Genomic DNA, 110,047 nt, shown 5'->3' on the forward strand with positions numbered 1-110,047 from the left:
GGACGCGCTCGCCCGCTTCCGCGGTCGCAATGTCGGCATCGTCTTCCAGTCATTCCACCTGATCCCGACCATGACGGCGCTTGAGAACGTCGCCGTGCCGCTCGAGCTTGCCGGCGTCGCGGACGCCGAAGCGCGCGCCCGCGCCGAGCTGGAATCGGTGGGCTTAAGCGCGCGGCTCGACCATTATCCGGCGCAGCTCTCCGGCGGTGAGCAGCAGCGCGTCGCCGTCGCACGGGCGCTGGCGCCCAACCCGGCGATCCTCGTCGCCGACGAGCCGACCGGCAATCTCGACGAGGACACCGGCCGGCAGATCATCGACCTCCTGTTCGCCGGCCACGCCCAGCGCGGCACCACGCTCGTGCTGGTGACGCACGACGCAGGGCTGGCGGCGCGCTGCGGCCGCGTCGTACGCCTGCGCTCCGGACGCGTGGAGCCGGGACAGTGAGCGCCCTCCCCCTGCGCTTTGCGCTGCGCGAGATGCGCTCGGGACTGCGCGGCTTCTATGTGTTCATCGCCTGCATCGCGCTCGGCGCCATGGCGATCGCCGGCGTGTCATCGCTGGCGGCGAGCCTCGCCGACGGTCTGGCGCGGCAGGGCCGCGTCATCCTCGGCGGCGATCTCGCCTTCTCGCTGATCACGCGGCCGGCCAGCGACGCCGAACTCGCCTTTCTCAAAAACCACGGCACTGTGTCGCGCGCGGCGACACTGCGCGCGATGGCACGGCTGACCGACGGTCGCGCCACGTTGGTCGAACTCAAGGCGGTCGACGACGCCTATCCGCTGTTCGGCACGGCCGATCTCGATCCGCAGGGGCCGCTCGCTGCGGCGCTCGCGGAGAGCGGCGGCACCTTTGGCGCGGTCATCGATCCGACCTTGTTGGCGCGGTTCAATCTGACGGCCGGCGATCGGCTGTCGATCGGCAGCGCGCAATTCATTGTGCGCGCCAAGCTCGTCAGCGAACCCGACAAGCTCGCCGGCGGCATCGGCTTCGGCCCGCGCGTGCTGATGAGCGAACAGGCGCTGCGCGCCACCGGCCTCGTGCAGCCGGGCAGCCTCGTGCACTGGCACTACCGCCTGCGGCTGCCGGCGAATGCCTCGACCGACAAGGACGCCAGCGACGTCGCCAACGACGCGCGCGTCGAGCTGCCGCAGGCCGGCTGGGAAATCCGCACGCGCGCGAACGCCTCGCCGCAGCTCGAACGCAATGTCGACCGCTTCACGCAATTCCTCACCATCGTCGGTCTCACCGCGCTGCTGGTCGGCGGCGTCGGCGTCGGCAATGCGGTGAAGAGCCATCTCGACCGCCGCCGCGACTCGATCGCCACCATGAAGGCGCTCGGCGCCTCGGGGCGCAGCGTGTTCGCCGTCTATCTGACGCAGGTGGTGATCCTGGCGCTGATCGGCGGCGTCATCGGCGTCGTGCTCGGCGCCATCCTGCCGTTCGCGGTGGCGGCAGCGTTCCGCGCCATCCTGCCGCTGCCGATCGAGCCGGCGGTGCACGCCGGCGCATTGGCGCTGTCGCTCGTCTACGGCCTCCTGACCGCCCTGGCGTTCGCGCTATGGCCGCTCGGCCGCGCGCACGACGTGCCGGTCGGCGCGCTGTTCCGCGACATGGTGGCGCCGCAGCCGCGCCGGCCGCGCTGGGGCTATGTGGTGCTGACGATCGTTGCCGTCGTCGCGTTGACCGCGATGGCGGTGCTGCTTGCCTACGACCAGCGCGTGGCGCTGATCTATGTCGGCGCGGCCGCCACCGTGTTCGTGCTGCTGCGGCTGGTGGCGCTGGCTGTGATGGCCATCGCGCGCCGTGCGCCGCACGCGCGCGCCACCGCGTTGCGCATGGCCGTCGCCAACATCCACCGCCCCGGCGCGCTGACGCCGACCGTCGTGCTGTCGCTTGGCCTCGGCATCGCCCTGCTCGTCACCGTGGTCGAGATCGACGGCAATTTGAGCCGGCAGTTCGCGCACGAACTGCCGCAGCGCGCGCCGTCGTTCTATTTCCTCGATATCCCCTCCGCCGACGCACAGCGCTTTTCGGAATTCGTCGAGGACCGCGCCCCTGGCGCGCTGGTCGAGGACGTGCCGATGCTGCGCGGACGCATCATCGCCGCCGGCGGCACCGCCGCCGAGAAGATCAAGCCGAAGGACGAGGCGGCCTGGGTGCTGCAGAGCGACCGCGGCATCACCTACTCCGATCAGGTGCCGGAAGGCTCGCGCCTCGTCGCCGGCGCATGGTGGAAGCCGGGCTATGACGGCCCGCCTTTGGTATCGTTCGAGAAGGGCATCGCCGACGGCCTCGGGCTGAAGCTCGGCGACAGCATCACCGTCAACGTGCTCGGCCGCAACATCATCGCGCGCATCGCCAATCTCCGCCGCGTCGACTGGCAGAGCATGAGCATCAATTTCGTCATGGTGTTCTCGCCCAACACCTTCGCCGGCGCGCCGCACACGCATCTCGCCACGCTGCGTTTCCCCGACGGCGGCACGCCGCAGGAGGAAGGCGCGGTGCTGCGGGCGGTGGCGCAGCAGTATCCGACCGTGACCACGGTGCAGGTGAAGGACGCGCTCGCCGCCATCGGCCAGATCGTCAGCCAGCTTTTGGTGGCGATCCGCGGCGCCAGCGCCGTGACGCTCGTCGCCGCCGCCCTGGTGCTCGGCGGCGCGCTCGCCGCCGGCCATCGGCACCGCGTCTACGACGCCGTCATCCTCAAGACGCTCGGGGCAACCCGGTCCCGGCTGATCGCCGCTTACGCCATCGAATACGGCCTGCTCGGCAGCGCCACGGCGCTGTTCGGGGTGCTGTCGGGCTCGCTCGCCGGCTGGGTGATCGTCACCGAGCTGATGCACCTGCGTTTCCAGTGGCTGCCCTGGCCGGCGGCAGCGGCCGCCGTCGGTGCGGTCGTGGTGACGGTTGCGCTGGGGCTCGCCGGCACCTTCTCGGCGCTTGGGCAGAAGCCCGCCCCGGTGCTGCGAAGCCTTTGAGCGGTCGCGACATTCGGCCGCGTCCCCTTTCCGGCTGCCGGTTTCCGGCGTTTTGAGGTATGATCGGCGGCGGAAAGGTTAAGAATCGACAAGATAGGCCGCCTTCATCGGGCCATATCTGGCACCAACACTCAGCCAGCATTACATTCGGAACACAGGACGCGCGTTGGACCGCGCGCCCGCCGTGTGACCGGCCACCCGCCGGAAACAGAGAGGACACTTCGATGTCGGACTACGACCGCAACTACGCCGCCCGCGGCTTCGGCGCCGCGCAGTCGGCCGCGATCGATGCAGGCCTGCGCGCCTACATGCTTCGCGTCTACAACTACATGGCCGCCGGCGTTGCTCTCACCGGCGTCGTCGCCTGGTTTACGTACATGAACGCTGCCGTGACCGATGCGTCCGGCAAGCTCATCGGCCTGACCCCGTTCGGCCAGACCATCTATGGCGGTGCGGGCATGATCGTGCTGTTCCTCGGCACGCTCGGCATCGTGTTCTTCATGAGCTTCCGCATCAACCGGCTCTCGGTGAGCACGGCGTCGCTGCTGTTCCTCGTCTATGCCGCGCTGCTCGGGGTGATGCTGTCGTCGGTCTTCCTGACCTACACGCACGGGTCGATCGCCCGTACGTTCTTCGTCTCGGCGGCGTCGTTCGGCGCGTTGAGCCTCTACGGCTACACCACGCAGCGCGACCTCTCGCCGGTCGGCTCGTTCCTGGTGATGGGCCTGTTCGGGCTGATCCTGGCGATGGTGGTCAACATCTTCCTGAAGAGCACCGGCCTCGACTTCGCCATCTCGGCGATCGGCGTGCTGATCTTCGCCGGCCTCACCGCGTGGGACACCCAGCGCATCAAGGAGATGTATTCGAGCAATGACGACGGCACCGTCGCCGGCCGCAAGGCGGTGATGGGCGCGCTGACGCTCTACCTCGACTTCATCAACCTGTTCATGTTCCTGCTGCGCTTCATGGGCGATCGGCGCTAAGCGCAGCCGACAGAGAAAAGACTGACGAACGCCCGGGCCTGACGCCCGGGCGTTTTGTTTTTGGCCGCGTGCCCCCGGACGCGGCGCAGCACGAAGCGCAGCGGAGTGGTGAGCCGCAGATCCGGGGCCCCGGTTCGTGCGACGGAAACGGGGGTCCCGGGTCTGCCGCGCACCGTTCGCTCTAGCGGGTCGAAGACGCGGTAAACGCGCTTATGCTCACGCTGCACGGCGCCCGGGGCACAGATGCGCTTCTAGCGGCCCATCATTCGTCTTACGGTACCCGGACTATGTCCGTGACCATCCGCCCCGCCACACCCGCCGACCTGCCACACATCGTCCGCATCTACGCGCCGGCCGTCCTGACCGGCTCGTCGTCGTTCGAGACGGAGCCGCCGGACGAGATGGAGATGGCGCGGCGCATGAAATACGTGCTGGAAGGCGGCTATCCCTATCTCGCCGCCGAGATCGGCGGCCGGTTCGCCGGCTATGCCTATGCCTCGGTCTACCGTACGCGACCGGCCTACCGCTTCAGCGTCGAGGATTCGATCTACATCGATCCCGACATGCAGCGCCGCGGCGCCGGCCACGCGCTGCTCAAGGCGCTGATCGGCGAATGCGAACAGCGCGGCTTCCGGCAGATGCTGGCGGTGATCGGCGATTCGCCCAATCAGGCGGCGTCGGTCGGCCTGCACGAGGCCTGTGGCTTCGGCGTGGTCGGGCAATTGCCCGGTATCGGCTACAAATTCGGCCGCTGGGTCGACACGCTGCTGATGCAGCGCGAGCTGGGCGAGGGGATGCGGAGCAATCCGTAACCGCGGCTCAGCTCGCGACCAGCGACAGCGACTTGTCGATCGCGCGCAGCACGCGGTCCAGCTCGTGGCCGCGGCGCAGGATGTGGCCGCTCGCCGAGACGACGCTGTAGGCGCCCTGGCGCTGCGCCAGCTTGGGATCTTTCTCGATGCGGTAAAGTGGCACTTCCGAAGAGCGGCGGAAGACCGAGAACACGGCCCGATCCTTCAGAAAGTCGATCGCGTAATCGCGCCATTCGCCGGCGGCGACCTTGCGGCCATAGAGATCGAGGATGCGGTTGAGCTCGCGACGGGTGAACGTGACCTGGCCGGGGACGGGCGCGCTGCGCGCGGGAGTCCCGCCCCCGCGGGACTCGCTGGGATCGACATCGCCAGGACCGAACATGCGGCGCCTCCTTCCACGACGAGCGTGTGACATGATCGCGCCGGTCAGGGCTGGCGGCAAGGGCTTCGTTCTGCGACGGAAATAGGCAAAAAACTGATTTTGAAACGCGCTGCGGACGATCACGAACTCGTTAAAACCGCACACGAAAAGGCCCAAATTCGAACAATCGCACGTCACGCTGCAACAAGATAACAGGACCGTTGCCTCATGGCCCGGTCCGGTTCGATCTCCGGATTCCTCAGCCCCCCAGCCCCCCGGGGGTCAGCCGACCGGGCCAGTTGAGTTTCGCGTACGGTTCAATCCCCAAAACGCCTCGGGCCGGCTTTGCCGGCCCTATTTTTTTGTTCGACCGCGTCCCGAGGCGCGAGCGGCAAGCACGAACAATACGTCGTCATGGCCGGGCCTGTCCCGGCCATCCCCGTCTTCAATTCATGATTTGAAGCAAAGCGTGGAGGCCCGGAACAAGGCCGGGCATGACACAGAAATATTTCTCTAAATTCTAGCGCAGGCTCGCGGTCGCGGCGCCGAGCATCAGACCGGGCTTGCCCTTCGGCTCGCGCTGCACCAGCACGGCGACATGATCGACGTCACTCTCGCCCTTGGTGACGTCGGCGACGGGAACGCTGAACGTCTGCGCCTTGCCGTTCCAGGTGCCGAGCTTCACCCAGCGGCGCACGACGTCGTAATAGGTCAGCGTGTGGCCGCGGTTTTCGCCGCGCTGGACCTCGACCGGAATCTTGCTGGCGAAGGGGCAGAGCCACACGTCGGCATCGGCGTCCGTGCCGCTCGCGCTGTCGGGAACGCTCACCGTCACCTTGCCGCCGGCGACATTGAGCGTCACCGGTACGCTCAGCGGCTTGTCCTTGGCGCGCGTCTCCGCGATCGTCTTCTCGATCGCCGCCTTGTCGCTGCCGAGCACATGCGCCACGCCGTTGACGACGATCTGCGGCGTATAGACCTCGCGGTCGCCGCGCGCCTGCGCGTATTCCTGCTGGCGCACGGTATGGCCGTGCAGTGCCAGGGTGTCTTTCCAGCCGAGATAATCCCAGTAATCGACCGGCAGGCTGAGCGCCACGATCGAGGGATCCTGCCGCAATTGTCCGAGCAACTTGTCGGCGGCGGGGCAGCTCGAGCAACCCTGGCTGGTGAAGAGCTCAATAACCGCGCGCGGCTCGCCCGCGAAGGCGGGCTGCACCAAGGCGGCGACGGCTAACGCAAGAGCGAAGGCGCGATGGGTCATAGGTAATCCCGCGATCCCCCTGCCGGACGAGGCACTTATAGAGCGCCTCGTCCATCACCGGCCACTCACTTCAAGGTGAGCGTCGCTCGCGTCAACCTGCGAGCTGCCGCAGCACGTACTGCAGGATGCCGCCGTTCTTGAAGTAATCGAGTTCGTCCAGGGTATCGATGCGGCAGATCAACGGCACGCGCTTGAGGGTACCGTCGCCCATGACGATCTCGGCGATCAGCCGCTGACGCGGCTTGAGCTCGCCCGAGAGGCCGCGGATGGTGACCTGCTCGTCACCCTTGAGCCCGAGCGACTTCCAGGTGGTTCCCTCTTCGAACACCAGCGGCAGAACGCCCATGCCGATGAGATTCGAGCGATGGATGCGCTCGAACGACTCGACGACGACGGCGCGGATGCCGAGCAGCACGGAACCCTTGGCTGCCCAGTCGCGCGAGGAGCCGGTTCCGTATTCCTTGCCGCCAAACACCACCAGCGGCACCTTCTCGGCCTTGTACTTCATCGCGGCATCGTAGATCGGCATCCGCTGCTTCGACGGATAGTGGACCGTCACGCCGCCTTCGACACCCGGCACCATCTGGTTCTTGATGCGGATGTTGGCGAAGGTGCCGCGCATCATCACTTCGTGGTTACCGCGGCGCGTGCCGTACTGATTGAAGTCGATCGGCTTCACCTTGTGATCGACGAGATACTTGCCCGCAGGCGAGTCGACTTTGATCGAACCGGCCGGCGAGATGTGGTCGGTGGTGATCGAGTCGCCGAGCAGCGCCAGCACGCGCGCCTCGACGATATCCTCGAGCGGCTGCGGCTGCTTCGTCATGCCTACGAAATATGGCGGGTTCTGCACGTAGGTCGACTTCTTGTCCCACGCAAACGTCATCCCGCCCTTGACGCTGATCTTGCGCCAATGCGCGTCGCCCTTGAACACGTCGCCGTAGCGCTTGGCGAACACCTTCTTGGTGATGTTCTTGGCGACGAAGGCGCCGATCTCCTTGTTCGACGGCCAGATGTCCTTGAGGAACACCTTCTTGCCCTTCTGGTCCTCGCCGAGCGGGTCCTTGAGCATGTCGGCGTACATCGAGCCGGCGATCGCATAGGCGACGACGAGCGGCGGCGACGCCAGGTAGTTGGCGCGCACGTCGGCGTTCACGCGGCCTTCGAAGTTGCGGTTACCCGAGAGCACCGCGGCGGCGACGAGATCGTTGTCGTTGATCGCCTTCGAGTTCTCCGGCGGCAGCGGACCCGAATTGCCGATGCAGGTGGTGCAGCCGAAACCGACGAGATTGAAGCCGAGCTTGTCGAGATCCTTCTGCAGGCCCGAATTGTCGAGATACTCGGCGACGACCTGCGAGCCGGGCACGAGCGACGTCTTGACCCACGGCTTGGCCGTGAGGCCCTTGGCCGCCGCCTTGCGGGCGAGCAGGCCGGCGCCGATCATGACGTTCGGGTTCGACGTGTTGGTGCACGAGGTGATCGCGGCGATCACCGCATCGCCGTGGCCGAGTTCGTAGTTCTTGCCCTCGACCTTGGCGCGCTTGTGCAGTTCGGAGCCCTTGCCGAACTCCTTCTCCATCGACGCGGTGAAGCCGGCCTTCACGTCCTTGAGCGCGATGCGGTCCTGCGGACGCTTCGGGCCGGCGAGCGACGGCGTCACGGTGGCGAGATCGAGCTTGAGCACGTCGGTGAACAACGGATCCGGCGTGGTCTTGATGCGGAACATGCCCTGCGCTTTGGCATAGGCGGCGACCAGCGAGACGACCTCCGGCGGACGCGAGGTGTCCTTGAGGTACTTGATGGTGTCGTCGTCGATCGGCGAGAAGCCGCAGGTGGCGCCGTATTCCGGCGCCATGTTGCCGAGGGTGGCGCGGTCGGCGATCGTCAGATGCGCCAGACCGGGGCCGAAGAACTCGACGAACTTGCCGACGACACCGCGCTTGCGCAGCGCCTCGGTGATGGTGAGCACGAGGTCGGTCGCGGTGATGCCTTCCTTGAGGCGTCCCGAGAGCTTGAAGCCGATCACCTCCGGCAACACCATCGACAGCGGCTGGCCGAGCATCGCGGCTTCCGCCTCGATGCCACCGACGCCCCAGCCGAGCACCGAGAGACCGTTGACCATGGTGGTGTGCGAATCGGCGCCGACCAGCGTGTCGGGATAGGCCACTTCCATGGTCGCCTGCTTGCCGTCGACCTTGACCTTGTCCTTGCGCGTCCAGACGGTGCGCGCGAGGAATTCAAGATTGACCTGATGGCAGATGCCGGTGCCGGGCGGCACGACGCGGAAATTGTCGAACGAACGCTGCGCCCATTTCAGGAACTCGTAGCGCTCCTGGTTCTGGCGGTACTCTTCCTCGACGTTCTTCTTGAAGGCGTCCTTGTTGCCGTAAAAGTTGACCGCGACCGAGTGGTCGATGACGAGGTCGACCGGGATGAGCGGGTTGATCTTCTTGGGGTCGCCGCCGAGGTTTTTCATCGCGTCGCGCATCGCCGCGAGGTCGACCACGCAGGGCACGCCGGTGAAGTCCTGCAGCAGCACGCGCGCCGGACGGAAGGCGATCTCGTGGTCGGAGGTCTTCGTCTTCATCCACTCGGCGACGGCCTTGATGTCGTCCTTGGTGACGGTGCGGCCGTCTTCGTTGCGCAGCAGATTCTCCAGCAGCACCTTCATCGAGAACGGCAGGCGCGAGATGCCTTTGAGCCCGTTCTTCTCCGCGATCGGGAGGCTGAAATACGCATAGGACTTGCTGCCGACCTTCAGGGTCTTGCAGCATTTGAAGCTGTCGAGCGACGTCATAGGACTGGTTCCATTCCCTGCGCGGGACATGAGTGCTGGATCGGTCTAAGCTCATCCCCAGCCGGCCCGTTGCAGGCCGGAGAGCTCGCGGCGCGGAATCCAGTTCGGACCGCCGTCGGGGCGGGCTTATAAGGTTTTTTTGCGTCTGACGCTACATAGCTTGGGGCCATTCCAGACTGATGCGCAAAAAATCATGGCTCCCGTGGCCGGCGGCTGACCGCGCGCGGCGCCGGCGCTGCTGATGCAGCTTGCCGCCGACAACCTGACATGCGTCCGCGGCGGGCGGACGGTATTCGCCGGCCTGTCGTTTGCCGTCGCCGGCGGCGAGGCATTGGTGGTCACCGGCCGCAACGGCGCCGGCAAGTCGTCGCTGCTGCGCATGATCGCCGGGCTGGTGCGAATCGCCGACGGGCGGCTGACGCTGGACGGCGGCGAGGCGGAGGCGAGCGTCGGCGAGCAGGCGCATTACCTCGGCCATCATGACGCACTGAAAACATCTCTTTCAGTAAGAGAAAACCTGGCCTTCTGGGTGGAGTTCCTCGGCGGCGACCGCGACAAGGTGACCACCGCGCTGGAGGCGGTCGGGCTGGCGCCGCTGGCCGGCCTGCCGGCGGCCTACTTGTCGGCGGGGCAGCGCCGGCGGCTATCGATCGCGCGGCTGGCGGCGGTCGAACGGCCGCTCTGGTTGCTCGACGAGCCGACCTCGGCGCTCGACGTGCAGAGTCAGGAGCGGCTCGCGGGGCTGATGCAGGCGCATCTCGGTAAGGGCGGGCTCATTGTCGCCGCGACGCACGGGCCCATCGGACTGGCCGCGCCGCGGGAGCTGCGGCTGGGGGCGAAGGGATGATGCATATCGCTCCGCACACGCGCTGCACCTCTCCCCGGAGGGGAGAGGTCGAATTCCGAGCGCAGCGAGGGATTCGGGTGAGGGGGCTCCCCGCCGATATCGATCCGGTCCCCCTCACCCGGCTCGCTTCGCTCGCCGACCTCTCCCCGATGGGGAGAGGTGACCTTGCCCCGGGACTCGGCCAATGACCGGCCTTACCGCCCTCCTCGTGCGCGACATGCGCATCGCGGTGCGCGTCGGCGGCGGCGCGCTGATGGGCGCGCTGTTCTTCCTCACCGTCGTGGTGATGATGCCATTCGCGCTCGGGCCCGACCTCAACCTGCTCGCCCGCATCGGCCCGGCAATCCTCTGGCTCGGCGCGCTGCTGGCCAGCCTGCTGGCGCTCGACCGGCTGTTCGCCACCGACCACGAGGACGGCTCGCTCGACCTCCTGATGATGGGCCGCATGCCGCTCGAACTGGCCATCGCCGGCAAGGGGCTGGCCCATTGGCTGACCACCGGCCTGCCGCTGGTCGTCGTTTCGCCGGTGCTCGGGCTGATGCTGAACATCGAGCCGAAAGCCATGGGTGCCGTCGCGCTGACACTCGCGGTTGGCACGCCGGCGCTGACCTTCATCGGCCTCGTCGGCGCCGGCCTGTCCGTGGCATTGCGCCGCGGCGGGCTGCTGCTGGCGGTGCTGGTGCTGCCGCTGACCATCCCCGTGCTGATCTTCGGCGTCGCCACCGCCAATGCGGCGATCGTCGGCGGCGTCCCGTTCGGCCCCCCTTTCACCATTCTCTGCGCGCTCAGTCTGGCCAGCCTGGTGATCGGCCCGTTTGCCGCCGCCGCCGCCCTGCGCTTCGGCCTGGAATGACCTCCGGGCTGCTCCGGATTGCCCCCGTATTCACCCGGGACTAAAACGCCGGCCATGGCCCTCATCGACCTCGCCAATCCGACGCGGTTCCTCCGGCTGGTGGCGCGCCTGCTGCCGTGGCTGATCGCCGCGACGGTGGTTCTGTTCGTCATCGGCCTCTTCCAGGCGATAAACGCCCCGGACGACTATCAGCAGGGCGCCACCGTCAAGATCATGTACCTGCACGTGCCGTCGGCCTGGCTCGGCATGCTCGGCTGGGCGCTGATGAGCGCCGCCGCGCTCGGCACTTTGGTGTGGCGGCATCCGCTCGCCGACGTCGCCGGCAAGGCAGCCGCGCCGATCGGCGCCGCCTTCACCTTCATCTGCCTCGTCACCGGCTCGCTGTGGGGCCGGCCGACCTGGGGCACCTACTGGGTGTGGGACGCGCGGCTGACCTCGATGCTGGTGCTGCTGCTGCTCTATCTCGGCGTCATGGCGCTCTACTGGACGGCGGAGGATCCGGGCCGCGGCTCGCGCGCGGCGGCGGTGCTGACGCTCGTCGGCGCGCTCAACCTGCCGATCATCAAATTCTCCGTCGACTGGTGGAACACGTTGCATCAGCCGGAATCGATCTTCCGCATGGGCGGACCGACCATCGCGCCGTCGATCCTGTGGCCGCTGATCGTGATGACGCTCGCTTTCACGTTTCTGTTCGCAACGCTGCATCTCATGGCGATGCGCAACGAAATCCTGCGACGGCGCGTGCGCACGATGCAGTTGATGCAGGCGCAGACGCTCGCGGAGGCAAGCGCATGATCCCGAAAAGTGGGAACCGGCTTTCGGATAAGATCATGCGCAAAGGAAATAGCGCATGAATCTCGGGCCGCACGCCGACTTCATCGTCGCCGCTTACGCGGTGACCGCCTTTGTCGTCGCCGTCATGGTTGCGTGGGTGGTGCTCGACCATGCGACGCTGCGGCGCGTGCTCGGCGAGCTCGAGGACCAGGGCGTCACGCGCCGCTCGCGGCGCGAGGAGACTCCATGAGCACGACCACTGAAACGCCGCGCAAAGTCCGCCGCAGCGTCCTGCTGCTGCTGCCGCTCGCCGTTTTCATGGGGTTGGCGGCGCTGTTCTTCATCCGCCTCGGTGCCGGCGATGCCTCGTTCATCCCCTCGGCGCTGATCGGCAAGCCGGCGCCGGCGACTAACCTGCCGCCGATCCCCGGCCTCGAGCAGGCCGGCCGGCCGGTGCCGGGCCTGAGCAACGCGACCTTCGCCGGCAAGGTGACGCTCGTGAACGTGTGGGCGTCGTGGTGCGTGCCTTGCCACGACGAGGTGCCGTTCCTCGAGGCGCTGTCGAAGGACAAGCGCATCCAGCTCGTCGGCATCAACTACAAGGACGAGGCCGGCAACGCGCGCCGCTTCCTCGGCCGCTACGGCAATCCGTATGCGGCGACCGGACAGGATGCGAGCGGCCGCACCGGCATCGACTGGGGCGTCTACGGCGTGCCGGAGACCTTCGTCGTCGGCCGCGACGGTCACATCGCCTACAAGCTCGTCGGCCCGATCGGCGCCGAGAATTTGCAGCGCGTGCTCGAGCCGCAGATCGCCAAGGCGCTGGCGCAGAAATGAAGCCGCTGCCGCTCGGGGAAGTCTATCAGCTGCTCGAGCCGGGACCTGTGACGCTGCTGACGACCGCGCGCAAGGGCCGCGCCAATGTCATGACCATGTCATGGCATATGATGCTCGAATTCGAGCCGCCGCTTCTCGCCTGCGTCTGCAGCTCAGCCAACTACAGTTTTGAATCGCTGCGCGCGACCGGCGAATGCGTCATCGCGCTGCCGGCGCGCAGGCTCGCGCCGACAGCGGTGAAGATCGGCAATTGCTCGGGCCGCGAGGTCGACAAGTTCAAGGCCTTCGGCCTGACGCCGGTTGCCGCGTCGCAGGTGCAGGCGCCGCTGATCAAGGAATGCTTCGCCAATCTGGAATGCAAGGTGATCGATAAGCGGATGGTCAACCGCTACAACATGTTCATCCTGGACGTGATCGCCGCCTGGCGCGATCCGAAGCAGAAGAACCCGAAGACCTTCCATCATCACGGCTACGGCCGCTTCGTCGCCGACGGCCGCGCCTTCACATTGAAATCCGCGAAGGCGTGAGCCGCGCATTCGCGCCATTCCGCCGGCAATCCCTAACAATATTTTAATCGATCTCGCGCAGTGTCGGGCCACCGCACAGCCTGTGTGAATAGACATATTGCGTCCTGGTCGGGGATTGCTGGCGATGCGTTTCAACCGGTTCGACGGCGGCTGGTCCGCCTTCCTGCTGCAGTCGCGCGTGAGCCCCGTGTCGCGGCCGGCGATCCTCATCATGTCGGCGCTGGCGATCGCGGGCGTGTGCGCGGCGTCCGTCACGCATTTCACCCTCACCACATTGCCGAACGCCTGGCCGGTGATCGCCGGCGTCGTCGCCATGGACGCAGTGACGCTCATCGTCCCGCAGACGCGCGTCGTGCAGGCGGTGCAGGTCTTCCTCTACGGCTTCCTCTATCTGGTGACGATCTGCCTGTTCGGCGTGCTCGCCGCCTACGCGATGCAGCGCCTGGATTTCCCCCTGCGCGACGACTTGCTCAACCGCCTCGATCTCGCGCTCGGCTTCGACTGGCCCGGCTTTGCGCACTGGGTCGATAACCACGCGCAGGTGCAGAAGGTGTTCTCCTTCGCCTACAACACCATCTCGCTGCAGATCGCCTTCCCGCTCGTCGTGCTCGCCTTCGCGCATCGCACCACGGAGTTGCGCACCTATCTGCTCGCCTTCACCATCGCCTTCGTCGTCACAATCGCCATCTCGGCAACGATGCCGGCGGGCGGGCCGATCGTGTTCGTCGATGCGAAGGACTTCAACCTGCTGCACTTCACCGGCGCGACCCCGGTCGAACAGTTGATGCGGCTGCGCCAGCCAGGGCCATTCGTGATGACCGAAGCGCCCGGCGGCATCGCCACCTTCCCGTCATTCCATTCGACGATCGCCATCCTGACGCCGCTGACGCTGCGGCGCTTTCCGCGCATCTTCACCGCGCTGCTGGTGCTGGACGCGGCGATGCTCGGGGCCACGCTCACCGAAGGCGCGCATTATTTCGTCGATCTCCTCGCCGGCGGCAGCATCGCCGTCGCCGCGCATTTTGCCGCGGCGCGGATCATCGCCTTCGAGGATCGCAGGCGCCCCGCCGTTACGACCGAGCCGGTGGCGCAAGGCGCGCCGGCCTAGTCCTGCTTATCAGCGGCGTACTTGGTCAACAGCGGCAGCTGCGCTGCGCCGAACAGGAAGGTCAGCGGCACGACGCCGAACAGTTTGAAGCTGACCCAGACGTCGGTGGAGAAGTTGCGCCAGACGATCTCGTTGAGGACCGCCAGCACGAAGAAGAACAGCGCCCAGCGCCAGGTCAGCTTGCGCCAGCCTTCTTCCGTGAGATCGAACACCGAATCGAACACGATGCCGAGCAGCGGCTTGCCCATCGCCAGCCCGGCGACGAGCGCGCCGCCGAACAGCACGTAGATGATCGTGGGCTTGAGCTTGATGAACGTGGCGTCGTGCAAGACAATCGTCAGACCGCCGAAGATGAGCACCACCACCGCGGTGACCAGCGGCATGATTTCGACCCGCCGGGTCAGGACGTAGGCAACGGCGAGCGCGGCGAGCACAGCCACCATGAACACGCCGGTGGCGGCATAGATGCCGATCTTGGCGTTGATGGCGAAGAACAGCACCAGCGGCCCGATATCGAGCGTGAGCTTGAGGATGGGGTTGAGCTTCTGTTTTTCGGACATTGTTTCTTTCATCTTCGCAGCGCTTCGCGGCTTCGTGTCCCGGGTCTGCAGCGCACCACTGCGTGCTGCGCTGCGCCCGGGGACACGCACACCATCACTCCAACCCCACCACCGCGCGGGCGAAATCGCGCGCGGTGAACGGCGCGAGGTCGTCGACGCCCTCGCCGACGCCGATGAAGTGCACCGGCAATTTGAAGCGGTCGGCGATGGCGACGAGGATGCCGCCGCGCGCGGTGCCGTCGAGCTTGGTCATCACGAGCCCGGTGACGCCCGCAGTCTTGCCGAAGATGTCGACCTGGCTGAGCGCGTTCTGACCCACCGTCGCATCGAGCACAAGCAGCACCGCGTTCGGCGCCGTCGGCTCGACCTTGCGCATCACGCGCACGATTTTCTCCAGCTCGCTCATCAGCTCGGTGCGGTTCTGCAAACGGCCGGCGGTGTCGACCAGCACAATGTCGACGCCTTCGGCCTTGGCGGCGCTGATGGCGTCGAAGGCGAGGCTGGCGGGATCGGCGCCGGGCGCGCTCTTCTTGATCGTCGCGCCGGTGCGTTCGGCCCAGATGCCGAGCTGCTCGATCGCGGCGGCGCGGAAGGTGTCGCCGGCGACCAGCATCACGCTCTTGCCTTCGGCGCGGAAGCGCGCGGCGAGCTTGCCGATGGTCGTCGTCTTGCCGGAGCCGTTGACGCCGGTGACAAGGATGACGAAAGGCCGCGAGGTGATCTCGAGCGGCTTCGCCACCGGCGTCATCGTCTTCTCGATCTCGGCGGCGAGCAACGTCTGCAATTCCTCCGGAGAGATATCCTTCTCGAAGCGGTCCCGGCGCAGCGTGGCGATGGTGCGGCCGGCAACGTCGACGCCGAAGTCGGCACGGATCAGCTCGTTCTCCAGCTCCTCCAGGGTCGACGCATCGAGCTTGCGCTTGGTCAGCAGGCTCGTGATGGCGGTGCCGAGCTGCGAGGAGGTGCGCTTGAGGCCGCCCGAGAGGCGCTTCCACCAGCTTGTTTTCTGCGTACTGTCGTCCATGCCTTCTTCTCTTCACCTCCCCCTGGAGGGGGGAGGTCGGTTCGCGAAGCGAACCGAGAGGGGGTGATAGCAAATATCGGGGTCGAGCACCCCACCCCGCTCACCACGCTGCGCGCGGCGAGCGACCCTCCCCCTCAAGGGGAGGGTGAAGCAAGGAGACGCCCGTGGTAGCCGTTTCATGCCATCTAGGTAAGCCGTGATGACCCCGGAAGAGATGCAGGCCCGGTTGCTGTACCGCGACGGGCTGATGCTGGTGATCGACAAGCCACCCGGATTACCGGTGCACCGCGGCCCGAAAGGCGTCGAGGCGTTCGAGGACTATTTCGACGCGCTGCGCTTCGGCCTGCCACGATCGCCGGCTTTGGCGCATCGGCTCGACCGCGACACCACCGGCTGCCTCGTGCTCGGACGGCACCGCAAGGCGCTGGCGCTGCTCGGTAAGCTGTTCAAACAGGGCAAGGTCGGCAAGACCTATTGGGCGGTGGTCGCGGGCGGCCCGGCAGCCGACGAGGGCCGCATCGACATCGCGCTGTCGAAACGCGACGAGAGCCGCGGCTGGTGGATGAAGCCGGATCCGCACGGTTTGCCGTCGGTGACGATGTGGCGGGTGATGGGGCGCTCCGAAGGGCTGACCTGGCTCGCGCTCGAGCCGGTCACGGGGCGCACGCATCAACTGCGCGTGCACTGCGCCGAGATGGGCTTCCCGATCGTCGGCGACAACATCTACGGCAGCGCGCCGCGCGTCGGCGGGCCGACGCTGCATCTGCACGCGCGCGAGGTCGTCGTGCCGATCTCCAAGAACAAGCCGGCGGTGACAATCACGGCGCCGGTGCCGCCGCATATGCGGGAGTTGCTCGGCAAGTGCGGGTGGAACGGCGAACGAATCGATGAACCTTCTTCACCTCTCCCATAGGGAGAGGTCGACGCGCGTCAGCGCGTCGGGTGAGGGGTTACAAAGATCGCAAATCATGAACCCCCTCTCCCCACTTGGGAGAGGGAGCTCGCCTAGCCTGCGGCACATCAATACAGCATCTTCTCGATGCGCGCGGGTGCATCGCGGTCGTAGGCCTCGCCACCCAATGTGCCGCCGCTCAACTCGGCGATAATCGTGCCGGTCGACGGCAGACTCTTGCGGTCGATCTTCGTCGTCTCGTCCCACAGCTTCGAGCGCACGATCGCCTTCGAGCAATGAAAGAAGGCGGTTTCGACGTGCACGAGCAGCACCGACCGCGGCAGCTTGCCGTTGACGGCGAAGCTCTGCATCAGCTCCGGGTCGACCGAGATCGAAGCGCGACCGTTGACGCGGAAGGTCTCGCCGACGCCGGGGATAAGGAACAGCAGCGCGATGCGCGGGTCCTTGAGCAGATTGCGGAAGCCGTCGATGCGGTTGTTTCCCGGCCGGTCGGGCAGCGCCAGCGTCTTGTCGTCGAGCACGCGCACGAAGCCGGGCGCATCGCCCTTCGGCGAGCAGTCGAGCCCGTCCGGACCACCGGTCGCCACCGCGACGAACGGCGCGGCTTCGATGAGCTTGCGATAGACCGGCGCGATGCGGTCGGTCTCTTTCGTCACCGCCGGCCCGTAAGGCTGTCCGTAGAGCGCTTCGAGCTGTTCAACCGTGGTGATCAGATGCTCGTTCGCGCTCATCGCTCTCTCCCTATGCGGCCAGCAGCCGGCGGCCGTCGTGCCCGGCCATATGCAAATCGAGAATCGTCCCCGGCGCAATCGGCGCGGCCAGCTTCACGGTCAGGAATTGCTCGGTGTGACCGATGCCGCCGCGCTCGGTGAGCACCCGGCGGCGCGCGCCGACCTCGGCTCCGAGATGCGTGGCGAGCGCCGCCTCGCCTTTCTCGCGCAGGCGCGCGGCGCGCTCCTTCACCAGCGCGCGATCGAGCTGCGGCATGCGCGACGCCGGCGTGCCGGGCCGCGGCGAGAACGGGAAGACATGCAGTTGCGTCAAGCCGCAGGCGTCGACGAGAGCGACCGAGCGCGCGAACGCCTCGTCGCTTTCGGTCGGGAAGCCGGCGATGATGTCGGCGCCGAAGGCGACGTCGGGCCGCAGCCGGCGCAGGTCGTCGCAGAAGCGGATCGCGTCTTCGCGCGTGTGCCGGCGCTTCATGCGCTTGAGGATGAGATCGTCGCCGTGCTGCAGCGACAGATGCAGATGCGGCATCAGCCGCGGCTCGTTGGCCAGCGTATCCATGAGATCGCGGTCGGCCTCGACCGAATCGATGGATGACAGTCGGAGGCGCTCGAGCTCGGGGATTTCGCGCAGCAGGCGCTTCACCAGCGCGCCGAGCCGCAGGACGCCGTCGACGTAACTGGTGATATCGACGCCGGTGAGCACGATCTCGCGGTAGCCGTTGGCGACCAGCCGGCGCGCCTGCGCGATCACGTCGTGCACCGGCAGCGAGCGCGAATTGCCGCGCCCGAACGGGATGATGCAGAAAGTGCAGCGATGGTCGCAGCCATTCTGCACCTGCACGAAGCCGCGCGTGTGGCCGGCGAGCGCATCGACGCTTGGCGCGCGCATCGCCGTCGCCGCCATGATGTCGGATACTGCCACACGCTCGCTGCGCGCCCAGGCGGCGCGGTCGAACTTGTCCTCATTGCCGAGCACGCGGTCGACTTCCGGCATCGCGGCGAATTGCGCGCTATCGGCCTGCGCGGCGCAGCCGGTGACGACGATACGTGCATCCGGCTTCTCGCGCTTGAGCTTGCGGATCGCCTGCCGCGCCTGCCGCACCGCCTCGCCGGTCACGGCGCAGGTGTTGACGATCACCGCGTCGGCAACGCCTGCAGCTTCGGCCTCACGCCGCACCGCTTCCGATTCGACGATGTTGAGCCGGCAGCCGAAGGTGACGACGTCGACGCTCATGGCGCCGGAGCCTTCTCGAACAGATTTGGATTGAACGTGCCGTTGAACTCGAACGCGACCGGTCCGGTCATCAGCACGTGATCGTCGCGCTCGCGCCACTCGATGGTGAGGTCGCCGCCGGGCAGCGTTACGCGCACCGTGCGCTCGGTGCGCTTGAACCGCGCCGCCGCCACCGCCGCGGCGCAGGCGGCCGAGCCGCAGGCGCGCGTCAATCCGGCGCCGCGCTCCCAGGTACGGATGACGATGTGCGTGCGGTCGACGATGTGCGCGAGCGTGATGTTGGCGCGCTCGGGGAAGATCGGATGGTTCTCGAGCAGCGGGCCGAAGCGTTCGAGGTCGTAGGCGTTGACGTCGTCGACCCAGAAAATCGCGTGCGGATTGCCCATATTGACGACCGACGGCGAATGCAGCACCGGCTTGTCGATCGGACCGATCTGCAATTCGATGGCGCGCGTGTCACGGAATTCTTCCGCAAGCGGAATCTCGTTCCACTTGAAGCGCGGCGGCCCCATGTCGACGGTGAACAGGCCGCCTTCGGCCTTCCAGCAGTTGAGGATACCGGCCTCGGTTTCGAAGGTCAGCGCGCTCTTGCCATTCTCGCCCGACACGATCGAGGCGACGCAGCGCATGCCGTTGCCGCAGGCGCCGGCCTCCGAGCCGTCATTGTTGTAGATGCGGATGTAGGCGTCAGTGCCGGGCGTGCGCGGCGGATAAAGCGCCATCAGCTGATCGTAGGGCGCGCCCTGCGGCGACGCGGCCGCGCGCGCCTCCTCCGGCGCGATGGCGGGCGCACCCTTCCGAAGATCGACAACGACGATCTCGTTGCCGATCCCGTTCATCTTGACGAAAGGCTGGTTGGCGAGCGCGCCCATCTGAAAACGTCCCGGCCAGGCGTCCGCGCCCGGCTTTCGCCCGGTTTATATGGCGAATCAACGGCGAATGGCCAGTGGTCGTGCTAATCTCGAGCCAAGGCGAGTCGCCGGGCCGCCCGACCCAAACGGAGACTTCGTCACATGCTTTCTACGCGCTGGGTAGCGCCGATTCTGGCCGGCTTCCTGACGGTGACCGCGGCAGGCGCCGTGGCCGGGCAGACCATGTCGCCGGCCGCGCCAAAGCCTGCGGAGCAGATGCCGCCGGCGCCGCCGCCCGCCGACGCGCCACCACCGGGGACGCTTCAGCCCGGCGACGCCTTCGGCCTGGAAGTGATGCTGCCGGAGCTCACGATCGTGCTAACCAAAGGCCATGCCAACTGGGACAGCGCCTTCGACACGCTGATCGCCTCCTTCAAGGCGCTCCACGCCTATCTCGACAAGGAAGGCATCAAGCCGACCGGGGCGGCGATGACCATCTATACGAAGACCGACGAGACCGGCTTCGATTTCGAGGCGGCGTACCCGATCGCCGCCGCGCCGGCCAGTCCGCCGCCGGACAAGATCGCCGTCGGCCAGGCGCCCGCGGGCAAGGCGCTCAAGTTCGTGCACCGCGGCGCCTATGATGCGATGGACACGACTTACGAAACGATTACCAATTTCCTCGATGACCATTCGATAGACGCCAAGGACATGTTCATCGAGCAGTATGCTACCGATCCGCTCGTCTCGAATCCCGACAGGCTGGTGATCGATATCTACGTTCCCATCAAATAGGTGATCCGATGCTGCGCGCTCTTCTCTGCACCATTCTGCTGGCGGCGGCGCTTTCCGCCGCTCAGGCCGCCGATCGTCTGGTGACCGTCACCGGCGAAGCGAGCGTCTCGGTGCCGCCCGACACCGCCGTCATTCGCGTCGGCGTCACCAGCCAGGGCAGGACCGCGCGCGAGGCGAGCGAGGCCAATGCGCAGAAGATGACGGCCGTGCTCGCGGCCATCAAGGGAACCGGCGTCGCCGACAAGGACGTGCAGACCTCGCGGCTGTCGCTGCAGCCGCAGTACGACACCGGCAAAGGCGGCCCGGCGCGGTTGCTCGGCTTCCAGGTGACCAACCAACTCACCGTGCAGATCCGCGACATCGGCAACATGCCCAACGTGCTCGACAAGGCGATCGCCGCCGGCGCCAACGAGATGTCGGGCATCGAATTCGTCGTGTCGCAGCAGTCGAAGCTGCTCGACCAGGCGCGCGACGACGCCATCGCCGACGCCCATCGCAAGGCGGGGCTCTACGCTGCGGCGGCCGGCAGCAAGCTCGGCCATGTCGTCTCGATTACCGAGGAAGGCGCGCCGCTGCCGCCGCGGCCGATCGCCGCCATGCGCGCCGCCGTGCCGGTCGCCCCGGGCGAGCAGACGCTGCGGGCGGTGGTCACGGTGAGTTACGATCTGACGCCGTAGATTAACCCTGTCATTCCAGCACCCGCCCGCAGAGCGGGCCGCATTGACAGCCCCTCGCCTTGACTCCGCCCAGGTCGGCCCATAGTTTCCGGCCGTCTTCGCTATAGACGTGACGTTCCTGGAATTCGCCCACCGGTCCTGTGAGACCGGAGGCAACCGCCCGACAGCGCGATGCGCCCTCGGGCGCTAAAGGTGTTTTGAGCTGATGTTCGACTCCCTGTCGGAAAAACTGGGCGGCATTCTCGATCGCCTGACGCGCCGCGGCGCGCTGACCGAAGCCGATGTCGATGCCGCGCTGCGCGAGGTGCGCCGCGCGCTGCTCGAGGCCGACGTCGCACTCGACGTGGCGCGCGACTTCGTCGAGCGGGTGAAAAAGGACGCGGTCGGCGTCACCGTCATGAAGTCGGTGACGCCCGGCCAGTTGGTCGTGAAGATCGTGCACGACGAGCTCGTCAAAACGCTCGGCGCCGACAGCCAGGGTATCGACCTCAACGCCGCGCCGCCGGTCGCCATCATGATGGTCGGCCTGCAGGGCTCCGGCAAGACCACGACCACCGCCAAGATCGCGCGCCGCCTCACCGATCGCCAGAACAAGAAGGTGTTGATGGCCTCGCTCGACGTGCGCCGTCCGGCGGCGATGGAGCAATTGGCCGTGCTCGGCCGCGATGCGCAGGTCGACACGCTGCCGACCGTCGCAGGCCAGTCGCCGCCACAGATCGCGCGCCGCGCCATCGAGGCCGCGCGGCTGGGCGGCTATGACGTCGTGCTGCTCGACACCGCCGGCCGCACCACGCTCGACGATGCGATGATGGCGGAAGCGGCGGAGGTGAAGGACGCCGTCAATCCGCACGAGGTGCTGCTGGTCGCCGACGCGCTGACCGGCCAGGACGCGGTCAATCTCGCGCGCTCGTTCGACGAGCGCGTCGGCTTGACCGGCATTGTGCTCACCCGTGTCGACGGCGACGGCCGCGGCGGCGCGGCCTTGTCGATGCGCGCGGTGACGCAGAAGCCGATCAAATTGATCGGCGTCGGCGAAAAGCTCGATGCGCTCGAAGACTTCGATCCGTCACGCATTGCCGGCCGCATCCTCGGCATGGGCGATATCGTCGCGCTGGTCGAGAAGGCCGCCGCCAATATCGATCAAGAAAAGGCGATGCGCGCCGCCGAGAAGATGCGCAAGGGTCAGTTCGATCTTCTCGATCTGCGCGAGCAGCTCACCCAGATGCAGAAGATGGGCGGCATGGGCGGCCTCCTGGGCCTCATGCCCGGCGTCGCCAAGATGAAAAATCAAATTCAGAACGCGGGCCTCGACGACTCGCTGCTCAAGCGGCAGATCGCGATCATCGACTCGATGACGCCTCAGGAGCGGCGTAACCCTGATCTCTTGAAGCACAGCCGCAAGAAGCGCATTGCCGCCGGCTCCGGCACCAATGCCGAGCAGATCAACAAGCTGCTGAAGATGCATCGCGGCATGGCCGACATGATGAAGATGATGGGCGGCAATGCCGGAAAGCGGGGGCCGCTCGCCGGTCTCGCGCAGGCGATGGGCTTCGGCGGCGGCGCGCCGACGCCCGAGCAGATGGCCGAACTCGCCAAGAAAATGCCTGGCGCGGGCGCTCCCGGCCTGCCGCCCGGAATGCCGAATTTGCCGAAACTGCCCCCGAACATGCCCGGCTTGCCCGGTCTTGGCGGCGGAAAATTCCCCGGACTGCCGGGCCTGCCCGGCTCCGGAAAGAAGAAATAAGCCCTTAAACAAACAAGCGACGGATCAGAAAGGAACTATCAAATGTCTCTCGTCATCCGCATGGCGCGCGCCGGCACCAAGAAGCGCCCGTTCTATCACATCGTCCTCGCCGACTCGCGCTCGCCGCGCGACGGCCGCTTCATCGAGCGGCTCGGCTATTACAATCCGCTGCTGCCGAAGGACAAGGAAGAGCGCCTCAAGCTCGACCTCGAGAAGGTGCAGGCATGGATGAAGAAGGGCGCGCAGCCGTCCGACCGCGTCATGCGCTTCCTCGACAAGGCCGGCGTCGCCAAGCGCAAGCCGCGCAGCAATCCCGAGAAGGCGGTGCCGCGCAAGGAGCGCAAGGTCCACGCCGAAGAGGCCGCCAAGGCCAAGGAAGCCAGCGATGCGGCCGCCAAGACCGCTGCCACCGCCAAGGCGGCGGAAAAGGCTGCGGCCAAAGCGGCGGCGGCGAGCTGATCGCCGGCGAAGCCGTGGCGCGCCGCCCTCACAGCACGCAGCAGCGCCCGCCTCGCGCGGGCGCCGCGAACAGTGAGCGGCAAGGCACGCCGCCCAAAGCGCCGGTGCATCTGTCGCCGCGGCGCGATCCGCGCCAGCCGGAGACCACCGACAAGATCCGCGTCGCCCGCATCGGGGCGGCGCATGGCGTCCGCGGCGAAGTGAAGCTGTGGCCATTCACGGAAGATCCGATGGCGGCCCTGGACTACGGCCCTCTCGAAACCGCGGACGGCGCGCGCCGGTTCGAGATCGAGAGCTTGCGTCCGGCCAAGGATTTCCTGGTCGCCCGTATCGCCGGCATCGACGACCGCAATGCTGCAGAAATGCTGCGCAACATCGATCTGTTCGTGCCGCGCGACCGGCTGCCGCCGATCGCACAAGACGACACTTTTTATCACGCGGACCTGGTCGGCCTCTCGGCAGCGACGCCCGATGGCGTCGCGCTCGGCAGCGTAATGGCGCTGCATAATTTCGGCGCTGGCGACGTGATCGAGATCGCGCTCGCCGGCAGTGACCGGACCTTGATGCTGCCCTTCACCGCGGCTGCGATACCCGAGATCGACCTGAAGGGCCGCCGAATCGTTGTGGTGATGCCGGCGGAAGTAGAGGCCATCGCGCCTGCCGAGCCAACCGAGCGCCGGGAGCCGTAACACGAGCGTCGCGACACATTGCGGCGTAACGAGTTTCCGCCTCCGCGGAGACGACAGAGACAGGTCATGTGGCGGGCAACCGTTCTGACGATTTTCCCTGAGATGTTCCCCGGGCCGCTGGGCGCGAGCCTGGCGGGCAAGGCGCTCGCCGCCGGCATCTGGTCCTTGGAGGCGCGCGACATCCGCGCCGCCGCCACCGACCGCCACCGCACCGTCGACGACACCCCCGCTGGCGGCGGCCCCGGCATGGTCATGAAAGCGGACGTCCTGGCCAAGGCGCTGGATGCCGTGCCGCACGACACCAGGCCCCGCCTACTGATGAGCCCGCGGGGTCGGCCATTGACCCAGCGGCGGGCGTCGGAACTCGCCTACGGCAAAGGCGTGGTGGTCCTCTGCGCCCGTTTCGAGGGGGTGGATGAGCGCCTGATCGCTGCCCGCGGCCTGGAGGAGGTCTCGCTCGGCGATTTCGTACTGTCCGGGGGCGAAATCCCGGCTCTGGCCCTGCTCGATGCCTGCGTGCGTCTCCTGGCCGGGGTCATGGGCAAGGAGGCCTCGGCGGTCGAGGAGAGCTTCGCCGACGGGCTGCTGGAATATCCGCAATACACCCGGCCCCCGGTGTTCGAAGGGGAACCCATCCCGGAGGTCCTCACCTCCGGCGACCACGCCAAGGTGGCGGCGTGGCGGCGGGCGCAAGCCGAGCGGCTGACGCGGGAACGACGGCCCGATCTTTGGGCGGCTTACCTTGCCCGGAAACAGTCGAAAAATGGCCCTTCCGGAGGCTGATCAGAGGGTGACAAGCCAATGAAATTGGTCTAGAAGCCCGGCCGACCCATTCAGAAATTTGACTAGGAACCGCGCGCCGGTTGCTGGCGCTGCCGACGGAGATTGAGCCATGAACATTATCCAGACGCTGGAGAAAGAGCAGATCGAAAAGCTCTCCGCCGGCAAGGACATTCCGGATTTCGGGCCGGGCGACACCGTGCTCGTGAACGTGAAGGTCGTCGAAGGCGACAAGAGCCGCGTGCAGGCCTACGAGGGCGTTTGCATCGGCCGCGCGGGCGGCGGGCTGCACCAGAACTTCACCGTGCGGAAGATTTCGTACGGCGAGGGCGTCGAGCGCGTTTTCCCGCTGTACTCGCCGATGATCGACTCGATCAAGGTCGTGCGCCGCGGCAAGGTGCGTCGCGCCAAGCTCTATTACCTGCGCGGCCTGCGCGGCAAGAAGGCCCGCATCGTCGAGGCGACGAGCTCGACCGGTACCGAGGCGGCGGCCGCGAACGAGTAAGTTCGCCCGTTCCATCCGGACGCGATTTGCGAGCCCGGAATCCCTGCTCGGCCGAGCACGGATTCCGGGCTCGCTGCTTTTCCGCCGCAGCACGGCCGAATGTCCGCTATTCGTTGTCGCGCCTGCGCCGAAGGTCTATATAAGCGCCATGATTTCCAAGGCGCTCCGCATCGTGCTCGCCGACCACGCCAGGCTGCCCTGGCGTTTCTTCGGCCGCCTCACCGCCGTGCAAGCCGGTCCTTGATCGGTTCCCCGGCGCAAGCCGGGTCGAGCCGCCGTTCCCGAATTTCAAATTCAAATCGAGCAAGGCTATCTGCCCATGAAACCGCGTACGCTCTATGACAAGATCTGGGACGACCATCTGGTGGACGAACAGCCGGACGGCACTTGTCTCCTCTACATCGACCGCCATCTCGTCCACGAAGTGACGAGCCCGCAGGCCTTCGAAGGCCTGCGCACCTCAGGCCGCAAGGTGCATGCGCCGGAGAAGACGTTGTGCGTCGTCGACCACAACGTGCCGACCACCGATCGCACCAAGCCCAATCCCGATCCGGAAAGCGCCGAGCAGATCAAGACGCTCGCAGAGAACGCGCGCGACTTCGGGCTCGAATACTACAACGAGTTCGACAAGCGTCAGGGCATCGTCCACATCATCGGCCCCGAGCAGGGCTTCACTTTGCCCGGCACCACGCTCGTGTGCGGCGACAGCCACACCGCGACGCACGGCGCCTTCGGCGCGCTGGCTTACGGCATCGGCACGTCCGAGGTCGAACACGTGCTGGCGACGCAGACCTTGATCCAGACGAAGTCGAAGAACATGCGCGCGCTGATCGACGGCAAGCTGCCGGCCGGCGTGACGGCGAAGGACATCATCCTCGCCATCATCGGTGAGATCGGCACCGCCGGCGGCACAGGCTACGCGCTGGAATATGCCGGCGAAGCGATCCGCGACCTGTCGATGGAAGGCCGCATGACCGTCTGCAACATGTCGGTCGAAGGCGGCGCCAAGGCCGGCTTCATCGCGCCGGACGAGAAGGCCTACGCCTTCCTCAAGGACCGGCCGAAGACGCCGAAGGGCGCGCTGTGGGATCAGGCGATGCGCTACTGGGAGACGTTGTACTCCGACGACGGCGCGCATTTCGACCGCGAGATCCGGCTCGACGCAGCCAAGCTGCCGCCGATCGTCACCTGGGGCACCAGCCCCGAGCAGGTGATCGCCATCACCGGCCGCGTGCCGATGCCGAGCGAGATCCACGACGACAACAAGCGCCAGGCGGCGATCCGCTCGCTCGAATACATGGGCCTCAAGGGCGGCGAGAAGATCACCGACATCAAGATCGACCGCGTCTTCGTCGGCTCCTGCACCAACGGCCGCATCGAGGACCTGCGCGCGGCCGCGAAGATCGCCGAAGGCAAGCGCGTCAATGGCAACGTCAACGCGATGATCGTGCCGGGCTCGGGTCTGGTGAAGGAGCAGGCGGAGGCCGAAGGTCTCGACAAGATCTTCAAGGCCGCCGGCTTCGACTGGCGCGAGCCGGGCTGCTCGATGTGCCTCGCCATGAACCCGGACAAGCTGGCGCCGGGCGAGCGCTGCGCCTCGACCTCGAACCGCAATTTCGAGGGCCGTCAGGGCTACAAGGGCCGTACGCATCTAGTCTCGCCGGCGATGGCGGCGGCGGCGGCGATCGCCGGCCACTTCGTCGACGTGCGCGAGTGGCGCTGAGCTTCGGCAACAATTGACAAAACAAAAGGCCCGCCGGTCGGCGGGCCTTTTTTATTTCTGCGCTTACCAGCAGCGCCAGACGCGGCGGACGTGCCAGTGGCCGCGATAGAGATAGCGCTGACGGATCCAGCCGCAATCCGGCCCATAGGCGGGCGGGCCGTAATAATAGGGACCGCCGTAGTAGGACGGGCCGTAGCCCCAGCCGAAGCCGAGCGCGAAGCCCGGGCCGTAACCGCCCCAGCCGCCGCCCCGCCAGTGGCCGCCACCACCGTGCCAATGACCGCCGCCGTGATGGTGTTGCGCCTGCGCCGCTTGCGGCGCCGACGCCATGACGCCGGCGGCAAGAGCCGCGATGGCAAGAAGCTTCAAGAATCTGGACATGATCACACCTCTTGAGACGCGCCCCGGGTGCCCCAATCATTACGGAAAGTGGAATGTGCTTGTTGATTCAACGCAAAGCGGCGCAGCGTCCTGCGCTACTGCCACCAGCATTCCTTCTGCGGCGTGATGACCTGCCCGCTGGGGCGGTTCTCGACGGCGAGCCAGGCGCGGCAATAGCGCTTGGCATTGGGGCCGGGCTCGAGGCTGCGTGGATGGATGACGATGCGCGTGCGGCGGTGGGGCGTCGCACCCTGATCGGCGGGCGTCGGCTGCGCGAAGGCGGGCACGGCCGTGCCAATTATCAGCACCAGGGCGGCGATCGCCCCTGCAGCCTGTCGTCGCGGCATCGCGCGGTCTCCGTTCAGCGATAGCGGCTGTCGTAATAACGCGGTGCGCTGGAGTATGTCACGTGCGCCTGCCGATAGCGCCGAGGCTGCGCCGAATAATCGCGGCTGTAGTAACGCGTGGTGCGCGCGGCGCTATGATGCCCGCCGCTGTTGTAGAGCACCTGGCCGGGGCGGTCGTTGCAGCCGAAAAACTCGGCGCGCGCCGGCGCGATGCCGGTCAACCCCAGGACGATGACCGCGGCCGCCAGACCGGCCGCCCTACGGACGTGCGACATCGAGGCCTCCACTCCTGCCATAATGGTTAACGGTCGCCCATTTCAAGTTCCGCGTCAACCGCTTGGTTCCCCGCACCGGGCAGCCTAAAAGGACCGCATGAGCCCGTTTTCCGACCGTTGGCGCGCCGCCGTGGCACCGAGCCTCGCCGACATCGAGGCGCTGGCGCGCGATGCCTATGCCCGCCTGCCGGAGCAGTTCCGGGCGATGTGCCAGGACCTGGTGATCAGGGTCGAGGACTTCCCCTCCGACGACGTCGTGGAGGCGATGCATCTGGAGAGCGAGTTCGACCTGCTCGGGCTGTTTCAGGGGGTCGGCCTGCCGTTCCAGTCGGAGTTGGCGCCGACGCACATGCCCAACATGATCTGGCTCTACCGCCGGCCGATCCTCGATTACTGGGCCGAGCACGACGACAGCCTCACCGCGGTCGTCACGCACGTGCTGGTGCACGAGATCGGCCACCACTTCGGCTTTTCCGACGAGGACATGGACGCGATCGAAGCCGGCGCCTGAGTCGATCGATCAGCGCGACCGATCCGCGCAATCGCAAACTTGCATTTGCCGCCCTCCCCGCGCCGCGCCAGCATGGCGGCTGGCTTAGGAGACCGCCATGATCGTCACCGTTTTCCGTTCGCGGCTGCGGCCGGACGTGCGCGAGGAATATGTCGCGCTGGCCGACCGGATGAACGAGATCGCCCGCACGATGCCGGGCTATATCTCGCATAAGGGCTTCTTCGCCGAGGACGGCGAGCGCGTCACCATCGTCGAGTTCGAGCACGAGGAGGGCATGCGCGCGTGGCGCATGCACCCCGAGCACCGGGCGGCGCAGAAGCTCGCCCGCGACCGCTTCTACGAGGAATACAGCGTGCAGGTCTGCGCGGTGACGCGGGAGGCGCGCCTTTCAAGCCGGTAGTTCTTGTACCACCCTGCCCCACATGGCTGGGGCGTGCCTGGCGGTATTGACCGCGACCCGCCCGGCCTGACAAAAGACCCGGCCAGACCGGCAAGTGGGAGTGCAAGGAGCCATGGAAAAGTTCACCGTCCTCGAAGGCGTCGCCGCCCCCATGCGCGTGATCAATGTCGACACCGACATGATCATCCCCAAGCAGTACCTGAAGACGATCAAGCGCACCGGACTGGGCAAGGGCCTGTTCTCCGAGCAGCGATACAAGGACGACGGCTCCGAGAACCCGGATTTCGTGCTCAACAAGCCGGCCTATCGCAAGTCGAAGATCCTCGTCGCCGGCGACAATTTCGGCTGCGGCTCCTCGCGCGAGCATGCGCCCTGGGCGCTTGCCGACTACGGCATCCGCTGCGTCATCTCGACCGCGTTCGGCGACATCTTCTACAACAATTGTTTCAAGAACGGCCTGCTGCCGATCCGCGTGTCGCCGGAGGATCTGGAGAAGCTGTTCGACGACGCCGAACGCGGCGCGAATTCGACGCTCACCGTCGATCTGGAGAAGCAGGAGATCCGCGGCCCGGACGGCGGCGTCGTGAAGTTCGAGATCGATCCGTTCCGCAAGCACTGCCTGCTCAACGGCCTCGACGACATCGGGCTGACGCAGCAGAAGCAGGGCAAGATCGCGAGCTACGAGCAGAAGACGCACGAAGCGCGTCCTTGGGCGTAACGCGCTCCTTCAGTCAGACAACAGTGCTACGAAGATCACGCAAGTCGGCGAGATGCCGACTTGCGTTTTCATTTGGTGAGCGGCTCAGGTGCCGGACCTCGTGGCGCCGTCGCTTATTGTGCCGTGATAAACGGGTCCCAGTTGACGTAGTACGTGACCGGCTGAATGACGCCGACCGTGACGGCGATCTGGATCTGATAGGTCTGACTGCCCGAATTCATCGCCTGACCAATCCACCAACTGCCGGCCGGCTGCGTGCCGAGTGGCGGCTGCTGCCGCGGATAGCCGGCCGAGCCGAAGACCGAGCCCTGGCTGACGTTGAAGCCGGTGATGATGACCTGATCGCCCGACACCGGATTGATCGGCACCGAGTTGAAGCCGAGCGTAAAGCCGACTGGCACCTTCGTATGCAGCTCCATCTGGCCTTCGTTCGAGCTGCCATTGCTGATCATGTTGTCCATCATGTAGACGCCGGCGCCGATATTCCTGCCCTGCTGGGCGGCGACATAGGCGGTGTCGACAGCGATCGTAATGCAGGAGTTCACCTGGATGCCGGAAGCCAGGGCGACGACGAACCGGCTGGGTTGCAGAATGAAAGTTGACATGGGATTTGCTCCAAGCGTGACGGCGCTATGCGCGCGACCTCATCGGGCCGCAAACGCTCAGTGCACGGCCATTGTGAGGTTGACGGTGGTGGTGATGCCGGCGGAGCCTTGCTGCTTCTGCGCGTTGAAGGTCACCGAATAGGGCGCCACGCCGTTGTTCTGCAGCTGACCCGTGAAGCCGCCGTAAGTCGGGTCGGGCTGCGGCTGACCGCCCGGGCCCCAGGCGTTCGAGTTCGAGATGCTCTGAATGGTCTTCGCGCCCGTGGCGGTGGGATCGATATTGAACACCTGCCAGTTCACGAAGCTTCCGTTGGTGGCGCTGGTCTGAAGATTGGGTGTGCCTTCGTTGGTGCTTCCGTTCGAAACGCGGTTGTCGACGACGTAGACGCCGCGTGTCGATCCGTTCTGCAACGCATTGGTGTCGACCCAGATCTGGATGAAGACGGACGGGGTTCCTGTAGTCATTGGCGAGCTCCCTCCTGGTGGACACGACGCGACGAGGTCAGGGGCGCCCCGGGCGACGCGTGTGAAATGCCAGTAACTCTCTCTCAGGTTGTATTACTATCGGTCTGCACTTAATGGTTGTCAACGACAATTTGCTGATCCATGACGTGTACGATTGGCGCGCTGCGGCCCCCGGTCGATGGCGTAGCGCCCCCAAATGCAAAGCGCCCCGCGAGGGGCGGGGCGCTTCGCATCGACTGAGATGTAAACTTACGGCTGCTCAAGTCAGCGGGATGCCGCCGATCGCATCGTGGAAGGGCTTGCGCGCCGAAATCGCCGCGTACCAGCGATCCATGTTCGGCATCGCCGGCCGATCCGGCACAAGATGGCGGAAGCGATAGCACATGCAGCCGACCGGGATGTCGCCGTAGGAGAACGCATCGCCGGCGACGAACGGCGTCCTGGCGAGTTGCGCTTCCAGCATCTGCATCGCGGCGGTCGTCTTCTCGATGCCGGCCTTGATCGCGGCCATGTCGCGCTTCTCCGCCGGCGTGCGGATGAGGCCCCAGAACACCGGCGTGATCGCCGGGCCGACCACCGAGAGCTGCCAATCCATCCACTGGCTGGCGATCGCGCGCGCCTTCAGATCCTTCGGCTCGAGCGCGCCCGCCTTGTCGTGCTTGGCGGCGAGATAGCGCACGATCGTATTCGACTCCCAGAGAATGAAGCCGTCTTCCTCTTCCAGCGTCGGCACCAGCGCGTTGGGGTTCATCGCCAGATACGGCGCTTCTTTGGTTTTGCCGAACGCGCCGCCGACATCCATGCGCGTGTGTGCGAGGCCAAGCTCGCCGACCGCCCACATGACCTTCTGCACATTGACCGAATTGTTGCGCCCCCAGATCTTGATCATTCTCGTTTCCTTCCCGTTTCTGCGCGGCCTTTGTAGCCCGTCATGGCCGGGCTTGTCCCGGCCATCCCGACCATGAAGACAAGGCCATGCTCACCTAAGCAAGATCGCCGGGACACAAGGGCGTTCACGCCCATCATCGACGGCCTATGCCCGGCGATGACATGTTGAAGCGTGGCGGCGCGTTCACTCCAGCCGTCGCGCCTCTTCCGGCAGCATGATCGGGATGCCGTCGCGGATCGGATAGGCGAGCTTGGCGCGGCGGGAGATCAGCTCCTGCTTCTCCGCGTCGTATTCGAGCGTCCCCTTGGTCAGCGGACAGACAAGGATTTCGAGGAGCTTGGGATCGATCGCGCCGGCGGCGGGCCGTTCGGGCGTGGGGGTGTTCATGGCCTCTCCTTCGTCAGGCCCGGCCTCCTGCCGGGCATCCACGTTTCTTTTGTAGTCACAGTAAAGACGTGGATGGCTTACGCAACTCGGGCATGCCCGAGTTGCACGCATCAATGAGCCACAAGTCGGTAGACCGGACTTGTGGTGACAAGCCAGGCCATGACGCTACCGCTACTGCAGCGGCGGCTCGCCGTCGGTGTTTTTCTTGGCGAGTTCGATCTCGGTGATGGCGACGAGGATTTCCGCGCGAGTCTTGAGGTCCGGCGCTTCCAGCAGCGCCTGCTTCTCCGGCGTGCCGTAGGGCGACATCATCGACAGCGCGTTGACCAGCGCCTCGTTCGGCGCCTTCTCGATGCCCTCCCAGTCGGCTTTGAGATTATTGGCTTTGAGGAAATCGCTGAGCGCGACGAGCAGTGCGCTGCGGTCGACCTCCTCCTCGCCCTTGCGCGGGACGAAGTCGCCGGCGAAAGGCGCGTAGGTGACGCGGCACTGGCGGTAGGCGGTGGCGACATCGAGCTCCTCGACCACCTGGAAGCGCGCGACGCCGGTGAGCTCGATGAGGTAGCGGCCGTCGCCGCTCTCGGCGAGCTGGGTGATGCGGCCGACGCAGCCGACCTTGAACAGCTTCGGCTTGTCGCCGTCCGGCGTCTGCATCGGGTCGGGCTGGATCATGCCGATCAAACGATGACTGTCGCGCAGCGCGTCGTCGATCATCGCGAGGTAGCGCGGCTCGAAGATGTTGAGCGGCATCTGCCCGCGCGGCAGCAGAAGAGCGCCCGGCAGCGGAAACACCGGGATCGTCTCCGGCAGGTCGATCGGCCCGCGGTAGTGGGCGTTCATCGGCATGCACGAACCCCTCTCGGCCTCATGCTGAAGAGCCCGCCGAGGCACTAGCGGAGGCGGGTGTCTCGAAGCATGAGCCGCCCCGTCCTTCGAGACGCGCCGCTACACGGCGCTCAGGACGAGGCGGAAACCTATGCAAACAAAAGCGACGACAGTTTCTTGCGGCCCTCGACCGCCGCCGGATCGGCAAAGCCCCACGCCTCGAAGAACTGCACGAGCTGCTTGCGCGCGGCATCGTCGTTCCATTTGCGATCGCGCTTGACGATCTCCAAGAGCTGCTGTGCCGCCTCCTCGCGCTTACCCTTGGCGTTAAGAGCGATGGCGAGATCGTAGCGCGCCTGATGATCGGTCGGATTGGCGAGCACCTTCTCTTCAAGCTCGGCGAACGGCCCGAGCGACTTCGCCTGCTCGGCGACTTCGAGCGCCGCGCGCGCCGCGACGACCGGCGCCTCGCTGCGCTTGGCCTCCGGCACCATGTCGAGCGTCTGCTTCGCTTGCTCGAGCGCGCCGGTCTCGACATAGCAGCGCGCGAGACCCGCGAGCGCATGCACGTTGCCGCCATCCTCCTGCAAAAGCTGCGCGTAAATCTCGGCCGCGGTCGCGGCGTCGCCGTCAATCAGCGCCTGATCGGCCGTCTTGAGCAGATCCTGCTCCTCGCCGCCGACCTTGCCTTTGGTCAGCCGCTCGAGGAACTGCACCACCTGGCTTTCCGGCAGCGCGCCCATGAAACCGTCGGCGGGCTGGCCGTTGACGAAGGCGACGACCGCCGGGATCGACTGAATGCCCATCTGGCCCGGGATCGCCGGATGCTCGTCGATATTCATCTTGGTGAGCTTGACCTTGCCCTTGGCGGCCTTGACCGCCTTCTCCAGGATCGGCGTGAGCTGCTTGCACGGACCGCACCACGGCGCCCAGAAGTCGACCAGCACCGGCTGGCGCTTCGACTCCTCGATCACGTCCTTCATGAAGGTCTGGGTGGTCGTGTCCTTGACCACGTCGGCCGCCGCCGTCACCGCCCCGCCATTATCGAACATCGCCTTGGCCCTCGTACGCCGTTCCGGACTGAAACTCCCGGTTCCGTGCGGCTTAAATGGGTCATTCGGCCGGCGAATGCAATCGGGGGTCAGTCCGCCTCGGCGGTGAGCCCGGACAGCCGTTCAATGCGCGGCGGATGCCCGGTCCAGTCGAGGAACCGGACCAGATCGTCGCGCGCGATGGACGTGGTCATGGTGTTGCTGAGCGGGTGGTAATTGAGCGTCGCGTGCTCCATCATCGCCGCGTCGAGCACGATGGCGACGCGCCCCTCCGTGTCGTTGATGGCGGCAAACGGCGTCACCGAGCCGGGCGCCACGCCGAGCACCTCGCGCAGCAGGTCGGCCGAGCCGAAGGAGAAGCGGCCGGTGGCCCCGAGCAGGCGGTGCAGGCCCTTCAGCGCGATCTCTGCGTCCTCGAGCGCCACCACCAGGTAGAGCGCGCCCTTCTTGTCGCGCAAGAACAGGTTCTTGGTGTGGCCGCCCGGGATCTGGCCGCGCAGGGTGCGGCTCTGCTCGACCGTGAACAGCGGCGGGTGCTTGACGCTCGCATGGGCGATGCCGAGGCCGTCGAGGGCGGCGAAGAGCTCTTCCGGGGTTTTCGGCATGGGCGTCGAGGACAGAGGTGGCGGGCGGGCCGTTTCTAGCACCGGCGGGCGGGTGCGGCACGGTAAACGGCGGTTTAGCCTGCATCTTTCCGGCCAAACGGTTGTTGCCAAGCACCATCCGATATGGCTATACGAACGGCCTTGGCGGCCGGCCCTTGCCGGCCAGACTACCGGATGCGGGTGTAGCTCAGGGGTAGAGCACGACCTTGCCAAGGTCGGGGTCGAGGGTTCGAATCCCTTCGCCCGCTCCAACCTTCGCGCTTCGCGGCGCTTCGGTTGGCAAGCCGGTCAAAATCGCGAAGGTTGCCCGCCGAAGCGTTGCGCGCAGGCGGGCTTTTTATTTTCAGGCGCCTTCCTTCACATCCGCCACCTCGCCGCCGGTCATGCGGACCAGTTCGGCCGCGCTGGTGCGGAACACGTGGCGCGGCGAGCCGGCGGCGGCCCAGACCGGGTCGAGCGCCATCAGTTCGGCATCGATGAAGATGCACCGCGGCGAGGCGTGGCCGACCGGCGCCACGCCGCCGATGGCAAAGCCGGTGACGTCGCGCACCCAGCGGCCGTCGGCCGGTTTCACCGGGCGTCCCAGCCGCGCCGCGACCTTGGCGACATCGACGCGATTGGCGCCGGAGGCGATCACCAGCACCACCTGCTCGCCGGCGCGCAGCACGATCGACTTGGCGATCTGCGCCACGGCGCAGCCGACGGCGTTGGCGGCGTCCTGCGCCGTGCGCGTGCCGTCCGGGAACATGGTGATGGTGTCGTCGTGACCGGCGGCGAGGAGCGCCGCGCGCACGCGCTCGACCGAGTCGCTCACGCTCAGTACCCCGCCGCCAGCGCGCCGCGCGTGCGGCTGTCGGCCGCGCCGACATAGCCCTGCGGCGTCACCTCGATCGAATTGGCTGACGTGTGCGGCGCCGTCGGTACGATGGCGTAGCCGCGCGCCTTCAAACCCGCGAGCACGTCGGGCGGAAAGCCGGGCTCGGCATAGACCACGTCAGGCTGCCACTGATGATGCAGCCGTGGCGCCTCGACCGCCTTATCGATCGGCATGTGGAAGTCGATGGCGTTGACGATCACCTGCAGCACCGCGGTGATGATGCGGCTGCCGCCGGGCGAACCGGTGATGAGGAACGGCTTGCCGTCCTTCAGCACGATGGTCGGTGTCATCGACGACAGCGGGCGCTTGCCCGGACCGGGCAGGTTGGCGCCGTAGCCGACGAGACCGTAGGCGTTGGCCGTGCCCGGCTTGGCGGTGAAGTCGTCGAGCTCGTTGTTGAGCAGCACGCCAGTGCCGTCGGCGACAAGGCCGAGGCCGTAGCTGAAATTGAGCGTGTAGGTGTTGGAGACGGCGTTGCCGTCCTTGTCGACGATGGAGAAGTGCGTGGTGTTGCGGCCCTCGGTGTCGCGCGGCGTGCCGGCATGCACTTCGGCCGACGGCGTGGCGTTGTCGGTGATGCCGGCGCGCAATTGCGCGGCGTAGGACTTCGAGGTGAGCGCGGCAATGGGCATCTTCACCGAGTCCGGATCGCCCATGTAGACGGCGCGGTCGGCATAAGCGCGGCGCATCGCCTCAATTTCGAGATGCAGCGCATCGGCGCTGCGGCCCATCTTCGCCAGATCGTAGCCTTCGAGGATGTTGAGCATCTCGATCAGATGCACGCCGCCCGACGACGGCGGCGGCATCGAGACAATGCCGTAGCCGCGATAGGTCCCGCGCACCACGGGACGCTCGACGGCGCGATAATCGGCGAGGTCTTCCTTTGTCATGATGCCGCCGGCGCCGCGCACGGCGCGCACGATGTTGTCGGCGACGTCGCCCTTGTAGAAGCCGTCATCGCCGCGCTGCGCGACGGCACGCAAGGTGTCGGCGAGATCGAGCTGGATGAGGCGGTCACCTTCCTGCATCGGCCGGTCGCCGTTGAAGAAGATGCTCCTGGTCGACGACCAGCGCGCCAGCCGCGCCTGCGATTGCGGCAGCGAGTCGGCGAGATCGTCCTCGATCGGCACGCCGCTTTGGGCGAGGTTGATCGCCGGCGCGATCAGGTCGGAAAGCGACAGTCTGCCCGAGCCGTATTTCTCCTCGGCCAGCACCAGCCCTGCGACGGTGCCGGGCACGCCGACGGAGAGCCCGGAGTCGCGTGACTTCTTCGGATCGGGATTGCCCTGCGCGTCGAGAAACATCGTCGGCGTCGCCGCCGCCGGCGCCGTCTCGCGGTAGTCGATGGCAATGTCGCGATTGCCCGATTTGGAATTCCTGGCGAGATGGATCACCATGAAGCCGCCACCACCGAGATTGCCGGCGCGCGGATAGGTCACCGCCATGGCGAAGCCGACGGCGACCGCGGCGTCGACCGCATTGCCGCCGCGATCGAGGATCTCGACGCCGATCTGCGCGGCGAGACTCTCCTGCGCCACCACCATGCCGTTGTGCGCGAGGACGCCGCTGACCGGACGGATGCTCGGCAGCGTCGAGGCGAGCTGCGGCTGCGACTGCGCCAGGACGAGCGTGCCGAACAGCAGCGTGACGAACGCAGCAGCAGTGGGAAGAAGTCGGCGCATGTCTCTTCTTTCACCTCTCCCCGCTTGCGGGGAGAGGTCGGCCCGCCGGAGCTTTAGCGAAGGCGGGTCGGGTGAGGGGGCGGTGAGATCGGGCAAGACGGTGACGCCCCCTCACCCGGCTCGCGGAGTTTATCATCGTGCGGCGCTTCGCGCCGACCCGTTGGCTCGCCACCCTCTCCCCGCGAGCGGGGCGAGGGATAGAAAGATCACCGCGACAGGCCGTGATAGACGACATTCGGCCGCATGTCGGTGGCGGAGGCGACTCGGTTCGACATGTTGAAGAAGCCGACGACCGCGGCGATGTCCCAGATGTCGCGGTCGGAAAAACCGGCCTCGCGCAGGCGCGCGCGGTCGGCCTCCTCAACCGCCCAAGGCTCCGCCGTCAGCTTCACCGCGAAGTCGAGCATCGCGCGCTGGCGCAGGTCGAGCCGCGCGGCGCGATAGTTCATCACCATATGTTCGCCAAGGAGCGGATTGCCGGCGTATTGCCGCACCGCCTGACCGTGTGCGGTGAGGCAGTAGTAGCAGCGGTTCTGGGACGAGACGCCCACCGCGATCATCTCGCGCTCGAGCTTGGAGAGCCCGCTCGGCGCCAGCATCAGGTCGTTGTACATGGTGGCGAAAGCTTCCAGCTTCGCCGCGTCGAAGGCATAGGCAACGAGCACATTCGGCACGAAGCCGAGCTTGTCCTGGCACTTCTGGAAATAGGCCTGCATCGCCGGCGACAGCTTTGCCGGCCCGAGGTCGAGTGCGATGACCGGATCGTCGTCGGCAGCGGCGGCGAGCCGCGGCTGCGCCTTGGCGCTCCGCTTCGCGGCCGTGCCGTTCTTCGATGCCGCCGTGCGCTTGGCCATGTCCCTGCCCGCTGTTTTTAAGTCGCAGCGAAGTCTACCTGTTTCCTTCGGCCGGTAAAACGCTCAAGCCAAGCCCATTAGCCGCGCGCTATCAAAGGCTTGTGAACGCATGGCCTTGTCGGCAAAGCGTCACGCCGCGGTCACCATCCGGTGTGTTGCTCTCGACGCCTGCCCGCAGATTGTGAACACTCCTTTGCTGCCTCGACCGATTCCTTTTTGCCCAAGCGCGAGGTCTCCCATGGCCGGTGACGTGACCGCAAGCGACGAGGCCGCCGCCCGCGACCTGCTCGAACAAGCTCAGGCGCAACTCTCCAGTCTCGACCCACACGTGGCCACCGGGTTCGCCGCCCAGCTCTACGGCCGCGCGGTGCCGGAGGACCTGTTGCATTACGGGCCCGCCGATCTGGCGATGCTGGCGGCTCACGCCTACGCCCTGCTCGCCGAGCGCACACCGGGCACGGCGAAGATTCGCTGCGAAAAGGTGATGCTGGCCGACTCCGGCGAACGCAAGGCGATCGGCGTCGTCGAGATCGTCAACGACGATATGCCGTTCCTGCTCGACTCCGTCATGGGCGAATTATCCGAGCGGCGCCTGCCGGTGCGGCTCGTCGCGCACCCCGTGCTCGACGTGCAGCGCGAGAGCGGCCGCCTCGTCACCATCGGCGGTCCCGGCGCCGGAGCGCGCGAGAGCTTCATCCATTTGCACGTTGACGGCCTCGACGACGAGGCCGCCTGCGCCGATCTCACCAAGGCGCTGGAAGCCATCCTCGCCGAAGTGCGCCTGGCGGTCGTCGACTGGCGGCCGATGCTCGACCGCGTCAACGGCATCGTCGCCGACCTGAAGACCAATCCGCCGCCGTTGCCGGTCGACGAGCTCGCCGAGGCGATCCAGTTCCTGCAGTGGCTGCTCGCCGACAACTTCACCTTCCTCGGCGTGCGCAACTACCGGTTCGAGAACGACGACCTCGTTCCCGACTTCGACAATGCGCTCGGCATCATGCGCCAACGCGAATTGCGCGTGCTCCGCCGCGGCTCGGAACTGCTCGAAATGACGCCGGAGATCATGGCGTTCCTGAAGGAGCCACGGCCGCTGATCGTCGCCAAGGCCAACATCCACGCGCGGGTGCACCGGCGCGTCTATCTCGACTACATCGGCGTCAAGCATTTCGACGCCGCCGGCAATCTCGTCGGCGAGCAGCGCATCGTCGGTCTGTTCACCTCCACCGCCTATACCCGCGCGGCGCACGGCATCCCCTATCTGCGACGCAAGCTCGCTTCCGTCGAAAGCCGCGCCGGCTTCGATCCCGGCAGCCATTCGGGCAAGGCGCTCGCCAACGTGCTCGAGCACTATCCGCGCGACGAGTTGTTCCAGGTCGACGAAAACACCCTCTACCAGAACGCCATCGCCATCCTGCAGCTCGACGAGCGGCCGCGGGTGCGCGTATTGCCGCGGCGCGACCGCTTCGACCGCTTCGTCTCGGTGCTCGTCTATGTGCCGCGCGAGCGCTACGACAGCGACATCCGCGCGAAGATCGGCACGTATCTCGCATCGATCTTCGTCGGCCGCGTCTCGGCCTACTATCCGTTCTTTCCGGAAGGGCCGCTGGTGCGCGTGCACTACATCATCGGTCGTTCCGGCGGTGCGCCCGTCGACATCCCCCGCGTCAAGCTGGAAAGCGAGGTCGGCGACATCGTCCGCACCTGGAGCGACGGCCTCGCCGACGCGCTGGCGCTCGTGCATCCGCCGGAGAAGACGCGCGAGCTTTACGGCCGCTATCGCGACGCCTTCTCCGCTGGTTTCCGCGACGGCTACGCGCCGACCGTCGCCGCCGGCGACATCCGCGTTATCGACGGCCTCAGCGAAGAGCGTCCGCTCGGCGTCGACTTCCATCATCGGCTGGAGGAAGAGCAGCGCGCCGTCGGCCTCAAAGTCTGGAGTTATGCCGAGCCGGTGCCGCTGTCGGATCGCGTGCCGGTGCTGGAGAACATGGGCTTCCGCGTCGTCGACGAGCGCACCTATCACATCCAGCCCGGGGGCCACGCGGGCGCCTGGTTCCACGACATGCTGCTCGAACGCCGCGACGGCGCTGCCATCGAACTCGATGACGGCAAGGCGCGGCTGGAAGCCGCATTCCTGATGGTAATGCGCGGGCAGGCGGAGAGCGACGGTTACAATGCGCTGACGTTGATCGGCGGCCTCGGCTGGCGCGACGTCGCGCTCATCCGCACCGTCTCGCGCTTCCTGCGCCAGGCGCGCGTGCCCTATTCGCAGGACTACATGTGGGCGACCTTGGTGAAGCATTCCGCGATCGCCGCCGAGATCGTCGCGCTGTTCCACGCACGCTTCGATCCGCGCGGCAACGACGGACGCGACGCAAAGCAGAAGGAGATCGCCGCGCGCATCGACGCGGAGCTGGCAAAAGTCGACAGCCTCGACGAGGACCGCATCCTGCGCCTGTTCGTCAATGCGGTGCAGTCTGGCATCCGCACCAATTTCTATCAGGTCGACGGTAACGGCCAGCCGAAGGCGCAGATCGCCATCAAGTTCGAGAGCCGCAAGCTCACCGAGCTGCCGCTGCCGCGCCCGCTTTACGAAATCTTCGTCTACTCGCCGCGCGTCGAAGGCGTTCACCTGCGTTTCGGCAAGGTGGCCCGCGGCGGCATCCGTTGGTCGGACCGGCCGCAGGACTTCCGCACCGAGATCCTCGGCCTGGTGAAAGCGCAGCAGGTCAAGAACGCGGTGATCGTGCCCGTCGGCGCAAAGGGCGGCTTCGTGCCCAAGCTGATGCCGAAGGCGCCAACGCGCGAGCAGTTCCAGGCAGAAGGGGTCGCCACCTACAGACTGTTTATTTCGACGCTCTTGGACATCACCGACAATATCGACGCGGACGGCAAACTCGTGAAACCCGTGAACGTCGTGCGCCACGAGGGCGACGACCCCTATCTCGTCGTCGCCGCCGACAAGGGCACCGCCACCTTCTCCGACATCGCCAACGGGCTGGCCATCGAGCACGGCTACTGGCTCGGCGATGCGTTCGCGTCGGGCGGCTCGGCCGGTTACGACCACAAGGCGATGGGCATCACCGCCCGCGGCGCCTGGGAATCGGTCAAGCGCCACTTCCGCGAGATGGACGTCAACATCCACGAGACGCCGTTCACCGCGGTCGGCGTCGGCGATATGTCGGGCGACGTGTTCGGCAACGGCATGCTGCGGGAAGAGACGACCAGGCTCCTCGCCGCCTTCGACCACCGCGACATCTTCGTCGATCCCGATCCCGACCCGAAGGCCGCCTTCGCCGAGCGGCAGCGGCTGTTCAACCTGCCGCGCTCGAGCTGGCAGGACTACGACAAGAGTCTGATCTCCAAGGGGGGCGGCGTCTATCCGCGATCGTCGAAGGAAATCCACCTGTCGCCGGAAGCCCAGCAGCTGTTCGGCGTCGCGGCCAGCGTCACGCCGCAGGCGCTGATGAAGGCGATCCTCAAGGCCAAGGTCGACCTGCTCTTCTTCGGCGGCATCGGTACTTACATTCGGGCCGCGACCGAGACCGACGAAGCGGTCGGCGACCGCGCCAACGATTCGATCCGCATCACCGGCGCCGACCTGAACTGCAAGGTGGTCGGCGAAGGCGCCAATCTCGGCATGACGCAGCGCGGCCGCATCGAGACGGCGCTGCGCGGCATCCGCCTCAACACCGACGCCATCGACAACTCCGCCGGAGTCAACACGTCCGACGTCGAAGTCAACATCAAGATCGCGCTGTCGACGCCGGTGCGCGCCGGTGCGCTGACGACCGAGAACCGCAACGCGCTGCTCGCCGAAATGACCGACGAGGTGGCGCGGCTGGTGCTGCGCAACAATTACCAGCAAACGCTCGCGCTTTCGCTGGCGCAGCGGCGCGGCATGGAGGACTTCGGCTTCCAGCAGCGGCTGATGCACATCCTCGAGCAGCGCGGCGAATTGGACCGCGCCGTCGAATACCTGCCGGACGAGATGGCGCTCGGCGAGCGGCGCAAACGCAATGCGCCGTTGACGCGGCCGGAGCTCGCGGTACTGCTCGCCTACGCCAAGCTGTCGCTCTACAGCGAACTGCTCGAGAGCGACGTGCCGGACGATCCCTATCTCGGCCGCGAACTGAACCGCTACTTCCCGAAGGAGATGACCGAGCGTTACCCGGACGCGCTGCAGTCGCACCGGCTGCGGCGAGAGATCATCGCCACGCAGCTCACCAATTCGATGATCAATCGCGGCGGCGCCACGCTCATCGTCCGCATCGCCGACCAGACCGGCGCCTCGTCGGCATCGATCGCGGCGGCCTTTGCCGCCGTGCGGCAGAGCTACGAAATGGTGGCGCTGAATTCCGAGATCGACGCGCTCGACAACAAGGTGAAGGGCGACGTGCAGCTCTCGCTCTACGCCGCCGTGCAGAACCTGCTGCTCGACCGCATCGTCTGGTTCCTGCGCAACGTCGACCTGCACAAGGGGCTCGACGCCATCGTCGCGCACTACCGCGAGGGCATCGCGCAGGTCGAGGCGGCGCTGGCGACGGCGCTATCGAAGCCGGCGCAGGCGGCGCGCGACGCGCGGGCGGACGAGTTCATCCGCAACGGCGTGCCGGAGGACGTCGCGCACCGCATCGCCGATTTCGTCGAATTGAAAGCCGCGCCTGATATCGTGCTGGTCGCCGATCGCGCGCAGAAGCCGGTCGCCGAAGTCACTGCCACATACTTCGCGACGGAAGCCTTCTTCCAGCTCGACCGTGTCGCCGGTGCGGTGCCGAACATCGTGGTCGCCGACTATTTCGACCGGCTGGCCCTCGACCGCGCGCTCGATTCGATCGGCGACGCCGAGCGGCGGCTCACCGCGGCGATGGTCGGCAACGGCCATGCGGGGGCCGGTGCAGTGGAGGAATGGGTCAAGCCGCGGCAGACGGAGGTCGAGCGCATCCGCGCCGCGATCCACGAGATCGCCGGCTCCGGGCTCACTTTGTCGAAGCTCTCCGTGGCGGCGAGCCTGCTGGGCGATCTGGCGCGGGAGTAAGCTCCCCTCTCCCCGTCCTTCACGGGAGAGGGTGGCGAGCGCCTGAAAGGCGCGAGCCGGGTGAGGGGCCATGCACAGCCCCTCACCCGACACGCCTTCGCTTACGCTTCGGCGTGTCGGCCTCTCCCCGCAATGCGGGGAGAGGTGAAAGCCTAATGCCGGAAATGCCGTGTGCCGGTGAACACCATGGCGATGCCATGGGTGTCGGCGGCGTCGATCACTTCCTGATCGCGCATCGAGCCACCGGGCTGGATCACCGCCGTGGCGCCGGCTTCGATCGCCACCAATAGCCCGTCGGCGAACGGGAAGAACGCGTCCGATGCCACCACCGAGCCCTTGGTCAGTGGCGCTGAAAGCTTCATCTCGCGCGCGGCGTCTTCCGCCTTGCGCGCCGCGATGCGCGCGGAATCGATGCGGCTCATTTGTCCGGCGCCGATTCCGACGGTGGCAAGGTTCCTGGCATAGACGATGGTGTTCGACTTGACGTGCTTGGCGACGCGGAAGGCGAAGCGGAGGTCGTTCAATTCCGCCGCGGTCGGGGCGCGCTTGGTCACCGTCTTGAGCGCCATGTCGTCGACCACCGCATTATCGCGCGACTGCACCAGCAGTCCGCCGGCGACGGTCTTCGCCGTCAGACCTTTGGCGCGCGGATCGGCGAGGCCGCCGGCGAGCAGCAGCCGCAGATTCTTCTTGGCGGCGACGATCGCGATCGCCTCCTCGCTGGCATCCGGCGCGATGATCACTTCGGTGAAGATCTCGGTGATCGCCTTCGCCGCCTCCGCATCCAAAGTGCGGTTGAGCGCGACGATGCCGCCGAAGGCCGAGGTCGCGTCGCATTCCAGCGCCCTGCGATAGGCGTCGAGCAGGCTCGCGCCCTCGGCCACGCCGCACGGATTGGCGTGCTTGACGATGACGCAGGCCGCAGTGCGGCGCGGATCGAACTCTGCGACGCATTCGTAGGCCGCGTCGGTGTCATTGATGTTGTTGTAGGACAGCTCCTTGCCCTGAACCTGCCGCGCGGTCGACACGCCGGCGCGTGCTTCGGGCGTGCGGTAGAAGGCGGCGCTCTGGTGCGGATTCTCGCCATAACGCAGCGACTGGATCAGCCGGCCGCCGATGGCGCGATAGTCCGGCGCGTCGGTCTTGAGCGTGTCGGCGAACCAGTTTGAGATCGCCGCGTCATAGGCCGCGGTGCGTGCATAGGCCTTGGCCGCAAGCGCCTTGCGCAACTCGAGCGAGGTCATGCCGGCGTGCTCGGCAAGCTCGGCCAGCACCTTGGCGTAATCCTCCGGCTCGACCACGACAGTGACGTCATGATGGTTCTTTGCCGCGGCGCGGATCATCGCCGGGCCGCCGATGTCGATGTTCTCGATGCAGTCGTCGTAGGCGGCGCCTTTCGCCACCGTCGCCTCGAATGGATAGAGGTTCACGACCAGGAGATCGATCGGCTTGATGCCGTGCTTCTCCATCGCCGCGACGTGCTCCTGTTCATGACGGATGGCCAGGAGTCCGCCGTGCACCTTCGGGTGCAGCGTCTTGACGCGGCCGTCCATCATCTCCGGGAAGCCGGTCAGCTCGGACACGTCGGCGACCCTCAGCCCCGCGTCCTTCAGCGCCCTGGCGGTGCCGCCGGTCGAGACGAGATCGACGCCATAGCCGGCGAGCTGCGTGGCGAATTCGATCAGGCCGGCCTTGTCGGACACCGAGAGCAAAGCGCGGGTGATGCGGCGGGGATGGCTGGTCATGCGGCGAACGCCCTGTTTAAAGCGCGCCGGTAGCACAAAACGCCGCCGCCTCAAATGCGGCCGGTCTATTTGCCCAACGGCAATTCCGGCTCGTCCAGCTTCTCCGGCCGGGCGCCGGGCGTCGCCGGCGGCGTGTGACGGAAGCTCCAGCGCACGGCGGACGTGGTGCTCGCATGGCCATAGACGACGATCTGCACCGTGCGGCGCGGGCCTTCGGTCGACGACAGGTAGACGCTCTCCTCGAGCTGCACCGCGTCGGCCATGGTGGCGAAGGTCCACACCTCCTTGTCGGGCAGCAGCAGGATGACGCCGCGGCCGTCCGACAGCCGGCTCGCCTTGATGGCCGGGTGCAGATGGAAACGTACGGCATAGTCGTCATTGCCCGGGATTTCGCCGTGCCCGGCCGCGCTGAAGCTGTCCTCGCCGTCGAGGGCGCGGCCGTCGGCCGACAGACGCAGGGCGCGAGTATGAACGATGCCGCAATCGGCGGCGTAGCCGTCGTGCGAGGCGCGCAGCATGACGGCGCCGTCGTGCTCGTCGCGTTCGGTGCGCACGTCGCGTGGGCCGGCGAGGATTGGCACGCCGCCAAGCAGCCGGCGAAACGGCGCCGCCTCCAGGAACAGGCAGGACGACTGCTCGTGCACCGTCACCGTCGAGTGCGCGGACGTCGCCCGCGCCACCTGCCGCCAGGTCTCGCGGTTGACCGCCGGCAGGCCGCAATTCACCACCAGCCGATGCTGCCTCCACGACAGCTCGAATGACAGGCAGCCGGCATGCGCCTCCTGGCTCACCCCCAACGGCGGCGGCCGCCCGGTGTCGAGCACGAGCGCGGTCTGCGCCGCTTCCATGCGCTGGTAGCCGGAATGCGGCGCGTTCGATAAAGGCTGCCCGCGCGCGTCGTCATAGGCGAGCACGGTGGCGAGCAGATCGACCGGCGTCGGACCCATGCCGTTGAATTGCGCGAAGTTTCCGTCGGCATGACGAAAGAAACGCAGCATCGGCATCATGCGGTCGATGGCGTTGTTGATCGCCTGCGGCGGCTGCAGGTTCCGCGCCGAGAACAATTGCCGCAGCGGCAACAGGTCGGCGAGAATCTCGATCAGCGCGCCGGGATTGCGGCTGACGTGGCCGCCGTCGGGCAGGATCTGCGCGCGCAATTCCTCGATCAGCTTGCGCGCATTGCTGCGCAGTGCGCTCGCCTGCCCCTGCATGCACAGGCTGGCGTAATTGAGCGCCATCAGCGCCTGCAGCCGCGGCAGTCCGTCGCGCGAGTGCCTGAGCGTGCGGCGCAGATAACGCACCTGGCGCGACAGGCTGCGGGTGAAGCGGCGATAGAAGCGCGCGTCGGCGTCCTGCAGCACGAACGGCGCCTGGCTGAGCCAGCACAGGATGCGGCGCGCCAGGATGTCGCCCCGCCAGCCGAGCGGGTCCCAGCCGCCCTGGATCGTGATCCAGTCGTCGATCAGCGCACGCGCATTGGCACGGGTGATGGCGGAATCCGCGGCGCGCAGATGCCGCAGCCACGAGAAGCTCAGCAGCATCACCGCCCATTCGTCGGACGGCGGAATCATCTCGAAGGGCGAGCGTCGGTCGCAGATCACCACCTTGCCGGCAAAGGCGAAGCGGCCGGCATAGATCTCGCTCGCCCGAGTAGCATCGGCGGTGCGCAGGTCCTGCGGCGCGATCAGCAGGCGGTCGGTCTTGCCGGAGCCGTAGCGCCAGCGCAGCAGCGGGTGCGTATTGATACGCTCGAGCAGGCTGCGGAGGAGGCGGCGCCCGATCAGCGCGGAGAGCCCCAGTCGCTCCGCCACCGTGACCCGCATCATGAGATTGTCCGTCCCCCGCGCGGCGGCCTGATTCGCGTGAACGGCCACGATAGCGAAGGGCGGTTGAAGGTCCAAATCCCCGGATGCCACCGTAACTTAGCCGGTGCGTATCAGTCGTGCGGCGAAGAAGCCGTCGAGCCCGCCCCAGCGCGGATCGGGGTCGGGAAGCATCTGCGGCAGCGTGCGAAGCGCACCATCGGCATTGAGGAACTCGGCATGGCCGAACACCTCCTCCGCCCGCACGGGATCGCGGGCGACCTGCGGATTGCGCGCAAGGAGCGCGGCGACCTGCGCCTCGCCCTCCTCCGGCTCCAGCGAACAGACGCAGTAAACCAGTCGCGCGCCCGGCTTGAGCAAGGTGACCGCATGGTCGAGCAGGCGCTGCTGCAGCGAGATGAGTTGGGCCAGATCGGCCTCGCCCTTGAGCCAGGGCACGTCGGGATGACGGCGGATGGTGCCGGTGGACGAGCACGGCGCGTCGAGCAGCACCGCATCGAAGGGCCCGCCCTGCCACTCCAGCGCGTCCACCGCGCGTGTTTCGGCAGTGAGTCCGAGACGGACGAGGTTCTCCTCGAGCCGCGCCAGCCGCGCCGGCGAGCGATCGACCGCGGTGACCTGCGCGCCGGCGGCGCAAAGCTGCGCCGTCTTGCCGCCCGGCGCGGCGCAAATATCGGCGATGTTTAGCCCGCGCACGTCGCCCAGGAGATGCGCCGGCAGCGAGGCGGCGGCGTCCTGCACCCACCAGGCGCCTTCGGTGAAGCCCGGCAGCAGCGACACCGCGCCTTGCGCCACCGTGCGCACCGTGCCGGTCGGCAGCACGCGGCCGCGCAGGCGCTCGGCCCAATGCGCGGCGTCCGATTTGACGCTGATGTCGAGCGCCGGCTCGTGTCCGTTGGCGACCGCAATCGCCCGCGCCGTGTCGTCGCCAAAGGCGCGCGTCCAGCGCGCCATCAGCCAGTCGGGTGTATCGCGCGTGGCGGGCTCGGCGAGGATGGCGTCGCGGTTCTGCGCAACGCGGCGCAGTACGGCGTTGACCAGCCCGGCATAGCGCGCGGCGCGGCGGTCGGCCTGCGCCAGCCGCACGGAGAGATCGACCGCGGCGTGGTCCGGCACGTCGAGCCAGAGCAATTGCGCCGCGCCGACGAGCAGGATGGTCTCGGTGCGCGGTGCGTCACGCGGGAAGCCCTTGTCGAGGAACCCAAGCAGCGCATGGCGCAGCGTGCCGAGGCGGCGCAGCACGGTCGCGGTCAATCGTCGCATCAGGGCGCGGTCGCGATCAGGCAGCGTGGCGAGGCCGAGATGCGCGCTGCGCCCCGACAGTTGCTCGTCGAGGGGCACGCGCCTGCGCAAAACGCCGTCGACGATGTCGGCGGCGATTTTTCGGGCGGCTAGGCCGGGAACTTCCGGCTGGGGAGAGGTGCGCGGACGCGCCATGGACCCGATCTGGACACGAATTGTGTCGAGGTCGCGAAGTCTATCCGGAAAAAGTGACGATCACACAGAAATCGGACGCGATTCTTACGCCGGTCGGGTCATCCTGCCTAGCGCAGGACGACGACCTCCGTGCCGATCCGGGCGCGCGCGTACAGATCGAGGATGTCCTCGTTGTACATGCGGATGCAGCCATGCGAGACGAAGCCGCCGACCGAGCCCGGATTGTTGGTGCCGTGAATGGCGTAATTGCCGCGGTCGAGGCCGAGCACGGCGGCGCCCATCGGATTGCGCGGTGAGCCGCCGGGAATGACCGGACCGTAGCCGCGGTCGGAGATCTCCGGCGGCGCCTGCCAGGCCGGGCGCAGGCGCTTGAGTTCCACATAAGCGCGGCCGTGCCAGGCCATGCCGGCGCGGCCGACGCCGACCGGGTAGCGTATCGCCTGCCCCTGCCCGAGCACGAAGAACAATTGGCGCGCGCCGGTCATGATGACGATGGCGCCGGGTCGATAGCCGGCCGGGAACTGCACCAGATCGCGTGCCTGCGCGGCGGCGCCCGCGAGCAGCGCGACACAAATGCCGAGGACGAGGGACAGCCGGCGGGCGGAAATCATCGCTCGACAATCACCGGCGCGCCGACAGCGACCATGCTGAAGAGCTCGCGGATGTCGGCGTTGTACATGCGGATGCAGCCGTGCGAGACGAAGCGGCCGACCGAGGCGGGCCGGTTGGTGCCGTGGATGGCGTAGGTGCCGTCGCCGAGCGTCATGGCGAATTGGCCCATCGGGTTGTTCGGCGCGCCGCCGGGGATAACCGCGGGCAGGCGCGGATTTTCACGGCGGATGTCGGCGGGCGGCGCCCAGGCCGGACGCACGTATTTGCCGGTGATGCGCGCGAGACCGGTCCATGCCTGGCCCGCCTTGCCGACGCCGACCGGGAAGCGCAGCGCGTTGCGGCCGTCGAGCACGAGATAGAGCTTCCGCTCCGAGGTCTTCACCACGATCGTGCCCGGCTTGAAGCCGGGAAGCGGCACGATGTCGCGCGTCGACGCGCGCGCCGCCGCGACGACGAACGCCCACATCAGCACGATAAAGACGAACAACGCCGTCCGCCGCAAAACCAGAGACATAGCCCGCGCCCGTATGGCTCGACCGGCCCGACAATAATCAAGAGAAGGCGGACGTCAGGCGAAAGCTGCCGGTAACGTAAACGGACAAACACCAATGTCCGTGCGGTATTTGGCGCAGGGGCGGCAATTCGACTCACCTGCGGACAAAGTTCCCCGTGGCCGAATTTTAGAACTCGGTTAAGCTTGCGGCGGTGGACGGGTACGGGGGACTTGTATGCTTGCTCCGAAGCCACGTGAACAGCGCCGCTTTCAGCTCGTGCTGATCAAGCCGTCGCATTACGACGCCGACGGCTATGTGATCCAGTGGGCGCGCTCGTCGATCCCCTCCAACTCGCTCGCCTGCGTCTACGCGCTGGCGATGGACGCCGCGGAGCGCAACGTGCTCGGCGACGACGTTGCGGTCGACATTTCCGCGATGGACGAGACCAACACGCGCGTGAAGATCCAGGACATCGTCGCGCAACTCAAGCAGCACGACAATTTCGGCATGGTCGGGCTGATCGGCGTGCAGTCGAACCAATTCCCGCGCGCGCTCGACATCGCGCGTCCGCTGCGCGAGGCTGGCATCCAGGTGTCGATCGGCGGCTTCCACGTCTCAGGCTGCATCGCCATGTTGAAGGAGACGCAGGCGGACCTGAAGGTCGCGCTCGACATGGGCTGCTCGCTGTTCGCCGGCGAAGCCGAGGACGGCCGCCTCGACAGCGTGTTGCGCGATGCCGCGGCCGGCACGCTCAGGCCGCTCTACAATTTCATGGACGAGCTGCCCGCTATCGAGGCCACGCCGACGCCGTTCCTGCCGCCGCAGAACCTCAAGCGCACCGCCAACCATTATGCCAGCTTCGACGCCGGCCGCGGCTGTCCCTACCAGTGCTCCTTCTGCACCATCATCAATGTGCAGGGACGCAAGTCGCGCCGCCGCACACCGGATGACATCGAGCACCTGCTGCGGCGTCACCTCGAATACGGCTTCCACTGGTTCTTCGTCACCGACGACAATTTCGCGCGCAACAAGGACTGGGAGCCGATCTTCGACCGCATCATCGAACTGCGCGAGCGCGATGGCCTGAACATCAAGATGATCATTCAGGTCGACACGCTGTGCCACAAGATCCCGAACTTCATCGACAAGGCGGCGCGCGCCGGCGTCAAGAAGGTGTTCATCGGACTGGAGAACATCAACCCGGCCAACCTGATGGCGGCGAAGAAGCGGCAGAACAAGATCACCGAATACCGGCAGATGCTGCTTGCCTGGAAACAGGCGAAGGTCATCACCTATGCCGGCTACATCCTCGGCTTCCCGGCCGACACGCCGGAGTCGATCCGCGACGACATCGAGATCATCAAGAAGGAGCTGCCGCTCGACATTCTCGAGTTCTTCTGTCTCACGCCTTTGCCCGGCTCCGAGGACCACAAGGTCCTCACCGACAAGGGCGTGTGGATGGACCCCGACATGAACAAATACGACCTCGAGCAGGTCGTGACCGCGCATCCGCGCATGTCGGCCGAGCAGTGGAACGGCATCTACCGCGCGGCGTGGGACATCTACTACACGCCGGAGCACATGCGGACGATCATGCGCCGCGCCGCCGCCTGCGATCTCGGCCTGTCGCATCTGCAGGGTCTGCTGTTCATGTTCTCCAAGGCCGTCCTGATCGAAAACCTGCATCCGCTGCAGGGCGGCATCTGGCGGCGCAAGTATCGCCGCGACCGCCGCACCGGCATGCCGATCGAGCCGGTGTGGCACTTCTATCCAAAGGCTGCGCGCGAGGTGGCGCGCAAGGTCGCGTTCATGGCGCGTTACTGGCTGCAGCTCGAGCGCATGCGCCGCGCGGTGCAGAACGATCCCGAGCGGCGCAGCTACACCGACGCCGCACTACAGCCGGCCGATGCCGAGGATGCGACGACGCTGGCGCTGTTCACGCACAACGAAAGCGCGCGCAACGAAGTGGCGCGGACAAAGCGTATCCACGAACTGACGCACGGCGAGCGTGAAGTTCACGCCCAGGCGTGAGCGCGTTTGTCGAACCGGCGCCGCTTCGTTAGCCGAGCGCGCGCCACATCCTCCGTTCATTCCCGCGAAAGCGGGAATCCAGCGCTGACTCACAGCTGGGTCCCCGCTTTCGCGGGGACGAGCGGAATGGCAACTGCCAACATGCCCCTCACCCGGCTCGCGCCAAAGGCGCTCGCCACCCTCTCCCCGTAAGAACGGGGAAAGGGGAAAGAGGCTACGCCCCCGCTTTCGCCGCGGCCTTCTTGTTCTGCCGGTTCTGGACGAGATCGTTCACCACCGCCGGGTCGGCGAGCGTCGTGGTGTCGCCGAGATTACCGAAGTCGTCCTCGGCGATCTTGCGCAGGATGCGGCGCATGATCTTGCCGGAGCGCGTCTTCGGCAGGCCGGGCGAGAACTGGATGAGATCCGGCGAGGCGATCGGGCCGATCTCCTTGCGCACCCAATTGACCAGCTCCTTGCGCAGATCCTCGGTCGGCTTCTCGCCGGCCATCAAGGTGACATAGGCGTAGATGCCCTGGCCCTTGATGTCGTGCGGATAGCCGACCACGGCGGCTTCCGACACCTTCGGATGCGCGACCAGCGCGCTCTCGACCTCCGCCGTGCCGAGGCGATGGCCGGCGACGTTGATGACGTCGTCGACGCGGCCGGTGATCCAGTAGTAGCCGTCGGCGTCGCGCCGGCAGCCGTCGCCGGTGAAGTACTTGCCCGGATAGGTCTTGAAGTAGGTGTCGATGAAGCGCTGGTGATCGCCGTAGACCGTGCGCATCTGCCCCGGCCACGAATCGGCGATGCACAAATTGCCGCTGGTGGCGCCGTCGAGCACCTTGCCCTCGGCGTCGACGATCTCCGGCGTGACGCCGAAGAACGGCCGCGTCGCCGAGCCGGGTTTCAATTTCGTCGCGCCGGGCAGCGGCGTGATGAGGATGCCGCCGGTCTCGGTCTGCCACCAGGTGTCGACGATCGGGCAGCGGTCCTCGCCGACCACGTGGTAGTACCACTCCCACGCTTCCGGATTGATCGGTTCACCGACCGAGCCGAGCAAACGCAGCGACTTGCGCGAGGTCTTCTTTACGGGCGCGTCGCCGCCCTGCATCAGCGCGCGGATCGCCGTCGGCGCCGTGTAGAGGATGTTGACCTTGTGCTTGTCGCACACCTCCCAGAAACGCGAAGTCGTCGGATAGTTCGGCACGCCTTCGAACATCAGCGATATAGCGCCGTTCGAGAGCGGCCCGTAGACGATATAGCTGTGGCCGGTGACCCAGCCGACGTCGGCGGTGCACCAGTAGATGTCGCCGTCGTGATAGTCGAACACGTAGTGATGCGTGATCGAGGTGTAGACGAGATAGCCGCCGGTCGTGTGCAGCACGCCCTTCGGCTGGCCGGTCGAGCCCGACGTATAGAGGATGAACAGCGGGTCCTCGGCGCTCATCTCCTCGCACGGGCAGTCGGCCGGCACGGTCTTGGCGACGTCGTCGTAATAGACGTCGCGCCCGGCCTTCATGTTGACCTTCGCGTTCGTGCGCTTGACGACGATGACGCACTTGACCGGCGCCTTCTCGCAGGCGGCGTCGACGTTCTCCTTCAGCGGGATCTTGCGGCCGCCGCGCACGCCTTCGTCGGCGGTGACGATGACGTCCGACTTGCAGTCGTCGACGCGGCCGGCGATCGAATCCGGCGAGAAGCCGCCGAAGATCACCGAGTGCACCGCGCCGATGCGGGCGCAGGCGAGAATGGCATAAGCCGCCTCGACGATCATCGGCATGTAGATGGTGACGCGGTCGCCCTTCTTGACGCCCTGCTTCTTGAGGACGTTGGCGAAGCGCGATACCTCGGCGTGCAACTCCTTGTAGGTGACGGTCCTGGAATCCTTCGGATCGTCGCCTTCCCAGATGATGGCAGTCTGGTTGCCGCGCTTCTCCAGATGGCGGTCGACGCAATTGAAGCAGGCGTTGAGCGTGCCGTCCTCGAACCATTTGATCGAGACGTTATGCGGATCGTAGCTGCTGTTCTTCACCTTGGTGAAAGGCTTGATCCAGTCGATGCGCTGGGCCTGCTCGCCCCAGAAGCCGTTCGGGTCCTTGATCGAGCGCGCATACATCTCCTGGTACTTCGCGTCGTCGACCAAGGCGCGCTTCTGCCAGTCGGCGGGAACGGCATACATTTTGTCATCGGACATGGCTGTCTTCCTCCCACCCCGCGGTTGAAACCCGTGGGGGATAATTGAGCGACTTTGGAGCCATTATGCGACAGCGGCGCGCGTGGCGACAAGGCGCACCAAGTCGCACTTTGGCAGGGGTTGCCGCTTGATGCAGATCATGGTGCCGCCGCGGCGGAGCGGCAGGCGGCCGGCCGCTAGTGCCCGCCCATCTTGCAGACCAGCTTCCACTCGGCGTCGGTGATGGCCGGCAGCGACAGCCGCGACTGCTTGAGCACCTGGATCTCGGCAAGCCTCGGCTCGGCCTTGATCGCCGCCAGGGTCACCGGCTTCTTCAGCGCCTCCACAGCCTTGACGTCAACGCAGACCCACGGCTCGCCGGCCTTCGCGGTCGGATCCGGATAGGCCTCGCGTACCACCTCGCAAATGCCGACGATCTCCTTGCCGATATTCGAGTGATAGAAGAATCCCCGATCGCCCTTCTTCATCTTCATCATGTTGAGCTTGGCAGTGTGGTTGCGGATGCCGGTCCACGGCTCGCCCTTCGCGCCGCGCTTGACCAGATCGTCCCACGAAAACACGTCCGGTTCCGATTTCAAGAGCCAGTGAGCCATCGTCATTCTTCCGACTTGCTTTTCCCTCTCCCCGTTTACGGGGAGAGGGCGGTGAGCATCGAGCGAAGCGAGATGCGAGCCGGGTGAGGGGGCCTCGCCGCTCCTGCTTTAAATTCGACGCCCCCTCACCCGACACGCCTTCGCTACCGCTTCGGCGTGTCGACCTCTCCCCGCAAGCGGGGAGAGGTGAAAAAAAAGTCATTCTTCCGACTTGAGCGGCCTTGTCAGCAGCGACTCGATGGCCGCATCCACAGTAAGCTCGCCGGCGAGCACGGCGGCCACCGCTTCCGAGATCGGCATGTCGACGCCCTTGTCGCGCGCCATCTCCAGCAGCACCGGCGCGGTGAACACGCCTTCGGCCAGCTTGCCGTGCGATGCGGTTGCCGCCGCCTCGCCTTTGCCGAGCGCGACCCCGCAGGAGAAGTTGCGCGACTGCGGCGTGCCGCAGGTGAGGATGAGATCGCCGAGGCCGGAGAGGCCCATCATCGTTTCCGTCTTGGCGCCGCAAGCACGACCGAAGCGCACCAGCTCGGCGAAGCCACGCGTCGTCATCGCCGCAAGCGCGCTCGCCCCCAGCCCACGACCGCTGACGATACCTGCGGCGATGGCGAGCACGTTCTTGGTGGCGCCGCCGAGCTCGACGCCGCGCACGTCGGTCGAATGATACGGCCGGAACGTGCCGGAATTCATCGCATGCGCCAGCGCTTCGGCGACGTCCGCATCGGCCGCGGCGACAGTCACCGCCGTCGGCAGGCCGCGCGCGACGTCGGCGGCGAAGCTCGGACCGGAAAGGATCGCCGGCAACGCCTTCGGTGCGCATTCGGCAATGATCTCGGTCATGAACTTATGCGTGCCGTGCTCGATGCCCTTGGCGCAGGCGATCAGCGGCGTATTTGGCGCGATCACGGGCGCGAGCGCTTTCAGCGTCGAACGCATCGCCTGCGCCGGCACCACCAGCAGGATCGCTCCGCTCGTCGCCATCTGCGCCAGATCGGTGGTGACGGCGATGGCGTCGTGCAATTTCACGCCCGGCAGGAATTTGCTTTCGCGCTTGTCGGTGAGATGCGCGGCGTTGCCGGCATCGTATTCCCACAAGGTGACACTGCGCCCGGCGCGCGCGCAGGTCTGCGCCAGCGCCGTCCCCCACGCGCCGCCGCCGATGACGCCGATGCGGTCGATGCTCATTTGTACGCCGCCGTGTTGAGCTTGCGGCCGCGCGCCGCGGCCACTTCGTCGAGCGGCCAGCGCGCCTTCGGCGCCACGTCGAGCGTGTCGACCATGCCGAGCGCCAGCCGTTCGGCACCGGCCCAGGCGATCATCGCGCCGTTGTCGGTGCACAAGTCGGGCGGCGGCGCGACGAGCAGTATCTTCTCTTCGGTCGCGAGCTTGAGCAGCACGTCGCGGATGGCCTGGTTGGCTGCGACGCCGCCGGCCACGACCAGCGCATTCGGTGTGCCGTACTGCGCACGGAAGATGCGCAGGCCCGCGCGCAGGCGGTCGTAGACGACGTCTACCACCGCCGCCTGGAACGAGGCGCAGAGATCGGACACGTCTTCGTCGGACAAAGGCGCGATCGCTTCCGCTTCGAGGCGCAACGCCGTCTTCAGGCCGGACAGCGAGAAGTCGGGTTCCTTGCGGTGCTGCATCGGCCGCGGCAGTGCGAAGCGGGTCGGATTGCCGCGCGCGGCCTCCTTCTCCACCTGCGGGCCGCCGGGGTAGCCGAGGCCCAAGAGCTTCGCCGTCTTGTCGAAGGCCTCGCCGATGGCGTCGTCCATCGTCGTGGCGAGGCGCACGTAATCACCGACGCCGCGCACAGCGAGGATCTGGGTGTGGCCGCCGGAGGCGAGGAACAGGCAGTAGGGGAACGGCGTCGCGTCGGTGAGCCGCGCGGTCAGCGCGTGCGCCTCGAGATGATTGACCGCGATCAGCGGCTTGCCCGCGACCATGGCGATGGCCTTGGCCGTGGTCAGGCCGACAATGACGCCGCCGATCAGGCCCGGTCCGGCGGCGGCGGCGATGCCGTCGATGCGGTTGAGCGCAACACCGGCCTGCTCCATCGCCTCGGCGACGATGCCGTCCAGCACCTCGACATGGGCGCGCGCGGCGATCTCCGGCACCACGCCACCGAACGCCGCGTGCTCGTCGATCTGGCTCAGGACGACGTTGGACAGGATACGGCCGCGGCCGTCCGCCTGCCGCTCCACCACCGCGGCTGCGGTCTCGTCGCAGGTCGTCTCGATGCCGAGGACGATCATGGGCTTCTCTTGTCGCCGTCATCCCGGGGCGCTGCGCGCCTGCCCGGAATGACGTTGCACTCCCCTTCGGGCCGATGGTGAACTAAAAGGTGCCCTAACATCGAGAGGAACCATGGCGCAATCCACCGCTCTCCTGCGTATCGGCACGCGCGGCAGCCCGCTGGCGCTGGTGCAGGCGCACATGGTGCAGGCGCAGATCGCCGCCGCGCTGGGTGCGCCCAAGGAGGCCATCGAGATCGTCGTCATCCGCACCTCCGGCGACCGCATCCAGGACCGGCCGCTGGCCGAGGTCGGCGGCAAGGGCCTGTTCACCAAGGAGATCGAGGAGGCGCTGCTCGACAGGCGGGTCGACCTCGCCGTGCATTCCTCGAAGGACATGCCGACAATCTCGCAGCCGGGGCTGGCGCTCACCGCCTGCCTCGAGCGCGAGGACCCGCGCGACGTGTTCATCAGCCACAAGGCGAAGCGCCTGCAGGATTTGCCGCAGGGCGCGACGCTCGGCACCGCCTCGCTGCGGCGGCAGGCGGTGGCGAAGCGCCTGCGCCCCGACCTCAATGTGGTGCCACTGCGCGGCAATGTTGAAACGCGACTGCGCAAGCTCGACGAAGGCGAAGCCGACGCCACGCTGCTGGCGCTCGCCGGGCTGAAGCGGCTGGGCCTCACGCAGCACGCAACCGCGATCATGAGCGTCGACGAATTCCTGCCGGCGGTCGGCCAGGGTGCCATCGGCATCGAGGCGCGCGCCGACGATGCGCCCACGCGCGAGGCGCTGGCGCGCATCAATCACGAAGCCACGTTCACGGCGCTCGCCTGCGAACGCGCGTTCCTCGCCGAGCTCGACGGCTCGTGCAAGACGCCGATCGCCGGACACGCCGTCATCGTCAATGACAGCGTGCATTTTCGCGGCCTCATCGCGCGGCCAGATGGCAAGGCAGCGCATGACATGTCCGGCAACGGACATGTGAAGGACGCCGCAGCCATTGGCGCCGAAGCGGCGCGCGAATTGATGCGCATCGCCGGCCCGCACTTCTTCGATTGACCATGCGCGTCGCCGTCACCCGCCCGCAAGTCGACGGCGAACGCAGCGCCAAGGCGCTGCGCGCGCGCGGCCATGACGTGCTGCTGGCGCCGCTGATGCGGGTCGCGCCGATCGCCGCCGATCTGTCCGGTACGTGGAGCGGCATCGCCATCACCAGCGCCAATGCGCCGGGCGCCATCGCCGATAATCCGGCGCGTGCCGGTCTGTTGCAGTTGAAAGTCTTTGCGGTCGGCGCACGCAGCGCCGAGGCCGCGCGCGCCGCAGGGTTCGGCCAGGTCGAGGCAGCGGTCGGCGATGTGCACGATCTGGTGCAGCTCATTGCCGAGCAGCATCGCAGCACGACGCCGCTCCTCTATCTCGCCGGCGAAGACCGCGCGGCCGATCTCGTCGGCGCGCTGGCGCGTCACCGCATCGCGGCAGAGATGCGCGTCGTCTATCGCGCCGTCACCGCACCCTTGCCGCCGGCGCTCATCAACGCATTGCGCGAGGGCAGCCTCGACGCGGTGCTGCATTATTCGAAGCGCAGCGCCGAGAACTACATCGCCGGCGCGCGCGCCGCCAGGGTGGAAGCGGAGGCGCTTGCGGTGCATCACCTGTGTCTTTCAGACCGGGTGGCCGCGCCGTTGCTGCAGGCCGGCGCCGCGCGCATCGCCGTGGCGATGCACCCCGACGAGGCCTCGCTGATCGAACTTCTGGAGGTGTCCGGTCGTTGACGTGGCGCAATCGCGCCGTTTGCGTTATCTGCTAGCCGCAGGGCGGGGATTCGGGAGAAAGGCCGCATGGCAGAGAAGCGCAAAGCGCCGGACGCGCCCGATGCCGCCCGCAAGCGCAAGGCGCCGACCATCGACCTCACCGCCACCGAAGTGACGCCGCCACCTGCGGCGGATCCGGCGCCCGAGCCGATGTCTGGCCCCGTCAGTGCGGCGCCGAGCGACAGCCCGCCCGAGCCACCGCCTCCGCCGCCCGAGGAGCCGCCACGGGCCGCCGCCGAGCCCGAGGCCTCGCCCTCCCCGGCCGCGCCGCCCGCCGACGCCCGCCGCGGCGCGCCCATGGCGGCATTGCTCGGTGCCGGGATTGTCGGCGGCATCGTGGTCGCCGCCGTAGTCGGCGGGCTCTGGTATGAGGGCGTGTTGCCGGCGCCGCAGGTGACGGTACAGCCCGACACCAAGGCGCAGCAACAGATCGCGCAACTGCAACGGCAGCTCCAGGCCTTGCAGAATCGCCCCGCACCGGCCGCCTCGGTCGAGGCGAAAGCGGTCGATGCGTTGTCGCAGCGCGTGGCGCAGATCGAGGCGACGCTGAAGAATTTGCCGAAGAGCGGCGGCACCGATCAGCAAGCCGCGCAGAAGCTGACCGATCTGCAGAACGCCGTCGCGCCGCTCGCGCAGCGCCTGTCGTCGGCCGAGAGCGCGCTCAAGTCGGGCGACACCGCGCTTTCCGCGCTGAACAAGCGCATCGACGACATCGCCGCCAACGCATCACAGGCGCGAACCGCCGCCGACAGTGCGGACAAATCGGTGACGCAGATGCAGACGCAGGTGCAGGACCTCGCGCGCAATCAGGCGAGCACGGTGACGCGCGCCGACATCGACAGCGTGCAGCAGAAGCTCGCTAGCCTCGAACAGGCCGAGCAATCGGCACGCAACGCGATCAAGCAGAGCGCCGCCGCGACCTCGGCGACCCGGCTGGCGCTCGCGGCGCAGGCACTGCGCAATGCCGTGACGAGCGGCGCGCCGTATCAGGCCGAGCTCGCGCAAGCGAAGGCGCTCGGCGCCGACGCGAACAGGCTCGCGCCGCTGCAACAGTTCGTCGCCGACGGCATTCCGAGCGCCGCCTCATTGGCGCAGCAATTGCGCGATCTTGTGCCGCAGATGCAGAAGATCGCGGCGCCTCGCGCGCCAGTCTCCGGCTCGTTCCTCGATCGCCTCGAAGCCAACGCCGGCAGGCTCGTGCGCGTCAGCCCCGTCAATGTGCCGTCGGGCGATCAACCCGCCGACGTGCTGGCGCGGCTCGAGGTGGAGGCCGCGCACAACGACATCGACGCCGCCGCGACGGATGTCGGCAAGCTGCCGCAAGCGGCGCAGGCGCCGGCGAAGGACTGGCTCGCGCGCGTGAAAGCGCGGCGGGCCGCGCTCGCCGCCGCCAACGATCTCGCCTCATCAAGCGCCCGCGCGCTCGCTCCGGGGGCGCAATGATCCGCATCCTCGCCTTCCTCATCGCGCTGGCGCTGATCGCGAGCGGCTTCGCCTGGATCGCCGATCGTCCGGGCGACATCGCGCTGACCTGGATGGGCTATCGCGTCGAGACGTCGCTGACGGTGGCGTTCGTCGCCCTCATCGCGCTCGTCGTCGCCGCCATCCTCGTCTGGTCGATTCTGCGCGGGCTGTGGCGCGCGCCGGAGCAGGTGTCGCTGTTTTTCCGGCACCGCCGCGCGATGCGGGGCTATCTCGCCATCTCGCGCGGCCTGATCGCCGTCGGCTCCGGCGATCTGCGCCTCGCGCGCCGCGCTGCCGACGACGCCGGCCGGCTTTCTCCAGGTGACCCGCTGGCCTTGCTGCTGGAGGCGCAGGCGGCGCAGATGGCGGGCGACCGCACCGGCGCCGAGCAGGCGTTTCGGGCCATGAGCCGCCGCGACGAGACCAGACTGCTCGGCCTGCGCGGCCTCTACATCGAGGCGCAGCGGCGCAACGACCATGTCGCCGCGCGGCGCGTCGCCGAGGAAGCGGCGCAGGCAGCACCCGCGCTCGGCTGGGCCGCACAGGCAGTGCTCGACGATCGCTGCGCCGTCGCCGACTGGAGCGGCGCGCTCGCCGCGCTGGAGAACATGAAGAGCGGCCTGCAGAAGGCCGACTATCGCCGCAAGCGCGCGGTGCTGCTGACGGCGCGCGCGCTCGCGGTCGACGACAGCGATCGCGACGCTTCGCGCGCCGACGTGCTCGAGGCGGTGAAGTTGGCGCCCGAGTTGGTGCCGGCGGCGGCGCTGGCGGGACGGCGACTCGCCGAGGCGGACGAGCAGCGCAAGGCGCGGCGTATTCTGGAGCGCGCGTGGGTCGCCAATCCGCATCCCGATCTGGCCGAGGCCTATGCCGACGTGCGGCTCGGCGACTCGGCGCGCGAGCGGCTCAACCGCATGCAGAAGCTGGCGGGCCTCGCGCCGGGTCACATCGAGAGCGCGCTGGCGGTCGGCCGCGCCGCGCTCGACACGCGCGAATTCACTGTCGCCCGCGAGGCGCTGATGTCCTACGTCGCCGCGCCCACGCCGCGCGTGGCTGCGCTGATGGCCGGCATCGAGGAAGCCGAGCACGGCGATACCGGCCGCGTGCGCGAATGGATGGCGCGCGCCGTGCGCGCCTCCGGCGATCCGAGTTGGACCGCCGACGGTGTCGTCTCCGAGAGGTGGCTGCCGGTGAGCCCCGCCGGCCGCCTCGACGGCTTCGAATGGCGCGTGCCGCTCGCCGAAATCGGCATCAGCCGGCCAGTGATCGAGATCATGACGCCGGACGCGCCGGTGCCAGCGGCGGCTCCGGCCAAAGTGCTAGAGGCCAGGCCCGAGCCGGGCCCGGTCGCGCCGCCGGCGGAATCGCCGCCTGTGGCCGCGTCCGAGGCGAAGCCTGTCAACGCGCGGCCGGTCGAGCCGGTGATCCCGCTGGTACACGCTCCCGACGACCCGGGGCCGGGTTCCGGGCTCGATGTCGACGCCGAACCGGAAGCCGCCGTAGCGCCCGAGGCGCCACGGCGGAAGATCAAGGACCTGTTCAAGTAGATTGCTTGCCATCGGCGGCCCGCGCCGATATCAGAGGCGCGGTTTCAGCCGGCGTAGCTCAGCGGTAGAGCATCCGCTTCGTAAGCGGGGGGTCGGGGGTTCAAATCCCTCCGCCGGCACCAGCGGTTTTTCCCAGCGATGTATCTATTCCGCCCTCGTGCTGAGGAGCGCAGTGAAGCTGCGCGTCTCGGGATAAGGCCGAGAGGAGTTGGGAGGGCAACGGCGGCTATCGCCACTCCGCCATGGCGCGGGTGCTGGTGCGGTTCAAGTGCACGCGGTCGTCGACGAACTCGACGGTGGCCAGCGGCAGGAAATGGTGCAGGCGGTCCGGCGTATCGCTGCGGCTGATCTTGATCTCGCCGTCGGGATCGATGCCATCGACGATGCCGACGTGCTCGCCGTCATTGCCGACGATTTCCATGTCTTCCCTGATCTGGTCCGCGCGCACCATGGCCGCCTCCATTGCTGGTCCATCGTTTTCGGACGAACAACGTCAGCTCCCGCACGCAGGTTCCGGCGGCGCGGGACCGCGCTCGTGCGCGATCGCTTGCAGAGACGATTTAGAAACTGCGAGAGAGCTCGCAGGGCGCGGCCGAAAGGGGGTCTTGCCTGACTGATGCGACCCGCGCGGGCCGCGCCCGGCGAACCGTTCGTGTTGATGCCGCTCCGTCACGCGCCGAACGAACGACGCAACGATCTACGCGGCCTTTCGACCCGGTGGAAGCATCTAAACCTCCGCGCCAGCAAGGTACGAGCGAAAGTCTGCGCTCATGCGGCGCAAAGTCAAGCACGACGAATTCAAATTTTCGCCCGGAACATTACACGTCCTGCGGATTGGTAACATGTGCCGACGAATGGGCGGCAATCTCGCGCACCGGCAGGCGGCCTTCGATGTCGCGGCCGGTCGGCAGCCAGGTACACACCTGACTTTCATCAACCCAGGTCGTCCTGAACTCCGCCGGCGCGAAGAATTCGGCGAATATCAATTCCTGGTCGCGCGCCGCTTCGAGGTAATGCCGTTCGCGATCCGGATAATAGACGACGTCGCCGACACGCACCGGGAACGGCTTCTCGTTGGCGTAAACGATGCCGCGGCCGCGCAGTATGTACATGAAATGCTCGGCGCCCTCGTGATGATGGTTGGCCGCCGCGGTGCCGGGCGGATAGATGATCATCTCGCCTTTCACCGCCTTGGTGCCGAACAGCTTCGGCGTGACGAGATAGATGCGCTTGCGCGCGTCGTGCTCGGAATCGAGCACGGGCTCGCGCGTCCAGTCGGCAATGCGGAAAGCCGGCGGGTTCTGCGCGAAGGCGGGATCGAGCCGGGCGGCGTTGGGAGTCTCGCCGTAGAGCAAGGTCGCACCGTGCGCGGCGCGCAACGTGACGGACGAGCCCGGCGCGAGGACAGCGACCTGCGCCTTGCTCACAACGGCGTCACCACCAGCGTGCTTCAACAGTGCTTGGCCGTCGAGGCCCTGCAGCCAGGCGACGCTGCCCCCCGGCACGAAGAGCGTCATCTCGCCGCCGGCATCGAGCGCGATGCGGTCGAGCAGAATCGCGGTGCCGGACACGCGCGCGCCGGTGAGCAAGTGTTGCCGGCGGGCGCCGGCGCCGGCCGGTTCGGCCGCGATTTCGTCCTGATTGAAGATGATGGCCATGTCTGCCCTCCCCGGCCGCTGCGGAATTCGGGCGCGGATGGTTAACGACAGTCAAGCATATCCAGGGGATAGCGGGGACAAAACCGGGAACCAGACACCGGTCCGCGACGTTGCCACGCGCTTCCAACCTTGGATGGGGAGGCGCGGATGTGGCTGGCGCTGTTCGGGATCGCCCTCGTGATGTCGCTCGGCTTCGGGCTTGGCTCGGTGCTCGCCGATCTGTTCGAGCGGAACGAGCCGGTTTGAGCCATTCACGGCCGATGGTGCGGCGGGAGCGTTTGCGTTAACCAGACGGCATGGACGCGACCGGCACGCCGCTGCTGCTTTCGCGGCGGTTCGCGCCGCTGTTCTGGTGCCAGTTCTTCGCCGCCTTCAACGACAACTTCCTCAAGACGGCACTGATCTTCCTCATCCTCTTCCGCGAGCATGCGGACGCCGAAGCGCTGATCACGGCGGCGAGCGCCATCTTCATCGCCCCCTATTTCATCCTGTCGGGCCTCGGCGGCGAGCTCGCCGACCGTTACGACAAGGCGCGCGTCGCGCAGGCCGCCAAGTTCGTCGAGATCTTCGTCGCGGCGCTCGCGGTATGGGGCTATGCGCGCGAGTCATTGCCGATCCTGTTCACCGCGTTGGCCGGCTTCGGCGTGCTCGCTTCGCTGTTCGGGCCGATGAAATACGGCATCCTACCCGACCATCTGCCGCGCGAAAAACTGCCAGCCGGCAACGCGCTGATCGAGGGCGCCACCTTCGTCGCCATCCTGCTCGGCACCATCGCCGGCGGCCTCGCCGCGCATCGCGGCGGCGCCTTCGGCTTCGCGCCGCTGGTGATCGCTTTCGCGCTCGCCGCCTGGATCGCGGCGCTGTTCATCCCGCCGAGCGGCGAACGCGCGCCGCATCTCAGCGTGCGCGTCAATATCATCGCGTCGACGCTCGCCATGCTGCGGCATCTGCGCGGCGACGCGCGGCTGTGGTGGGGCGCGCTGGTGACGAGCTGGTTCTGGCTCGTCGGCATCGTCGTTCTGTCGCTGCTGCCGCCGCTGATCAAGACCTTGATCGGCGGCGACCAATCGACGGTGACGGCCTATCTCGCGTTGTTCACGGTCGCGGTCGGTATCGGCTCAGCGCTGGCGGCACGGCTATCGCACGGACGCATCGTGCTCGGCATCACGGTCGCGGGCAGTGCGCTACTCGGCGCCTTCGCCATCGACCTCGGGATTGCGACGCTTGGCGTCGCGTCCGCGACTGCGTGGCAGCCGCCCGGCACGGTGCTTGCGACTTCGATCGGTTTGCGCGCAGCGATCGACCTGTGCGGCCTCGCCATCGCCGGCGGCCTGTTTATCGTGCCGGCCTTCGCCGCCGTGCAGGTCTGGTCGGCCACCGACTACCGCGCGCGCACGATTGCCGGCGTGAACGTGCTCAATGCCGGCTTCATGACCGCGGCGACGGTCGTCGTCGCGCTCCTGCAAAAGCAGGGCGTGACGCTGCCTGTGTTGTTCGTCGGGCTCGGCGTGCTGACGCTACTTGTGGCGGCAGCTGTCTGGATAACAAAGCCAAAGCCTTGACGGTCGTCACCAGGCCGCGCCGAAGCGCGAGCCCGGCCACGACAGAAAGAGCGATTATTTCTTACGCATCGCCAGGACGCGGTCGACCATTTCGCCGGCGACGCCGAGATAGTTCGCCGGATCGACCATCGCTTCGAGCTCCTTGCGGTTGGCGTACTTCTTGATCTCCGCGTCCTTCTCGAGCAGATCGATCAGCGGCGTGCCCGTCTTCACCACCTCGCGGCAGAGGTCGTAGACGTGGTCGTGCGCGTAATTGCGGCCCATGCGATCGCCGAGCTTCATCATCACCGCTTCCGACATGATGAGGCCCTTGGTGAGGTCGAGGTTCTCGCGCATTTTCTTCTCGTTGACCTGCAGGCCCTCGAGCACGAAACGCGTCTGCGCCAGCGCGCCGGCCGACAGCATGAAGATCTCAGGCAGGATGATCCACTCGATCTCCCACGGTCCGGTGGCGCGCTCGTGGTCCTCGACCATCGCCTCCAGCAACGCGGCGACGTGCTGCTTCACGATCGCCGATTGCGCGGTGATGTAGACCGAGGAGATCGGGTTGCGCTTCTGCGGCATGGTCGAGGACGAGCCGCGTCCTTGATGGAAGGGCTCATAGACCTCTTCCACTTCAGTCTGCATCAACAGCTTCACATCGAACGCGATCTTGCCGCAGGAACCGGTGACGAGGCCGAGGAAGCAGCCGACCTCGGCGATGCAGTCGCGCACCGTGTGCCAGGAAATCGCCGGCTGGCCGAGCTTCAGTTCCTTCATCAGCTCGACCTGGCACTTGAGGCCTTCGGTGCCGAGCGACGACAACGTGCCGGCGGCGCCGCCGAACTCGCCGACCAGCACGCGCTCCTTCAACTGCTTCAGGCGTTCGCGATGGCGCTCGAACCCGGCGAGGATGGTCGCCACCTTATAGCCGAAGGTGATCGGCACGGCCTGCTGCAGGTTGGAGCGGCCGGCCATCGGCGTGTCACGATACTTCTTGGCCAGCGCGGCGAGCGCATTGCAGATGCCGTCGATCTCGGCGCCGACGAGGTCGAGCGCGTCGCGGATCTGCAGCACCGTGGCGGTGTCGGTGATGTCCTGCGTGGTGGCGCCCCAGTGCGACCACTCGCCGAGCTTGTCCTTGCACAGCTTCACCAGCTGCTGCACGACCGGCAACACCGGATAGCCGATGCGCTCGGTGGCCTCCTTCAGCTTGGCGAAGTCGTATTCCTTGACGTCGCAGTGCTTGACGATCTCGTCGCAGGCCTCCTGCGGGATGATCTTCAGCCGCGCCTGCGCCACCGCCAGCGCCTTCTCGAAATCGAGGTATTTCTGGACACGGTTCTCGTCCGACCATACCTGGCGCATGGCCGCGGTGGTGAAGACGTCCCGGAAGATCGCGGAATCGAGATAGGTCGACGGCATTGAGGGGCTCCTGTCCGAATTTGGCGCGGACATTAGCCGGTCTTCTGCCGCACGCAACCGGGCTAACCCTACCCCAATTGCTCCTTCATCCAGTCCGCCGACTGCGATCGCCAGCGATAGGCGCGGTTGTTGGCGATGTGGTTGCCGTCCTCGATCATCATCAGCGTGACCGGGCCCTTGACCTCGCGCGCCAGGCGCTCGGCGTCGGCCGCCGGGATGACGCGATCCTGGCGGCCGTTCACGATGAAGATCGGGCAGGTGATGTTCTGCGCCACCCCTTCGAGCGACAGCGTGTTGGCGTTCCGATGCGCCTCTTCCCGCGTCTTGCAATGGCTGCGGATGCGGAAGGTTTCGCGGGTGAGATCGGGCAGGCTGTCGAACGCGGCGCCCATGTTGAACGGACCGCCGAGCGCGATGCAGGCCTTGATCCGTTTCTCGAAAGCCGCGGCGCGGGGCGCGTAGTAGCCGCCGAGGCTGACGCCCCACATGCCGATGCGTTTCGTGTCGAGATCGCTGCGCGTCTCGACATAGTCGAGCACGGCCGTCACCGGCACTTCGTAGTCACCACGGATCGCGAAATCATACTGCGCCTCGCCCTGACCCGGGCCTTCGAAGACGAGCGTCGCCATGCCGCGCGCGAGGAACGGCATCTCGTAGGCGTCGGTCTCTTCCTTCGTGGAATCGAGACCGACCGCCATCACCACCACCGGCGGCTTCGCCACGCCGGGCGGCTTGCGCAGGATACCAGCCAGCTTTTTGCCTTCGTAGGGAATCTCGACGCGCTCGCCGGGCGGGGAGAGATGCGGCAGTGCGAGCTGGCGGCATTCGATCTGCTTCCGGTGCGCCGCCTTCATCTGCTGCGGATCGTGCGCGAACAGGAACGAACCGAAATGATAATAGACGCCGGCGCGCTGCAGGCATTCGCCGGCGGTGAGATTGTGCCCGCGCGCCAGAGCCTCGCGGCCGAGCTGCTCGTGATGCGCCGCGCGCGCCGACCAGGCGCGGCACCAGTCGTCGTAGCTGTTGAGCGACTTGGTGACTTCCTCGAAGTCGGTGAGCACGACGCCGTTGGCGACGAAGCGTGCGCCCCAATGGGCGACGGCGGACTTCAGCAGATCGGATGACATGGGTACGTCCTGCGGGTAGGTGCTATTTCTCGCCACGCCGGTACCACGGCATGAAGCGGCGCGTGGCCCATTGCACCAACACCTCGAAGCCTACGCCGAACGCGGCGAGCAGCAGCACGCCAACGAAGGCCTCGTTGTGGTGGTACGAGCGAGAATTGTAGAGGATGTAGAAGCCGAGGCCGCCGATCGACAGGAAGAACTCGGCGACGACCGCGCCGATCAGCGCGCGGCCGGCGGCGAGACGGAAGCCGGCAAGCAGGTAGGGCATCGACGCCGGCAGCACGATGTCGATCAACGTACGCAGCCGTCCCGAACGGAACGAGCGCGACACCTCGACATATTCGCGCGGCACCGCGCGGGCGCCGTCCGCGACGTTCATGGTGATTGCGAAGATCGCGGCGAAGATGATGGTGGCGATGCGGGCGCCGCTGGTATAGCCGAACCACAGTGAGAACAGCGGCAGCACGATGATCATCGGCAGCGCGTTGAAGCCGTTGACATAGACGCGGATCATGCGGTCGACGAGCGGGCTGCGGCCCATGAGGATGCCGATCCCCGAGCCGAGCACGAGCGTGATCGCCAGCCCCTCCGCCACCGCCGCCAGCGTCTGCCCGAGGGCGGTGAGGAACGTCGGATCGACGATGACGCGCGGGATCGCCAGCACGATGCTGCTCGGCTTGGCGACGTAGCCCGGCGCGAAGCCGCGCACGACGCTCTCCCATAGCCCGAGAATGACCGCGCCGGTGATCAGGCGCGGCACCAAGCTCGAGGCTTCGCGACGTGTCTCCGCCTTCGGCTTGGGCGCGGCCGGCGCGGTTGCGGACAAGGCTTGCTCGGCCATCGCTCACTGCCTCCAGCGCGCGAAGTGCTGCTCGATCATCAGCCCGAGCCGCGTCAGCCCGACGCCGAGGATGCCGATGACGAAGATGGAGGCGAACACACCGGCGGTGTCGAAGTCCTGCGACGCCCCCATGATCAGCTGGCCGAGCCCGGTCGACGACAGGAAGAACTCGGCGGCGATCATGCCGACCAGCGCACGGCCGATCGCCTGGCGCACGCCGGTCATCATGTAGGGCAAGGTGTACGGCAGCATGACCTCGCGCCACAGCGCCCATTCGCCGGAGCGGAAGGACTTCGCCACCTCGATCATCTCCGGCTTGATGCTGCGCGCGCCCTCAACCGTGTTGTAGAGCACCGGAAACACGGTGAAGAGGAACACCACCAGCACCTTGGGCGCGAAGCCGAAGCCCATCAGCGACAGGATGAACGGAATGAGCGCCACCATCGGCGTGGCGTAGAGGAGCATGATGTAGGGCTCGACGCCGACGCGCAGCACGCGCACGCGTGCGAACAGAAGGCCGAGCGGCGCGCCGACGATCAGCGCCAGGATGAAACCGGTGCAGAACAGTTCGGCGGAGTCGAGCAGCTGCGTGAGAAATTCGCCGTGCACCGTGAGCTGCCACAGCCGCACCAGCGTCTCGGAGAACGGCACCAGGAACGCCGGGCTGGTCAGATGCCCGGCGATTTCCCAGAGCGCGATGCCGGCGAAGACACTGAGCCAGACCGGCAGGTTGCGGCGGATATTAAAGTACACGGGCTCTCTTCTTGCTGCGGCGTCATCGCCCGCGAAAGCGGGCGATCCAGCAATTGCTTGCAAAACGCTTCGAAGAACTGGGTCCCCCGCTTTCGCGGGGGACGACAGCTTGTCGGCTAAGGCGCCGCGCGATCACTTCACCATCGCGTTGGCATCTTTCCACACCGAGGCGTCGACGAACTGATCGTAGCTCACCGGCTGCTTGTCCGGCTTGATCGAGCCGATCTTCTTCATCAGCGCGGCCACCGCCTCGATCTTGTTCTTCGGCATGCCGTCGTCCTTGGCCGCCCAGAAGTTGATCTTGAGGAATTCCTCGAGCGCCAGCTTGTTGACCTCTTTGTTGTGCCCGGTCACTGAAGCGGCCTCGGCGACCGCATCGGCGTTCTTCGGATCCTGCATGAAGCGCGCCGCCGCGACCATGCCGGCGACCGTGCGCACGATGGCGTCGCGGTTCTTCGCCAGATTGTCTTTGCGCACGACCATAATCAGGTAGTGGCTGGTCGGGTTGGTGTTCTTCATCGCCAGCAGGATATTGAGCTTCTTGCCCTGCTGCTGGATCTCGGCGAGGTCGTCGAGATGCAGCACAGCGTAATGCAGGCGGCCTGCGAGCATCGCCGGGCCGGGGCTCGACCCGAGCGCGACCTGCTTGACCTGATCGATCTTCACGTCCTTGCAGCCCGCCGCCAGCATCGAGCGCAGCGCGACCGAGCGCGCGCCGTTGATCGAGTCGACGCCGATTTCCTGGCCCGCCAGATCCTTGCAGGTCTTGCCCGCCTCGGTCGTGCCGAGCACCCAGTCGGGATTAGGCATGCCGTAGATGGCGACCAGCGGCACGCCGGCGTTCGACACCTGATTGATCACCGGCGGCGTCGGCGACCAGGCGAGATCGATGTCGCCGGCCACCACCGCGCGCGCGGCCGCCGTGCCGTTATCGAACGGTTTGATCTCGACGTCGGCGCCGTACTTCTTGAAGAAGCCCTGCTTCTGCGCGACGAACGCGATCGTCACCGAGTAGATCGGCGGAATGCCGGGGACCGCGAGCACGATCTTCTTGCCCTGTGCCGAAGCCGGAGCGGCGCCGATGAACGCGGTAGCGACGAGCGCCGCGCCGGCCATCATCGTGAAAGTTCTGCGAAGCATCAAATCCTCCCGTGAGTTACGTATTCGTTTCTTGGCCTTACGTTTGCAGTTCGAATTCCGCGGCGCGCGCCTCGCGCATCAATGTCGACCAGACGCGCTCGCGCAGTTCGGCGAACCGCGGCTCACGCAACGTGTCGCGTGTGCGCGGGCCCGGCAGATCGATGGTGATGGTCTCGTGGATGCTGGACGGCCTGCCCTTGAGCACGATTACGCGATGACCGAGCAGCACCGCCTCCTCGATCGAGTGCGTGACGAAGATCATCGCCGTCGGCCGCTCCTCCCAGATGCGCAGCAGCTCGAACTGCAGGATTTCGCGCGTCTGCGCGTCGACCGCGGCGAACGGTTCGTCCATCAGCAGCACGTTCGGTTCGATGGCCAGCGCACGCGCCAGTCCGCAACGCTGCTGCATGCCGCCCGACATCTGGTACGGGTACGCCTTCTCGAAGCCGGCGAGCCCGACGAGCTTGATGAATTCCGGCACCTTGCGCTCGATGTCGGCCTTCGAAGCGCCGGCCATGCGCAGGCCGTAGGCGACGTTGTCGAACACGGTCTTCCACGGAAACAAACCGAAATGCTGGAAGACCATGGCGACGCCGGCGGTCGGCTCGGTGACGAGCTCGGCGCCGACGCGCACCTCGCCGACATCGAACGGGATCAAGCCGTCGATGCAGCGCAAAAGCGTGGTCTTGCCGCAGCCCGACGGACCGACGATGGCGACGATCTCGCGCGCACCAACGTCGAAGTCGATATTACGGAACACCTCGAGCGTTCCGTAGTGCTTGCCGAGGCCGTTGACGCGAATGCGTGGCTCGCCGATCGCGTTGAGCGGCGGGGAAGCGGAGGTCGTGGCGGACTGCATGCTCATTCGGCGGCCTGCGACTGTTTCGGCGCGACCTTTGCCCAGTAATCGGCCGCCTGCTTCGATTGCCGGAGCGCGTCCATCGTTTCGAACCCCGGCGCCATCGAGCCGTCGGTACCGGCGAGCACCTGATGATGCTCGATGTTCAGCGTGCGCAGCCAGCGCTGCTGCCCCATGGTGATCGCGACGAAGTAGCCGATCTCGACCAGCTCAGGCTCGCTGAAGTGCTTGTGCAAGCGGGCCCACAGTTCGTCGCCGGCCGGCAAATCCCAGGTGATCGCCTCGGCATAGGCGAGCGCGGCTTTTTGTCGCTCGTCATAACGCGAGGACGATTCAAAGTTAATGAGGTCCGAGTAATCGTCCTCCTTCAATCCCGCCTTCGCCGCCTTCATCGAGCGCTGGTTGCCGCAGAACTCGCACAGGACCGAGCGCGAGACGTAGATCCGGCACAACTCCTTGATGCTGTGGTCGGCTACGCCGTTCCGGAAGACGTCGTTCCAGGTGTTGGCGAACGACCAGAACGTCGCCGGAACGTGCGCCCGGACCGCCTGACTCTCGGGTCGCGGCGTGCCCTCGCGGGCGCAGCGCTCGAATTCCGCCCGCATAGCGGAATCGACGGTGTCGGGGTCGACGTAGCTGATGCGCGGTGACGGCATCGGCGTTTCCTCTCTCATCATTCTTATTGCACCCACCCTCTTTGACGGAGTGGGCAGTCCGCCGCCTTGGTGGGCGGCGCCTTATGTTGCCGCAACAACGCCACAGGAGCAATGCCGCGTCAGCACATCGTTAGGCTTGATTATTCCTTACCGCAGCGGCCGGCACGCCGGCCGGGCCGCGGCGAAGCGCACGAAAATCGCCTCGCACGCCGTCCGAAACGCGTGCCGGCCAAGTGAATTCAAATGTTCTTCAGCATAGAGCGAATTGCGCGCATCAATTTCAGCAATTCCACACTTCCTGCTCTCTATTGTTCGCGCTGATTGGAACAACACAGCGTCGAACGGAACACAACTCGTGCGCGCCAGTACCGTCGTCATGATCGGGTTCGCCGTCGTCTTCGGCCTGCTCGCCGTGTTCATCGCCCAGATCTGGCTGAACAACCAGGCGAACCAGCGCGTGAGGACGATCGAGTCCAGCGCCAAGCCGCTCGCGACGCAGACGATCGTCGTCGCCAAGCAGCCGTTGCGCTTCGGAACCGAGTTGAGCGCGGCGATGCTCGAGGAGGTTGCGTGGCCGTCAAAGGCAATGCCGGCCGGCGCCTTCGCCAAGATTTCCGATGTCCTTTCTCCCGGCCGCCGCGTCGTGCTGGCCGCCGTCGAACGCAATGAGCCGGTGCTGGCGCTGAAGATCACCGGACCGGGTCAGCGCGCCACGCTGTCCGCGCTGGTCAAGCCGGGCATGAAGGCGGTGACCATCCGCGTCAACGACGTCGAAGGCGTCGGCGGCTTCGTGTTGCCGGGCGACCACGTCGACGTGGTGCTCACGCGCCAGATCGACAAGGGACAGGCGTCCAGCGAAGTCGTGCTGCAGGACACGCGCGTGCTCGCCGTTGACCAGAGCGCCGACGAGCGCACCAACAAGGCGGCTGTCGCCAAATCCGTGACGCTCGAGGTCAGCATCGTCCAGGCGCAGAAAGTGTGGCTCGCCTCCTCGGTCGGCAGCCTGTCCTTGCTGCTGCGCAAGGCCGGCGAAACCGCCGACGTGAAGACGCGCAAAATTACATTGAAGGATTTGGAGTCCGGCGACGTCGCGAACGACAAGGGCGCGACCACCACCGTCGTGGTCATGCGCCCGACCGCCAAGCAGGAATACACCGTACCGGTCGAGGCGACGGACACTGCGGTTGCCGAAGCAAAACGCAAGCAGCCTGGCCTGTGAGACCAAAACGCCAGGACGGCGGGGGGTATCGTTGAACAAGAACAATAAAGACCAGCATGCCGCGGGCTTCCGCTGGCAGCGCGCGCAGGCGAGCCGCCGGGGCGGTAACTGGGTGCGTGATCTGACCATCGCACTTGCCATCACAGTGCTTATCGCACTGCTCGGCATGATCGGGACGGCGCACGCGCAGGAGCGCATCGTGCAGATCAGCGGCGCGCACCGCACCGGCATGGTCACGGTCGCGATCGGAAAGTCGCAGGACGTGCGCACCGACCGCAGCTTCGTCGACGTCACGGTCGGCGATCCGAACGTCGCCGACGTCAATCCGCTCACCGACCACACACTCTCGATCCTCGCCAAGAAGATCGGCACCACGCGCGTGTCGGTCTATGCCGAGAACAAGCAACTCATCGGCATCTTCGATGTCGAGGTGACCTATGACCTGACGCGGCTCACCAACGAACTGCGGCGCCGCTTCCCCCGCTCTTCGCTGGAGGCCTCCAGCGTCAACGGCCGTATCATGCTGTCGGGCGAAGTCGCGGATGCGGTGACACTCGACAAGGCGGTGACCATCGCCCGCCAGTTCGGCCCGGAGGTCATCAATTCCGTCTCGGTCGCATCGCCGCAGCAGGTGATGCTGGAAGTGCGCTTCATCGAACTGTCGCGCCAGGCCGGCCGCGAACTCGGCGTGCAGTGGAACCGGTTCGGCGGTAGCAGCATCACCAACATCGGCGACCGCACCCCGGCCGGCAACCTGCCGATCTCGCCGAGCGGCGGCAGCGGAACCTTCAGTCAGCCTGGCAATACCAATGGCGGCATCAACACGAACTCCAACGAGATGAGCTCGGCGGCTGTCGCCGCCGGCGTGCTCTCGGGCGGCAATCCGTTCGGCTTCATGATCGGGCGCATGGTCGCGAATGGCGTCTCGACCGACGTGGCGATCAACGCCCTCGAGCAGAAGGGTATCGCCCGCAGTCTCGCCGAACCGAACCTGGTCGCCCTGTCCGGCGACACTGCGAGCTTCCTTGCCGGCGGCGAATATCCGATCCCGGTCTCCGGCTCGCTCGGCCAGGTGACCGTCGACTACAAGAAATACGGCGTCGGACTGGCCTTCACGCCGACCGTGCTGGGGCGCGGTCTGATCAACCTCAAGATCGAGCCTGAGGTCAGCCAGATCGACACCACGCATACCGTGTCAGTGCCGGGCGGCATCTCGGTGCCGGCGCTGATCGTGCGGCGCGCGTCAACCACCGTCGAACTGCGCGACGGCCAGAGCTTCGTCATCGGCGGCCTGCTGCAGAACGACAACAAGAACGCGATCGAGCAATTGCCGTGGATCGGCAGCGTGCCGGTGCTTGGCACGTTGTTCTCGTCGAAGTCCTACCAGAAGAACGAGACCGACCTCGCGATCATCGTGACGCCGCACCTGGTGCGGCCGGCGCGGCCCGGCGACGGCCTGCGCACGCCGGCCGAAGATACGGTCCCGCCGAACGACGTCGACTTCTTCCTGCTGGGCAAGACCGAAGTGCCGCGCACGGGCATCGGCTCGCCGAATTCCGCCGAGCGTCACATTGCCGATGCCGAAGGCGGCCAGCCCTTCACCGGGCACATGCTCGACATGGCACGAGGGGGCTCCTATGCGGCTGTCCACTGATTTCATGCGCGGCGCGGTGCTGACGCTCGTGCTCGTCTCGCTCGCCGGCTGCTCGGAATATCTGGTGCGGCGCGATTCCATCTCGGCGTTCGGCGGCAATACGGTCGAGGGCGACAAGCTGGTGCAGATGGTCGATCCGTGGCCGGCCGCGTCCGCCGATCGCGACATCGCCTACAGCGGCATCGACATGCAAAACGCGATGGACCGATACAAGACCGGCCGCGTCATCCCGCCCAAGGGTACCACCACGTCGGGCAGCTACACGCAAGCGGCGAGCCCGCAAAACAACACGACGCCCGTCGGCCCGACGGTCAACCAGCCAGTCAGCACGCCATAGGCTTCGAGAGCGCAGCAATGGCGACCGGAACGAATACGAAAGTGCTGGTGGTGACGGCGGACCCCGCCTTCGCCGCTGCGGTGCGCGGCACCTTCGGCGCATCGCGCGCCATCGATCTCGCCGTCGTGGAGGGCGCCGTCGCCGCCCAAGCCGACGCGCTCGACGTCAGCGACACGACTGTCGTCGTCGTCGACCTCGACGCCTCCGCCCCCGAGGAGATGGCGGCCTTGGCGCGCCTGACCGGACGGACCGGCGCTCGCCCGCCGGTGATCGCCATCACGCAAGCCTTCGACGCCAATGTCGCGCGTGTTCTGTTGCAGATGCGGGTTGCCGACTTCCTGGTGAAGCCGGTGCAGCCGCTCGATCTCGTGCGCGCCTGCGCGCAGGCATCGAAAGCCCCGAGCGGCGGCATCGAGACCACCGAAGCGAAGATCTACACGTTCCTGCCCGCGGTCGGCGGCGCCGGCGTGACGACACTTGCCGTGCAGGCCGCCATGCTGCTGCTCAATGCGCGCGGCCCGCGAGCGAAAACGTCGACGTGCCTGGTCGATCTCGACTTCCAGCACGGCGCCGTCGCCGATTATCTCGATATCGAACCGCGGCTCAACATCGCCGAAATCGAGCCGCGGCCGGACCGGCTCGATCGGCAGTTGCTCGAGATCATGCTGTCGTATCACGACTCCGGGCTCGCAGTGGTCGCCGCGCCGAACCGGCCGGCAGAAATGCGTTCGTTCGACCCCGACGTGGTGACGCGTCTGCTCGATCTGGTGTCGAGCCATTTCGAATACGTCGTCTTCGACATGCCGCGGACCTGGTTCTCGTGGACCGACAGCGTACTGCTCGGATCGAACCGGCTGTTCATCGTCAGCGAGGCGACGGTGCCGGGACTGCGCCACGCCAAGCAGCTCGTGGCCGCAATCAAGGAACGGCTCGGCGAAGGCCCGAAGGCTGAGGTCGTCATCAACCGCTTTCAGCAGAGCATGTTCTCCTCGGGGCTCGCGCTCAAGGACATCGAGCAGACCATCGGCGAGGCGTTCTGCAGCGCCATTCCGAACGACTATCAGCTCGTGCGCGAGGCGATCGACCGCGGCGTGCCGCTCGACGACGTCAAGCCCGGCAACAAGATCACCGCGCAGCTCAAGAAGCTGGTGCTCGAGCAATCTGCCAAGGCTGCGGACGGCAAACCGCTGCCCTTGCTGAAGAAGCTCAAGCTCGCGGGCGCGCGTTAGGGAGCAGAAACATGGCCGGACGTTTCACCACCCGACGCGGCGCTTCATCCGACCTGATGACGGTCGAAGACGCGCCGTCCTCCGTGCCGGAAGGCGCGACGTGGAAAGTGTTTCCCGAAGCGCCGCCGGAGCCGGCGTCCGCGATGGCGGCGGCGCAGGCGCAGCCGGCCGCCACCGCCTCGGCCAATCCGCTACTGTCCGACAAGCTGCTCGATGCCAAGGTGCGACTGCACAAAAGGCTGATCGAGGAGATCAATCTCTCGGCGCTGGAGAAGCTGCCGGACGAGCAGATCCGCGGACACGTCAACCAGCTCGTCTCGCAATACGTATTGAGCGAGCGGCTGGCGCTGAACGCGCATGAGCTCAATGACTTCGTCAGCGAAATCCTCGACGAGATGACCGGACTGGGTCCGCTGGAGCCTTTGCTGAAAGATCCGTCGATCGCGGATATTCTCATCAACGGCCACGAGTGCGTCTATGTCGAGCGCGGCGGCGTTCTCGAGCCGCTGCCGGTCCGCTTCAAGGACGAGCAGCACTTGCTCCGCATCATCAACAAGATCGTCTCCGCCGTCGGCCGCCGCGTCGACGAATCGCATCCTTTGTGCGACGCACGTTTGCTGGACGGTTCGCGCGTCAACGTCGCCGTCCGCCCCATCGGCGTCGACGGGCCGCTGGTCTCGATCCGTAAATTCTCCAAGAAGAAGCTCGATCTCTCGAAGCTTGTCGAGATCAACGCGCTCCGGCCGCAGATGGCCGAGGTGCTGGCCGCCGCCGTGCGCGCCCGCATCTCGACCATCATCTCGGGCGGCACCGGCTCGGGCAAGACGACGATGCTCAACGCCCTCTCGGCTTTCATATCCGAGAAGGAGCGCCTGCTGACCATCGAGGACGCCGCCGAACTGCAGCTGCAGCAGCCGCATGTCGGCCGCATGGAAACGCGCCCGCCCAACATCGAAGGCAAGGGCGAAATCCGCCAACGCGACCTGGTCAAGAACGCCCTGCGCATGCGTCCCGACCGCATCATTCTCGGCGAGTGCCGCGGCGAGGAAGCGTTCGACATGCTCCAAGCCATGAACACCGGTCATGAAGGCTCGATGGCCACCATCCACGCCAACACGCCGCGCGACGCCATCACCCGCCTCGAGCAGATGATCGGCATGGCCGGCCTGCCAATGACGGTCGCCTCGATCCGAGGCCAGATCGCCAACGCGGTGCAGCTCGTCGTGCAGCTCTCGCGCCAGTCGGATGGCAAGCGCAAGGTCACCTCCATCGCCGAAATCACCGGCATGGAAGGCGACATCATCCAGATGCAGGAGATCTTCAAATACGTGCGCACCGGCACCAAGCCGGATGGCGCCGTCGAAGGTCATTTTGCGGCGACCGGCGTGCGTCCGCGCTTCCTCGCGCATCTGCAGACGCAGGGCGTCAAGATCCCCGGCACCTACTTCGATCCGTCGAACCCGCTATGAAATCACGATTCCCCTCAACGTCATTCCGGACGCCGTGCAGCGGCGATCCGGGATCCAGCCCGGCGCATACAGCTCGGCACTGGATTCCGGGTTCGCTCGCTTTCGCTCGCGCGCCGAAATGACGGGAGACGGCGTCGCGATGGACTTCAACCCAATCTACCTCTTCTACCTGCTGATCGGCCTGTCGGCGGCGATGTTCGCCGAGGGCGCCTATCTGCTCGCCTACAACAAGACCAGCTATCGCAAGAACATCAACCGCCGCCTGCGGGTCATGAACGACAGCCCGGACCGCGAGAGCGTGCTGGTGCAGTTGCGCCGCGAGCGCGGCCTGACCGCCGGGGGCGATTATCGGCTGCCGCTGGTCACCCTCAATCAGTTGCTGCTGCAATCCGGCGTGTCGCTCGGCTTCGGCAAGCTCACGATGTTCGCCGCCGGCCTCGCCGCGGCGGCTTTCATCGCGATGCTCGTCTTCGACGGTTCGCTGGTGCATGCGCTGCTGGCGGCACCGCTCGCCGGCGTGGTGCTGCCGCTGCTGCTGCTGAAGATCATGCGCGGCCGCCGGCAGAAGAAATTCGCCGCCCAGTTCCCGGACTCCATCGACATCATCACGCGCTCGCTGCGCGCCGGCCATCCCGTGCCGGTAGCCATCAACATGGTGGCGAAGGAGATGGCAGACCCGGTCGGCAGCGAATTCGGCATCGTTACCGACGAGGTCACCTACGGCGCCGACCTCGAGACCGCGATGCGCAGCCTTTATTATCGCGTCGGCACCGACGACCTGCCGCTGTTCGTCACCGCCGTGGCGATCCAGGGCTCGACCGGCGGCAATCTCGGCGAAATCCTCGAGAACCTGTCGCGGGTCATTCGCGAGCGCTTCAAAATGCGCCGCAAGATCAAATCGCTGGCGGCGGAAGGCCGCGCTTCGGCGCTGATCCTATCCTCGTTGCCGATCGTCATGTTCTGCGTCGTGTTCTTCATGGTGCCTGACTTCTACGGCAGCGTTTGGCACGAACGCATGACCCACGTCGGCCTGGCGCTGGCTGGCTGCTGGATGGGCGTCGGCAATTTCATCATGTACCGCATGGTGAATTTCAGGATCTGACGCATGCAGCATCTCATCGCCAAGTTCGCGCACGGCTTCGCCGACAGCGGCAGCATGATGCTCATGCTGCTGGTCTTTCTCGCCGCCGGCACGCTCGCCTTCGCTCTCATGGCGTTCCTGCGCGTGCGCGGCTCGGTGAAGCGGCGCACCGCGCGCATCTCGGACGAAGCTGGAAGCGGTGGACGGTCATTGCGCCACTCCAGCCTGAAGGCCGTGGCGCACCTCATCGAATACACGACCAAACACTATTCCGGCACGGACGACGCCACCATGAAGGTGTTGCGCCAGCGCCTGGTGCAAGCCGGCGTCTACGATCCACGCGGCGTCGCCTACTTCTTCCTGGCGCGCACCGGCCTTGCGGTCGTCCTCGCCATCGCGGTGTTCCTGCTGCTGCCGCTGGTGCGGCCGACCGGCGGTTCGTTCCATTGGCTGATGGCGATCGTCGGCGGCATCGCCGGCTATATCGGCCCAAGCCTCTATCTCGACCGCCGCATCAAGGCGCGCGCCGCCGAGCATCAATCCGGCTTCCCGGACTTCATGGATCTATTGGTGGTCTGCGCCGATTCCGGCCTGTCGATGGAAGCCGCGTTCGAGCGCGTCAGTCGCGAGCTGGGCGAGACCTATCCCTCGCTGACCGCCAACATCCACATCACCAATCTCGAAATCCGCGCCGGCCGTAATTTGAAGGAAGGCCTCGAGCGATTCGGCGAGCGCCTCGGCATCGAGGAGGCGCGCGCTTTCGCCACCCTGATCAACCAGTCGATCGACCTCGGTTCGTCGATCACCGACGCACTCAGGGTCTATTCCGACGACATGCGCCACAAGCGCCTCTCGCGCGCCGAGGAGAAGGCCTACGCGCTGCCGGCGAAACTGTCGGTGCCGATGATGGTGTGCATCTTCCCGGTGTTGTTCGTGGTGATCCTGCTGCCCGTGATCGTTCGCCTGCATGTCAATCACTTCTTCTAGCCGCGGTTGCGTGCGTCGCCACAAAAGCCCGACAGGCAGAAATTTTAACGAACGTTCCCTACCCTGCTGTGGGCTCGGGGATGAGGTTTTCGAAGGTCGTGTGATGCGTCTTGGATTGTCCCGCGTGCTTTGCATTCTCGCCGCCGGCCTGTGGCTTGCCGGCTGCCAGACCGACCAGAGCTTCTCCGACCTGCTGTCCGCGAAGACGCCGGCCGCCGGCCTCGACGCGAACGCCTCGGTACCGGCCGGCCAACCGGTCGACGACAACGATCCGCCGCCGCTCGGGCTGGCCGCTGCGCAGGAGCCCGCCGGCGTCCTCGGCAGCAAGGCCTATGACGATCTGAGCATCGGCAAGCGCTATTACCGCGTCGGCAATTACGGCATGGCCGAGCGCTATTTCCGCCAGGCCGTGGAGACCCACGCGCGCGACGCCGAGGCCTGGCTCGGCCTTGCCGCCGCCTGCGACCGGCTGCGCCGCTTCGATCTGGCCGATCGCGCCTATGGCGAGGCCATCAAGCTTGTCGGTCCGACCGTCGAGATCCTCAACAACCAGGGCTACTCGTACATGCTGCGCGGGGACTACGCGCGCGCACGCACCAAACTCGTGCAGGCGCGCGGCCTCGATCCGGCGAACCGCTACGTGCAGAACAACCTGCGCCTGCTCGCCACCACCGCCCGCACCGCCAAGGCGGTCGAGTAGCGGACTCTACCGGCAAGCCATCCACCTCGCTGGTCCGTAGGGACGCGGTTGTGTCCACGGGTCAATATGCGAATATCCCCCGGCCGGTGGGGTTGATGTCGGGGGCGGGCCATCCGCGCCTTTGCTCCGCAAATCCATCGGCTTTGTCGAACTCCCGGCCATAAGGGAGCGCAGGCGTGACAGGGAGGAACGTGGATGTCGATCACCAAAAACAAATCGGGACTGTCACGGCGCTCGGTGCTCAAGGCCGGCGCCGCACTGAGCATCTTCCCGGCACCGGCCGTGCTCGCACAATCGCCGGAGCCTCTGAAGATCGGCTTCCTGACGGTCATGACAGGACCGCTCGCGGCAGGCGGCAAGCAACAGGAGGAAGGCGCAGCGCTCTTCCTGAAGGAGCGGAACGGCATGATTGCCGGCCGTAAGGTCGAGTTGATCACCCAGGACACCGCCGGCAGCCCGGCGCTCGCCAAGACCAAACTCGAGGAGCTGGTCGAGCGGCACCATGTGCAGGTGTCGATCGGCCCGCTCGCCACCAACGAAGCGCTGGCGATGGACGGTTACGTGCGTCAGTCCAAGGTGCCGCTGATCACCACGACGTCGGCGGCGACCGTCGACCTGAAAGCGCGGCAGCCGCATCCCTACGTGCTGCACGCCTTTGGCACTGCGCCGCAGGTCACCTATCCGCTCGGTGATTACGCAGCCAAGACGCTCGGCTTCAAGAAGATCTGCATCGTGGCCGAGGATTTCACCTACGGCCACGAAGGCGCCGGCGGTTTCCAGCTCGCCTTCGAGGCGGCCGGAGGCAAGATCGTGCAGAAGCTCTGGCCACCGCTCAACGCGCCCGAATACGGCGTCTATCTTGCGCAGATCAAATCGGACGTGGACGCAATCTACACCGGCTTCGCCGGCTCCAACCCGCTGCGCTTCCTGAAGGCGTTCGCCGACTTCGGTCTCAAAGGCAAGGTCGCTGTGCTTGGCAACACGACGATGACCGATGAGGGAATTTTGAAGGCGATGGGCGACGAAGCGGTCGGCGTCTACAGCGCCGGCTGGTATGCCGCCGGACTCGATACGCCCGACAACAAGAAATTCGTCGCGGGCATCAACGCCGCATACAAGCACGATCCCGGCTTCTACACCGCCGGCCCTTACACCGCGCTGCTCATCATCGAGCAGGCGTTGAAAACAACCAAGGGCAAGACGGACGACGCGGCCGCGTTCCTCAAAGCGATGCACGAGGTGCGGCTGACGGAAGGTCCCATCGGGCCGGTCAAGCTCGATGAATACGGTACGCCGATCCTCGACATCCACATCCGCAAGGTGGCGCGCATCAACGGCAAACTGGTGAACACCATCATCAAGACGTATCCGCAGGTCAGTCAGTTCTGGACCACCGATCCGAAGGAAGCGGTGAAACAGCCGGTCTTCTCGCGCGACTTCCCGCCTAGCAAAAACCTCGAATAAGGACCCCTTCCTGTTGACGGGGACCGGTTATCGCGGCCGTCCGGGGGTTCCGGACGGCCGTTTTCGTTCATAGATTGGGACCGGGCGCGGCTTTTTAGTTCAAGGACCTGACCGGACAGATGCTGGAAGCATTGCGAAAGCTGGTGACCGACTTCGGCGATGGCGGCGAACATCCGTCGCGCTTCCGCAGCGACGACTACCGCCTCGCCGCCTGCGCGCTGCTCGTACACACCGCGATGATCGACGGCGAGTTTGCCGAAGTCGAGCACGAGCGCCTGCGTGCGCTGGTCAAGCAGCGTTTCGTGCTGGACGACGCCGCCACCGACGAGCTCATTGCCGAGGCGGTCGAGGTCGAACGCCGCTCGATCGATCTGTTCCAGTTCACCGCACGACTGAACCGTACCCTCGACGAGCAGGGCCGCGCCCGCATGGTCGAGATGATGTGGCAGATCGTCTACGCCGACAGCAACGTCACAGAGTTCGAGGACAACCTGATCTGGCGCGCCGCCGACCTGCTCGGCATCTCGCGCGAGGAGCGCATCGCGCTGCGCGAGCGCGTGGCGAGCGGAAAGGCAGCGCCGTGAGCGATCTGCGGCCGGTCGCAGTGATCACCGGCGCCTCCGCCGGTATCGGCGTGGCGCTGGCGCGGGTGTTCGCCCGCGAAGGCCACAAGCTCGCGCTGGTGGCGAGGCGCGAGGACCGCCTCAAGGCGCTCGCTGACGAGATCGCCGCCACATCCAGCCGCCGCCCGATCGTGATCGTGGACGACCTCGGAGTCGCCGGCGCCGCCGCCCGCATCGGCGCGGCGCTGACCGAACACGGCGCCGAGCCGCAATACGTCGTCAACAATGCCGGCTTCGGCCTGCTCGGCCAGGCCACCCGACGCGACGCTGCCGAGCAACTCGCCATGATCGATCTGAACGTGCGCACGCTGACGGAATTGTCGCTCGCCTTCGTCGACAGCCTGGCGCGGCATCGCGGCGGCGTGCTCAACGTCGGTTCCGTCGCCGGTTTCCTGCCGGGGCCCGGCATGGCCGTCTATTACGCCAGCAAGGCCTATGTGCTGTCGTTCTCGGAGGCGCTGCACAGCGAACTGAGCCGCCGCGGCGTCAGGGTGACCGTTTTGTGCCCGGGACCGGTGCCGACCGAGTTCGGGCAACGCGCCGGCATCGCCAAGGGGCTCGGGCCGGACTTCCTCACCGTCAGTCCGGAGGCCGTCGCCGTGGCCGGCTATCGCGGCCTCATGCGCGGCCAGCGCACCGTGGTGCCGGGGTTGGCCAACAAGCTCGTCACTCTGGCGGTGCGGGCCGCGCCGCACGGGCTGCTCTTGCGAGCGATCGGCTCGCGCCAGGATCAGCGCCGGGCCGCCGATAACTCATAGCGGCCGCGCGGGCATGCCGGTTGCATGGACTCAGGCGCAAGATTACTGAATTCGTATGCGCATCGTGCGCACGGGGCCTCATGCTGAAGCCTGTTCTGATCATCCTGCATCAGGAGCACTCCTCGCCGGGCCGGGTCGGGCAGATGCTCGCCAAGCTCGGGCATCCGCTCGACGTGCGGCGGCCGCGCTTCGGCGATCCTCTGCCGGAGACGATGCTGGAGCATGCCGGCGCGGTCATTTTCGGCGGTCCGCAGAGCGCCAACGACGCTGACGACTTCATCAAGCGCGAGATCGACTGGGTCGGCGTGCCGCTGCGCGACAACAAACCCTATCTCGGCATCTGTCTCGGCGCACAGATGATGGCTCTCCATCTCGGCGCGCGCGTCGCGCCGCATGCCGAGGGACACGCCGAGGTCGGCTATTATCCGATACGCCCGACCGGGGCGGGGCGCGAGCTGTGCCCCGACTGGCCGGATCGCGTCTACCAGTGGCACCGCGAGGGCTTCGGCCTGCCGCAGGGGAGCGAACTGCTCGCCGAAGGCAACGCCTTCTCGGTGCAGGCGTTCCGCTACGGCTCGGGCTATGCGCTGCAGTTCCACCCGGAAGTGACGCACGCGATGATGCACCGCTGGCTCGTGCGCGGCGCGCATCGCATGGAACTTCCCGGCGCCAAGCAGCGCCACGAGCACCTCTCCGACCGCTTCGTCTACGATTTCGCCGCCCGCAACTGGCTCGCTGCCTTCCTCGAGCGCTGGCTCGGGCGCAACGAGCCGGTCAAGGGCGCGGCGCTCGCCGTCTGACCGCCCGACACTGCCGACCCATTGACAAGACGGACCGGCATTGGTCGTTTTGCGTGGGGGACTAGGGGCAGGGCCACGCTGGGGAGGCGTGATCGCGCATGCGCGAGACGAACAATGCCCCGCGGAGTCCCGCGCGGCGCGGCACCGACTTGACCGGGATGACCGGCGAGCATCTGCTCGAACTGCTGCCGGTCGGCGCGTTCGTCTGCGACGCCGCCGGCGTCATCCTGCGCTACAACCGCCGTGCCGCCGAAATCTGGCGGCGCGTGCCCAAACCCGGACAGACGCACCGCGATTTCAGTAGCACGTCGCGCTTTTTCGCGGTCGACGGCACCCCCGACGCCTACTCGCTGCTCGAACGCGTGCTCGAAACCGGCGTGCCCATCCGCGATGTCGAACGGCGCGTCGAGCGCGCCGACGGCTCGACGGCGTTCCTGTCGGTCAGCATCGGCGCCTTGCACGACGCCGATGGCAACATCACTGGTGCGGTCGGCTGCGTCGTCGATATCTCCGACCGGCTGCGCGTGATGGCGGCGCTCGAGGAGTCGCAGCGTCTCGCGCGCGAGCAGGAGCAGCGCCTCGCCGCCACCTACGAACACGCCGCCATCGGCATTGCCGAAATCGCGCCCGATCTGACCTTTCTGCGGGTGAACGAGGCGATCTGCGCCATTACCGGGCGCACGCGCGAGGACCTGCTGTCCGGCAAACTCTTCCGCTACACGCACGGCGACGATACCGACCCCGACCGCGAAGCGTTCCGCAAGCAGGTCGCCGGCGAGCTGGAGTTCTATTCGGTCGAGAAGCGGCTCATCCGCCGCGACGGCACGATACTCTGGGTGTCGGTGCGCTCATCGCCGGTCCGCAGTGCGTCGGGTCAATTGCTCTACGTCGTGCGCGTGGTGCAGGACATCACCGAGCGCAAGCGCGCCGAGCGGCGGCAGAAGCTGCTCATCGACGAGCTCAATCACCGCGTCAAGAACACGCTGGCCACGGTGCAGTCGCTGGCGGCGCAGAGCGCGCGCGGCGGTCCTTCGCCCGCCGATTTCCGCGAGCGCTTCGAGGGCCGGCTGATCGCGCTGTCGAAGGCGCACGACCAGCTCACCATGCATCACTGGGAGAACGCCGAGCTGCGCGAGATGCTCTCCGGCAGCCTGGCGCCCTACGCCAGCGCGGCGCCGAACCGCATCGTGCTGCGCGGCGAGGACCTGGTGCTGCGCCCGCGCGCTGTGCTGACGCTGGCGATGACCTTCCACGAGCTGACCACCAACGCCGCCAAATACGGCGCGCTGTCGGTGCCGGGCGGGCGCGTGGAGATCGCCTGGGCGCCGCACGAGAATGAGGGGCGGACGTACCTGCGCATCACCTGGAGTGAGCAAGGCGGGCCGCCCGTCGCCGTGCCGCGGCGGCGCGGCTTCGGCTCGCGGCTGATCGAGAGCAGCGTGGCGGCGGAGCTCGGCGGCACGGCGCGGCTCGCGTATGACGCGGCCGGTGTCCGCTGTGAGATGATCATGCCGTTGGAGATGGCGACTGGCCGGGCGGCGGCGCCGGACAACGGCGCTTTGGCCTGAACGGCGGGCGAGGGGTCGGATGGTGGAGCCAGGCGGGATCGAACCGCCGACCTCCTCATTGCGAACGAGGCGCTCTCCCAGCTGAGCTATGGCCCCAACCGACTCCAGCGCACGCCAAAGCCGCGGCGTACGCCCGAAATTTCTCGCAAGTGGCCGCCATTTAGGGCTACCCCGGAGGGCTGTCAAGCAGCGGCGGGCCGTACAGCCCGTCGCATTCGGGGAACCCCTTTTCCTCAACCCGGCAAGCCGCTATTCGTGACGCGGGCCGCTCATGGAGACCGCGATGAACCCGTTCCTGTGGTTGGTGGACACGATCATCACCATCTACATTTGGCTGCTGATCGCCTCGGCCGTGTTGTCGTGGCTCATCGCCTTCAATGTCGTGAACACGCGCAACCCGATCGTGAACTCGATCGGCGAGTTCCTGTACCGCGTGACCGAGCCGCTGCTGCGTCCGATCCGAAATGTCATGCCCAATCTCGGCGGCATCGACGTCTCGCCGGTGATCCTGATCATCGCGCTCTTGTTCCTCGAGCGCTTCGTCTTCTGGATCTATTTCCGGCTTGCGATCTGACGACCCGCGGCCCTGGAACGTCGGCGCCGGCGGCGTGACACTGAGCGTGCGGTTGACGCCGAAGGGCGGCCGCGACGCGATCGACGGCATCGATACCCTCGCCGATGGACGCAGCGTCCTGAAGGTGCGCGTGCGGGCGGCGCCGACGGAGGGCGAGGCCAACGAGGCGCTGCGCCGCCTGATCGCCAAGGTGCTCGGTATCCCGGCGCGCGAGGTGACGCTGACCGCCGGCGCGACGTCACGGATCAAGCGCCTCGCGATCGCCGGTGACGGTCCGACGCTGGCGGCGGCGCTGGAGAAGATTTGTGCGGTGCGCTAAACAGCACGGCGTCAATCGGGGCGGCCCATGAGCGCGCGGATCATCGACGGCAAGAGCATCGCGGCGGAACTGCGCGGCAGGATCGCGCAGGCGACGGCGAGTCTGACGGCCGCGCACAAGGTCACGCCCTGCATCGCCGTGGTTCTGGTCGGCGACGACCCGGCGAGCACGGTCTATGTGCGCAGCAAGGCCAAGGCGGTGGCGGAAGCCGGCATGCGCACGTTCGACCGCAAGCTGCCGGCGGCGACGAATGAGGCCGAACTGCGCGCGGTCATCGCCGAATTGAATGCCGACCGCGCGGTCAGCGGCATCCTGGTTCAACTGCCGCTGCCGCCGCAGATCGATGCCCACCGCATCATCTCGTCGATCGATCCGGCCAAGGATGTCGACGGCTTTCATCCGATCAATGTCGGCCGCCTCGCCAGCGGCCTGCCGGCGCTGGTTCCCTGCACGCCGCTCGGTTGCGTGATGCTGGCGAAGACGGTGCATACCTCGCTCGCCGGTTTCGACGCGGTGGTGGTCGGCCGCTCCAACATCGTCGGCAAGCCGGTGGCACAACTGCTGCTCGCCGAGAACTGCACCGTGACCATCGCGCACTCGAAGACGCGCGATTTGCCGGCGGTGTGCCGGCGCGCCGATCTCCTGGTCGCCGCGATCGGCAGGCCGGAAACGGTGCGCGGCGACTGGATCAAGCCGGGCGCCACGGTGATCGACGTCGGCATCAATCGCGTCGCGGGCGAGGCCGGCAAGCCGAAGCTCGTCGGCGACGTGGCCTACGACGAAGCGGCCGCGGTCGCCGGCGCGATCACGCCGGTGCCGGGCGGCGTCGGCCCGATGACGATCGCCTGCCTGCTGCTCAACACGTTACGCGCGACGTGCGCGCAGAACGGGTTGGCAGAGCCAGCCATCTGATCTGTACACGCTCGACAGGTTTCTGGTTATGGGTCCCGGCTCGCGCGATGCTTCGCATCGCTTGGCCGGAACGACAGCGAGCTACGCCTGCCAGGCGTAGGCGACCTTGTCGAGCGTCTTGGCGCCGAAGCGCTCAGAGGAACGGGCAACGGCGCGTCCGCCGAGCGCGCGATAGAATTCCGTCGCCGGCTCGTTGTCCGACAGCGCCCACACGACCAGGCTCTTGAGCCCGCTCTGGATCAGGTCCTTGCGCGCCGCCGTGAACAGGCGGCGGCCGAAGCCGAGACCCTGAAACTCCGGCCGCAGGTACAGTTCGTAGACTTCGCCGTCGTAGAACAGGCTGCGCGCGCGGTTGCGGCCGTAGTTGGCGTAGCCGGCGATGCGCTCGCCGAACTGCAGCACGGTGATGCGGCTGCCCTTGCGGATCGCCGAGTCCCACCAGTCGGGCCCGCGGCGGGTGATGAGCTTGTCGAGCTCGTTGCCCGGGATGATTCCCTGATAGGCCGTCCGCCAGGCGTCATCGTGCGTCTCGGCGACCTCGTTTGCGTCGGTCGTCTTGGCTCGGCGAATCTCTATGAGGGTCGTGCTCATGCGATCGATAGAAGCAACGAACCCCGCGCCCTTCAAGCCCTATCGTTAACGATGGGTTAACGGTGTGGATTAGTGGCCACAGCGGGGCTTAACGGCGCCTGCGCGTGCGAAAAACACGAGTCGAAACAAGCGGTCAGCAGTGGAGCGCAAGACCGAAGACCGGGCTGCGGAGAATCCAATCCAACGCACACGCGCGGTCCGGCGTCGGCTTTCGCCGGCGACCGCGACGTTTTGATTCGCTTTTAAGCAGATCAGACCGCCTCGGCTTCCTTCGTCCGGTCGGCCTTCTTGCGGTCGTTCTCGTCCAGGAGCTTCTTGCGCAAGCGGATCGACTTCGGCGTCACCTCGACCAGCTCGTCGTCCTGGATATAGGCGAGCGCCTTCTCCAAAGTCATCTTGATCGGCGGCGTCAGCCGCACCGCCTCATCCTTCGACGTGGTGCGGATGTTGGTGAGCTGCTTGCCCTTGAGCACGTTGACGATGAGGTCGTTATCGCGCGTGTGCTCACCGACAATCATGCCGTTGTAAACCTTCCAGCCCGGCTCGATCATCATCGGGCCGCGGTCCTCGAGATTCCACAGCGCGTAGGCGACCGCCTCGCCCTTGTCGTTCGAGATCAGCACGCCGTTGCGGCGGCCCTGGATCGGACCTTTGTGCGGTGCGTAGCCATGGAAGAGGCGGTTCATAATCGCCGTGCCGCGCGTGTCGGTGAGCAACTCGCCCTGATAGCCGATCAGCCCGCGCGTCGGCGCGTGGAACACGAGGCGAACGCGGCCGCCGCCCGACGGCCTCAGCTCGGTCATCTCGGCTTTGCGCTCGGACATCTTCTGTACGACGATGCCGGAGTGCTCCTCGTCGACGTCGATGACGACCTCTTCGATCGGCTCTTCCAGTTCACCGGCGGCGCCCTTGCGCAGCAACACCTTCGGCCGCGACACCGACAGTTCGAAGCCTTCGCGGCGCATAGTCTCGATCAGGATACCAAGCTGCAATTCACCACGGCCGGCAACTTCCATGGCGTCCTTGTCGTCGCTTTCGCGCACGCGCAGCGCCACGTTGCCTTCCGCCTCGCGCAGCAGGCGGTCGCGGATCATACGGCCGGTGACCTTCGAGCCCTCGGTGCCGGCGAGCGGCGAGTCGTTGACGCGGAAGGTCATGGCAAGCGTCGGCGGATCGATCGGCTGCGCCGGGATCGGCGTTTCCACCGACGGATCGCAAATGGTCATTGCCACGGTGGCGTTCGGCAGTCCGGCCAGCGCGACGATGTCGCCGGCCTCGGCCTCATCGAGCGGCACGCGCTCGAGGCCGCGGAACGCCAGCACCTTGGTGACGCGGCCGTTCTCGACGAGCTTGCCGTCGCGGTCGAGCACCTTGACCGCCTGGTTCGGCTTGATGCTGCCCGAGGTGATGCGGCCGGTAATGATGCGGCCGAGATAATTGTTGGCTTCGATGATGGTGCCGAGCAGACGGAACGGGCCCTGCTCGACCACGGGCGGTTTGACGTGTCTGAGCACCAATTCGAACAGCGGCTTCATGCCCTGATCGCGCGGGCCTTCGAGGCTCTCCGACATCCAGCCCTGCTTGGCCGAGCCGTACAGAATCGGGAAATCGAGTTGCTCGTCCGTGGCGTCGAGCGCGGCGAACAGATCGAACACTTCGTTGATGACTTCCACCGGCCGCGCGTCGGGGCGATCGACCTTGTTGATGACGACGATGGGCTTGAGGCCCATCTTCAGCGCCTTCGACACCACAAATTTTGTCTGCGGCAGCGGCCCCTCGGCGGCGTCGACCAGCACCAAAGCGCCGTCCACCATGTTGAGGATGCGCTCAACTTCACCACCGAAGTCGGCGTGGCCGGGCGTGTCGACGATGTTGATGCGGGTGCCCTGCCATTCGACCGAAGCCGCCTTGGCCAGAATGGTGATGCCGCGCTCGCGCTCGAGATCGTTGGAATCCATGGCGCGTTCGACTTGACGCTCGTTCTCGCGATAGACCCCCGACTGCTGCAGGAGCCGATCGACCAGGGTCGTCTTGCCGTGGTCGACGTGCGCGATGATGGCGACGTTGCGAAGATCCATGAGCTGTTCCAAAAATCAAAGCGCGGGCCCCTTCGGGAGGCCCGCGACGCATGCGCTATTGCGGCGCAATATAGTCACGACAGGCCGATTGGCAACCGCTCAATTGACCCGTTTCGCGCGCAGTTAATGCACTTTTCGGCACCTCAAGCCCCCGCCGGGCGGCCCCAGGGACCGACTTTCGCGTTTTTCGGCAGGGCCGCCTGCAGCATCACCATTTCGGCGATGGTTTCGCCGGTGACGAGTCCGATCAGCGTGCCCGCGGCGTTGGTGACGCCGACAGCCGGCGCCTGCTTCTGCTGCAACAGCTTGAAGGCCTGCTCCAGCGTGGCGCGATGGCTGACGACCGGCAGTTCGGCGCCCATCGCGTCGGACACGCTGGCGTCCGGTCCGAGCGTCTTGATGACGCGGATGAGGTCGCCGCGGCCGAACACGCCGATCGGCTTGCCGGCCGCATCGACCACCGGGAATTCACCTTGCGCCGTGTGCAGCAGGGTCTGCACCGCCTCGTCGATGTGCTCGTGCGGCTGCAGGGTGGCAAACTGCGTCATCATCGCGCTCGTCACCGGCACGCCCCGCGACACCGCGCGCAAGGCGACCATGTGCGCTTCCGATGATGCGGCCAGATAGACGAAAATGGCGATGAAGATGAGGATTGGATTGTACATCAGGCCGACGAAGCCCAGCGCGAAGGCCACGAACTGGCCGATCGAGGCGGCAATCTCGGTGGCGCGCACGTAACCGAACCTGCTCGCCAGCAGCGCTCGGAGCACGCGGCCCCCATCCATCGGGAAGGCCGGGATCATGTTGAACACGGCGAGAAACAGGTTGACCGCGGCGAGGCGATTGACCAGCGGAATGGCCACGTTGTCGACGGCGCTCGCCGCACTCGGCTGCAGGGCGGCGCCGAACCCCACGACCAGCACCACGGTGATGGCGACGTTCACCAAAGGCCCGGCGATGGCGATGAGGAATTCCTCCCACGGCTGTTCCGGGATGCGCTCGAGCTGCGCCACGCCGCCAATAGGCAGCAGCGTCACATAGGGCGTCTGCACGCCGAAGGCGCGGGCGGTGAAGATGTGACCGAACTCGTGCAGCAGCACACACAGGAACAGCAGCACCATGAACAGGAGCCCGTCCCAGGCCGCCGCGCTGCCGGCCGAAGCGTATTCCGCCGCGAAAATCCAGGCGAGAAACAGGAGGAAGGTCAGGTGGATGCGGACGACCGTGCCCGCCACTTTGCCGATATTCAACGACCAGGACATGACTGCCTCGTATGGCCGGCGCTATGCCGACAAAGGTAATATCACGCCGAACCCAATGCGAGGGCCGCGCGTTGCGCGGTAGGAGGTGCGGCATGGTGCAAAAACTCAACCCCGACGAACGCAAATCGGCCTTGACCAAGCTCAAGGGCTGGACCGAAGTCGGCGGCCGCGACGCCATCACGCGGACGTTCACGTTTCGCGATTTCAATGAGGCTTTCGGGTTCATGACCCGCGCCGCGCTGATCGCGGAGAAGATGGACCACCATCCGGAGTGGTCGAACGTCTACAAGACCGTCGCGGTGATCCTGTCGACGCACGATGCCGGCGGCGTCACCGAGCGCGACATCAAGCTCGCCGCGGCGATGGACAAGCTCGCCACCTGACCGCTTGCGGCGGGTGCGGCGGACAACCACATGACAGGCATGGCCTTTGCACGCGCAGCCTTCTGGCGGCACGACAAGAGTGAGTCCGACGACGAAGCCTTGCGCCGCAAGTTCTGGCGCAAGCTGCGTGGCGTCGTCGCGCGCATTCCCTTCGCCGAGGACCTGCTCGCGGCCTATTACTGCGCTTTCGACCGCGCCACGCCGCTACACGTGAAGGCGACTCTGGTCGGCGCCATCGCCTATTTCGTGCTGCCGGTCGACGCCATTCCCGACGTGCTGCCGGTGATCGGCTTCACCGACGACGCGGCGGTTTTGGCCGCGGCGCTGCGGTTAATGGCGAGCCACGTCACGCCCGAGCACCGCACCGTCGCGCGCGAAAAGCTCACCGCCATGCTGGACTCCGCGCGCGGCTGAGCTAAGACGGCGAGCATGGACCGCCCCACCGTCGAGGCCTACGACAAGGGCGCCCGCGCCTATGCCGACGACTGGCATGCGCAGCCGACGCCCACCGACCTGCACGATCTGATCCGCCGCTTCTTCCATCGCGCCAGCACGGCCGATATTGGCTGCGGCAGCGGCCGCGAAGTGGCTTGGCTCAACGCGCACGGCTGTCCGGCGATCGGCTACGATGCATCGCCGGGCCTGCTCGCGGAGGCGCGCCGGCGTTATCCGGAGTTGCAGTTCGCAGCGGCCGCACTGCCGCAGCTCGATGGTGTGGCGCGTGACGCGTTCGACAACGTGCTGTGCGAAACGGTGATCATGCATCTGCCGCCGGATGAGATCGCGGCGGCGGTGCGCGCGTTGGTGTCGCTGTTGAAACCGAACGGCGTGCTCTATCTGAGCTGGCGCGTCACGCGCGACGCCGGTCAACGCGACAACAGTGGCCGGCTCTACGCGGCATTCGACTCCGCGCACGTGCGCGACGCATTGCAAGGCATGACGATGTTGCTCGACGAGGAAGTCGTCAGTGCATCGTCGGGGAAGGTCATCCACCGCCTGGTGGCACGGCGCCCCGCCTCATCCTGAGGAGCATCGCGCAGCGATGCGTCTCGAAGGATAGGGACGCCTCATGCCTCGAGACGGCCGCTTCGCGGCCTCCTCAGCATGAGGCTATTTCAAACCCGCAGAATCACCTTGCCCATCACCTTGCGCGCGGCGATCGTCTTGAGCGCCGCCGCGGCCTCGGCCAGCGGGTAGACGGCGTGCACATGCGTCGACAGCTTGCCCGCGGCCGCCCAGGCGAGGAGCTCTTCCGAATTCTCGCGGTAGCGGTCGAGATTGAGCTCGGCCCAGGCGCCCCAGGTGACGCCGCGGATGTCGCAGTTCTTCAGCAGCACCAGATTGAGCGGCATCTTCGGGATGTCGCCGGCGGCGAAGCCGACGACGAGGAAGCGGCCTCCCCACGCCAGCCCGCGCAGCGCGGCTTCGGAATAGGCGCCGCCGACGGGATCATAGATCACGTCAACGCCGCGCCCGTCGGTGAGCTTGCGCAGCGTTTCCTTCAAATCCTCGCGGCTGTAATCGATGCCGGCATCCGCGCCGTGCTTCTTGGCGAACGCGAGCTTCTCGGCCGACGACACACAAGCGACCACGCGCGCGCCCATCAGCTTGCCGAGCTCGACCGCCGCGAGCCCGACGCCACCCGACGCGCCCAGCACGGCCAGGGTCTCGCCCGCCTTGAGATCGCCGCGGTCCTTCAGCGCGTGATACGACGTGCCGTAGGTCACGCACAGACCGGCCGCATGGTCGTCGTCGAGCCCGTCCGGGACGCGGGTGACACGCGCCTCCGGCACCGCGATGCGCTCGCGCGCCGCGCCGTGGCGGCAGTAGGCCACCACCCGGTCGCCGACCGACAGCCGCGTGACGCCGGCGCCGACACTCTCGACCACGCCGGCGCATTCGGCACCCGGCGAAAAGGGAAACGCCGGCTTGACCTGATATTTCCCGGCGATGATCAAAGTATCGAAGAAGTTGAGGCCCACGGCGTGGATGCGGACCACCACCTCGCCCTCGCCGGCAACGGGATCCGGCAGGTCCGCGATCACGAGATCGTCGGGCGTACCATAATGGGTGCAGAGCAGGGCTTTCATGGCTAAAATCGTCTGTGGATGGTATGTGGGGCGGAGCCGGTTTCTATCACGTCGCACTCAGCATGCGAGCCGGTCGATGTTAACTTTGCCCGCGTGCTCTCGCGAGCAGCGACCCTTGGTCGCCTTCACAATGCCGATATTCGCCCATAATGGGGCTGGTATCCACGCGAACCTCGAATGGGCGGTCGATCGGATCGACTCAAATTAACCGGTAGGGCCCGACGGACATGGCTTCTTTGACTCGCAGTACCTTTGTCCTGCTGGCGGCCGTTCTTTGCGCCGCTCCCGCCCTCGCGCAGCCGAAGAAAAACCCGGCGGAGCAGGCGGTGCTGCTCGGCCAGTTCGGCGACTGGGGCGCCTACAAGGCCTCGCCAGGCGGCAAGAAGGTGTGCTTCGCCCTGTCGAAGCCGACCTCGGCGGTCACCGAGCCAGCCAACAAGAAGCGTGACCCCTCCTACGCCTTCGTCTCGACACGGCCGGCGGAGAAGGTGAAGAACGAAATTTCGGTCATCGTCGGCTATCCGCAGAAGGCGGGCCACGACGCCGCCGCGACCATCGGCCCCGCCAATTATGTCCTGTACACGCAAAACGACGGCGCCTGGGTCAAGAACGCCGCCGAAGAGCCGAAAATGGTCGAGACCATGCGCAAGGGCCACGAGCTGGTCATCAAGAGCGAATCGACCTCCGGCACCAAGACCACCGACACCTATTCGCTGAAGGGCATTTCCGAGGCCCTCGACAAGGTGGCGGAGGAGTGCAAGTAGGGCACGCGCGCCCTATATTGTCGTCGGCGCGCTTTTTGCGCGAGCAGGACGACTTGAGTTGACCGATACGACCATCGATATCGCACCGGCGGCGGCGGCCTTCCTCGAGAAGGCGCCCCTCGAGCGCTACGTCGCGCCGCAGAAGCCGTCGCTTGTCGGCATGACGCGCGCGGAACTTTCCGACGCGCTCGGTCGCGTCGGCGTGGCCGAGGGCCAGCGCAAGATGCGCGTGCAGCAACTCTGGCACTGGATCTATTTCCGCGGCTTCACCTCGTTCGAGGCGATGACCAGCGTCTCGAAGGGCCTGCGCGCGCTGCTCGCCGAGCATTATACGCTCGACCGACCCGAGGTCGTTGCCGAGCAGGTGTCGGTCGACGGCACGCGCAAATGGCTGATGCGGCTGCCCGGCGATCCCGACAGCAAACTGCCGCACGAGATCGAGACCGTCTACATCCCCGACACCGAGCGCGGCACTCTGTGCGTATCGAGCCAGGTCGGCTGCACGCTCAACTGCTCGTTCTGCCACACAGGCACGCAGCGGCTCGTGCGAAACCTCACCGCCGGCGAGATTGTCGGCCAGGTGTTGGCCGCGCGTGATCGGCTGGGAGACTGGCCGGGCGGCACGCGCCCGACCGACGGCGTCGTGCCCACGGGCGACCGCTGCGTCACCAACATCGTCATGATGGGCATGGGCGAGCCGCTGTATAATTTCGAGGCGGTGCGTGACGCGCTGCTCATCGTGTCCGACGGCGACGGCATCGGCATCTCCAAGCGGCGCATCACATTGTCGACCTCCGGCGTGGTCCCGATGATCGAGCGCGCGGGCGCGGAGATCGGCTGCATGCTGGCGATCTCGCTGCACGCGGTACGCGACGAGCTGCGCAACGAGCTGGTGCCGCTCAACCGCAAATATCCGATCAAGGAGCTGTTGCAGGCCTGCCGCAATTATCCCGGCGCGTCGAACGCCAAGCGCATCACCTTCGAATACGTGATGCTCAAGGGCGTCAACGACTCGATCGAGGAGGCCAAGGCGCTGGTGCGGTTGCTCAAGGGCATCCCGGCCAAGATCAATCTCATCCCGTTCAATCCATGGCCGGGCTCGCATTACGAATGCTCCGACTGGGAGCAGATCGAGAAGTTCTCGCAAGTCGTGTTCGACGCCGGTTACGCATCGCCGGTGCGCACGCCGCGCGGGCGCGACATCCTCGCCGCCTGCGGTCAGCTCAAGAGTGCGTCGGAGAAACTGTCGGTGCGCGAGCGCATGGCGCTGCGCGCGATGGCGATGACGGACGAATGAGCCTCGTGCCCCGGACACGGCGCAACACAAGTATAGCGCAGTGCTGCGCCGCAGATCCGGGGAGCCGCTTTCCTTCTCTAAATCGGGCTCCCGGGTCGGCAGCACATCACTACGTGAGGCGCTGCGCCCGGGACACGCTGAGATAAGACATGTCCCTCCTCGGCCGCATCCTGGTCATCATCTTCGCGCTGATCGTATCGAGCGTCGCCGTCGGGATGGCAATCGCCATCGGCCTGCTCGGCCCGCAGTGGCACGCCTTCGGCGGCGACCTCGGCGATCGCGTTGCCTTCTGGGGCGTCGCCTTGGTCGGCAGCACCTTCACCGGCGCCATCGGGCTGTTGCCCGTCGTGATCCTCATTGTGCTCGCGGAGACATTCCGCATCCGCTCGTTGCTCATCAATGCCGTCGCCGGCGCAGCGCTGCTCGTTGCCGGCTATTACGGCAGCGGACTGGCGCGCCCGGGCTACGAGGAATCGATCGACCGTCCACCGCCGCCGATTCCGCGTCAGGCCGAGATCGCCGCCGCGGCCGGCGCCGTTGGCGGACTCGTCTACTGGCTGATCGCGGGCCGCAATGCCGGCCGCTGGCGCGAGCGCGGTGGCCCGAGCGCATAACCTCTTTCGCAGCCGCCTTCCCATTTCCCCGGCGCTCGGCTAGATGGCCCCGGATTGGGGACCCAGCGATGAACCGTACCGGACTGATCGTCGTCCTGCTGATCGGCGCCGCCGCCGGGCTGGTGTTCGGGCTTTTCCCCTCGCTCGACCTCGCCGTCGAACACGTCTTCTATGTCGTGCGCAGCGGCGACTACATGTTCGGCTGGCGCCTGTCGCCGACCTTGATGCTGGTGCATAACATCGCACTGAACGCGGGCTTCGTGCTCATCGCGCCGGCGGTGATCGCGCTCGTGCTCAAGCTCATCATGCCGCGACGCAAGCTGTTGATGTCGGGCCGCGCCATCGTCTTCCTCATCGCCACCATGGTACTGGCGCCCGGCCTCATGGTGAATGTGGCGCTGAAAGACCATTGGGGGCGACCGCGGCCGATCGACGTGACGCAGTTCGGCGGCGACCAACATTTCGTCGCCTGGTGGGATCCACGCGGCGATTGCCCGGGCAATTGCTCGTTCGTCTCCGGCGACGTCGCCACCACCGCGTGGACGCTGGCGCCCGCGGCGCTGTTGCCGCCGCAGTGGCGCGCGCTCGGCTACGGCGCCGCGCTGGCGCTGACGGTGTTCATGGCGATCATCCGGATGATGGCCGGCGGCCATTTCCCGTCGGATACGATTTTCGCCGGCGTGTTCACCTTCCTGATCATCTGGCTCGCTTACGCGCTGATCTACCGCTGGCGCACGCGCCTCGACGACAAGACGATCGAGACCGCGCTCGAGCGCGTGTCGATTTTCCGCTGGTTCGGCCCCTCGCGCTGACGTGAGCGAGGCCGATTGACCGTCGCCCGGCAGCGTCTAGACTCCTCCGAAACAGAAAAGCATACGGAGGATTCGCATGATCGGGCGCATTTTGGCCGCAGCGCTGTCGGCTACTCTGCTGCTGGCTGTCCACGCTGGGCCGGCCCAAGCCTATCCGGATCGCCCGATCTCGATGATCGTGCCCTTCGCGCCGGGCGGCCCGACCGACATCATCGCCCGCATCGTTGCCGATTCACTCAGCCGTTCGCTCAAGCAGCCGGTGGTCATCGAGAACAAGCCCGGCGCCGCCGGCAACATCGGCATGGGATTGGCCGCGCGCGCCAAGCCGGATGGTTACACGCTGCTGCTGACCTCGACGGCGATCGCGGTCAATCCGGCAATCTACAAGAGCCTGCCTTACGATTCGATCAAGGACTTCGCGCCGATTTCCGAGCTGGTCGACTCGCCGAACGTGCTCGTAGTGAAGCCGGACAGCGGCATGAAGACCGTCACCGATCTGGTGGCCCGTGCGAAGGCGGCGCCCGGCACGTTCAATTATTCGTCTCCCGGCATCGGCACAAAATCAAATCTTACGGGTGAGGAGCTGAAGGTGCGCGCCGGCATCGCAATGACGCACGTCCCCTACCGCGGCGCCGGCCCGGCCGCGATCGCCGTGCTCGACGGCACCGTGCAGGTCGGCTCGGTGGCGCTACCCGCCGCAGAAGGGATGATCAAATCCGGCCAGCTCACGGCGCTCGCCGTCACTGGCCAGCAGCGCTGGCCCGACTTACCCAACGTGCCGACGATGATCGAGTCCGGTTATCCGGGCTTCGTCTCGGTGACGTTCTCCGCGCTGTTTGCGCCGGCGGGCACGCCGCAGGAGATAATCGACCTGGTGGCGAAGGAGAGCCGCGCCGCGCTGGCGACAGCCAAGGCGCACGAGCAAGCGCACAATCTCGGCTTCACCATCGTTGCCGGAACGCCGGGCGAACTGGCGGCGCGGCTGAAGGCGGAAATCCCCGCCGTAAAGGCGCTGGTCGCGCGCGCCGGACTGAAATTGCACTAGCGCGCGCCGGCGCCGCGCCGCTCTTCCAGCCGCTCGCCGAACAGCGCGATCGTGCGTGCATAGACGTCGGCCTTGTTCCAGGTCTTGATGACGTCGAAGTTCGGCTGACCCGGCTGCCAGCCGGCGCCGTGCTGCCAACCGTGACCTTTGAGATAATTGGCGGTAGAGGCGAGCGCATCGGCGGCGCTGTGCGCCAGATCGATGCGGCCATTGCCGTCGAAGTCGACGCCGTATTTCAGGAGCGACGATGGCAGGAATTGCGTCTGGCCGATCTCGCCGGCCCAGTCGCCCTGCAATTGCGCCGGCGAGAGCATGCCGCGGTCGACGATCTGGATGCCGGCCAGCAGCTCTTCCTGAAATTTCTGGCTGCGACGGCAGTCATAGGCGAGCGTCGCCACCGAGCGCAGCACCGAGAAGTGGCCCTGGTTGACGCCGAAGTCGGTCTCCATTGCCCAGATCGCCACCAGCACACCCGGCGGCACGCCATAGCGCTGCTCGATGCGGCCGAAGGTCGACGCCATCGAATGCAGATACCGCTCACCGCGAACCATGCGGTCGCGGCTGATCATGCGGCCGGAGAACTGCTCGAAGCTCTGGCGGAAGACGCCCTGGTGACGGTCGCGCGCGATGACGCTGCGGTCGAGGGTCAGGCTGTCGAGCGCGGCCAGCCCGCGCGCGCCAATGCCTTGCGCAGCCGCCTCGCGGTGCACGGCCGCGATGAAGGCCGGGAAGCCGCCGGGCGGCTCGCACTGCGCGGCCAGCGCGGGCGCGGCGAAGGCGGCCCACAAGGCCGCGGCGAGCATGATTTTACGCATGAGACCCCTTCGCGAATGATCCCCGCATGGACGGCCGCCGCCGTTCTGCGCGATGCTGCCCCTCAAGCCGATTCTAGCGCGAGAGGTTCCCATGGCCGAGAGCCCCGATAAGGTCAGGCGCGTCCTGCACATGAAGCTCAGGGCCGTAGGCGACCCGCAGCAGATGCTGGCGTTGTTACAGGGCGCGACACCCTTCTACCGCGCTTTCGGCACGTCGCAGGTGCGGATTCTCAAGAACGTCGACGATCCCGCTCAGTTTCTGGTTGAATTCGTCTACGAAGCCGACGCCGGCCTCGAGCTCAACCGGCAGAAGGTTGCGTCCGACCCTATGTTGCGCAGCTTCCTGACCGGCTGGAAGCAGATGCTCGCCGGGAGCGCGGATATGGACGTCTACGAGGACGTGTCGGGCTAGCTAGGCGCGTCGCCAGCGACAAGCCCTCGCCCGCCAGGGGGAGGGTAAACGCGAGCGAATACGCGCCCATGGGCGGCCCTTGACCTGCCGCGCCGCCTAAAGTTCAACAGCCCGCAGAACACCCCACCCCGGGCGCACCGCCCGCGTCAGAAAGAGTCCCGATGCCCGGCGACCAGAAGTCCATCAAGAAGGTCGTGCTCGCCTACTCCGGCGGCCTCGATACCTCGATCATCCTCAAGTGGCTGCAGACCACCTATGGCGCCGAGGTGGTCACCTTCACGGCCGATCTCGGCCAGGGCGAGGAGCTCGGGCCCGCCCGTGAAAAAGCGCTGCGTGCCGGCATCAAGCCGGAAAACATCTTCATCGAGGATCTGCGCGAGGAGTTCGTGCGCGACTTCGTCAACCCGATGTTTCGCGCCAACACCGTGTACGAGGGCCAGTACCTGCTCGGCACCTCGATCGCGCGACCACTGATCGCGCAGAAGCAGATCGAGATCGCCCGCAAGGTCGGCGCCGATGCCGTCTGTCATGGGGCCACCGGTAAGGGCAACGACCAGGTGCGCTTCGAGCTTTCCTATTACGCGCTCGAGCCGGGTATCAAGATCATCGCGCCGTGGCGCGAGTGGACGTTCAAGGGCCGCGAAGAGTTGCTGAAGTTCGCGCGCGACCACCAGATCACCATCACCAAGGACAAGGAAGGCGAGGCGCCGTTCTCGGTCGACGCCAACCTGCTGCATTCCTCGTCGGAAGGAAAGGTACTGGAGGATCCGGCGAAGGAAGCACCGGGGATCGTCTATCAGCGCACCATCTCGCCGATGGACGCGCCGGACAAGGCGACCGAGATCAGCATCGGCTTCAGCAAGGGCGATGCGGTCAGCCTCAACGGTGAGGCGATGTCGCCGGCGACTTTGCTCGCGGCGCTCAACAAGCTCGGCCACGACAACGGCATCGGCCGCATCGACCTCGTCGAGAACCGCTTCGTCGGCATGAAGTCGCGCGGCGTCTATGAGACGCCCGGCGGCACCATTCTCCTCGCGGCGCACCGCGCCATCGAATCGATCACGCTCGACCGCGGCGCGGGCCATCTCAAGGACGAGTTGATGCCGCGCTACGCCGAGTTGATCTACAACGGCTTCTGGTTCTCGCCGGAGCGCGAGATGCTGCAGGCGGCGATCGACAAGTCGCAGGAGATGGTCGAGGGCGAGGTCAAGCTCAAGCTGTACAAGGGCAATGTCATCGTCACCGGCCGCGCGAGCCCGGCCTCGCTCTACTCGTCGACGCTGGTCACCTTCGAGGACGACAAGGGCGCCTACGACCAGAAGGACGCGGCCGGCTTCATCAAGCTGAATGCCTTGCGGCTCCGCACTTTGGGGCAACGGAAGAGCACGCTCAAGCGCGGCTGATCGGGGGAAGTGAAATGGGACGGACCGGACTCGGTGTGCTGGCGCTCGCGGCAATTTCGCTCGGCGCCTGCTCGAGCTTTGACTTCACCAAACCGCCGCCGCCGGTCGCTCCCAACATTTTCCCGTCGGACTACAGAAACGAGATCCTGCAGACCCTGTCGGTGAAGCTGACCGACCCGACCAACGTGCGCGATGCGGGCATCAGCGATCCGGTGCTGCAGCAGGTCAGCGAGCAGGACCAGCGTTATGCCGTCTGCGTGCGCTTCAACGCGCGCGACATCAACCGCCAATACACCGGCGACCAGGAGCGGATCGCCTATTTCTACGGCGGGCATCTCAATCAGCTCGTGCCGGCGGCGAACGGCCAGTGCAAAGGCGCGATCTACAAGCCGTGGCCGGAGCTGGAGAAGAACTGCCAGGCGAAGAAGTGCGGCTGATCAGTAGGTGCTCGGCGGCGGTGACGCGGCCGTCGCGAACGGCTTGAGCTCCGGCACCAGCGGTAGATTCTTCGCGCGCTTCTCCGCGATCTCCGCCGCGACCGCACGCATTTGCAGGAAGCGCACCGGCGCCAGAGGATGCGTCTTGGCGAACCGCAAGCTGTTCGGGTCCACCTGCTGACCCAACGTCCACCACAGCTCTTCCGTGCCATTGAGGTCGTAGCCGGCGCGCGCGGCGTAATAGGCGCCGACGTAGTCGGCCTCGCGCTCGAACTGAACGCTGTAGGCGCGCGCCCCGCTTCGCGCGAACTCGCGCGAGAAGAAGCCGCCTGTCGGGATGCCACCGACCATGACGCCGGCATCGACGGCGAGACCGCTGGCAAAGCCGATGAGCATGTTCGTGCGCTGCTTGTCGAGATGACCCAGATTGGTGTGCGCCATCTCATGGCCGATCACCGTCGCGAGTTGCGCGTCGGTCTTGGCGATCGCGACGATGCCGGACTCGATGATGATCCCTTTGTCGCCGGACGATGCGTTTACGTCGGCGGTGACGGCGTAATTGATCGGAACCGAGCACGCCATCACCGGCGTCACCGTCACGGTCTGGTCGACGCCGTCCCGCCGCAGATCGACGCGCACCGGCTTGACGCCGTTCGCCCTCAACCAGCCGCCTATCCAGCCGGCGGTTCGCTTGACCGGTATGAGCTCGCCGTCGAGCGCGATGATCTCGTCGTGATCGCGGATGCCCGCCTGCGCCGCCGGCGAGTTGTCCGCTACCGAGATGACCGTCGGCCGCGCCCAGGTCAGATTGAGCGCTTCAGCGGCAAAGGAGCGGAAATGTTGCGGCAGGCTTTGCGGCGTCACCGCGTAGAGGCCGATCTGCGCTGATATCTGTTTCTTGCAGAATGCGACATTGGCAACGCGCAGCTGAAACGCGACGTTGTCGACGCGGTGGAGGCCCGTATAGTAGCTGCGCATCTGCGAAATCTGCTCGCGCCGCTGTTCGGCCGCGACCACCTTGGCATCGAGAGCGGGCAGGCGCGACACCGGTGTGCAGCCGGCACATGCGAGCACGAGCAACAGGACGGCGGCACGCAGACGCAACACAAGCCCCTCCCCACCGGGCGGAGCTTGCGTCATCGCAACGACCGGAAGCAAGCGGAAGTTGTAACTATGCCTCCGCAGCAACCACGCCGGTTAGTGCGCCCACCCGCGCGAACCCCGCTTAAGTCATTGAAACTTTTTCATTCTTGCCGACATTCGGGCGGCCGCCAGTCGCCGCGGCGACGGTCATGCTGATCATACTCTCAGCCTTGCCGCGGCCGTCCCAGTACTCGGCCCGTCCGGCGTGACGGTCAGTAGCCGGATGTTTGGGTCGTCGCTCGCGTCCCACCACGCCTTTGCGGCGACGGAAAACAATTCCTTGATGCGCTCGCGGTCGTTGCTGATCGCACCGCGGCCGGACACGGCAACATTATTGTTTGATCTCGTCGTCAGCGTGCCAGCACGTCACGACATGTCGACGGTCGCCTTGCGGTTCTGCCCGAGATCTGGCTCTTCGCCAGTCGCACGCGCCCTGGCGAATTCGTAGCGGGCCACCTCGCGGCTCGCCGGCCCGTCCCACAATTCGGCGAGCGACGGCTCGAGCCTTAACACCCGAACGTGCCGATCCTCGGGTCCGCCCGGCCACCACACGTCGTCGGTCTTCTTCCAGAATTTCGCCGCCAGCAGCGGATCGCGCAGCACTTCGGCGCGCGCGGCGAGCGACAGGTAGGCCTTGTCGTGCGCGTTGGTCAGGGTAAAGCAGACGTCAGGCGCGGCCTCGATCTCGTCGTCCTTCAGGCCGCGCACGTCGACGATGAAATAGATGACGCCGTGGTCGCGATCGAGCCGCGCTTCGAGCGGGCGCGCGCGCAGGCCGCCGGCAAAGCACGTCGTCAGCATGCCGACGCCGCTCTCTTCAAGCAAATTCCAGATGCGGGCTTCGCGGTCCACGTAGCGGTAACGTACGCCTGAGCGGAGGGTTCCGATGGCCCCCTCATTGCGCGGCTCGAAGGTCGAGCGCTTCGCTGAGCAAATCGCTGTGCCCTCTCCCCGGGGGGAGACGGCACTCCGACTTTCGCCGATGACGCGCTATAGCTGCCGGTCGACCATGTCCTTTTTCAATTCGGCAATCGCCTTCGCCGGATTGAGGCCCTTCGGACAGGCCTTGGAGCAGTTCATGATGGTGTGGCAGCGATAGAGGCGGAACGGATCCTCAAGATTGTCGAGCCGGTCGCCGGTGGCCTCGTCGCGCGAGTCCTTGACCCAGCGGTTCGCCTGCAACAGCGCGGCGGGCCCGAGATAGCGGTCGGAATTCCACCAGTAGCTCGGGCACGCGGTCGAGCAGCACGCGCAGAGGATGCACTCGTACAGGCCGTCGAGCTTGGCGCGATCCTCGTGGCTCTGCTTCCACTCCTTCTCCGGCGTCGGCGTCACCGTGTGCAGCCACGGCTCGATCGAGGCGTACTGGGCGTAGAAGTTCTTCAGGTCGGGGACGAGATCCTTCACCACCGGCTGGTGCGGCAGGGGATAGAGCTTCACCGGCGCCTTGTTGTCGTCGATCGCCTTGGTGCAGGCGAGCGTGTTGGTGCCGTCAATGTTCATGGCGCAGGAGCCACAGACGCCTTCGCGGCAGGAGCGGCGGAAGGTCAGCGTCGGATCGATGTTGTTCTTGATCCAGATGAGCGCGTCGAGGACCATCGGCCCGCAGTCGTGACGGTCGACGTAATAGGTGTCGACGTGCGGGTTCTCGGAGTCTTCCGGATTCCAGCGATAGATGCGGAATTCGGTTTCCTCTCCCGCCCGCGCACTCGGCCCGTGCGGCCAAGTCTTGCCTTCGACGACCTTGGAATTTCTCGGCAGCGTGAATTCGACCATGTTCGATGACCTTCCGCGTCAGTAAACGCGCGCTTTCGGTTCGATATAGGAAACGTCGTTGGTGAGCGTGTAGGCGTGCACCGGACGATACTCGATCTTCACCTTGCCGGAGTGATCGAGCCACGACAGCGTGTGCTTCATCCAGTTGACGTCGTCGCGATCGGGGAAGTCCTCGCGCGCATGCGCGCCGCGGCTCTCGGTGCGGTTCTTCGCCGAGGTCATGGTGACCGTCGCCTGGGCAACCAGATTGTCAAGCTCAAGCGTCTCGATCAGGTCGGAATTCCAGATCAGCGAGCGGTCGCTGACGCCGACGTCGACCATGCCGTTGTAGACCTCCTGGATCAGCTTCTCGCCCTCCTCCAGCACCTCGCCGGTGCGGAAGACAGCGCAGTTGTTCTGCATCACGCGCTGCATGTTGAGCCGCAGCTTCGCCGTCGGCGTGCCGCCGGAGGCGAAGCGGAACTTGTCGAGGCGCGACAGCGCGAGATCGGCCGAGTCCTTCGGCAACTCTGGCTGCTTGTCGTTCGGCGTGAGGATTTCGGCGCAACGCTGAGCGGCGGCTCGGCCGAACACGACCAGGTCGATGAGTGAGTTGGAGCCGAGGCGGTTGGCGCCGTGGACCGACACGCAGGCCGCCTCGCCCAGCGCCATCAGGCCCGGGATGACGACGTCGTCGTTGCCGTTCGTCTTGGTCAGCGCCTCGCCATGATAATTCGTGGCGATGCCGCCCATGTTGTAGTGCACCGTCGGCAGCACCGGGATCGGCTCGCGCGTCACGTCGACGCCGGCGAAGATGCGCGCCGTCTCGCTGATGCCCGGCAGCCGCTCGTGCAGCACCTTGGGGTCGAGATGGTCGAGGTGCAGGAAGAGGTGGTCCTTCTCCTTGCCGACGCCGCGGCCCTCGCGAATCTCGATGGTCATCGCGCGCGAAACGACGTCGCGCGAGGCGAGGTCCTTGGCCGACGGCGCGTAACGCTCCATGAAGCGCTCGCCTTCGGAATTGACGAGATAGCCGCCCTCGCCGCGCGAACCCTCGGTGATCAGGCAGCCGGCCGGATAGATGCCGGTCGGATGGAACTGCACGAACTCCATGTCCTGCAGCGGCAGGCCGGCACGCAGCACCATGGCGTTGCCGTCGCCGGTGCAGATGTGCGCCGAGGTGCACGAGAAGTAGGCGCGGCCGTAGCCGCCGGTCGCCAGCATCGTCATGTTGGCGCGGAAGCGGTGGATCGAGCCGTCGTCGAGATTGAGCGCAATGACGCCGCGGCAGCGGCCGTCGTCGTCCATGATCAGATCGATGGCGAAGTACTCGACGTAGAATTCGGCCGAGTGGCGCAGCGCTTGGCCGTACATCGTGTGCAGCATCGCATGGCCCGTGCGGTCGGCGGCGGCGCAGGTACGCTGCGCGGTGCCCTTGCCGAAGTGCGTGGTCATGCCGCCGAACGGGCGCTGATAGATCTTGCCGTCTTCCTCGCGGCGCGAGAACGGCAGGCCCCAGTGCTCGAGCTCGTACACCGCGGCCGGCGCGTTGCGGCAGAGATATTCGATCGCGTCCTGATCGCCGAGCCAGTCGGCGCCCTTGACGGTGTCGTACATGTGCCAGCGCCAGTCGTCCTCGCCCATGTTGCCGAGCGAGGCGGCGATGCCGCCCTGCGCTGCCACTGTGTGCGAACGCGTCGGAAACACCTTGGTGATGCAGGCGGTACGCAGGCCCGCCTCCGAGCAGCCGACCACGGCGCGCAGTCCGGAGCCGCCGGCGCCGACCACCACCACGTCGTAGCTGTGATCCTCGATCGGATAGGCCCTGCCGCCGACCCCCGGCCCGCCATTGGCCTTGCCGTTTCCATTCACCGCCATGACGTCAGACTCCGAACGAAAGCTTGAGGATGGCGAAGGCGGCGGCGAAACCGACCGCGAACACGAAACACGTGTTTCCCAACAGCGCCAGAATTTTCAATTTGTCGTCGTGCACGTAGTCGAGCAGGATTTCCTGCATGCCGATCCACATGTGGTAGAGCATGTTCACGATGAACAGCAGCATCACCACCGCAACGAGCGGCGAGCCGAGGATCTGCACCACGGCGGCGTGCGTGCGGCCGACGAGCGAGATCACGATGACGAGGAAGGCGATGGTCAGCAGCACGCCGGCCGCCGACGTGACCCGCTGATGCCAGAACGTCGTGGTGCCGGAATGGGCGGGGCCGAGCCCGCGCACGCGGCGCGCAGGCGTGCGCATCTCGTTCGGACGCTGGCCGATCATCGCGGGCCTCCCATGGCGAGATAGCCGATCACCCAGACGATGATCGTCAGAGCGATCGAGCCGATCAGGCTGGCGAGCACGAGCATCTCGCGCTCCGCCGGCTCGAAGCCGTAGATGAGATCCCAGATGAGGTGGCGGATGCCGCCGAGCATGTGGTGCAGCAGCGCCCAGGTGAAGCCGAACAGGACGATCTGGCCGACGATATTGCCCACCGCCCATTCGAATGTGGCGTACGCGTTCGGGCCGCTGGCCGCGGCGAGCAGCCACCAAGCGACGAGGGCCATGCCGAAATAGAGCGCGGCGCCGGTGATGCGATGGACGATGGACATCATCATCGACAGCATCGGGCGATAGATCTGCAGGTGCGGCGAGATCGGGCGCGCTCGGCGCGCTCCCGTGGTGGTGCTCGCCTCAAGCTCGGCCATATGTCGGTCTCCCACACTCCGCACCACCGGAACCCTGTCGGTGGTCGCGGGCGGTTGGTAGCCAAAGCGAGCGCCCGCCGCAACGCACGCGGCGGTTGGGGCGGATGCCTACTTCAAGCCACATTTGCTCTTACTTCTTCAAATACGAAAGTAAGGCTGCTAAACTGCGTGTTCAATGCGCGGTTGCTGAAGCCAGCCTTCGCGGAATAAGAAGGAAGCGCTCCCAGTGCGTTTCGATTTTACCGACCTCAATCTGTTCCGGCACATCGTCGAGGCGGGCAGCATCACCCATGGCGCCGAGCGCTCGAATCTCGCGCTGGCGGCCGCCTCGACCCGCATCCGCAAGATGGAGCTCAGCTTCGGCACCGAATTGCTGGTGCGCGGCCGCGCCGGCGTCACACCGACGCAGGCCGGACGCACTTTGTTGCAGCACGCGCGCGGAATTCTGGCACAGAGCGAGAAGCTGCAGGAGGATCTCTCGCCCTACGCGCGCGGCCTCGCCGGGCAGGTGCGCGTGCTGTCCAACACGAATGCGCTCACCGAATTCCTCCCCGAGACGCTGAGCTCGTTCCTGACCAGCTATCCCGACATCAGCGTCGATCTCGAGGAGCGGCTGTCGGACGAAATCGTCGGCCTGATCGCCGAGGGCACCGGCGATATCGGCATCGTTGCCGGCACGGTCGACATCGGCGGCCTCGACACCTTCCCCTATCGCAGCGACCGCTTCGTGCTGGTGGTGCCGCGCGGCCATCCGCTTGCCGGCCGCGACCGCATCGGCTTCGCCGAGGTGCTCGATTACGACATGGTCGGGCTCGACCGCGCCAGCGCCATCCAGCGCTTCCTGGCGGAGAAGGCGACCCGTGCCGGACGCGCACTACGCCTCAGGGTGCAGTTGCGTTCGTTCGACGCCATCTGCCGGCTGGTCGAGTGCAACGTCGGCGTCGGCATCGTACCGGAGACGACGGTGAAACGCGCCGCGCGCACGATGGCCATCGCCGCGGTGCGGCTGACCGATCCTTGGGCGCTGCGCGAATTGCACATTTGCGTGCGCGACATCAGTGCACTGCCGCCTTACGCGCGGCAGCTGGTCGATCATTTAAGAGCGAATGTTTAGCTACGACCTGGGCAGCAGCACCCAGTAATCGAGATCGAGGATCACCGCCGGATCGTAGTCATCGCCGTTTTTCAATGGAAAATCGGCGCAGGGGCGGTCCTTGGTGGCGATCGTGCGCAGGCGCAGCGCGCCGACATCGTCGCGGCCGGGCAGCGCCGCCGTTTCCAAAACCTCCGACCAGGCAAACACGGTCAGCCCGGCAAACAGCGGCGCCACGTGCCGGCCGCCGTTGATCGCCGCGATATGGAAGGCGTTGCCGAGTCCGTTAAAGGACAGCGCCCGCGCCAGCGAGATGGCGTGGCCGCCATAGACCAGCCGCTTGCCGAAGCGGTCTTTCGTCTGCGCGAACAAATTGAAGTGTACCCGCGCCGTGTTCTGGTAGAGCCGCGTAGCGATCTGGTGCTCGGCCTCCTCGACCGCCATGCCATCGACGTGGTCAATCTTCTCGCCGGCAGCGTAATCGCCGAAGCGGTGTGGACTGCCGGAGAGCGCGGCATCGTAAGCCCCCCTATCGATACGCGGACAGGCGAGCCCGAGCGCGCTCGCCGGCACCGCCTTCGGCAGCTCCGGAATCTGCTCCGCCGGCGCTGCCGCCGTCTCGTCGCGCTTGCGCACCATCACCCAGCGCACGTAGTCGAGCACCGGCTCGCCCGTCTCGTCGAAGCCGCGCGAGCGCACATAGACGATGCCGGTCTTGCGGTTGGAGTTTTCTTTCAGCCCGATGACCTCGGAGACCGCGTTCAAGGTCGCGCCGGGATAGACCGGTTTCAAGAAACGGAAATCGGCGTAGCCGAGATTGGCAACGGCGTTGAGCGATATATCCGGCACCGTCTTGCCGAAGACGACGTGGAAGACGAGCAGGTCATCGAGCGGCGCGCGCGCGTAGCCGATGCGGCGGGCGAACTCGTCCGACGATTGCACCGCGAAACGCGGCGCGAACAGGCCATTGTAGAGGGCCACGTCGCCCGTCGTGACGGTACGGGGCGTCGCGTGGCGAATGGTTTCGCCAAGCCGGAAATCCTCGAAAAACCGGCCTGAATTCGTTTTCGCACTCACGATCTGCCTCTCCCTGCGGGGCGCACCGGCCGCGCCATTCTCACCAATCCGTGAGCCGAACGCTATCCATCCACAAGGGGAACTGATGAGGATGTGTGTGCGGTGCGTGTTAGCGAATCCCTCGTCACGTCACACTCTCCTGGAGGGAAAACCATGAAGACCCGCATCCTGCTCGCCGCCGTCCTGTCGACCGCCATCGCCGGCGTCAGCCTCGCCCCGGCCGCTTATGCCGACGACATGAAAAAGGACAACATGTCCCACGACACCATGTCGAAGGACAGCATGAAGAATGATTCGATGAAGAAGGACAGCATGTCCAAGGACTCGATGTCCAAGGAGAGCATGTCGAAGGATTCGATGTCCAAAGACAACATGAAGAAGTGATCGACGCCGGCGACCGGGCCTGCATCCGCGGGCCCGGCCGCTCCGTATAATACTGCAGGCCCGCCAGCAGCCCCGGAGGGGAAGACCATGACCGCGGAAACAATGCACGCCGACTACGCCGCGAGCACCAAGACGATTCATCCGGTCTGGGTCCGCGTCTGCCACTGGATCAACGCGCTGGCGATCCTGGTGATGATCGGCTCCGGCTGGCAGGTCTACGACGCGTCGCCGCTGTTCGGCTTCACGTTCCCGCGCGCCATCACCATCGGCGACTGGCTCGGCGGGGCGCTGCTCTGGCACTTCGCCGCGATGTGGATTCTCGTGATCAACGGCCTCGTCTACGTGACGCTCGGCATCGTCACCGGCCGCTTCCGCCGCAAGTTGTTTCCGGTCGGCCCGCGCGCCGTCATTGCCGATATCAAGGCGGCGCTGACCTTCAAGCTCAGCCACGACGACCTGTCGCACTACAACGCCGTGCAGAAGGTGCTCTATCTCGGCATCATCCTGACCGGCGTGGTCATCGTCGCCTCCGGCCTGTCGATCTGGAAGCCGGTGCAGTTCCAGGAATTGACCGCGTTCTTCGGCGGTTACGACACCGCCCGCTATGTCCACTTCGCCGCGATGACGGCGATCGTCACCTTCCTCGTGGTGCATGTGAGCTTGGCGCTGATCGTGCCGAAGAGCCTCCGTGCCATGATCACCGGAAAGTAGGAGCGCGCCATGGCCCGTTTCCGCAAAACCATCCCTGGCGTCGATGCCAAAGCGCTGATCAACGACGCCGGCAAGCTCATGCCCGATCCGGCGCGGCGCTCGTTCCTGCGCGGCGTCGCCAGCCTCGGCGCGCTGACCATGCTGACCGGCTGCGACATCGTGAACGAGGACAGCGCCGAGGACGCGCTGCGCTATGTGTCGCGCTTCAACGACCGGGTGCAGGCCTTCCTGTTCAATCCGAACAAATTGGCGCCGACCTACACGGAAGCGGACATCACGCGGCCGTTCCCGTTCAACGCCTATTACGATCTCGACGAGGCGCCGGTGGTCGATCCGGCGACGTACAAGCTCGAAATCTCCGGCCTTGCCGACAACAAGAAGCCATGGACGCTCAGCGAGCTGCACGCGCTGCCAGAAGTGTCGCAGATCACGCGCCACGTCTGCGTCGAGGGCTGGAGCGCCATCGGCTCGTGGCAGGGCGCGGTATTGTCTGACTTCCTCAAGCGCATCGGCGCCGACACGCGCGCGCAGTACGTGCACTTCAAATGCGCCGAGGGCTACACCGAGACCATCGACATGCCGACCGCGCTGCACCCGCAGACGCAGATGTCGTTCAAGTTCGACAACAAGATCCTGCCGCGCGCCTACGGCTTTCCGATGAAGATCCGCATTCCGACCAAGCTTGGCTTCAAGCAGCCGAAATACGTCGTGGCGATGGAAGTGACCAACGTGAACCGCGGTGGCTACTGGTCGAACCAGGGCTACAACTGGTTCTCGGGGC

The 110,047-nt window shown here is 66.4% G+C and carries 112 protein-coding genes, 3 tRNA genes and 1 pseudogene (2 of these 116 cut by a window edge); 63 read left to right on the plus strand and 53 right to left on the minus strand.

Features of this window, described 5'->3' with window-relative positions:
• From VGV41_RS14745 to VGV41_RS14760, 4 genes are all read left to right on the plus strand, one after another.
• On the plus strand, positions 1–445 hold the 3' portion of the coding sequence (locus VGV41_RS14745; protein WP_326864622.1) for an ABC transporter ATP-binding protein. 248 nt of this gene lie to the left of the window's left edge; the window shows 445 of its 693 coding nt (coding positions 249–693); the start codon falls outside the window, past its left edge; its stop codon occupies positions 443–445.
• A gap of 32 nt (positions 446–477) precedes the next feature.
• Complete coding sequence (locus tag VGV41_RS14750) at positions 478–2,979, plus strand: ABC transporter permease (protein ID WP_326864769.1); 2,502 nt, start codon at positions 478–480, stop codon at positions 2,977–2,979.
• 224 nt (positions 2,980–3,203) lie between these two features.
• Positions 3,204–3,962 (plus strand): Bax inhibitor-1/YccA family protein, encoded by a 759-nt coding sequence (locus VGV41_RS14755; RefSeq protein WP_326864623.1) that lies wholly within the window; start codon positions 3,204–3,206, stop codon positions 3,960–3,962.
• A gap of 287 nt (positions 3,963–4,249) precedes the next feature.
• Complete coding sequence (locus VGV41_RS14760; protein ID WP_326864624.1) at positions 4,250–4,774, plus strand: GNAT family N-acetyltransferase; 525 nt, start codon at positions 4,250–4,252, stop codon at positions 4,772–4,774.
• A gap of 7 nt (positions 4,775–4,781) precedes the next feature.
• Here the strand turns inward: VGV41_RS14760 and VGV41_RS14765 are convergent, their stop codons facing one another.
• The 3 genes from VGV41_RS14765 to acnA all read right to left on the minus strand — a co-directional run bounded on the left by VGV41_RS14765 (position 4,782) and on the right by acnA (position 9,193).
• The gene (locus VGV41_RS14765; protein WP_326864770.1) at positions 4,782–5,156 is read right to left on the minus strand and encodes a DUF2794 domain-containing protein; all 375 of its coding nucleotides are present in this window, start codon (positions 5,154–5,156) and stop codon (positions 4,782–4,784) included.
• Positions 5,157–5,655: 499 nt separating this feature from the next.
• On the minus strand, positions 5,656–6,396 hold the full coding sequence (locus tag VGV41_RS14770) for a DUF1223 domain-containing protein (RefSeq protein ID WP_326864625.1): 741 nt from the start codon (positions 6,394–6,396) through the stop codon (positions 5,656–5,658).
• A gap of 91 nt (positions 6,397–6,487) precedes the next feature.
• A complete protein-coding gene (gene acnA, locus VGV41_RS14775; protein WP_326864626.1) occupies positions 6,488–9,193 on the minus strand; it encodes an aconitate hydratase AcnA in 2,706 nt (901 codons plus the stop codon).
• A gap of 241 nt (positions 9,194–9,434) precedes the next feature.
• Here acnA and ccmA point away from each other — a divergent pair, with 241 nt between their 5' ends.
• The 7 genes from ccmA (at position 9,435) to VGV41_RS14810 (ending at position 14,139) form a co-directional block, all read left to right on the plus strand.
• Positions 9,435–10,040 (plus strand): heme ABC exporter ATP-binding protein CcmA, encoded by a 606-nt coding sequence (ccmA, locus tag VGV41_RS14780; protein WP_326864627.1) that lies wholly within the window; start codon positions 9,435–9,437, stop codon positions 10,038–10,040.
• 184 nt (positions 10,041–10,224) lie between these two features.
• On the plus strand, positions 10,225–10,893 hold the full coding sequence (ccmB, locus tag VGV41_RS14785; protein ID WP_326864628.1) for a heme exporter protein CcmB: 669 nt from the start codon (positions 10,225–10,227) through the stop codon (positions 10,891–10,893).
• Between the two features lie 54 nt (positions 10,894–10,947).
• A complete protein-coding gene (locus VGV41_RS14790) occupies positions 10,948–11,688 on the plus strand; it encodes a heme ABC transporter permease (RefSeq protein WP_326864629.1) in 741 nt (246 codons plus the stop codon).
• Between the two features lie 55 nt (positions 11,689–11,743).
• Positions 11,744–11,917 (plus strand): heme exporter protein CcmD, encoded by a 174-nt coding sequence (gene ccmD, locus VGV41_RS14795; RefSeq protein ID WP_326864630.1) that lies wholly within the window; start codon positions 11,744–11,746, stop codon positions 11,915–11,917.
• Positions 11,914–12,504 (plus strand): DsbE family thiol:disulfide interchange protein, encoded by a 591-nt coding sequence (locus VGV41_RS14800; protein ID WP_326864631.1) that lies wholly within the window; start codon positions 11,914–11,916, stop codon positions 12,502–12,504. Before ccmD ends, VGV41_RS14800 begins: the two co-directional genes overlap by 4 nt.
• Entirely contained in the window at positions 12,501–13,031 is a 531-nt protein-coding gene (locus VGV41_RS14805; RefSeq protein ID WP_326864632.1) for a flavin reductase family protein, read from the plus strand. The genes VGV41_RS14800 and VGV41_RS14805 overlap by 4 nt, the downstream gene beginning before the upstream one ends.
• A 124-nt stretch (positions 13,032–13,155) precedes the next feature.
• Positions 13,156–14,139 carry a phosphatase PAP2 family protein gene (locus VGV41_RS14810; RefSeq protein ID WP_326864633.1) on the plus strand — a complete coding sequence of 328 codons (984 nt, stop codon included), beginning with the start codon at positions 13,156–13,158 and terminating at the stop codon, positions 14,137–14,139.
• Here the strand turns inward: VGV41_RS14810 and VGV41_RS14815 are convergent.
• Positions 14,136–14,699 carry a septation protein A gene (locus tag VGV41_RS14815; RefSeq protein ID WP_326864634.1) on the minus strand — a complete coding sequence of 188 codons (564 nt, stop codon included), beginning with the start codon at positions 14,697–14,699 and terminating at the stop codon, positions 14,136–14,138. The two genes, VGV41_RS14810 and VGV41_RS14815, sit on opposite strands and share 4 nt — an antisense overlap.
• Before the next feature lie 94 nt (positions 14,700–14,793).
• On the minus strand, positions 14,794–15,723 hold the full coding sequence (gene ftsY / locus VGV41_RS14820; RefSeq protein WP_326864636.1) for a signal recognition particle-docking protein FtsY: 930 nt from the start codon (positions 15,721–15,723) through the stop codon (positions 14,794–14,796).
• Between the two features lie 199 nt (positions 15,724–15,922).
• On the opposite strand from ftsY, the gene VGV41_RS14825 reads away from it, so the two are divergent.
• Positions 15,923–16,636, plus strand: a complete 714-nt coding sequence (locus VGV41_RS14825; protein ID WP_326864637.1) for an RNA pseudouridine synthase — start codon at positions 15,923–15,925, stop codon at positions 16,634–16,636.
• A 107-nt stretch (positions 16,637–16,743) separates the two neighbouring features.
• Here the strand turns inward: VGV41_RS14825 and VGV41_RS14830 are convergent, their stop codons facing one another.
• From VGV41_RS14830 to dapF, 3 genes are read right to left on the minus strand one after another with little or no spacing between them, the layout of a single operon-like run.
• Positions 16,744–17,367, minus strand: a complete 624-nt coding sequence (locus VGV41_RS14830; RefSeq protein ID WP_326864638.1) for a pyridoxamine 5'-phosphate oxidase family protein — start codon at positions 17,365–17,367, stop codon at positions 16,744–16,746.
• Between the two features lie 10 nt (positions 17,368–17,377).
• Complete coding sequence (gene mtaB, locus VGV41_RS14835) at positions 17,378–18,598, minus strand: tRNA (N(6)-L-threonylcarbamoyladenosine(37)-C(2))-methylthiotransferase MtaB (protein ID WP_326864640.1); 1,221 nt, start codon at positions 18,596–18,598, stop codon at positions 17,378–17,380.
• Entirely contained in the window at positions 18,595–19,470 is an 876-nt protein-coding gene (gene dapF, locus VGV41_RS14840) for a diaminopimelate epimerase (protein WP_326864642.1), read from the minus strand. Before dapF ends, mtaB begins: the two co-directional genes overlap by 4 nt.
• Before the next feature lie 141 nt (positions 19,471–19,611).
• Between dapF and VGV41_RS14845 the strand changes: the two genes are divergently transcribed.
• From VGV41_RS14845 to leuC, 8 genes and pseudogenes are all read left to right on the plus strand, one after another.
• Positions 19,612–20,244 carry a GyrI-like domain-containing protein gene (locus VGV41_RS14845; protein WP_326864643.1) on the plus strand — a complete coding sequence of 211 codons (633 nt, stop codon included), beginning with the start codon at positions 19,612–19,614 and terminating at the stop codon, positions 20,242–20,244.
• 8 nt (positions 20,245–20,252) lie between these two features.
• Positions 20,253–20,921 (plus strand): SIMPL domain-containing protein, encoded by a 669-nt coding sequence (locus VGV41_RS14850; protein ID WP_326864644.1) that lies wholly within the window; start codon positions 20,253–20,255, stop codon positions 20,919–20,921.
• A gap of 205 nt (positions 20,922–21,126) precedes the next feature.
• Positions 21,127–22,665 (plus strand): signal recognition particle protein, encoded by a 1,539-nt coding sequence (gene ffh, locus VGV41_RS14855; RefSeq protein WP_326864646.1) that lies wholly within the window; start codon positions 21,127–21,129, stop codon positions 22,663–22,665.
• Positions 22,666–22,707: 42 nt separating this feature from the next.
• Positions 22,708–23,034 (plus strand): annotated as a pseudogene (rpsP, locus tag VGV41_RS14860) (30S ribosomal protein S16); the annotation flags it as partial.
• A gap of 104 nt (positions 23,035–23,138) precedes the next feature.
• Positions 23,139–23,813 carry a ribosome maturation factor RimM gene (gene rimM, locus VGV41_RS14865; protein ID WP_326864648.1) on the plus strand — a complete coding sequence of 225 codons (675 nt, stop codon included), beginning with the start codon at positions 23,139–23,141 and terminating at the stop codon, positions 23,811–23,813.
• A 66-nt stretch (positions 23,814–23,879) separates the two neighbouring features.
• Positions 23,880–24,596: a tRNA (guanosine(37)-N1)-methyltransferase TrmD gene (trmD, locus tag VGV41_RS14870; RefSeq protein ID WP_326864649.1), complete on the plus strand. Its 717-nt coding sequence runs from the start codon at positions 23,880–23,882 to the stop codon at positions 24,594–24,596.
• A 109-nt stretch (positions 24,597–24,705) separates the two neighbouring features.
• A complete protein-coding gene (gene rplS, locus VGV41_RS14875) occupies positions 24,706–25,098 on the plus strand; it encodes a 50S ribosomal protein L19 (RefSeq protein ID WP_326864650.1) in 393 nt (130 codons plus the stop codon).
• 319 nt (positions 25,099–25,417) lie between these two features.
• Positions 25,418–26,821, plus strand: a complete 1,404-nt coding sequence (leuC, locus tag VGV41_RS14880; RefSeq protein ID WP_326864651.1) for a 3-isopropylmalate dehydratase large subunit — start codon at positions 25,418–25,420, stop codon at positions 26,819–26,821.
• A 63-nt stretch (positions 26,822–26,884) separates the two neighbouring features.
• Here the strand turns inward: leuC and VGV41_RS14885 are convergent, their stop codons facing one another.
• The 3 genes from VGV41_RS14885 to VGV41_RS14895 all read right to left on the minus strand — a co-directional run bounded on the left by VGV41_RS14885 (position 26,885) and on the right by VGV41_RS14895 (position 27,824).
• Complete coding sequence (locus VGV41_RS14885) at positions 26,885–27,202, minus strand: hypothetical protein (protein WP_326864652.1); 318 nt, start codon at positions 27,200–27,202, stop codon at positions 26,885–26,887.
• Between the two features lie 95 nt (positions 27,203–27,297).
• Positions 27,298–27,549, minus strand: a complete 252-nt coding sequence (locus tag VGV41_RS14890) for a hypothetical protein (RefSeq protein ID WP_326864653.1) — start codon at positions 27,547–27,549, stop codon at positions 27,298–27,300.
• 14 nt (positions 27,550–27,563) lie between these two features.
• Positions 27,564–27,824: a hypothetical protein gene (locus VGV41_RS14895; protein ID WP_326864654.1), complete on the minus strand. Its 261-nt coding sequence runs from the start codon at positions 27,822–27,824 to the stop codon at positions 27,564–27,566.
• A gap of 97 nt (positions 27,825–27,921) precedes the next feature.
• Between VGV41_RS14895 and VGV41_RS14900 the strand changes: the two genes are divergently transcribed.
• From VGV41_RS14900 to leuD, 3 genes are all read left to right on the plus strand, one after another.
• The gene (locus tag VGV41_RS14900) at positions 27,922–28,335 is read left to right on the plus strand and encodes a metallopeptidase family protein (RefSeq protein WP_326864655.1); all 414 of its coding nucleotides are present in this window, start codon (positions 27,922–27,924) and stop codon (positions 28,333–28,335) included.
• Positions 28,336–28,432: 97 nt separating this feature from the next.
• Complete coding sequence (locus VGV41_RS14905) at positions 28,433–28,735, plus strand: antibiotic biosynthesis monooxygenase (RefSeq protein ID WP_326864656.1); 303 nt, start codon at positions 28,433–28,435, stop codon at positions 28,733–28,735.
• A 112-nt stretch (positions 28,736–28,847) separates the two neighbouring features.
• Complete coding sequence (leuD, locus tag VGV41_RS14910) at positions 28,848–29,453, plus strand: 3-isopropylmalate dehydratase small subunit (RefSeq protein ID WP_326864657.1); 606 nt, start codon at positions 28,848–28,850, stop codon at positions 29,451–29,453.
• 113 nt (positions 29,454–29,566) lie between these two features.
• Here leuD and VGV41_RS14915 read toward each other — a convergent pair whose 3' ends face one another.
• From VGV41_RS14915 to VGV41_RS14945, 7 genes are all read right to left on the minus strand, one after another.
• Positions 29,567–30,058 (minus strand): hypothetical protein, encoded by a 492-nt coding sequence (locus VGV41_RS14915; protein WP_326864658.1) that lies wholly within the window; start codon positions 30,056–30,058, stop codon positions 29,567–29,569.
• A 57-nt stretch (positions 30,059–30,115) separates the two neighbouring features.
• Positions 30,116–30,523 carry a hypothetical protein gene (locus tag VGV41_RS14920; protein ID WP_326864659.1) on the minus strand — a complete coding sequence of 136 codons (408 nt, stop codon included), beginning with the start codon at positions 30,521–30,523 and terminating at the stop codon, positions 30,116–30,118.
• Positions 30,524–30,782: 259 nt separating this feature from the next.
• Positions 30,783–31,412 carry a glutathione S-transferase family protein gene (locus VGV41_RS14925; protein ID WP_326864660.1) on the minus strand — a complete coding sequence of 210 codons (630 nt, stop codon included), beginning with the start codon at positions 31,410–31,412 and terminating at the stop codon, positions 30,783–30,785.
• Positions 31,413–31,595: 183 nt separating this feature from the next.
• Positions 31,596–31,799 (minus strand): Trm112 family protein, encoded by a 204-nt coding sequence (locus tag VGV41_RS14930; protein WP_326864661.1) that lies wholly within the window; start codon positions 31,797–31,799, stop codon positions 31,596–31,598.
• Between the two features lie 171 nt (positions 31,800–31,970).
• Complete coding sequence (locus VGV41_RS14935) at positions 31,971–32,645, minus strand: LON peptidase substrate-binding domain-containing protein (protein WP_326864662.1); 675 nt, start codon at positions 32,643–32,645, stop codon at positions 31,971–31,973.
• Positions 32,646–32,773: 128 nt separating this feature from the next.
• Positions 32,774–33,676 (minus strand): thioredoxin, encoded by a 903-nt coding sequence (trxA, locus tag VGV41_RS14940; protein ID WP_326864663.1) that lies wholly within the window; start codon positions 33,674–33,676, stop codon positions 32,774–32,776.
• Between the two features lie 89 nt (positions 33,677–33,765).
• On the minus strand, positions 33,766–34,281 hold the full coding sequence (locus tag VGV41_RS14945; RefSeq protein WP_326864664.1) for a prolyl-tRNA synthetase associated domain-containing protein: 516 nt from the start codon (positions 34,279–34,281) through the stop codon (positions 33,766–33,768).
• A gap of 176 nt (positions 34,282–34,457) precedes the next feature.
• Between VGV41_RS14945 and VGV41_RS14950 the strand changes: the two genes are divergently transcribed.
• Positions 34,458–34,532 (plus strand) — tRNA-Gly (locus tag VGV41_RS14950).
• 92 nt (positions 34,533–34,624) lie between these two features.
• Here the strand turns inward: VGV41_RS14950 and VGV41_RS14955 are convergent.
• From VGV41_RS14955 to VGV41_RS14965, 3 genes are all read right to left on the minus strand, one after another.
• On the minus strand, positions 34,625–35,095 hold the full coding sequence (locus tag VGV41_RS14955; RefSeq protein WP_326864665.1) for a YbaK/EbsC family protein: 471 nt from the start codon (positions 35,093–35,095) through the stop codon (positions 34,625–34,627).
• 2 nt (positions 35,096–35,097) lie between these two features.
• Entirely contained in the window at positions 35,098–36,840 is a 1,743-nt protein-coding gene (ggt, locus tag VGV41_RS14960) for a gamma-glutamyltransferase (protein ID WP_326864666.1), read from the minus strand.
• 206 nt (positions 36,841–37,046) lie between these two features.
• Positions 37,047–37,694: a peroxidase-related enzyme gene (locus VGV41_RS14965; protein WP_326864667.1), complete on the minus strand. Its 648-nt coding sequence runs from the start codon at positions 37,692–37,694 to the stop codon at positions 37,047–37,049.
• 238 nt (positions 37,695–37,932) lie between these two features.
• Here VGV41_RS14965 and VGV41_RS14970 point away from each other — a divergent pair, with 238 nt between their 5' ends.
• Positions 37,933–42,732, plus strand: coding sequence for an NAD-glutamate dehydrogenase (locus VGV41_RS14970; protein WP_326864668.1), 4,800 nt, complete (start codon positions 37,933–37,935; stop codon positions 42,730–42,732).
• 152 nt (positions 42,733–42,884) lie between these two features.
• Here VGV41_RS14970 and purH read toward each other — a convergent pair whose 3' ends face one another.
• The 5 genes from purH to VGV41_RS14995 form a co-directional block, all read right to left on the minus strand.
• Complete coding sequence (gene purH, locus VGV41_RS14975) at positions 42,885–44,477, minus strand: bifunctional phosphoribosylaminoimidazolecarboxamide formyltransferase/IMP cyclohydrolase (protein ID WP_326864669.1); 1,593 nt, start codon at positions 44,475–44,477, stop codon at positions 42,885–42,887.
• Between the two features lie 65 nt (positions 44,478–44,542).
• Positions 44,543–46,303, minus strand: coding sequence for a heparinase II/III family protein (locus tag VGV41_RS14980; RefSeq protein ID WP_326864670.1), 1,761 nt, complete (start codon positions 46,301–46,303; stop codon positions 44,543–44,545).
• A gap of 96 nt (positions 46,304–46,399) precedes the next feature.
• Positions 46,400–47,737 carry an RsmB/NOP family class I SAM-dependent RNA methyltransferase gene (locus tag VGV41_RS14985; protein ID WP_326864671.1) on the minus strand — a complete coding sequence of 446 codons (1,338 nt, stop codon included), beginning with the start codon at positions 47,735–47,737 and terminating at the stop codon, positions 46,400–46,402.
• A gap of 107 nt (positions 47,738–47,844) precedes the next feature.
• The gene (locus tag VGV41_RS14990) at positions 47,845–48,348 is read right to left on the minus strand and encodes a L,D-transpeptidase (protein ID WP_326864672.1); all 504 of its coding nucleotides are present in this window, start codon (positions 48,346–48,348) and stop codon (positions 47,845–47,847) included.
• The gene (locus tag VGV41_RS14995; protein WP_326864771.1) at positions 48,345–48,815 is read right to left on the minus strand and encodes a L,D-transpeptidase; all 471 of its coding nucleotides are present in this window, start codon (positions 48,813–48,815) and stop codon (positions 48,345–48,347) included. Before VGV41_RS14995 ends, VGV41_RS14990 begins: the two co-directional genes overlap by 4 nt.
• A 262-nt stretch (positions 48,816–49,077) precedes the next feature.
• Here VGV41_RS14995 and VGV41_RS15000 point away from each other — a divergent pair, with 262 nt between their 5' ends.
• Positions 49,078–50,874, plus strand: a complete 1,797-nt coding sequence (locus tag VGV41_RS15000) for a radical SAM protein (protein WP_326864673.1) — start codon at positions 49,078–49,080, stop codon at positions 50,872–50,874.
• A gap of 214 nt (positions 50,875–51,088) precedes the next feature.
• Here the strand turns inward: VGV41_RS15000 and acs are convergent, their stop codons facing one another.
• The 4 genes from acs to tsaD form a co-directional block, all read right to left on the minus strand.
• Positions 51,089–53,050, minus strand: coding sequence for an acetate--CoA ligase (gene acs, locus VGV41_RS15005; protein ID WP_326864674.1), 1,962 nt, complete (start codon positions 53,048–53,050; stop codon positions 51,089–51,091).
• A gap of 176 nt (positions 53,051–53,226) precedes the next feature.
• Complete coding sequence (locus VGV41_RS15010; protein WP_326864675.1) at positions 53,227–53,643, minus strand: EVE domain-containing protein; 417 nt, start codon at positions 53,641–53,643, stop codon at positions 53,227–53,229.
• 198 nt (positions 53,644–53,841) lie between these two features.
• The gene (locus VGV41_RS15015; RefSeq protein ID WP_326864676.1) at positions 53,842–54,828 is read right to left on the minus strand and encodes an NAD(P)H-dependent glycerol-3-phosphate dehydrogenase; all 987 of its coding nucleotides are present in this window, start codon (positions 54,826–54,828) and stop codon (positions 53,842–53,844) included.
• The gene (tsaD, locus tag VGV41_RS15020) at positions 54,825–55,898 is read right to left on the minus strand and encodes a tRNA (adenosine(37)-N6)-threonylcarbamoyltransferase complex transferase subunit TsaD (RefSeq protein ID WP_326864677.1); all 1,074 of its coding nucleotides are present in this window, start codon (positions 55,896–55,898) and stop codon (positions 54,825–54,827) included. The genes VGV41_RS15015 and tsaD overlap by 4 nt, the downstream gene beginning before the upstream one ends.
• Before the next feature lie 112 nt (positions 55,899–56,010).
• On the opposite strand from tsaD, the gene hemC reads away from it, so the two are divergent.
• The 5 genes from hemC (at position 56,011) to VGV41_RS15045 (ending at position 60,822) form a co-directional block, all read left to right on the plus strand.
• Positions 56,011–56,937, plus strand: coding sequence for a hydroxymethylbilane synthase (gene hemC / locus VGV41_RS15025; protein WP_326864678.1), 927 nt, complete (start codon positions 56,011–56,013; stop codon positions 56,935–56,937).
• Positions 56,938–56,939: 2 nt separating this feature from the next.
• Entirely contained in the window at positions 56,940–57,650 is a 711-nt protein-coding gene (locus VGV41_RS15030; RefSeq protein ID WP_326864679.1) for a uroporphyrinogen-III synthase, read from the plus strand.
• Positions 57,651–57,716: 66 nt separating this feature from the next.
• Positions 57,717–59,132, plus strand: a complete 1,416-nt coding sequence (locus VGV41_RS15035; protein ID WP_326864680.1) for a hypothetical protein — start codon at positions 57,717–57,719, stop codon at positions 59,130–59,132.
• Positions 59,129–60,700 (plus strand): heme biosynthesis protein HemY, encoded by a 1,572-nt coding sequence (locus VGV41_RS15040; RefSeq protein ID WP_326864681.1) that lies wholly within the window; start codon positions 59,129–59,131, stop codon positions 60,698–60,700. Before VGV41_RS15035 ends, VGV41_RS15040 begins: the two co-directional genes overlap by 4 nt.
• Before the next feature lie 47 nt (positions 60,701–60,747).
• A tRNA-Thr gene (locus tag VGV41_RS15045) sits at positions 60,748–60,822 on the plus strand.
• 104 nt (positions 60,823–60,926) lie between these two features.
• On the opposite strand, the gene VGV41_RS15050 is transcribed toward VGV41_RS15045, so the two are convergent.
• Positions 60,927–61,151, minus strand: coding sequence for a DUF2171 domain-containing protein (locus VGV41_RS15050; RefSeq protein WP_326864682.1), 225 nt, complete (start codon positions 61,149–61,151; stop codon positions 60,927–60,929).
• 367 nt (positions 61,152–61,518) lie between these two features.
• Complete coding sequence (locus VGV41_RS15055) at positions 61,519–62,358, minus strand: cupin domain-containing protein (RefSeq protein WP_326864683.1); 840 nt, start codon at positions 62,356–62,358, stop codon at positions 61,519–61,521.
• 296 nt (positions 62,359–62,654) lie between these two features.
• On the opposite strand from VGV41_RS15055, the gene VGV41_RS15060 reads away from it, so the two are divergent.
• Positions 62,655–63,920 (plus strand): MFS transporter, encoded by a 1,266-nt coding sequence (locus tag VGV41_RS15060; protein ID WP_326864684.1) that lies wholly within the window; start codon positions 62,655–62,657, stop codon positions 63,918–63,920.
• A gap of 54 nt (positions 63,921–63,974) precedes the next feature.
• On the opposite strand, the gene pcaB is transcribed toward VGV41_RS15060, so the two are convergent.
• The 7 genes from pcaB to VGV41_RS15095 form a co-directional block, all read right to left on the minus strand.
• Entirely contained in the window at positions 63,975–65,324 is a 1,350-nt protein-coding gene (gene pcaB / locus VGV41_RS15065) for a 3-carboxy-cis,cis-muconate cycloisomerase (RefSeq protein WP_326864685.1), read from the minus strand.
• Positions 65,325–65,392: 68 nt separating this feature from the next.
• Positions 65,393–66,451 (minus strand): alpha/beta hydrolase family protein, encoded by a 1,059-nt coding sequence (locus VGV41_RS15070; RefSeq protein ID WP_326864686.1) that lies wholly within the window; start codon positions 66,449–66,451, stop codon positions 65,393–65,395.
• Positions 66,452–66,473: 22 nt separating this feature from the next.
• Positions 66,474–67,292: an ABC transporter permease gene (locus VGV41_RS15075; protein ID WP_326864687.1), complete on the minus strand. Its 819-nt coding sequence runs from the start codon at positions 67,290–67,292 to the stop codon at positions 66,474–66,476.
• 3 nt (positions 67,293–67,295) lie between these two features.
• Complete coding sequence (locus VGV41_RS15080; protein ID WP_326864688.1) at positions 67,296–68,045, minus strand: ABC transporter permease; 750 nt, start codon at positions 68,043–68,045, stop codon at positions 67,296–67,298.
• Between the two features lie 132 nt (positions 68,046–68,177).
• Entirely contained in the window at positions 68,178–69,185 is a 1,008-nt protein-coding gene (locus tag VGV41_RS15085; RefSeq protein WP_326864689.1) for an ABC transporter substrate-binding protein, read from the minus strand.
• A gap of 37 nt (positions 69,186–69,222) precedes the next feature.
• Positions 69,223–70,050, minus strand: a complete 828-nt coding sequence (locus VGV41_RS15090; RefSeq protein WP_326864690.1) for an ABC transporter ATP-binding protein — start codon at positions 70,048–70,050, stop codon at positions 69,223–69,225.
• Complete coding sequence (locus tag VGV41_RS15095) at positions 70,047–70,700, minus strand: carboxymuconolactone decarboxylase family protein (RefSeq protein ID WP_326864691.1); 654 nt, start codon at positions 70,698–70,700, stop codon at positions 70,047–70,049. Before VGV41_RS15095 ends, VGV41_RS15090 begins: the two co-directional genes overlap by 4 nt.
• Positions 70,701–71,055: 355 nt before the next feature.
• Here VGV41_RS15095 and cpaB point away from each other — a divergent pair, with 355 nt between their 5' ends.
• From cpaB to VGV41_RS15160, 13 genes are all read left to right on the plus strand, one after another.
• The gene (gene cpaB / locus VGV41_RS15100; RefSeq protein WP_326864692.1) at positions 71,056–71,919 is read left to right on the plus strand and encodes a Flp pilus assembly protein CpaB; all 864 of its coding nucleotides are present in this window, start codon (positions 71,056–71,058) and stop codon (positions 71,917–71,919) included.
• 31 nt (positions 71,920–71,950) lie between these two features.
• Positions 71,951–73,573 (plus strand): type II and III secretion system protein family protein, encoded by a 1,623-nt coding sequence (locus VGV41_RS15105; RefSeq protein ID WP_326864693.1) that lies wholly within the window; start codon positions 71,951–71,953, stop codon positions 73,571–73,573.
• Positions 73,557–73,910 (plus strand): hypothetical protein, encoded by a 354-nt coding sequence (locus VGV41_RS15110; RefSeq protein WP_326864694.1) that lies wholly within the window; start codon positions 73,557–73,559, stop codon positions 73,908–73,910. Before VGV41_RS15105 ends, VGV41_RS15110 begins: the two co-directional genes overlap by 17 nt.
• 17 nt (positions 73,911–73,927) lie before the next feature.
• Positions 73,928–75,139 (plus strand): response regulator receiver protein, encoded by a 1,212-nt coding sequence (locus VGV41_RS15115; RefSeq protein ID WP_326864695.1) that lies wholly within the window; start codon positions 73,928–73,930, stop codon positions 75,137–75,139.
• A gap of 143 nt (positions 75,140–75,282) precedes the next feature.
• Complete coding sequence (locus VGV41_RS15120) at positions 75,283–76,608, plus strand: CpaF family protein (RefSeq protein WP_326864772.1); 1,326 nt, start codon at positions 75,283–75,285, stop codon at positions 76,606–76,608.
• A 139-nt stretch (positions 76,609–76,747) separates the two neighbouring features.
• On the plus strand, positions 76,748–77,710 hold the full coding sequence (locus VGV41_RS15125) for a type II secretion system F family protein (protein WP_326864696.1): 963 nt from the start codon (positions 76,748–76,750) through the stop codon (positions 77,708–77,710).
• A 3-nt stretch (positions 77,711–77,713) separates the two neighbouring features.
• Positions 77,714–78,676, plus strand: coding sequence for a type II secretion system F family protein (locus VGV41_RS15130; RefSeq protein WP_326864697.1), 963 nt, complete (start codon positions 77,714–77,716; stop codon positions 78,674–78,676).
• Between the two features lie 124 nt (positions 78,677–78,800).
• On the plus strand, positions 78,801–79,376 hold the full coding sequence (locus tag VGV41_RS15135) for a tetratricopeptide repeat protein (RefSeq protein WP_326864698.1): 576 nt from the start codon (positions 78,801–78,803) through the stop codon (positions 79,374–79,376).
• 195 nt (positions 79,377–79,571) lie between these two features.
• Positions 79,572–80,840 (plus strand): ABC transporter substrate-binding protein, encoded by a 1,269-nt coding sequence (locus tag VGV41_RS15140; RefSeq protein ID WP_326864699.1) that lies wholly within the window; start codon positions 79,572–79,574, stop codon positions 80,838–80,840.
• 119 nt (positions 80,841–80,959) lie between these two features.
• Entirely contained in the window at positions 80,960–81,424 is a 465-nt protein-coding gene (locus VGV41_RS15145; RefSeq protein ID WP_326864700.1) for a TerB family tellurite resistance protein, read from the plus strand.
• Positions 81,421–82,221: an SDR family oxidoreductase gene (locus VGV41_RS15150; protein WP_326864701.1), complete on the plus strand. Its 801-nt coding sequence runs from the start codon at positions 81,421–81,423 to the stop codon at positions 82,219–82,221. The genes VGV41_RS15145 and VGV41_RS15150 overlap by 4 nt, the downstream gene beginning before the upstream one ends.
• 80 nt (positions 82,222–82,301) lie before the next feature.
• Entirely contained in the window at positions 82,302–83,021 is a 720-nt protein-coding gene (locus tag VGV41_RS15155; RefSeq protein ID WP_326864702.1) for a glutamine amidotransferase, read from the plus strand.
• Positions 83,022–83,119: 98 nt separating this feature from the next.
• A complete protein-coding gene (locus VGV41_RS15160) occupies positions 83,120–84,589 on the plus strand; it encodes a PAS domain S-box protein (RefSeq protein WP_326864704.1) in 1,470 nt (489 codons plus the stop codon).
• A gap of 20 nt (positions 84,590–84,609) precedes the next feature.
• Here VGV41_RS15160 and VGV41_RS15165 read toward each other — a convergent pair.
• Positions 84,610–84,685, minus strand: a tRNA-Ala gene (locus VGV41_RS15165).
• 187 nt (positions 84,686–84,872) lie between these two features.
• Between VGV41_RS15165 and VGV41_RS15170 the strand changes: the two genes are divergently transcribed.
• From VGV41_RS15170 to folD, 3 genes are read left to right on the plus strand one after another with little or no spacing between them, the layout of a single operon-like run.
• Positions 84,873–85,163, plus strand: coding sequence for a YggT family protein (locus VGV41_RS15170; RefSeq protein ID WP_326864705.1), 291 nt, complete (start codon positions 84,873–84,875; stop codon positions 85,161–85,163).
• Entirely contained in the window at positions 85,153–85,482 is a 330-nt protein-coding gene (locus tag VGV41_RS15175) for a DUF167 family protein (RefSeq protein WP_326864706.1), read from the plus strand. The genes VGV41_RS15170 and VGV41_RS15175 overlap by 11 nt, the downstream gene beginning before the upstream one ends.
• A 27-nt stretch (positions 85,483–85,509) precedes the next feature.
• Positions 85,510–86,394: a bifunctional methylenetetrahydrofolate dehydrogenase/methenyltetrahydrofolate cyclohydrolase FolD gene (gene folD / locus VGV41_RS15180; protein WP_326864707.1), complete on the plus strand. Its 885-nt coding sequence runs from the start codon at positions 85,510–85,512 to the stop codon at positions 86,392–86,394.
• An 81-nt stretch (positions 86,395–86,475) separates the two neighbouring features.
• Here the strand turns inward: folD and VGV41_RS15185 are convergent, their stop codons facing one another.
• The 3 genes from VGV41_RS15185 to VGV41_RS15195 all read right to left on the minus strand — a co-directional run bounded on the left by VGV41_RS15185 (position 86,476) and on the right by VGV41_RS15195 (position 90,325).
• The gene (locus tag VGV41_RS15185; RefSeq protein WP_326864708.1) at positions 86,476–86,985 is read right to left on the minus strand and encodes a GNAT family N-acetyltransferase; all 510 of its coding nucleotides are present in this window, start codon (positions 86,983–86,985) and stop codon (positions 86,476–86,478) included.
• A gap of 251 nt (positions 86,986–87,236) precedes the next feature.
• Positions 87,237–89,063 (minus strand): translational GTPase TypA, encoded by a 1,827-nt coding sequence (typA, locus tag VGV41_RS15190; RefSeq protein ID WP_326864709.1) that lies wholly within the window; start codon positions 89,061–89,063, stop codon positions 87,237–87,239.
• A 143-nt stretch (positions 89,064–89,206) separates the two neighbouring features.
• On the minus strand, positions 89,207–90,325 hold the full coding sequence (locus VGV41_RS15195; protein ID WP_326864710.1) for a site-2 protease family protein: 1,119 nt from the start codon (positions 90,323–90,325) through the stop codon (positions 89,207–89,209).
• Positions 90,326–90,348: 23 nt separating this feature from the next.
• Here VGV41_RS15195 and VGV41_RS15200 point away from each other — a divergent pair, with 23 nt between their 5' ends.
• Genes VGV41_RS15200 through VGV41_RS15210 form a run of 3 tightly spaced genes read left to right on the plus strand, consistent with a single transcriptional unit; the run spans position 90,349 to position 91,734 of the window.
• Complete coding sequence (locus VGV41_RS15200; RefSeq protein ID WP_326864711.1) at positions 90,349–90,708, plus strand: 4a-hydroxytetrahydrobiopterin dehydratase; 360 nt, start codon at positions 90,349–90,351, stop codon at positions 90,706–90,708.
• 39 nt (positions 90,709–90,747) lie between these two features.
• Positions 90,748–91,122, plus strand: coding sequence for a YkvA family protein (locus VGV41_RS15205; protein WP_326864773.1), 375 nt, complete (start codon positions 90,748–90,750; stop codon positions 91,120–91,122).
• A 15-nt stretch (positions 91,123–91,137) separates the two neighbouring features.
• Positions 91,138–91,734: a class I SAM-dependent methyltransferase gene (locus tag VGV41_RS15210; protein ID WP_326864712.1), complete on the plus strand. Its 597-nt coding sequence runs from the start codon at positions 91,138–91,140 to the stop codon at positions 91,732–91,734.
• Positions 91,735–91,823: 89 nt separating this feature from the next.
• Here the strand turns inward: VGV41_RS15210 and VGV41_RS15215 are convergent, their stop codons facing one another.
• On the minus strand, positions 91,824–92,798 hold the full coding sequence (locus VGV41_RS15215; protein ID WP_326864713.1) for an NADPH:quinone oxidoreductase family protein: 975 nt from the start codon (positions 92,796–92,798) through the stop codon (positions 91,824–91,826).
• A gap of 227 nt (positions 92,799–93,025) precedes the next feature.
• Here VGV41_RS15215 and VGV41_RS15220 point away from each other — a divergent pair, with 227 nt between their 5' ends.
• The 5 genes from VGV41_RS15220 to VGV41_RS15240 all read left to right on the plus strand — a co-directional run bounded on the left by VGV41_RS15220 (position 93,026) and on the right by VGV41_RS15240 (position 97,330).
• Positions 93,026–93,562 carry an invasion associated locus B family protein gene (locus tag VGV41_RS15220; RefSeq protein WP_326864714.1) on the plus strand — a complete coding sequence of 179 codons (537 nt, stop codon included), beginning with the start codon at positions 93,026–93,028 and terminating at the stop codon, positions 93,560–93,562.
• A gap of 79 nt (positions 93,563–93,641) precedes the next feature.
• Entirely contained in the window at positions 93,642–94,859 is a 1,218-nt protein-coding gene (gene rlmN, locus VGV41_RS15225) for a 23S rRNA (adenine(2503)-C(2))-methyltransferase RlmN (RefSeq protein WP_414705127.1), read from the plus strand.
• A 149-nt stretch (positions 94,860–95,008) separates the two neighbouring features.
• On the plus strand, positions 95,009–95,473 hold the full coding sequence (locus VGV41_RS15230; protein WP_326864715.1) for a hypothetical protein: 465 nt from the start codon (positions 95,009–95,011) through the stop codon (positions 95,471–95,473).
• Between the two features lie 68 nt (positions 95,474–95,541).
• The gene (locus VGV41_RS15235; RefSeq protein WP_326864716.1) at positions 95,542–96,285 is read left to right on the plus strand and encodes a phosphatase PAP2 family protein; all 744 of its coding nucleotides are present in this window, start codon (positions 95,542–95,544) and stop codon (positions 96,283–96,285) included.
• A gap of 76 nt (positions 96,286–96,361) precedes the next feature.
• On the plus strand, positions 96,362–97,330 hold the full coding sequence (locus tag VGV41_RS15240) for a tripartite tricarboxylate transporter substrate binding protein (RefSeq protein ID WP_326864717.1): 969 nt from the start codon (positions 96,362–96,364) through the stop codon (positions 97,328–97,330).
• Here VGV41_RS15240 and VGV41_RS15245 read toward each other — a convergent pair.
• Positions 97,327–98,145, minus strand: a complete 819-nt coding sequence (locus VGV41_RS15245) for a lytic murein transglycosylase (protein ID WP_326864718.1) — start codon at positions 98,143–98,145, stop codon at positions 97,327–97,329. The genes VGV41_RS15240 and VGV41_RS15245 overlap by 4 nt on opposite strands.
• A gap of 91 nt (positions 98,146–98,236) precedes the next feature.
• Here VGV41_RS15245 and VGV41_RS15250 point away from each other — a divergent pair, with 91 nt between their 5' ends.
• The 3 genes from VGV41_RS15250 (at position 98,237) to VGV41_RS15260 (ending at position 100,397) form a co-directional block, all read left to right on the plus strand.
• Entirely contained in the window at positions 98,237–98,557 is a 321-nt protein-coding gene (locus VGV41_RS15250; RefSeq protein ID WP_326864719.1) for a hypothetical protein, read from the plus strand.
• Positions 98,558–98,718: 161 nt separating this feature from the next.
• Entirely contained in the window at positions 98,719–99,960 is a 1,242-nt protein-coding gene (locus VGV41_RS15255) for an argininosuccinate synthase (RefSeq protein WP_326864720.1), read from the plus strand.
• Between the two features lie 14 nt (positions 99,961–99,974).
• A complete protein-coding gene (locus VGV41_RS15260) occupies positions 99,975–100,397 on the plus strand; it encodes a hypothetical protein (RefSeq protein WP_326864722.1) in 423 nt (140 codons plus the stop codon).
• On the opposite strand, the gene VGV41_RS15265 is transcribed toward VGV41_RS15260, so the two are convergent.
• The 7 genes from VGV41_RS15265 to sdhC all read right to left on the minus strand — a co-directional run bounded on the left by VGV41_RS15265 (position 100,398) and on the right by sdhC (position 106,001).
• Positions 100,398–101,504: a M48 family metallopeptidase gene (locus VGV41_RS15265; RefSeq protein WP_326864723.1), complete on the minus strand. Its 1,107-nt coding sequence runs from the start codon at positions 101,502–101,504 to the stop codon at positions 100,398–100,400.
• A 192-nt stretch (positions 101,505–101,696) separates the two neighbouring features.
• Positions 101,697–101,864 carry a pyridoxamine 5'-phosphate oxidase family protein gene (locus VGV41_RS15270; protein WP_326864724.1) on the minus strand — a complete coding sequence of 56 codons (168 nt, stop codon included), beginning with the start codon at positions 101,862–101,864 and terminating at the stop codon, positions 101,697–101,699.
• A 42-nt stretch (positions 101,865–101,906) separates the two neighbouring features.
• On the minus strand, positions 101,907–102,392 hold the full coding sequence (locus tag VGV41_RS15275; RefSeq protein ID WP_326864725.1) for a pyridoxamine 5'-phosphate oxidase family protein: 486 nt from the start codon (positions 102,390–102,392) through the stop codon (positions 101,907–101,909).
• Positions 102,393–102,530: 138 nt separating this feature from the next.
• A complete protein-coding gene (locus VGV41_RS15280; RefSeq protein WP_326864726.1) occupies positions 102,531–103,316 on the minus strand; it encodes a succinate dehydrogenase iron-sulfur subunit in 786 nt (261 codons plus the stop codon).
• 18 nt (positions 103,317–103,334) lie between these two features.
• A complete protein-coding gene (gene sdhA / locus VGV41_RS15285; RefSeq protein WP_326864727.1) occupies positions 103,335–105,173 on the minus strand; it encodes a succinate dehydrogenase flavoprotein subunit in 1,839 nt (612 codons plus the stop codon).
• A gap of 4 nt (positions 105,174–105,177) precedes the next feature.
• The gene (gene sdhD, locus VGV41_RS15290; protein ID WP_326864728.1) at positions 105,178–105,576 is read right to left on the minus strand and encodes a succinate dehydrogenase, hydrophobic membrane anchor protein; all 399 of its coding nucleotides are present in this window, start codon (positions 105,574–105,576) and stop codon (positions 105,178–105,180) included.
• Complete coding sequence (sdhC, locus tag VGV41_RS15295) at positions 105,573–106,001, minus strand: succinate dehydrogenase, cytochrome b556 subunit (RefSeq protein ID WP_326864729.1); 429 nt, start codon at positions 105,999–106,001, stop codon at positions 105,573–105,575. The genes sdhD and sdhC overlap by 4 nt, the downstream gene beginning before the upstream one ends.
• A gap of 226 nt (positions 106,002–106,227) precedes the next feature.
• On the opposite strand from sdhC, the gene VGV41_RS15300 reads away from it, so the two are divergent.
• On the plus strand, positions 106,228–107,115 hold the full coding sequence (locus VGV41_RS15300) for a LysR family transcriptional regulator (RefSeq protein WP_326864730.1): 888 nt from the start codon (positions 106,228–106,230) through the stop codon (positions 107,113–107,115).
• Here VGV41_RS15300 and VGV41_RS15305 read toward each other — a convergent pair whose 3' ends face one another.
• Positions 107,116–108,171: a MaoC family dehydratase gene (locus VGV41_RS15305; protein WP_414705123.1), complete on the minus strand. Its 1,056-nt coding sequence runs from the start codon at positions 108,169–108,171 to the stop codon at positions 107,116–107,118.
• A gap of 153 nt (positions 108,172–108,324) precedes the next feature.
• Here VGV41_RS15305 and VGV41_RS15310 point away from each other — a divergent pair, with 153 nt between their 5' ends.
• From VGV41_RS15310 to VGV41_RS15320, 3 genes are all read left to right on the plus strand, one after another.
• Positions 108,325–108,555: a pentapeptide MXKDX repeat protein gene (locus VGV41_RS15310; protein ID WP_326864732.1), complete on the plus strand. Its 231-nt coding sequence runs from the start codon at positions 108,325–108,327 to the stop codon at positions 108,553–108,555.
• An 87-nt stretch (positions 108,556–108,642) separates the two neighbouring features.
• Positions 108,643–109,266 carry a cytochrome b/b6 domain-containing protein gene (locus tag VGV41_RS15315; protein WP_326864734.1) on the plus strand — a complete coding sequence of 208 codons (624 nt, stop codon included), beginning with the start codon at positions 108,643–108,645 and terminating at the stop codon, positions 109,264–109,266.
• A 9-nt stretch (positions 109,267–109,275) separates the two neighbouring features.
• Positions 109,276–110,047, plus strand: partial view of a molybdopterin-dependent oxidoreductase gene (locus tag VGV41_RS15320; RefSeq protein ID WP_326864735.1) — the 5' portion only. Its footprint extends 5 nt past the window's final position; only the first 772 of its 777 coding nucleotides appear in the window; it begins with the start codon at positions 109,276–109,278; its stop codon lies beyond the right edge, outside the window.

It is taken from the genome of Pseudolabrys sp. (assembly GCF_035943735.1).
GTDB lineage: Bacteria > Pseudomonadota > Alphaproteobacteria > Rhizobiales > Xanthobacteraceae > Pseudolabrys.

What these genes read in the sequence shown, in the direction of transcription:
- VGV41_RS14750 (WP_326864769.1), top strand. Translation starts at nt 478, where the DNA reads ATGCGCTCGGGACTGCGCGGCTTCTATGTGTTCATCGCCTGCATCGCG.
- VGV41_RS14755 (WP_326864623.1), top strand. Translation starts at nt 3,204, where the DNA reads ATGTCGGACTACGACCGCAACTACGCCGCCCGCGGCTTCGGCGCCGCG.
- VGV41_RS14760 (WP_326864624.1), top strand. Translation starts at nt 4,250, where the DNA reads ATGTCCGTGACCATCCGCCCCGCCACACCCGCCGACCTGCCACACATC.
- VGV41_RS14765 (WP_326864770.1), bottom strand. Translation starts at nt 5,156, where the DNA reads ATGTTCGGTCCTGGCGATGTCGATCCCAGCGAGTCCCGCGGGGGCGGG.
- VGV41_RS14770 (WP_326864625.1), bottom strand. Translation starts at nt 6,396, where the DNA reads ATGACCCATCGCGCCTTCGCTCTTGCGTTAGCCGTCGCCGCCTTGGTG.
- acnA (WP_326864626.1), bottom strand. Translation starts at nt 9,193, where the DNA reads ATGACGTCGCTCGACAGCTTCAAATGCTGCAAGACCCTGAAGGTCGGC.
- ccmA (WP_326864627.1), top strand. Translation starts at nt 9,435, where the DNA reads ATGCAGCTTGCCGCCGACAACCTGACATGCGTCCGCGGCGGGCGGACG.
- ccmB (WP_326864628.1), top strand. Translation starts at nt 10,225, where the DNA reads ATGACCGGCCTTACCGCCCTCCTCGTGCGCGACATGCGCATCGCGGTG.
- VGV41_RS14790 (WP_326864629.1), top strand. Translation starts at nt 10,948, where the DNA reads ATGGCCCTCATCGACCTCGCCAATCCGACGCGGTTCCTCCGGCTGGTG.
- ccmD (WP_326864630.1), top strand. Translation starts at nt 11,744, where the DNA reads ATGAATCTCGGGCCGCACGCCGACTTCATCGTCGCCGCTTACGCGGTG.
- VGV41_RS14800 (WP_326864631.1), top strand. Translation starts at nt 11,914, where the DNA reads ATGAGCACGACCACTGAAACGCCGCGCAAAGTCCGCCGCAGCGTCCTG.
- VGV41_RS14805 (WP_326864632.1), top strand. Translation starts at nt 12,501, where the DNA reads ATGAAGCCGCTGCCGCTCGGGGAAGTCTATCAGCTGCTCGAGCCGGGA.
- VGV41_RS14810 (WP_326864633.1), top strand. Translation starts at nt 13,156, where the DNA reads ATGCGTTTCAACCGGTTCGACGGCGGCTGGTCCGCCTTCCTGCTGCAG.
- VGV41_RS14815 (WP_326864634.1), bottom strand. Translation starts at nt 14,699, where the DNA reads ATGTCCGAAAAACAGAAGCTCAACCCCATCCTCAAGCTCACGCTCGAT.
- ftsY (WP_326864636.1), bottom strand. Translation starts at nt 15,723, where the DNA reads ATGGACGACAGTACGCAGAAAACAAGCTGGTGGAAGCGCCTCTCGGGC.
- VGV41_RS14825 (WP_326864637.1), top strand. Translation starts at nt 15,923, where the DNA reads ATGACCCCGGAAGAGATGCAGGCCCGGTTGCTGTACCGCGACGGGCTG.
- VGV41_RS14830 (WP_326864638.1), bottom strand. Translation starts at nt 17,367, where the DNA reads ATGAGCGCGAACGAGCATCTGATCACCACGGTTGAACAGCTCGAAGCG.
- mtaB (WP_326864640.1), bottom strand. Translation starts at nt 18,598, where the DNA reads ATGAGCGTCGACGTCGTCACCTTCGGCTGCCGGCTCAACATCGTCGAA.
- dapF (WP_326864642.1), bottom strand. Translation starts at nt 19,470, where the DNA reads ATGGGCGCGCTCGCCAACCAGCCTTTCGTCAAGATGAACGGGATCGGC.
- VGV41_RS14845 (WP_326864643.1), top strand. Translation starts at nt 19,612, where the DNA reads ATGCTTTCTACGCGCTGGGTAGCGCCGATTCTGGCCGGCTTCCTGACG.
- VGV41_RS14850 (WP_326864644.1), top strand. Translation starts at nt 20,253, where the DNA reads ATGCTGCGCGCTCTTCTCTGCACCATTCTGCTGGCGGCGGCGCTTTCC.
- ffh (WP_326864646.1), top strand. Translation starts at nt 21,127, where the DNA reads ATGTTCGACTCCCTGTCGGAAAAACTGGGCGGCATTCTCGATCGCCTG.
- trmD (WP_326864649.1), top strand. Translation starts at nt 23,880, where the DNA reads ATGTGGCGGGCAACCGTTCTGACGATTTTCCCTGAGATGTTCCCCGGG.
- rplS (WP_326864650.1), top strand. Translation starts at nt 24,706, where the DNA reads ATGAACATTATCCAGACGCTGGAGAAAGAGCAGATCGAAAAGCTCTCC.
- leuC (WP_326864651.1), top strand. Translation starts at nt 25,418, where the DNA reads ATGAAACCGCGTACGCTCTATGACAAGATCTGGGACGACCATCTGGTG.
- VGV41_RS14885 (WP_326864652.1), bottom strand. Translation starts at nt 27,202, where the DNA reads ATGTCCAGATTCTTGAAGCTTCTTGCCATCGCGGCTCTTGCCGCCGGC.
- VGV41_RS14890 (WP_326864653.1), bottom strand. Translation starts at nt 27,549, where the DNA reads ATGCCGCGACGACAGGCTGCAGGGGCGATCGCCGCCCTGGTGCTGATA.
- VGV41_RS14895 (WP_326864654.1), bottom strand. Translation starts at nt 27,824, where the DNA reads ATGTCGCACGTCCGTAGGGCGGCCGGTCTGGCGGCCGCGGTCATCGTC.
- VGV41_RS14900 (WP_326864655.1), top strand. Translation starts at nt 27,922, where the DNA reads ATGAGCCCGTTTTCCGACCGTTGGCGCGCCGCCGTGGCACCGAGCCTC.
- VGV41_RS14905 (WP_326864656.1), top strand. Translation starts at nt 28,433, where the DNA reads ATGATCGTCACCGTTTTCCGTTCGCGGCTGCGGCCGGACGTGCGCGAG.
- leuD (WP_326864657.1), top strand. Translation starts at nt 28,848, where the DNA reads ATGGAAAAGTTCACCGTCCTCGAAGGCGTCGCCGCCCCCATGCGCGTG.
- VGV41_RS14915 (WP_326864658.1), bottom strand. Translation starts at nt 30,058, where the DNA reads ATGTCAACTTTCATTCTGCAACCCAGCCGGTTCGTCGTCGCCCTGGCT.
- VGV41_RS14920 (WP_326864659.1), bottom strand. Translation starts at nt 30,523, where the DNA reads ATGACTACAGGAACCCCGTCCGTCTTCATCCAGATCTGGGTCGACACC.
- VGV41_RS14925 (WP_326864660.1), bottom strand. Translation starts at nt 31,412, where the DNA reads ATGATCAAGATCTGGGGGCGCAACAATTCGGTCAATGTGCAGAAGGTC.
- VGV41_RS14930 (WP_326864661.1), bottom strand. Translation starts at nt 31,799, where the DNA reads ATGAACACCCCCACGCCCGAACGGCCCGCCGCCGGCGCGATCGATCCC.
- VGV41_RS14935 (WP_326864662.1), bottom strand. Translation starts at nt 32,645, where the DNA reads ATGCCGATGAACGCCCACTACCGCGGGCCGATCGACCTGCCGGAGACG.
- trxA (WP_326864663.1), bottom strand. Translation starts at nt 33,676, where the DNA reads ATGTTCGATAATGGCGGGGCGGTGACGGCGGCGGCCGACGTGGTCAAG.
- VGV41_RS14945 (WP_326864664.1), bottom strand. Translation starts at nt 34,281, where the DNA reads ATGCCGAAAACCCCGGAAGAGCTCTTCGCCGCCCTCGACGGCCTCGGC.
- ggt (WP_326864666.1), bottom strand. Translation starts at nt 36,840, where the DNA reads ATGCGCCGACTTCTTCCCACTGCTGCTGCGTTCGTCACGCTGCTGTTC.
- VGV41_RS14965 (WP_326864667.1), bottom strand. Translation starts at nt 37,694, where the DNA reads ATGGCCAAGCGCACGGCGGCATCGAAGAACGGCACGGCCGCGAAGCGG.
- VGV41_RS14970 (WP_326864668.1), top strand. Translation starts at nt 37,933, where the DNA reads ATGGCCGGTGACGTGACCGCAAGCGACGAGGCCGCCGCCCGCGACCTG.
- purH (WP_326864669.1), bottom strand. Translation starts at nt 44,477, where the DNA reads ATGACCAGCCATCCCCGCCGCATCACCCGCGCTTTGCTCTCGGTGTCC.
- VGV41_RS14980 (WP_326864670.1), bottom strand. Translation starts at nt 46,303, where the DNA reads ATGATGCGGGTCACGGTGGCGGAGCGACTGGGGCTCTCCGCGCTGATC.
- VGV41_RS14985 (WP_326864671.1), bottom strand. Translation starts at nt 47,737, where the DNA reads ATGGCGCGTCCGCGCACCTCTCCCCAGCCGGAAGTTCCCGGCCTAGCC.
- VGV41_RS14990 (WP_326864672.1), bottom strand. Translation starts at nt 48,348, where the DNA reads ATGATTTCCGCCCGCCGGCTGTCCCTCGTCCTCGGCATTTGTGTCGCG.
- VGV41_RS14995 (WP_326864771.1), bottom strand. Translation starts at nt 48,815, where the DNA reads ATGTGGGCGTTCGTCGTCGCGGCGGCGCGCGCGTCGACGCGCGACATC.
- VGV41_RS15000 (WP_326864673.1), top strand. Translation starts at nt 49,078, where the DNA reads ATGCTTGCTCCGAAGCCACGTGAACAGCGCCGCTTTCAGCTCGTGCTG.
- acs (WP_326864674.1), bottom strand. Translation starts at nt 53,050, where the DNA reads ATGTCCGATGACAAAATGTATGCCGTTCCCGCCGACTGGCAGAAGCGC.
- VGV41_RS15010 (WP_326864675.1), bottom strand. Translation starts at nt 53,643, where the DNA reads ATGGCTCACTGGCTCTTGAAATCGGAACCGGACGTGTTTTCGTGGGAC.
- VGV41_RS15015 (WP_326864676.1), bottom strand. Translation starts at nt 54,828, where the DNA reads ATGAGCATCGACCGCATCGGCGTCATCGGCGGCGGCGCGTGGGGGACG.
- tsaD (WP_326864677.1), bottom strand. Translation starts at nt 55,898, where the DNA reads ATGATCGTCCTCGGCATCGAGACGACCTGCGACGAGACCGCAGCCGCG.
- hemC (WP_326864678.1), top strand. Translation starts at nt 56,011, where the DNA reads ATGGCGCAATCCACCGCTCTCCTGCGTATCGGCACGCGCGGCAGCCCG.
- VGV41_RS15030 (WP_326864679.1), top strand. Translation starts at nt 56,940, where the DNA reads ATGCGCGTCGCCGTCACCCGCCCGCAAGTCGACGGCGAACGCAGCGCC.
- VGV41_RS15035 (WP_326864680.1), top strand. Translation starts at nt 57,717, where the DNA reads ATGGCAGAGAAGCGCAAAGCGCCGGACGCGCCCGATGCCGCCCGCAAG.
- VGV41_RS15040 (WP_326864681.1), top strand. Translation starts at nt 59,129, where the DNA reads ATGATCCGCATCCTCGCCTTCCTCATCGCGCTGGCGCTGATCGCGAGC.
- VGV41_RS15050 (WP_326864682.1), bottom strand. Translation starts at nt 61,151, where the DNA reads ATGGTGCGCGCGGACCAGATCAGGGAAGACATGGAAATCGTCGGCAAT.
- VGV41_RS15055 (WP_326864683.1), bottom strand. Translation starts at nt 62,358, where the DNA reads ATGGCCATCATCTTCAATCAGGACGAAATCGCGGCCGAACCGGCCGGC.
- VGV41_RS15060 (WP_326864684.1), top strand. Translation starts at nt 62,655, where the DNA reads ATGGACGCGACCGGCACGCCGCTGCTGCTTTCGCGGCGGTTCGCGCCG.
- pcaB (WP_326864685.1), bottom strand. Translation starts at nt 65,324, where the DNA reads ATGCCGTCGACCTATCTCGATTCCGCGATCTTCCGGGACGTCTTCACC.
- VGV41_RS15070 (WP_326864686.1), bottom strand. Translation starts at nt 66,451, where the DNA reads ATGTCATCCGATCTGCTGAAGTCCGCCGTCGCCCATTGGGGCGCACGC.
- VGV41_RS15075 (WP_326864687.1), bottom strand. Translation starts at nt 67,292, where the DNA reads ATGGCCGAGCAAGCCTTGTCCGCAACCGCGCCGGCCGCGCCCAAGCCG.
- VGV41_RS15085 (WP_326864689.1), bottom strand. Translation starts at nt 69,185, where the DNA reads ATGCTTCGCAGAACTTTCACGATGATGGCCGGCGCGGCGCTCGTCGCT.
- VGV41_RS15090 (WP_326864690.1), bottom strand. Translation starts at nt 70,050, where the DNA reads ATGAGCATGCAGTCCGCCACGACCTCCGCTTCCCCGCCGCTCAACGCG.
- VGV41_RS15095 (WP_326864691.1), bottom strand. Translation starts at nt 70,700, where the DNA reads ATGCCGTCACCGCGCATCAGCTACGTCGACCCCGACACCGTCGATTCC.
- VGV41_RS15110 (WP_326864694.1), top strand. Translation starts at nt 73,557, where the DNA reads ATGCGGCTGTCCACTGATTTCATGCGCGGCGCGGTGCTGACGCTCGTG.
- VGV41_RS15115 (WP_326864695.1), top strand. Translation starts at nt 73,928, where the DNA reads ATGGCGACCGGAACGAATACGAAAGTGCTGGTGGTGACGGCGGACCCC.
- VGV41_RS15120 (WP_326864772.1), top strand. Translation starts at nt 75,283, where the DNA reads ATGGCGGCGGCGCAGGCGCAGCCGGCCGCCACCGCCTCGGCCAATCCG.
- VGV41_RS15125 (WP_326864696.1), top strand. Translation starts at nt 76,748, where the DNA reads ATGGACTTCAACCCAATCTACCTCTTCTACCTGCTGATCGGCCTGTCG.
- VGV41_RS15130 (WP_326864697.1), top strand. Translation starts at nt 77,714, where the DNA reads ATGCAGCATCTCATCGCCAAGTTCGCGCACGGCTTCGCCGACAGCGGC.
- VGV41_RS15140 (WP_326864699.1), top strand. Translation starts at nt 79,572, where the DNA reads ATGTCGATCACCAAAAACAAATCGGGACTGTCACGGCGCTCGGTGCTC.
- VGV41_RS15145 (WP_326864700.1), top strand. Translation starts at nt 80,960, where the DNA reads ATGCTGGAAGCATTGCGAAAGCTGGTGACCGACTTCGGCGATGGCGGC.
- VGV41_RS15155 (WP_326864702.1), top strand. Translation starts at nt 82,302, where the DNA reads ATGCTGAAGCCTGTTCTGATCATCCTGCATCAGGAGCACTCCTCGCCG.
- VGV41_RS15160 (WP_326864704.1), top strand. Translation starts at nt 83,120, where the DNA reads ATGCGCGAGACGAACAATGCCCCGCGGAGTCCCGCGCGGCGCGGCACC.
- VGV41_RS15170 (WP_326864705.1), top strand. Translation starts at nt 84,873, where the DNA reads ATGAACCCGTTCCTGTGGTTGGTGGACACGATCATCACCATCTACATT.
- folD (WP_326864707.1), top strand. Translation starts at nt 85,510, where the DNA reads ATGAGCGCGCGGATCATCGACGGCAAGAGCATCGCGGCGGAACTGCGC.
- VGV41_RS15185 (WP_326864708.1), bottom strand. Translation starts at nt 86,985, where the DNA reads ATGAGCACGACCCTCATAGAGATTCGCCGAGCCAAGACGACCGACGCA.
- typA (WP_326864709.1), bottom strand. Translation starts at nt 89,063, where the DNA reads ATGGATCTTCGCAACGTCGCCATCATCGCGCACGTCGACCACGGCAAG.
- VGV41_RS15195 (WP_326864710.1), bottom strand. Translation starts at nt 90,325, where the DNA reads ATGTCCTGGTCGTTGAATATCGGCAAAGTGGCGGGCACGGTCGTCCGC.
- VGV41_RS15200 (WP_326864711.1), top strand. Translation starts at nt 90,349, where the DNA reads ATGCCGACAAAGGTAATATCACGCCGAACCCAATGCGAGGGCCGCGCG.
- VGV41_RS15205 (WP_326864773.1), top strand. Translation starts at nt 90,748, where the DNA reads ATGGCCTTTGCACGCGCAGCCTTCTGGCGGCACGACAAGAGTGAGTCC.
- VGV41_RS15210 (WP_326864712.1), top strand. Translation starts at nt 91,138, where the DNA reads ATGGACCGCCCCACCGTCGAGGCCTACGACAAGGGCGCCCGCGCCTAT.
- VGV41_RS15215 (WP_326864713.1), bottom strand. Translation starts at nt 92,798, where the DNA reads ATGAAAGCCCTGCTCTGCACCCATTATGGTACGCCCGACGATCTCGTG.
- VGV41_RS15220 (WP_326864714.1), top strand. Translation starts at nt 93,026, where the DNA reads ATGGCTTCTTTGACTCGCAGTACCTTTGTCCTGCTGGCGGCCGTTCTT.
- VGV41_RS15230 (WP_326864715.1), top strand. Translation starts at nt 95,009, where the DNA reads ATGTCCCTCCTCGGCCGCATCCTGGTCATCATCTTCGCGCTGATCGTA.
- VGV41_RS15235 (WP_326864716.1), top strand. Translation starts at nt 95,542, where the DNA reads ATGAACCGTACCGGACTGATCGTCGTCCTGCTGATCGGCGCCGCCGCC.
- VGV41_RS15240 (WP_326864717.1), top strand. Translation starts at nt 96,362, where the DNA reads ATGATCGGGCGCATTTTGGCCGCAGCGCTGTCGGCTACTCTGCTGCTG.
- VGV41_RS15245 (WP_326864718.1), bottom strand. Translation starts at nt 98,145, where the DNA reads ATGCGTAAAATCATGCTCGCCGCGGCCTTGTGGGCCGCCTTCGCCGCG.
- VGV41_RS15250 (WP_326864719.1), top strand. Translation starts at nt 98,237, where the DNA reads ATGGCCGAGAGCCCCGATAAGGTCAGGCGCGTCCTGCACATGAAGCTC.
- VGV41_RS15255 (WP_326864720.1), top strand. Translation starts at nt 98,719, where the DNA reads ATGCCCGGCGACCAGAAGTCCATCAAGAAGGTCGTGCTCGCCTACTCC.
- VGV41_RS15260 (WP_326864722.1), top strand. Translation starts at nt 99,975, where the DNA reads ATGGGACGGACCGGACTCGGTGTGCTGGCGCTCGCGGCAATTTCGCTC.
- VGV41_RS15280 (WP_326864726.1), bottom strand. Translation starts at nt 103,316, where the DNA reads ATGGTCGAATTCACGCTGCCGAGAAATTCCAAGGTCGTCGAAGGCAAG.
- sdhA (WP_326864727.1), bottom strand. Translation starts at nt 105,173, where the DNA reads ATGGCGGTGAATGGAAACGGCAAGGCCAATGGCGGGCCGGGGGTCGGC.
- sdhD (WP_326864728.1), bottom strand. Translation starts at nt 105,576, where the DNA reads ATGATCGGCCAGCGTCCGAACGAGATGCGCACGCCTGCGCGCCGCGTG.
- sdhC (WP_326864729.1), bottom strand. Translation starts at nt 106,001, where the DNA reads ATGGCCGAGCTTGAGGCGAGCACCACCACGGGAGCGCGCCGAGCGCGC.
- VGV41_RS15310 (WP_326864732.1), top strand. Translation starts at nt 108,325, where the DNA reads ATGAAGACCCGCATCCTGCTCGCCGCCGTCCTGTCGACCGCCATCGCC.
- VGV41_RS15315 (WP_326864734.1), top strand. Translation starts at nt 108,643, where the DNA reads ATGACCGCGGAAACAATGCACGCCGACTACGCCGCGAGCACCAAGACG.